General features: G+C 35.8%; 103 protein-coding genes and 2 pseudogenes (2 of these 105 running past the window's edge). 23 read left to right on the forward strand and 82 right to left on the reverse strand.

The features are described from left to right. Both ACM9HF_RS04210 and ACM9HF_RS04215 read right to left on the reverse strand, forming a co-directional pair. Positions 1-837 carry the beginning of a TonB-dependent receptor gene (locus tag ACM9HF_RS04210; protein ID WP_473614563.1) on the reverse strand. 1,443 nt of this gene lie to the left of the window's left edge, so 837 of the gene's 2,280 nt are visible here — the first part of the coding sequence; it begins with the start codon at positions 835-837; the stop codon falls past the left edge of the window. Positions 838-897: 60 nt separating this feature from the next. Then, complete coding sequence (locus tag ACM9HF_RS04215) at positions 898-2,118, reverse strand: phosphopentomutase (protein ID WP_473614567.1); 1,221 nt, start codon at positions 2,116-2,118, stop codon at positions 898-900. A gap of 507 nt (positions 2,119-2,625) precedes the next feature. Between ACM9HF_RS04215 and udk the strand changes: the two genes are divergently transcribed. Genes udk through upp form a run of 5 tightly spaced genes read left to right on the forward strand, consistent with a single transcriptional unit; the run spans position 2,626 to position 6,631 of the window. After that, a complete protein-coding gene (gene udk, locus ACM9HF_RS04220; protein ID WP_473614569.1) occupies positions 2,626-3,267 on the forward strand; it encodes a uridine kinase in 642 nt (213 codons plus the stop codon). 25 nt (positions 3,268-3,292) lie between these two features. Then, a complete protein-coding gene (locus ACM9HF_RS04225) occupies positions 3,293-4,537 on the forward strand; it encodes a NupC/NupG family nucleoside CNT transporter (RefSeq protein ID WP_473614571.1) in 1,245 nt (414 codons plus the stop codon). A 55-nt stretch (positions 4,538-4,592) separates the two neighbouring features. Then, positions 4,593-5,366 (forward strand): deoxyribose-phosphate aldolase, encoded by a 774-nt coding sequence (gene deoC / locus ACM9HF_RS04230; RefSeq protein ID WP_473614572.1) that lies wholly within the window; start codon positions 4,593-4,595, stop codon positions 5,364-5,366. A gap of 30 nt (positions 5,367-5,396) precedes the next feature. Then, a complete protein-coding gene (locus tag ACM9HF_RS04235; protein ID WP_473614574.1) occupies positions 5,397-5,981 on the forward strand; it encodes a thymidine kinase in 585 nt (194 codons plus the stop codon). Between the two features lie 23 nt (positions 5,982-6,004). Beyond that, positions 6,005-6,631: a uracil phosphoribosyltransferase gene (gene upp / locus ACM9HF_RS04240; protein ID WP_473614578.1), complete on the forward strand. Its 627-nt coding sequence runs from the start codon at positions 6,005-6,007 to the stop codon at positions 6,629-6,631. 132 nt (positions 6,632-6,763) lie between these two features. Here upp and ACM9HF_RS04245 read toward each other — a convergent pair whose 3' ends face one another. The 5 genes from ACM9HF_RS04245 to ACM9HF_RS04265 form a co-directional block, all read right to left on the reverse strand. Beyond that, a complete protein-coding gene (locus ACM9HF_RS04245) occupies positions 6,764-8,623 on the reverse strand; it encodes a DUF5060 domain-containing protein (protein ID WP_473614582.1) in 1,860 nt (619 codons plus the stop codon). An 89-nt stretch (positions 8,624-8,712) separates the two neighbouring features. After that, a complete protein-coding gene (locus ACM9HF_RS04250; RefSeq protein ID WP_473614585.1) occupies positions 8,713-9,711 on the reverse strand; it encodes a ThuA domain-containing protein in 999 nt (332 codons plus the stop codon). A gap of 506 nt (positions 9,712-10,217) precedes the next feature. Next, a complete protein-coding gene (deoA, locus tag ACM9HF_RS04255) occupies positions 10,218-11,531 on the reverse strand; it encodes a thymidine phosphorylase (RefSeq protein ID WP_473614588.1) in 1,314 nt (437 codons plus the stop codon). Between the two features lie 32 nt (positions 11,532-11,563). Next, complete coding sequence (locus tag ACM9HF_RS04260) at positions 11,564-11,977, reverse strand: cytidine deaminase (protein WP_473614592.1); 414 nt, start codon at positions 11,975-11,977, stop codon at positions 11,564-11,566. Between the two features lie 161 nt (positions 11,978-12,138). Next, on the reverse strand, positions 12,139-15,369 hold the full coding sequence (locus ACM9HF_RS04265; protein WP_473614596.1) for a TonB-dependent receptor: 3,231 nt from the start codon (positions 15,367-15,369) through the stop codon (positions 12,139-12,141). Positions 15,370-16,081: 712 nt separating this feature from the next. Here ACM9HF_RS04265 and ACM9HF_RS04270 point away from each other — a divergent pair. The 4 genes from ACM9HF_RS04270 (at position 16,082) to ACM9HF_RS04285 (ending at position 20,484) form a co-directional block, all read left to right on the forward strand. Beyond that, the gene (locus ACM9HF_RS04270; protein ID WP_473614600.1) at positions 16,082-16,765 is read left to right on the forward strand and encodes a TetR/AcrR family transcriptional regulator; all 684 of its coding nucleotides are present in this window, start codon (positions 16,082-16,084) and stop codon (positions 16,763-16,765) included. Between the two features lie 39 nt (positions 16,766-16,804). Beyond that, positions 16,805-17,986, forward strand: a complete 1,182-nt coding sequence (locus ACM9HF_RS04275) for an endonuclease/exonuclease/phosphatase family protein (RefSeq protein WP_473618252.1) — start codon at positions 16,805-16,807, stop codon at positions 17,984-17,986. 70 nt (positions 17,987-18,056) lie between these two features. Then, positions 18,057-19,397, forward strand: coding sequence for an alkaline phosphatase (locus ACM9HF_RS04280; protein WP_473618253.1), 1,341 nt, complete (start codon positions 18,057-18,059; stop codon positions 19,395-19,397). A 175-nt stretch (positions 19,398-19,572) separates the two neighbouring features. After that, a complete protein-coding gene (locus ACM9HF_RS04285; protein WP_473614603.1) occupies positions 19,573-20,484 on the forward strand; it encodes an AraC family transcriptional regulator in 912 nt (303 codons plus the stop codon). A 67-nt stretch (positions 20,485-20,551) separates the two neighbouring features. Here the strand turns inward: ACM9HF_RS04285 and ACM9HF_RS04290 are convergent, their stop codons facing one another. The 4 genes from ACM9HF_RS04290 to ACM9HF_RS04305 form a co-directional block, all read right to left on the reverse strand. Further along, positions 20,552-21,496: a Kelch repeat-containing protein gene (locus ACM9HF_RS04290; RefSeq protein ID WP_473614607.1), complete on the reverse strand. Its 945-nt coding sequence runs from the start codon at positions 21,494-21,496 to the stop codon at positions 20,552-20,554. A gap of 147 nt (positions 21,497-21,643) precedes the next feature. Beyond that, positions 21,644-22,825 carry a cystathionine beta-lyase gene (locus ACM9HF_RS04295; RefSeq protein ID WP_473614609.1) on the reverse strand — a complete coding sequence of 394 codons (1,182 nt, stop codon included), beginning with the start codon at positions 22,823-22,825 and terminating at the stop codon, positions 21,644-21,646. A gap of 164 nt (positions 22,826-22,989) precedes the next feature. Then, the gene (locus ACM9HF_RS04300; RefSeq protein WP_473614612.1) at positions 22,990-24,153 is read right to left on the reverse strand and encodes an MBL fold metallo-hydrolase; all 1,164 of its coding nucleotides are present in this window, start codon (positions 24,151-24,153) and stop codon (positions 22,990-22,992) included. A 565-nt stretch (positions 24,154-24,718) separates the two neighbouring features. Continuing rightward, complete coding sequence (locus ACM9HF_RS04305) at positions 24,719-27,562, reverse strand: TonB-dependent receptor (protein ID WP_473614615.1); 2,844 nt, start codon at positions 27,560-27,562, stop codon at positions 24,719-24,721. Between the two features lie 409 nt (positions 27,563-27,971). Between ACM9HF_RS04305 and ACM9HF_RS04310 the strand changes: the two genes are divergently transcribed. Continuing rightward, positions 27,972-28,646 carry a GntR family transcriptional regulator gene (locus tag ACM9HF_RS04310; protein WP_473614619.1) on the forward strand — a complete coding sequence of 225 codons (675 nt, stop codon included), beginning with the start codon at positions 27,972-27,974 and terminating at the stop codon, positions 28,644-28,646. Positions 28,647-28,723: 77 nt separating this feature from the next. Here ACM9HF_RS04310 and ACM9HF_RS04315 read toward each other — a convergent pair whose 3' ends face one another. Together ACM9HF_RS04315 and ACM9HF_RS04320 are read right to left on the reverse strand one after the other, a co-directional pair. Continuing rightward, positions 28,724-30,982, reverse strand: coding sequence for a xanthine dehydrogenase family protein molybdopterin-binding subunit (locus ACM9HF_RS04315; RefSeq protein ID WP_473614623.1), 2,259 nt, complete (start codon positions 30,980-30,982; stop codon positions 28,724-28,726). Beyond that, positions 30,979-31,455: a (2Fe-2S)-binding protein gene (locus tag ACM9HF_RS04320; protein WP_473614626.1), complete on the reverse strand. Its 477-nt coding sequence runs from the start codon at positions 31,453-31,455 to the stop codon at positions 30,979-30,981. Before ACM9HF_RS04320 ends, ACM9HF_RS04315 begins: the two co-directional genes overlap by 4 nt. Positions 31,456-31,717: 262 nt before the next feature. On the opposite strand from ACM9HF_RS04320, the gene ACM9HF_RS04325 reads away from it, so the two are divergent. From ACM9HF_RS04325 to ACM9HF_RS04335, 3 genes are read left to right on the forward strand one after another with little or no spacing between them, the layout of a single operon-like run. Continuing rightward, on the forward strand, positions 31,718-32,638 hold the full coding sequence (locus ACM9HF_RS04325) for a sialic acid TRAP transporter substrate-binding protein SiaP (RefSeq protein ID WP_473614629.1): 921 nt from the start codon (positions 31,718-31,720) through the stop codon (positions 32,636-32,638). After that, on the forward strand, positions 32,613-33,188 hold the full coding sequence (locus ACM9HF_RS04330; protein WP_473614632.1) for a TRAP transporter small permease: 576 nt from the start codon (positions 32,613-32,615) through the stop codon (positions 33,186-33,188). The genes ACM9HF_RS04325 and ACM9HF_RS04330 overlap by 26 nt, the downstream gene beginning before the upstream one ends. 10 nt (positions 33,189-33,198) lie before the next feature. After that, entirely contained in the window at positions 33,199-34,479 is a 1,281-nt protein-coding gene (locus ACM9HF_RS04335; protein ID WP_473614635.1) for a TRAP transporter large permease, read from the forward strand. 63 nt (positions 34,480-34,542) lie between these two features. On the opposite strand, the gene ACM9HF_RS04340 is transcribed toward ACM9HF_RS04335, so the two are convergent. Next, positions 34,543-37,110 carry a DNA polymerase II gene (locus ACM9HF_RS04340; protein WP_473614638.1) on the reverse strand — a complete coding sequence of 856 codons (2,568 nt, stop codon included), beginning with the start codon at positions 37,108-37,110 and terminating at the stop codon, positions 34,543-34,545. Between the two features lie 63 nt (positions 37,111-37,173). On the opposite strand from ACM9HF_RS04340, the gene dinG reads away from it, so the two are divergent. Together dinG and ACM9HF_RS04350 are read left to right on the forward strand one after the other, a co-directional pair. Then, complete coding sequence (gene dinG / locus ACM9HF_RS04345; protein WP_473614641.1) at positions 37,174-39,252, forward strand: ATP-dependent DNA helicase DinG; 2,079 nt, start codon at positions 37,174-37,176, stop codon at positions 39,250-39,252. 281 nt (positions 39,253-39,533) lie between these two features. Then, entirely contained in the window at positions 39,534-39,977 is a 444-nt protein-coding gene (locus ACM9HF_RS04350) for a DUF3291 domain-containing protein (RefSeq protein WP_473614644.1), read from the forward strand. Positions 39,978-40,109: 132 nt separating this feature from the next. Here ACM9HF_RS04350 and ACM9HF_RS04355 read toward each other — a convergent pair whose 3' ends face one another. From ACM9HF_RS04355 to ACM9HF_RS04395, 9 genes and pseudogenes are all read right to left on the reverse strand, one after another. After that, positions 40,110-41,819, reverse strand: a complete 1,710-nt coding sequence (locus ACM9HF_RS04355) for a sulfatase-like hydrolase/transferase (RefSeq protein WP_473614646.1) — start codon at positions 41,817-41,819, stop codon at positions 40,110-40,112. Between the two features lie 212 nt (positions 41,820-42,031). Beyond that, positions 42,032-42,166, reverse strand: a pseudogene (locus ACM9HF_RS04360) (transposase); the annotation flags it as partial. A gap of 79 nt (positions 42,167-42,245) precedes the next feature. Next, positions 42,246-43,169, reverse strand: coding sequence for an AraC family transcriptional regulator (locus ACM9HF_RS04365; protein ID WP_473614650.1), 924 nt, complete (start codon positions 43,167-43,169; stop codon positions 42,246-42,248). A 139-nt stretch (positions 43,170-43,308) separates the two neighbouring features. After that, on the reverse strand, positions 43,309-43,521 hold the full coding sequence (locus tag ACM9HF_RS04370) for a cysteine-rich CWC family protein (protein WP_473614653.1): 213 nt from the start codon (positions 43,519-43,521) through the stop codon (positions 43,309-43,311). A 145-nt stretch (positions 43,522-43,666) separates the two neighbouring features. Further along, on the reverse strand, positions 43,667-44,248 hold the full coding sequence (locus ACM9HF_RS04375; protein WP_473614656.1) for a hypothetical protein: 582 nt from the start codon (positions 44,246-44,248) through the stop codon (positions 43,667-43,669). Between the two features lie 100 nt (positions 44,249-44,348). Then, positions 44,349-44,801 carry a DUF1240 domain-containing protein gene (locus ACM9HF_RS04380; RefSeq protein WP_473614660.1) on the reverse strand — a complete coding sequence of 151 codons (453 nt, stop codon included), beginning with the start codon at positions 44,799-44,801 and terminating at the stop codon, positions 44,349-44,351. Further along, positions 44,801-45,673 carry a hypothetical protein gene (locus ACM9HF_RS04385; protein WP_473614663.1) on the reverse strand — a complete coding sequence of 291 codons (873 nt, stop codon included), beginning with the start codon at positions 45,671-45,673 and terminating at the stop codon, positions 44,801-44,803. Before ACM9HF_RS04385 ends, ACM9HF_RS04380 begins: the two co-directional genes overlap by 1 nt. Positions 45,674-45,807: 134 nt before the next feature. After that, positions 45,808-46,011, reverse strand: coding sequence for a hypothetical protein (locus tag ACM9HF_RS04390; RefSeq protein WP_473614666.1), 204 nt, complete (start codon positions 46,009-46,011; stop codon positions 45,808-45,810). 134 nt (positions 46,012-46,145) lie between these two features. Beyond that, on the reverse strand, positions 46,146-46,616 hold the full coding sequence (locus ACM9HF_RS04395) for a hypothetical protein (protein ID WP_473614669.1): 471 nt from the start codon (positions 46,614-46,616) through the stop codon (positions 46,146-46,148). A 477-nt stretch (positions 46,617-47,093) separates the two neighbouring features. On the opposite strand from ACM9HF_RS04395, the gene ACM9HF_RS04400 reads away from it, so the two are divergent. Both ACM9HF_RS04400 and ACM9HF_RS04405 read left to right on the forward strand, forming a co-directional pair. Further along, the gene (locus ACM9HF_RS04400) at positions 47,094-47,342 is read left to right on the forward strand and encodes a type II toxin-antitoxin system Phd/YefM family antitoxin (RefSeq protein WP_473614672.1); all 249 of its coding nucleotides are present in this window, start codon (positions 47,094-47,096) and stop codon (positions 47,340-47,342) included. Then, on the forward strand, positions 47,332-47,619 hold the full coding sequence (locus ACM9HF_RS04405; RefSeq protein ID WP_473614675.1) for a type II toxin-antitoxin system RelE family toxin: 288 nt from the start codon (positions 47,332-47,334) through the stop codon (positions 47,617-47,619). The genes ACM9HF_RS04400 and ACM9HF_RS04405 overlap by 11 nt, the downstream gene beginning before the upstream one ends. A gap of 115 nt (positions 47,620-47,734) precedes the next feature. On the opposite strand, the gene ACM9HF_RS04410 is transcribed toward ACM9HF_RS04405, so the two are convergent. The 3 genes from ACM9HF_RS04410 to ACM9HF_RS04420 form a co-directional block, all read right to left on the reverse strand. Beyond that, the gene (locus ACM9HF_RS04410) at positions 47,735-48,049 is read right to left on the reverse strand and encodes a hypothetical protein (RefSeq protein ID WP_473614677.1); all 315 of its coding nucleotides are present in this window, start codon (positions 48,047-48,049) and stop codon (positions 47,735-47,737) included. 473 nt (positions 48,050-48,522) lie between these two features. After that, positions 48,523-48,828 carry a hypothetical protein gene (locus ACM9HF_RS04415; protein WP_473614680.1) on the reverse strand — a complete coding sequence of 102 codons (306 nt, stop codon included), beginning with the start codon at positions 48,826-48,828 and terminating at the stop codon, positions 48,523-48,525. Between the two features lie 119 nt (positions 48,829-48,947). Next, complete coding sequence (locus ACM9HF_RS04420) at positions 48,948-49,319, reverse strand: DUF6151 family protein (RefSeq protein ID WP_473614683.1); 372 nt, start codon at positions 49,317-49,319, stop codon at positions 48,948-48,950. An 83-nt stretch (positions 49,320-49,402) separates the two neighbouring features. Here ACM9HF_RS04420 and ACM9HF_RS04425 point away from each other — a divergent pair. Beyond that, a protein-coding gene (locus ACM9HF_RS04425; RefSeq protein WP_473618254.1) for an IS630 family transposase occupies positions 49,403-50,382 on the forward strand; the annotation gives its coding sequence in 2 pieces (ribosomal slippage) (positions 49,403-49,801 and positions 49,804-50,382; 978 coding nt in all). On the opposite strand, the gene ACM9HF_RS04430 is transcribed toward ACM9HF_RS04425, so the two are convergent. The 41 genes from ACM9HF_RS04430 to ACM9HF_RS04630 form a co-directional block, all read right to left on the reverse strand. Next, positions 50,363-50,623 (reverse strand): DUF6151 family protein, encoded by a 261-nt coding sequence (locus tag ACM9HF_RS04430; protein WP_473614686.1) that lies wholly within the window; start codon positions 50,621-50,623, stop codon positions 50,363-50,365. The two genes, ACM9HF_RS04425 and ACM9HF_RS04430, sit on opposite strands and share 20 nt — an antisense overlap. A gap of 115 nt (positions 50,624-50,738) precedes the next feature. Next, positions 50,739-50,990, reverse strand: a complete 252-nt coding sequence (locus tag ACM9HF_RS04435) for a hypothetical protein (protein ID WP_473614119.1) — start codon at positions 50,988-50,990, stop codon at positions 50,739-50,741. Positions 50,991-51,927: 937 nt separating this feature from the next. Then, positions 51,928-52,632 (reverse strand): hypothetical protein, encoded by a 705-nt coding sequence (locus ACM9HF_RS04440; protein ID WP_473614689.1) that lies wholly within the window; start codon positions 52,630-52,632, stop codon positions 51,928-51,930. 8 nt (positions 52,633-52,640) lie between these two features. Then, positions 52,641-52,973, reverse strand: a complete 333-nt coding sequence (locus ACM9HF_RS04445) for a lysozyme family protein (protein WP_473614693.1) — start codon at positions 52,971-52,973, stop codon at positions 52,641-52,643. Positions 52,974-53,607: 634 nt separating this feature from the next. Continuing rightward, positions 53,608-54,051, reverse strand: coding sequence for a hypothetical protein (locus tag ACM9HF_RS04450; RefSeq protein ID WP_473614696.1), 444 nt, complete (start codon positions 54,049-54,051; stop codon positions 53,608-53,610). 115 nt (positions 54,052-54,166) lie between these two features. Continuing rightward, the gene (locus ACM9HF_RS04455) at positions 54,167-54,418 is read right to left on the reverse strand and encodes a hypothetical protein (RefSeq protein ID WP_473614700.1); all 252 of its coding nucleotides are present in this window, start codon (positions 54,416-54,418) and stop codon (positions 54,167-54,169) included. A 118-nt stretch (positions 54,419-54,536) separates the two neighbouring features. Next, positions 54,537-54,773 (reverse strand): hypothetical protein, encoded by a 237-nt coding sequence (locus ACM9HF_RS04460; RefSeq protein ID WP_473614704.1) that lies wholly within the window; start codon positions 54,771-54,773, stop codon positions 54,537-54,539. 105 nt (positions 54,774-54,878) lie between these two features. Then, positions 54,879-55,181, reverse strand: a complete 303-nt coding sequence (locus tag ACM9HF_RS04465) for a hypothetical protein (protein ID WP_473614709.1) — start codon at positions 55,179-55,181, stop codon at positions 54,879-54,881. 103 nt (positions 55,182-55,284) lie between these two features. Continuing rightward, positions 55,285-55,686 carry a hypothetical protein gene (locus ACM9HF_RS04470; protein WP_473614712.1) on the reverse strand — a complete coding sequence of 134 codons (402 nt, stop codon included), beginning with the start codon at positions 55,684-55,686 and terminating at the stop codon, positions 55,285-55,287. Positions 55,687-55,877: 191 nt separating this feature from the next. Beyond that, entirely contained in the window at positions 55,878-56,432 is a 555-nt protein-coding gene (locus ACM9HF_RS04475; RefSeq protein WP_473614715.1) for a TIR domain-containing protein, read from the reverse strand. Between the two features lie 62 nt (positions 56,433-56,494). Further along, on the reverse strand, positions 56,495-57,331 hold the full coding sequence (locus tag ACM9HF_RS04480) for a macro domain-containing protein (protein ID WP_473614718.1): 837 nt from the start codon (positions 57,329-57,331) through the stop codon (positions 56,495-56,497). A 148-nt stretch (positions 57,332-57,479) separates the two neighbouring features. Next, the gene (locus ACM9HF_RS04485) at positions 57,480-57,923 is read right to left on the reverse strand and encodes a hypothetical protein (RefSeq protein ID WP_473614722.1); all 444 of its coding nucleotides are present in this window, start codon (positions 57,921-57,923) and stop codon (positions 57,480-57,482) included. Between the two features lie 111 nt (positions 57,924-58,034). After that, positions 58,035-58,931 (reverse strand): TIR domain-containing protein, encoded by an 897-nt coding sequence (locus ACM9HF_RS04490; protein ID WP_473614726.1) that lies wholly within the window; start codon positions 58,929-58,931, stop codon positions 58,035-58,037. Between the two features lie 784 nt (positions 58,932-59,715). Beyond that, positions 59,716-59,967 (reverse strand): hypothetical protein, encoded by a 252-nt coding sequence (locus ACM9HF_RS04495; RefSeq protein ID WP_473614144.1) that lies wholly within the window; start codon positions 59,965-59,967, stop codon positions 59,716-59,718. A 479-nt stretch (positions 59,968-60,446) separates the two neighbouring features. Beyond that, positions 60,447-60,854 carry a UPF0158 family protein gene (locus ACM9HF_RS04500; protein ID WP_473614729.1) on the reverse strand — a complete coding sequence of 136 codons (408 nt, stop codon included), beginning with the start codon at positions 60,852-60,854 and terminating at the stop codon, positions 60,447-60,449. 122 nt (positions 60,855-60,976) lie between these two features. Beyond that, complete coding sequence (locus ACM9HF_RS04505) at positions 60,977-61,240, reverse strand: hypothetical protein (RefSeq protein WP_473614732.1); 264 nt, start codon at positions 61,238-61,240, stop codon at positions 60,977-60,979. Between the two features lie 124 nt (positions 61,241-61,364). Continuing rightward, positions 61,365-61,610 carry a hypothetical protein gene (locus ACM9HF_RS04510; protein WP_473614735.1) on the reverse strand — a complete coding sequence of 82 codons (246 nt, stop codon included), beginning with the start codon at positions 61,608-61,610 and terminating at the stop codon, positions 61,365-61,367. Positions 61,611-61,716: 106 nt separating this feature from the next. Then, positions 61,717-62,328, reverse strand: a complete 612-nt coding sequence (locus ACM9HF_RS04515) for an MSMEG_1061 family FMN-dependent PPOX-type flavoprotein (RefSeq protein ID WP_473614738.1) — start codon at positions 62,326-62,328, stop codon at positions 61,717-61,719. 124 nt (positions 62,329-62,452) lie between these two features. Further along, positions 62,453-62,974 carry a hypothetical protein gene (locus ACM9HF_RS04520; protein ID WP_473614741.1) on the reverse strand — a complete coding sequence of 174 codons (522 nt, stop codon included), beginning with the start codon at positions 62,972-62,974 and terminating at the stop codon, positions 62,453-62,455. A gap of 85 nt (positions 62,975-63,059) precedes the next feature. Further along, a complete protein-coding gene (locus ACM9HF_RS04525; RefSeq protein WP_473614743.1) occupies positions 63,060-63,515 on the reverse strand; it encodes a hypothetical protein in 456 nt (151 codons plus the stop codon). A 1,532-nt stretch (positions 63,516-65,047) separates the two neighbouring features. Next, the gene (locus ACM9HF_RS04530; RefSeq protein WP_473614145.1) at positions 65,048-65,671 is read right to left on the reverse strand and encodes a hypothetical protein; all 624 of its coding nucleotides are present in this window, start codon (positions 65,669-65,671) and stop codon (positions 65,048-65,050) included. Positions 65,672-67,176: 1,505 nt separating this feature from the next. Then, complete coding sequence (locus tag ACM9HF_RS04535) at positions 67,177-67,407, reverse strand: hypothetical protein (protein ID WP_473614744.1); 231 nt, start codon at positions 67,405-67,407, stop codon at positions 67,177-67,179. 1,251 nt (positions 67,408-68,658) lie between these two features. Continuing rightward, the gene (locus ACM9HF_RS04540) at positions 68,659-68,910 is read right to left on the reverse strand and encodes a hypothetical protein (RefSeq protein ID WP_473614144.1); all 252 of its coding nucleotides are present in this window, start codon (positions 68,908-68,910) and stop codon (positions 68,659-68,661) included. A gap of 128 nt (positions 68,911-69,038) precedes the next feature. After that, a complete protein-coding gene (locus ACM9HF_RS04545) occupies positions 69,039-69,428 on the reverse strand; it encodes a hypothetical protein (RefSeq protein ID WP_473614748.1) in 390 nt (129 codons plus the stop codon). A 1,116-nt stretch (positions 69,429-70,544) separates the two neighbouring features. Next, a complete protein-coding gene (locus tag ACM9HF_RS04550; protein ID WP_473614751.1) occupies positions 70,545-70,919 on the reverse strand; it encodes a hypothetical protein in 375 nt (124 codons plus the stop codon). A gap of 105 nt (positions 70,920-71,024) precedes the next feature. Beyond that, positions 71,025-71,222, reverse strand: a complete 198-nt coding sequence (locus ACM9HF_RS04555; RefSeq protein ID WP_473614222.1) for a hypothetical protein — start codon at positions 71,220-71,222, stop codon at positions 71,025-71,027. Positions 71,223-72,041: 819 nt separating this feature from the next. Beyond that, positions 72,042-72,422 (reverse strand): hypothetical protein, encoded by a 381-nt coding sequence (locus ACM9HF_RS04560; protein ID WP_473614098.1) that lies wholly within the window; start codon positions 72,420-72,422, stop codon positions 72,042-72,044. Between the two features lie 804 nt (positions 72,423-73,226). Further along, positions 73,227-73,526, reverse strand: a complete 300-nt coding sequence (locus ACM9HF_RS04565) for a DUF6984 family protein (RefSeq protein ID WP_473614753.1) — start codon at positions 73,524-73,526, stop codon at positions 73,227-73,229. A 444-nt stretch (positions 73,527-73,970) separates the two neighbouring features. After that, complete coding sequence (locus ACM9HF_RS04570; protein WP_473614757.1) at positions 73,971-74,393, reverse strand: hypothetical protein; 423 nt, start codon at positions 74,391-74,393, stop codon at positions 73,971-73,973. A gap of 2,176 nt (positions 74,394-76,569) precedes the next feature. Continuing rightward, entirely contained in the window at positions 76,570-77,211 is a 642-nt protein-coding gene (locus tag ACM9HF_RS04575; protein WP_473614760.1) for a hypothetical protein, read from the reverse strand. Positions 77,212-77,330: 119 nt separating this feature from the next. Beyond that, positions 77,331-77,747 carry a hypothetical protein gene (locus tag ACM9HF_RS04580; protein ID WP_473614764.1) on the reverse strand — a complete coding sequence of 139 codons (417 nt, stop codon included), beginning with the start codon at positions 77,745-77,747 and terminating at the stop codon, positions 77,331-77,333. 115 nt (positions 77,748-77,862) lie between these two features. After that, positions 77,863-78,546 (reverse strand): hypothetical protein, encoded by a 684-nt coding sequence (locus tag ACM9HF_RS04585; protein WP_473614767.1) that lies wholly within the window; start codon positions 78,544-78,546, stop codon positions 77,863-77,865. 99 nt (positions 78,547-78,645) lie between these two features. Continuing rightward, the gene (locus ACM9HF_RS04590; protein ID WP_473614771.1) at positions 78,646-79,056 is read right to left on the reverse strand and encodes a hypothetical protein; all 411 of its coding nucleotides are present in this window, start codon (positions 79,054-79,056) and stop codon (positions 78,646-78,648) included. Between the two features lie 466 nt (positions 79,057-79,522). Further along, entirely contained in the window at positions 79,523-80,167 is a 645-nt protein-coding gene (locus ACM9HF_RS04595) for a hypothetical protein (protein ID WP_473614774.1), read from the reverse strand. 116 nt (positions 80,168-80,283) lie between these two features. Then, positions 80,284-80,634 carry a hypothetical protein gene (locus ACM9HF_RS04600; protein WP_473614778.1) on the reverse strand — a complete coding sequence of 117 codons (351 nt, stop codon included), beginning with the start codon at positions 80,632-80,634 and terminating at the stop codon, positions 80,284-80,286. Between the two features lie 122 nt (positions 80,635-80,756). Continuing rightward, positions 80,757-81,122, reverse strand: a complete 366-nt coding sequence (locus tag ACM9HF_RS04605) for a hypothetical protein (protein ID WP_473614147.1) — start codon at positions 81,120-81,122, stop codon at positions 80,757-80,759. A gap of 492 nt (positions 81,123-81,614) precedes the next feature. After that, positions 81,615-81,866, reverse strand: coding sequence for a hypothetical protein (locus ACM9HF_RS04610; RefSeq protein ID WP_473614782.1), 252 nt, complete (start codon positions 81,864-81,866; stop codon positions 81,615-81,617). Between the two features lie 2,193 nt (positions 81,867-84,059). After that, positions 84,060-84,419 (reverse strand): hypothetical protein, encoded by a 360-nt coding sequence (locus ACM9HF_RS04615; RefSeq protein WP_473614785.1) that lies wholly within the window; start codon positions 84,417-84,419, stop codon positions 84,060-84,062. A 109-nt stretch (positions 84,420-84,528) separates the two neighbouring features. Further along, entirely contained in the window at positions 84,529-84,969 is a 441-nt protein-coding gene (locus ACM9HF_RS04620; protein ID WP_473614789.1) for a hypothetical protein, read from the reverse strand. Positions 84,970-85,735: 766 nt separating this feature from the next. After that, on the reverse strand, positions 85,736-86,110 hold the full coding sequence (locus ACM9HF_RS04625) for a hypothetical protein (RefSeq protein ID WP_473614751.1): 375 nt from the start codon (positions 86,108-86,110) through the stop codon (positions 85,736-85,738). Positions 86,111-86,863: 753 nt separating this feature from the next. Further along, positions 86,864-87,475 carry a hypothetical protein gene (locus ACM9HF_RS04630; RefSeq protein WP_473614792.1) on the reverse strand — a complete coding sequence of 204 codons (612 nt, stop codon included), beginning with the start codon at positions 87,473-87,475 and terminating at the stop codon, positions 86,864-86,866. 557 nt (positions 87,476-88,032) lie between these two features. Here ACM9HF_RS04630 and ACM9HF_RS04635 point away from each other — a divergent pair. After that, the gene (locus tag ACM9HF_RS04635; RefSeq protein WP_473614796.1) at positions 88,033-89,001 is read left to right on the forward strand and encodes an integron integrase; all 969 of its coding nucleotides are present in this window, start codon (positions 88,033-88,035) and stop codon (positions 88,999-89,001) included. Between the two features lie 614 nt (positions 89,002-89,615). Here ACM9HF_RS04635 and ACM9HF_RS04640 read toward each other — a convergent pair. Together ACM9HF_RS04640 and pdsO are read right to left on the reverse strand one after the other, a co-directional pair. Then, positions 89,616-90,152: a peroxiredoxin-like family protein gene (locus tag ACM9HF_RS04640; protein ID WP_473614798.1), complete on the reverse strand. Its 537-nt coding sequence runs from the start codon at positions 90,150-90,152 to the stop codon at positions 89,616-89,618. Positions 90,153-90,545: 393 nt separating this feature from the next. Next, on the reverse strand, positions 90,546-91,364 hold the full coding sequence (gene pdsO, locus ACM9HF_RS04645) for a sortase-associated OmpA-like protein PdsO (RefSeq protein ID WP_473614801.1): 819 nt from the start codon (positions 91,362-91,364) through the stop codon (positions 90,546-90,548). A 232-nt stretch (positions 91,365-91,596) separates the two neighbouring features. On the opposite strand from pdsO, the gene pdsR reads away from it, so the two are divergent. Both pdsR and pdsS read left to right on the forward strand, forming a co-directional pair. Next, entirely contained in the window at positions 91,597-92,322 is a 726-nt protein-coding gene (pdsR, locus tag ACM9HF_RS04650; RefSeq protein WP_473614805.1) for a proteobacterial dedicated sortase system response regulator, read from the forward strand. Between the two features lie 81 nt (positions 92,323-92,403). Further along, positions 92,404-94,653, forward strand: a complete 2,250-nt coding sequence (pdsS, locus tag ACM9HF_RS04655; protein ID WP_473614807.1) for a proteobacterial dedicated sortase system histidine kinase — start codon at positions 92,404-92,406, stop codon at positions 94,651-94,653. A gap of 9 nt (positions 94,654-94,662) precedes the next feature. On the opposite strand, the gene queE is transcribed toward pdsS, so the two are convergent. Beyond that, the gene (gene queE / locus ACM9HF_RS04660; protein ID WP_473614811.1) at positions 94,663-95,340 is read right to left on the reverse strand and encodes a 7-carboxy-7-deazaguanine synthase QueE; all 678 of its coding nucleotides are present in this window, start codon (positions 95,338-95,340) and stop codon (positions 94,663-94,665) included. A gap of 119 nt (positions 95,341-95,459) precedes the next feature. Here queE and queC point away from each other — a divergent pair, with 119 nt between their 5' ends. Next, on the forward strand, positions 95,460-96,119 hold the full coding sequence (queC, locus tag ACM9HF_RS04665; protein WP_077342861.1) for a 7-cyano-7-deazaguanine synthase QueC: 660 nt from the start codon (positions 95,460-95,462) through the stop codon (positions 96,117-96,119). A gap of 69 nt (positions 96,120-96,188) precedes the next feature. Here queC and ACM9HF_RS04670 read toward each other — a convergent pair whose 3' ends face one another. From ACM9HF_RS04670 to ACM9HF_RS04680, 3 genes are all read right to left on the reverse strand, one after another. Continuing rightward, a complete protein-coding gene (locus ACM9HF_RS04670) occupies positions 96,189-97,412 on the reverse strand; it encodes a DEAD/DEAH box helicase (RefSeq protein ID WP_473614814.1) in 1,224 nt (407 codons plus the stop codon). Positions 97,413-97,505: 93 nt separating this feature from the next. Continuing rightward, the gene (locus ACM9HF_RS04675; RefSeq protein ID WP_473614817.1) at positions 97,506-97,778 is read right to left on the reverse strand and encodes a type II toxin-antitoxin system RelE/ParE family toxin; all 273 of its coding nucleotides are present in this window, start codon (positions 97,776-97,778) and stop codon (positions 97,506-97,508) included. 79 nt (positions 97,779-97,857) lie between these two features. Beyond that, positions 97,858-98,745: a LysR family transcriptional regulator gene (locus tag ACM9HF_RS04680; RefSeq protein WP_473614821.1), complete on the reverse strand. Its 888-nt coding sequence runs from the start codon at positions 98,743-98,745 to the stop codon at positions 97,858-97,860. A 147-nt stretch (positions 98,746-98,892) separates the two neighbouring features. Between ACM9HF_RS04680 and ACM9HF_RS04685 the strand changes: the two genes are divergently transcribed. Next, on the forward strand, positions 98,893-100,065 hold the full coding sequence (locus ACM9HF_RS04685; protein ID WP_473618255.1) for an MFS transporter: 1,173 nt from the start codon (positions 98,893-98,895) through the stop codon (positions 100,063-100,065). Between the two features lie 341 nt (positions 100,066-100,406). On the opposite strand, the gene ACM9HF_RS04690 is transcribed toward ACM9HF_RS04685, so the two are convergent. The 9 genes and pseudogenes from ACM9HF_RS04690 to pepN form a co-directional block, all read right to left on the reverse strand. Next, a complete protein-coding gene (locus tag ACM9HF_RS04690) occupies positions 100,407-100,793 on the reverse strand; it encodes an RNA-binding S4 domain-containing protein (protein ID WP_473614825.1) in 387 nt (128 codons plus the stop codon). 342 nt (positions 100,794-101,135) lie between these two features. After that, on the reverse strand, positions 101,136-102,146 hold the full coding sequence (gene pyrD / locus ACM9HF_RS04695; protein WP_473614829.1) for a quinone-dependent dihydroorotate dehydrogenase: 1,011 nt from the start codon (positions 102,144-102,146) through the stop codon (positions 101,136-101,138). Positions 102,147-102,441: 295 nt separating this feature from the next. Continuing rightward, positions 102,442-107,283 (reverse strand): NAD-glutamate dehydrogenase, encoded by a 4,842-nt coding sequence (locus tag ACM9HF_RS04700; protein ID WP_473614833.1) that lies wholly within the window; start codon positions 107,281-107,283, stop codon positions 102,442-102,444. 372 nt (positions 107,284-107,655) lie between these two features. Then, positions 107,656-109,946, reverse strand: a pseudogene (locus ACM9HF_RS04705) (efflux RND transporter permease subunit). 65 nt (positions 109,947-110,011) lie between these two features. After that, on the reverse strand, positions 110,012-111,037 hold the full coding sequence (locus tag ACM9HF_RS04710; protein ID WP_473614836.1) for a WD40/YVTN/BNR-like repeat-containing protein: 1,026 nt from the start codon (positions 111,035-111,037) through the stop codon (positions 110,012-110,014). A 116-nt stretch (positions 111,038-111,153) separates the two neighbouring features. Next, entirely contained in the window at positions 111,154-112,521 is a 1,368-nt protein-coding gene (locus ACM9HF_RS04715; protein ID WP_473618256.1) for a DUF1329 domain-containing protein, read from the reverse strand. 19 nt (positions 112,522-112,540) lie between these two features. Further along, positions 112,541-114,580: a DUF1302 domain-containing protein gene (locus ACM9HF_RS04720; RefSeq protein ID WP_473614839.1), complete on the reverse strand. Its 2,040-nt coding sequence runs from the start codon at positions 114,578-114,580 to the stop codon at positions 112,541-112,543. Between the two features lie 318 nt (positions 114,581-114,898). Beyond that, entirely contained in the window at positions 114,899-115,114 is a 216-nt protein-coding gene (locus ACM9HF_RS04725) for a DUF2835 domain-containing protein (protein WP_473614842.1), read from the reverse strand. A 12-nt stretch (positions 115,115-115,126) separates the two neighbouring features. Next, positions 115,127-115,343 carry the 3' end of an aminopeptidase N gene (gene pepN, locus ACM9HF_RS04730; protein WP_473614845.1) on the reverse strand. The gene runs 2,366 nt beyond the window's last position, so 217 of the gene's 2,583 nt are visible here — the last part of the coding sequence; the start codon falls outside the window, past its right edge; its stop codon occupies positions 115,127-115,129.

The raw sequence follows: 115,343 nt of genomic DNA on the forward strand, positions 1-115,343 counted from the left end.
ACCTGGCTTAATAATATTTGCACGGAATATACGAGCATCAGCTTCTGCATCTCTAAAGTGGTAATTAAATAACGCTGAAAAGTCATCATTTGGTTCCCATAACAATTGAACTCTACCAGCTGTTTCGCTATAACCACCCAGTTGATCTTTTTGTTCGAAGCCAGGAGCTTTGTTATCAATCCAATCATCACGGTCTTGTTGTAATAAAGAAACACGTGCTGATAAAGTATCAGTTAAACCACCACCAACAGCAACACGGAAGTCGGTAGAATTAAACGAACCATAAGAGCCTGACACTGTTGCATCAAAGTCTTGAGTTGGCTTTTTAGACTGAACTTTTATAATACCTGCTGGAGTATTACGACCGAACAAAGTTCCTTGAGGTCCGCGAAGTACTTCAACACGCTCAATATCAAACATTGGCATGCCTTTAGTTAATGCATTTTCAAGTACTACATCATCGTAAATAAGCGATACGGGTTGTGAAGCAAGTAGATCAAAATCTGTATTGCCTAATCCACGAATATAAAAACGAGGGAAAGTACGCCCAAACGAAGACTCAATTAGTAAACTAGGCACTTTAGCTGATAATGCTCTAACATCCATTCCTGAAGAACCTAGTACTTCAAGTTTTTTAGGCGTTAATGCCGAAACTGAAATAGGTACATCTTTAATGTTTTCTATTCTTTTACGAGCCGTTACTTCAATAACCTCAATACCTACAACTTCTTTCTCTGAGGTTTCTTCAGCGTACACTGATTGAGCAGCAAAAAAACTACTTGCAGCAAATACAGTTTGAATACAAATGGCTAAAGGACTTGGTTTAAATTTACGCATTAACTTATCTCCACTTTTCTGATGGTATTTCATGTGTTTATATTTGAATTTAATTATTTTTTAATTATTTTTTAATTTGAGTTGCTTGTAAAAACTTGTACCGTACTCCATAGCTTCTAAATTAAAAAGCTCAGCTATCGTTTGCCCTAAATCAGCGAACGACGACCTTTCTCCGAGGTCTATTGATGAGATATTATTGTGGTAGGCAAGGATCGGCACGTATTCACGTGTATGATCATTACCAGGCCATGTTGGGTCGCAACCATGATCTGCAATAAAAAATACAATATCATCGTCGTTTAATTGACTAAAGATATCAGGTAATCTTTTGTCTAAATATTCTAACGCTTCTGCATAACCAACTGGATCGCGTCGATGACCAAAGTCTTGATCAAAGTTAACAAGGTTAGTAAAAATAATACTGTTGTCGTTCACCGTATTAATATGATCAATAGTAGAATCAATTAAGGCTGGAATACCTGTAGCTTTTGTACTTGAAGTGATCCCTTGATGTGCAAATATATCGGCAATTTTTCCGATACTAAACACTTCGCCACCGTTATCGGTATGTTTATCTAATACCGTTTTTGAAGGGGGTAAAACTGAGTAATCTCTACGATTTCCTGTGCGTGTAAAACTAGCAGAATCTTCACCAATAAATGGTCGAGCAATAACACGCCCTATATTATGGTCATCAAGAATAGTTCTTACCTTTTCGCAATAAGCATATAAGTTATCAAGTCCAAAATGTTCTTCATGAGCGGCCACCTGAAATACACTATCGGCCGAGGTATAACAAATAGGTAAATTACTTTTTATATGTTCTTCACCTAAAGCGGCAATAATAGTAGTACCTGATGCATGACAATTACCTAACATACCCGCGTAACCAGTTTCTGCATTAATGGTATCAATTAACGATTGAGGAAAACTATTCTCGCGATCGGAGAAATAAGTCCAGTCAAATAAAACAGGCACTCCCATCATTTCCCAATGCCCACTAGGCGTATCTTTACCTGTACTTATTTCAGCCGCATGAGCAAAAGCCCCCTTAGTGGGTTGTTCACCTATATAAGGAAAACTTCTGCCTGATGCATCTTCACATGCCTTAACTAATCCTAACGATGATAAATTAGGAATATTTATCTTTTTATTCGTTTGGTCAAAATATGCTTGAGACAAATTAGCAAAGGTATTTGCATCTACATCACCAAATTTTTCAGCATCTGGCGCATAGCCAATACCAAAACTATCAATTACAAATATTATTGCTCTTGCCATTATATTTCTCAGTAACTTTCACGTTTCTTGATTATAGGTGTTTTTTAACCTTAACTTATTAGCTATATAGTCTAGTAAGCTATATGAAGTTATTCCACTGTAAACAACTATAAGTGATAAAATAAATTAATGGCTTATCAATCTATTTAACCACTTTGTTCAGTAAAAAATAACTTCTATTAATCAATGTTGTCTTTTTTTGTAAGCGCCTTAATTTACAGAAAAAATATAAAACTCTCAATCAAAAGCTGACACTAATGTCAAATAAGTTTATATTGATGAGCAATCTAAGTGTTTTTAATATGAATTAATAGTGAAATTTAGGATAAATGGTTTGATCCATAAGTTTAAACATGACCAATCGGTCAAGATGTGATAATTTAGTTAAAATAAGTAACCATTAGTAAAGTGACGTGGTAAATTTACATTCATAATTTTGAATTTATTTCTCTCCAAACTCACGTCATTAATGACTAACAATGAATACGTAAACTTAAAGGCACCGTTTTGATACAAAACAAACCTACAATTATCGCAATCGCTGGAGCTTCAGCTTCAGGAAAAACATTATTCGCACAAACTATTTATGATGAATTATTACCCGAATTAGGTTGTAAAGGTATTTCAATTATTAAAGAAGATGCTTATTACAAAGATCAAGCTCATCTTAAAATTGAAGAAAGAGAATTAACGAATTACGATCATCCTAATGCCTTTGAACATTCATTAATGAGTGAGCATCTGCATCAGTTAGTGCAAAACAATAGTATTGAATGCCCTATTTACTGCTATAAAACACATACTAGAACAGCAGAAACGCTTACACTTAATCCAACACCTATTATTCTTGTAGAAGGGATTTTGTTGTTATCAAACCCTGAATTACGTGAAAGATTTAATATTAAAGTGTATATGGATACACCATTAGACATTTGTTTAATAAGAAGAATAAAAAGAGATATGGTTGAACGTCATCGCAGTATCGAATCAATCACAAACCAATATTTAGACACAGTTCGTCCGATGTATTATCAGTTTATTGAGCCTTCAAAGCTTTGGGCTGACATTGTTATTACTCGTGGCGGTAAAAATAGAATGGCAATTGAAGTACTTAAAGCAAAAATACGTCAATTAATCAGTCATAAATAAAAACAATAAAAAGTAGAGGATTTTTATGGAGCTTGGTGCATTTAAAGGTGTTTTTGGGGTCATATTCCTCTTAGCCGTTGCGGTCTTTTTATCTCATAACCGATCAAAAATTAATTGGAGAACTGTAGGTTTTGCTTTTGGTTTACAAATCGTTTTAGGCGCATTTGTACTCTACATTCCTTTTGGTAAAGAAGCCCTAATATCTATTACTAATGGCGTTCAGCAAGTAATAGATAGCGCCAAAGCGGGTATCAATTTTCTCTTCGGCGGCTTAGGCACCGACGCTATGTTTTCTAATGGCGTAGGTTTTGTTTTTGCTATTCGTGTTTTACCCGTAATTATTTTCTTCTCTTCGTTAATTGCTGTTTTATATCACTTAGGTGTGATGCAATGGGTAATTCGAATTATTGGTGGTGGTTTACAAAAATTATTAAAAACATCTAAACCTGAATCTCTTTCTGCTACGGCTAATATATTTGTTGGTCAAACTGAAGCCCCTTTAATTGTTCGTCCTTATATCGCTAAAATGAGCCAATCTGAATTATTCGCTATTATGGTGGGCGGTTTAGCCTCTGTAGCGGGTAGTATAATGGCTGGTTATGCTGGTTTAGGGATCGATCTAAAATACCTAATTGCCGCTTCATTTATGGCTGCCCCAGGTGGCTTACTAATGGCAAAAATCATTATTCCTGAAACAGAAAAAATGGATATCAATAATAATGAAGCTGAGGAAATAGAAGAAGACGAAAAACCAGTCAATGTAATTGATGCTGCAGCAACAGGCGCAACTTCAGGGTTAAAACTAGCAGTAAACGTAGGTGCTATGCTCCTTGCCTTTATTGCCTTAATCGCTTTATTAAATATGATAATTGGTGGCATTGGTTCTTTATTTGGTTACGACCATATAACTATTGAATGGATGCTCGGCTACATATTTGCACCTATTGCTTACGTTATTGGCGTTCCAGCAAACGAGATGCTACAAGCCGGTAGTTTTATCGGTCAAAAAATTGTGGTTAATGAGTTTTTTGCCTACGTAAACTTTGTTGAAGTAAAAGACTCGTTAAGTGTTGGCACACAAGCGATTGTAACTTTCGCTTTATGTGGGTTTGCTAACTTATCGTCTATCGCCATTTTATTAGGTGGTATTGGTTCTATGGCGCCAAGTCGTAGACCCGACATAGCTCGTTTAGGTTTAAAAGCCATGATTGCAGCTACATTAGCAAACTTAATGAGCGCCGCTATTGCAGGTATTTTCATTACATTGTAATGACACTATGTAACCATAGTTAACATGAATAAATTTATTATTAAGAAGCTTTAACATGACAAATAAACAAGACATTGCCGCCCTATCGTTATCGTTAATCGACCTAACCAGTTTAACGAACACTGAAACCGATAACGACATTATTACGTTATGCCAACAGGCTAAATCGTCTGTAGGTGAAACAGCAGCTATTTGTATTTATCCTAAATATATCCCTGTAGCTAAAGCACAATTAGCCAAACAAAATACACCAAATATCAAAATAGCCACAGTTACTAACTTTCCTCATGGCAATGATGATGTTAATTTAGCCGTTAGCGAAACTCTTGAAGCCGTTAAACTAGGTGCTGACGAAGTGGATGTGGTATTTCCTTACCAAGCGTTAATTGCAGGTAATCCAGATGTAGGCTTTGAGCTTGTTAAAGCGTGTAAAATAGCGTGTGGCTCTCATGTTTTACTTAAAGTAATAATTGAATCTGGCGAACTTGCAACGCCAGAGCTGATCAAACAAGCGAGTGAAATATCGATTAACGCCGGAGCTGATTTTATTAAAACCTCTACAGGTAAAGTGGCTATTAATGCTACACCTGAAGCAGCTAAAATCATGTTAAATGTAATAAACGACTTGAATCCTAATGTAGGCTTTAAAGCTGCAGGTGGCGTTAAAAATGTGGATGATGCAGAGATTTACTTAAATTTAGTATTTGATATTTTAGGCGCATCTTGGCTGAACAAAACACATTTTCGATTTGGTGCAAGTAGCCTACTAGGTAATCTTTTAATTACCTTAAACCAAGACGTAGATAAGCCAAGCACTTCAGCATATTAATTTTGAAATGACCTTAGGTACATAAGTCTCATGGCTCAGCTTTATTTTTATTATTCAACAATGAATGCAGGTAAATCTACTCACCTGCTTCAATCTGCTTACAATTACTCTGAACGTAACCTAAGATCATTACTATATACCGCAAAACTAGACGACCGATTCGAGCAAGGAAAAATAGCCTCTCGAATTGGGTTGCATGCAGACGCATCCTTGTTCGATGAAAACACCCAGTTATTTGATGAAATAAAACGTGAAAACAACACGAATAAAATAGATTGTGTACTGATAGACGAAGCGCAGTTTTTATCAAAAGCTCAAGTGAAACAACTTACAGATATTGTAGACGGTTTAGATATCCCTGTACTTGCCTACGGTATAAGAACAGACTTTTTAGGCGAAACCTTTTCAGGTAGTGCCGCGTTACTTGCATGGGCTGATAAATTAGTAGAACTTAAAACTATATGTCACTGTGGTCGTAAAGCTAACTTTGTTATACGACGTGATGAAAACGGCAACCCTGTTAAAAACGGTGAACAAGTCGAAGTTGGCGGTAATGAACGATACGAACCTTTATGCCGAGCCCACTTTAAAACGTTGGTTTGGACCTTACCTTAATTTATCAAGGATAAAAGATACTTATGGCTATTTTCGAAAGCAAACACCCGCTTGTAAAACATAAAATCAGTTTACTCAGAAAAGATGCTATTTCAGTCAAGTCTTTTCGCGAGCTAACCAGAGAATTAGCCACCATGCTGACCATGGAAGCGACCACTGAACTTGCACTGGCTAATCAAAATATTGCATGTTGGTCTGGCGATATTTCTACCCCCCTGTTAGCCGATAAACAACCAACATTAATTCCTATATTAAGAGCAGGATTAGGTATGTTAGATGGCGCACTTACCATACTCCCTTGTGCAAAAATTAGTGTTGTAGGCTTACAAAGAAATGAACTAACACTGCAACCAGAAAGCTATTACGAAAATGTAGTTGCTGATGTCAATGTGCGTACAGCTATTATTATTGATCCTATGTTAGCCACAGGTGGAACTGCCTTAGCAACTATAGAACTATTAAAAAAATCAGGCTGTAAAAACATTAAAGCTATATTTTTAGTGGCTGCGCCTGAAGGTATTGAGCTACTTCAACAAAATCATGCTGATGTGGATTTATTTCTTGGTGCCATAGACGACAAGCTTAATGAAAATGGTTATATTTTACCGGGGTTAGGTGATGCTGGTGATAAAATTTTCGGTACGCTGTAATCCATAGTACTTCGGCTATATTTATGGTTTCGAGCGGAAGTTAATAAAGAGGGATGCTTACGGAAATAAATATTTAGGTTTCACTTCTCACTTAAAAAGTGAAACCTTTATTTCAAATGACTATTTGTAAAGCTACTGAATGCGTTTAACTAATACAACCCAATCTTTACCTTTATCTGATGGAGGAAAACCTAGCTTTTGCTTCTCTGCTTTCCAATACCTATTCATGATTTTTTCTATACTAATAGTAGTTTGCGAGCCTTTTTGTAATTTACCACCATTGCGAGGATCAAACCACTGAACTGAATAGTCTGCAATTTCAGGTATAAACCCAAGACTCACTTCTTTAGATGTGTCTTTCACATAAACAATATAGAACTGCCCTAGTTCAGCTAATACCCAAGCATCGTTTGCTAAGTTATCGTGATTCTCTGCTTTATGATATTCAACACCACTCATTTTGAAAAAATCTAAAGCATGCTTAGCTTGATCCCAAAATAAATCACGGGTTCTCCAATCTTGTGCTGTTAGGTCTGAATGCGGATGAGCATAACCAAAATACCATTCGGTTCCCCAAGCTCCTGCAGTTAAAGCTCCCCATAAACCATTCATACGCGCTAGATTATGTTCAGGGTCTTTATCATCAGGTACTAAACTATGTTGAGCATCTCCAGGCTCATCTACTGATACAGCCATTGGTCTGCCATTCACAACGGGCCATTTTCTAAGACGTAAAACCGATCCATGCACAGCACCAAAATCAGCTTTATGCGTTTGCACTGAAGCTCCTGTATAAAAGCTATCAGCCCCCGTAATATCAATATAGTCGTTACCGTTATGAATAACCGTATGATGACGGTATGGGTCATTATTATAAAAGTATTTCGCCATAGCTAATCGCTGAATGGTACTTTGAGGCATGGTAGTATGATTAGGGACCCACTCACCATTCTCCTCGCCCATATTCCAATTTAATGCTAAGTGATGACCAAAGCGTGCAATCAACTCTCTATAATAAAGTTGACGTTGCAATCCTAACCCACCGTTATCAAGTAAGCCTTGGTTTTCAACTTCTTGAGTTTTAAAATGTAAAAACAAACCTTTTGATTGCGCATGTTTAAATACTATATTCCATTGAGCTAATTTAGAAACATCCATACGTTCATAGTTATTATAATCAACGTAAGGAAAAACATTTTGATCATCACCCATGATATTAAGAGTCAGAAAAGAAATTGAATTCATTCCTTTATCCGATAAGTAATTTAACGCTCCAATTAATGCTTTACCTTTACCTGATTTCCATGTGGGATCTCCCTTTTTCCAATCTTTTTTATGGGCTTCCCACGTTTTAACTAACTCATCTTTATGTCCATCGTTATGAAAAGTACCATCAAAATCAGCATACGATAAAAGGTTTTCAGGGGCGTCAGGACCGGCTTTAATAAAATATTCACCTGTTTCCGCAAAGCGTAAATAAGGTTTATTAATATATTCTAATCGACCTCTTTCGCGAAAATCAGGATACTTTTTATTACTCGATTTTATTTTTAACTGCCCTGTTTGACCGTCCATAAAACCTGCAGTTACACCGCTAATGGTTTTAGTAGAAACAGCAACAAATGAGCCTTTACGAAACGATGTACGCCAAGTCCACTCTCCTATTTCATCAGGGGTAAAGTAAACTCTCCATTTATTTCCTGAGGTCGCTCCAGAATTTTCAGCATTACCATCTGCAGCGAAAAATCCGGGAACAATATAGCTTTTTCCTGTTTTTTTATGGGTAAATTCAATATTAAGACGGTAATTAAGAAATGGATTATATGCATCTGTTTCAGAAGTACTTGGTCCATCAAATGTCATTGATATACTATGCCATTTACGTAACTCTCCAGACACCTCAAGCTTAGTATTAGCACTTGATGATGTAGAAAAAAACAACATACTAGCCATAAGGGCAGTCATTATTACGCACATTTTTATTTTATACATTACATTTATCCTTCATTGAACCGTCTTAATTTTTATCCGCTATCAATCAATAAGCTATTTCAGAGCACATTGAGTAAAACGTGGTGTAACTATTTAGGTAAATTAAACTTTCTTATGTTTGCATTACTTTCAGTGGGGAAGTCAGTGGGTACAGGAAGACTAACTTTCCCAGTTGCGACCCACTCAGCTCCCCGTAAAAAAGTCGTAATAAATCCAACACCTTCAAAGGCTCTTTGATCATGCCCTAACGTTGTATGGAAAATACGACCTTTATGATAATTGAGTGTCATTAATACAGGTTCGTTACGTGCATCACCTTTTTTACGATAATGCGGATAAGCCGTAGCAAGAATAGTCATGTTTTGAGCGGGGCCACGCAAGTGCTCATACATTTCATCTGGAGCATGTAACCAACGTTCAGGTAAACCTTGTGTAATGGGATGAGAAGAATCTCGAATATCGATGTGAAATTTTTGTACTTTACCATGACGGCCCGCACTTCCAGCCTGAAAATCACGCGTTAATTTACCAGCTTGGTTATAATAAACATAAGGCCCATGTTGCTTATTTCGGTTTCCCCATCCGCCTAATCCAATCATTTCATTGTAAGCTTTCCATTCAGGAAAAGCGTTATCAGCGGCATGTACTACAACAAGTCCACCGCCACGCTTCATGTATGCTTCAAAAGCGGCTTTAGTTTCAGCTGGCCAAGGTGCTGTTTTCCAACCTAAGTTTGAAACAACCACATCATAAGCTTCAAAATTTGGGGTAAAGTTAACATCAGCTTTAGGTTCTTTATATTCTTGATAGATTTTTCCGTCGTTTAACGGATATTGCTCAATAATATTGTTATGTCCTGTTGAGCGCCATAAGTTTGAAGTACGATATATATCCACTTCAAACAAGCCCGATTGCTCTAAGTATTGTTTCATCATTAACGTAGATTTTGGCCAAACTGCGTGATTATTTTGACCATCAAGAATAACAACCTTCAGCTTTTCTGCAGCTGTATCTTGATTTTTTATAACACCACAACCTGTAAAACTAAGAGAAGCAATAACGCCTAGCAGAAGTATTTTTTTTAACATTTATGTTCACCGTTTTAGTTTATAAGCACATACCACCTTAAGAGATGGAATTAGCTATTTTTTACCAATAAATTTGTATTTTTACTGAATAAAACCAATTGTAAACAAATAAAATGTAAATACAATGACTTAAACTTGAAAGAACTATAAAGAAGTTTATTTAACCTCAACTCGGGTTAATGAATGTTAGGTAATGAATTAAAATCCTTATTTATCAAAATCTTAATCTGTATCGTTGTTTTCCTAAGTTATATTAGTCTCTCAACATTGATATTTTTGTGTATAACAAGGCGAATTTTTCTATCTAATAGCTAGCTATTAGTAATAAATTCAACGAAGTTAGGCATAAAAATAGCTGCTAGAGAAGCATTTATTAATCCGAATTAAGGTTAATTAACCTTAATAATAAGGATTTGATAAAGCGGTATAGGAAATAAAACAGAGTCGTCACACGTTATTCAAGAATACTAACGTGTGACGACTTAAGGGAATAAGTTTTTAAAAAATCAATCTATAACTTTATAAATAACAGGAAGTTCTTCAGCTTTAGTTTCACTAATATTTAAAGCCGTTAAATACTCTTGGCTAGCTTTCGTGGCCTGATCTTCATCTGCAGCATGAATTCGAGCAACGGCATCGCCTTTATTAACAACAGTACCTGCAGGTAAAATTCTATCAAAGCCAACACTGTGATCAATCAACTGACCATTAGCTGTTCTTCCGCCTTTCATACCTACAATAGACAAACCTATATCGCGCGTTTGCATGCCTGAGATATAACCTGAACGCGTAGCAATCACGTCTTTAATTACGTTTGCTTTAGTCATAGACTCCCACGGAGCCTCTAAAAGGTTATTAGGTCCGCCTAAAGCTGCAATCATTTTAGAAAATACTTCAGCCGCTTCACCATTAGCTAGCACAGCATTAATTTTAGTTTTAGCTTCCGCTTCTGTATTTGCAATTTTTGAACTGATTAGCATAGACGTTGCTAAAGCAACAACTACTGCGTGTAGTCTAGGTTCACGTTGCTTACCTGTTAAATATTTAACGGTTTCATACATTTCAACCGCATTACCTGCCGATGTACCTAATACCTGATTCATATCAGTAATAATGGCTTGAGTGGGCACACCGGCACCATTGGCAACACTTACAATACTTTGTGCAAGTTGAGTCGCTTGAGTCATATCCGACATCATGGCGCCATTACCCATTTTTACATCCATTACCAGTGTATCTAATCCCGCTGATAATTTTTTAGATAAAATAGAAGCCGTAATTAAAGGAATAGATTCAACAGTGCCGGTTACATCTCTAATACTATAAAGTCGTTTATCTGCCGGTGCTAAGTTGTCTGTTTGAGAAATAATAGCAACACCAATATCTTTAACAATACGTTTAAATTCAGAAATACTAGGTTGAACATTAAAACCAGCAATACTTTCTAACTTATCAGACGTTCCACCTGTGTGACCTAAACCACGGCCTGAAATCATTGGAACATAAGCGCCACATGCCGCAACAATTGCAGCAAGCATAAAGCTAACCTTGTCACCTACTCCACCAGTAGAATGCTTATCAACTACAGGTCCATCAAGTTCAGGCCACGATAATACATCGCCCGAGTTCATCATCGCTTTGGTAAAAGCAACAATTTCTTCAATTTCCATTCCTTGTTGGAATATTGCCATTGCCATTGAGCCTACTTGCGCATCATTAAAGCTTCCGTTGACTAAACCATCAACAAAACCTTGAATTTTATCAGCAGACAAAATTAATCCATCGCGTTTTGTTCTAATAATCTCTTGTGGTAACAACATAGGTGTTCCTTAAATTTCTTATAATTATTGAATTAAATGTCTAATAAACTTTTTGGTGTAAACGCATCTGGCAACAACTCAGATACGGTCCAAATTTTTGTGTGTCCTAAATGGTTAGCAGATATCACTTTGGCATCTTCCGCTAAAAACTCGGCTATCACCTGCCTACATGCGCCGCAAGGTGGTGTGAGTTTTTCTTGTTCTGTGTATACAACAATTGACTGAATACGCGTTTCGCCATTTATAACCGCTTGTGCAATACAGTTACGCTCAGCACATACCGTTAAACCATAGGAAGCATTTTCAACATTACAACCGCTAACTATATGACCTAACTCAGTTAACGCTGCAGCACCTACCCTGAAGTTGCTATAAGGTGCATAAGCCTTTAAGTAAGCTTCTTTCGCTTTGGTAATTTGATCTTGATAGTTTGATTGAGTATTCATTTGTATCTCCCTACAATAAAAACTGACCATATAGTCAAGTTAGTTAAATCTTAATCTAGCTAGATAGATATTACTAGTACTAAAGTTAATTTTAGGACGATTAATTTATAAAAAAAAACCGCACGTAAAGTGCGGCTTTGATTAAATATCAAACATTTAAATTAGAACGTGTATTTAACACCAATTTTAACATTCCATGTAGATGCTCTATCTTCAAAAACAATAGGTGCATCATCTGCCTCTGCGTTTTTAGAGCTGTACACATATTGTCCTTGGTCATTTATATCATAACCAAATAAATCTGACGTACTGTTACCAAATTCATTTTTATAAACACGAGCTGAGTCTTTATCAATTATTGCCCAAGCATTATCAATATCTAGATACAACAAGCCTTTATGCCCATCAAAAATACCAGGAAGCTCTTGTTCAATTCTTAAATCAAGACTTGAAACCCAAGGACCACGCTGATTATTTTTAGCTAAAGCTCCACCTTCAGTAGATAACCCAAGAACTTCAAGTTGTGAAACAATTTCTGAATAACTCATACCATTTACAAAATCAACGGCTGCATCATCAGCTCCTGTTGGAATGTAAGGTAAATATGCCGGATGAAGATCTAAATCACCATCTAAACCAGTTTCATTAAAGTTTTTACCTAACACCCAGCTGTATGGGCGACCAGATTTACGTTCAAAAAATGCATGGAATGTTGTTGCATAACCACCGATGAACTCAGTGCTATAACGTAAATTGAATGTAATTCTGTGCTTAGTTTCATAAGATGAAGTACCTAGAGCAACATTTTGTGGATCGTATACCGGATGGAACTCATATGATGTATTAGATGAAGTACCTGATGCTGCAAAGCGATCTTCCACATCAGTATTAGTATACGAGAAATTCATATTCAAACCACTTTCAAAGGTTTTACTTAAACTAAACGTTTTAATTAATGTTTCACCACCACCAATATTTGTCATTAAAATATCACGACGACCTCGTCCTTGATCACCTGCTTGATAAGCTTCACTATCTGTATTAAATGCAAAACCATAGATTGGGCGACCATCTACAGTATAGCCGTTAAGACCACGAGAAGTGTCAACTTGACGACTCAAATCTTCCCAAATAACTCCATCTTTAACTTTCTTGTATAAAACTTCACCGCTGATGTTCCAGTTTTCGCCTAACCCTATAGCACTAAAGTCAGCAACATAATCTGCTGCAACACTATATTGCCATGTGCTTGGAATTTCGAAATCAGGATCAATAGCATCAATATTCGAATTAGCACCGTCTAGCGATGAACCAGAGATTGCATCTAAAGCTCGTTGTGGAATACTGCTAGGATCTGGGTTGTTTAGGTATGCATCAACCAAAGATTGGTCAGCATCACTTTCATTTCGGCTACTATAGGCAGCAATACGACTACCATCGTTAGTAAATGAGTTTGATACCCATACGTTAGGACTACCACCACTAAATAAACCAAAACCACCACGAAGCGTTAAGCCTTCAATTTCTTCATCTAGATCCCATTTGAAGCCTACACGAGGTAAAAATATATCTGTACCATCTAAATTTTCATTGTTTTTAAAACCATTACGTTCTTCAAATAATGGATTCTCTGTTGGTTTGTCACTGTTAGAAATACGTTCATAACGTAAACCATAAGTTAAATTGAAACTATCATTAACATCCCAGCTATCTTCAACATAAAAAGCATGGTTACTTAAGCTAAAGCTTGCAGCAGCATCATCTCTATTTAAACTTGGGTTATTTTGATATTCAAACCAATCAGCGTTCCCTGATTCAAAGTCTTCAATAGAATCAAAGTACCATGATCCTAAATAATGTTGCATAAAGATGTTAAATACATCAACTTTTTCGTATTCCCAACCAAATGAAATCGCATGATCATCAAGTAAATATTCACCACTGAATCGTAATTGCAATGTTTCATTACTCAGTTGATTAGCATGACGACTATCATCAGAACCTAAATTAATTGTCCCGCCGCCATGATCAATCTTAACTTCACCAAATTCCAAACCACCAACAGAAGCTTGGCTGTTTGTACTTTCTTTGTATGATGCTTTCATTTCAGTTGAAAAGTTTTCAGTCCAGTATGAAAACACTTGACCTACGTAAGTCTTGTACTCATTTGTTCTATTGTACCAATGCGAAGATAAGTACAATTCATTTGAACGACCAGCTGTATTACCTGCACTATTACTGAAGCCATAACCATAAGTTAATGATGCACGATGATCGTCGTTAATATTCCAGTCTAATTTTAAAGAATATTTTTCATCTTCTAAAGGAATTGATGCATCCCAAGAACCCGCATCATAACCATACTTAGATTGTGCTGTACTCACTACACGTTCAAGATCACTTAATGATACATTGCTGACTTCATTTGCTACACCAGAACCAGCAGGGCCGGTATTAACAGTACTAGGTGCTTCAAATGTTTCATATGAAGCAAAGAAGAAAAGCTTATCTTTAATAATTGGACCACCTAAAGTCGCTCCATAACTTTCTTCTTTAAATTTTAATTTAATGTCTTCGCCTGTTTCAGGATGCTCAGGATCACCTGCCCAAGAATCTTGTGCTTTTTCAAAAAATACACTTCCGTGAAAATCATTCGTACCTGATTTTGTAACAACACTAAGTTGTCCACCAGAAAAACCACCTTCTTTTGCAGAGAAAGGTGCAATTGCAACACTTAATTGTTCAATCGAATCAAAAGCAATAGGCGAGCGCTCAGTTGGGTAACCGTTACCAGCTAAACCAAAATCATCATTCAGTTTTACACCATCAACTTTCAAACTATTATAACGAGGGTTACTTCCTGCTAAATATAATGAAGAGCCATCATTACCTACAACAGCCATAGGGTTTTGACGAGCAATATCTTTGATATCTCGGTTAAAAGAAGCCGCCTTACTAATTTGATCACCGTAAAAAGTACTTTCAGAACCACTTATTTGTTCATATAAAGTAGATGTCCCAGTTACTTCAATACGTTCTACATTTAAATCTTCTAGAGATTCAGAAACACGAAACACTTCACTCAATGAAATATAAACATTTGATAATTTTTTATCTTGAAATTTATCAGAGTCAATTTCTATTGTGTAAGGCCCACCAACACGTAACCCTTGAGCGAAAAATGCTCCTGAGTCATTAGTTGTTAATGTTTTACGTGTGCCTGAAGGCTCATGCGTAACAATAATGGTGGTGTTAGCAGCTGCATTACCTGCAGGCCCAACAATAGTACCCCTAATACCTGAAGAGGTATCAGCAGCCATAGCTGATGTTGATAAACCAAGTGCTAAAACTACAGCACCTGTAAGTTTTGAGAGACGATGATTTTTCATCATATTATTCCTTAGTATAAGTTTAAAATTAGTTTTCTTATGTTTAAGTAAAATGTTGTGCAATTAGTTAGTATTTATTTTTTTATATTTATTATTGTCGATTCTGATTAAAGCAAAGTTTCTTTACATTTTCATTACATGATTTTGGAACAAGTTAAAACTCAAATAAAAACCACTTACCACCATTTTCATAAAATCAAAAGAAAAACACAAATAAACCTTTAAAAACAACAAGATAAAACAAAAACACAGAAAACAATATTTATTTTATAGATTCTTTTAGATATTAAAAAGGTTGTTTTTAAAACAAAATATTATACCCAACAAAAGAACTTTAATTAACAAACCAATTGGTCAGGTTATAAATCAATAGCAATATAAAGCCTTAAAACAATAAGATATAGAGTTTTTAAAAAACACACCCAATAATCAACAAAAATAAAAATATGATATTTATTAAGTAATAACCTACAATATTTTATCAATTTTACGAATCTTAGGGTTTATTCGTAATTAAAGTTCCAAATAACAACCTTAGCCTAACGAAAACAATTTAATATTTCTGTCATTAAATTGTTTTAAAATGGTACAAATGATACAAAGCCATAACAGTAATCAAACCAGATAGTCAGCTATAAGGAACAATAGCTAGGGTAGTGAAGGCCGTGTATATGTATGCAAGCTGCAACTTTTGATTAAAGGAGTGTTCAATTATATGAAAGAAAATAATAAACTAACCAAACAAAGTAACATTCAACAAAAAGAGCAGACTATCAAAACTACAAAACAAGGCAGTATTAGAGAAAAAAGCCAAGATAAAATATTAGCTGCCGCTCAAGAAGAATTTATCTTACAGGGTTATAAAGGTGCTACGGTACAAGCGATTGCAGACCGAGCAGAATTACCTAAAGCTAATGTACTTTATTACTTTAAAAATAAAGAGAACATATACCATGCTGTTTTAGAGCGCACATTAGCAATGTGGGATAATGCTATTGGCGATATAGATCCTGACCACGGACCTATAGTTGCTATTGAAAAATTTATCGCGTCAAAAGTTCAGTTATCATTTAAAGAGCCTGCGGCCTCTAAAATTTATGCTATGGAAATTATACAGGGCGCACAACACCTCAAAGATTTTACACGTACCTATTTACGTAAGTGGGTAAGAGAAAAAGCGGTTTTATTTCAGCAATGGATAGACAGTGGTGAAATGGTTAATGTTGATCCTGTACATTTGATTTTTCTTATTTGGTCTTCAACTCAACATTATGCTGACTTTGACAATCAAATATTAACGGTCATGAATCAAGCAGATTTTGAAGATGAAGATTGTGAAAAAGTTACTGCCTTTTTAACCGACTTTATTCTGCGTGGTTGTGGTTTAAAGAAAGATTAATCCCCTATTGCTAAATAAGGAACAACATTGAAAAAAATTATATTACTGCTAGCGATTTTACCTTTACTCATTACAGGCTTAAGCATGGCTAATGAAACTGAAACACCTCAAAAACTTCGTATAGCAACATTCAATGTAAGTATGGAAGCTTTAAATTATCTTCCTTATGTTAAAGGCCAAGCTCCATCAGTAAAAGGTAATGAGCTCGGTACGCAATTAAAAAACAATCATCAACAAATAAGAAATATTGCTGAAATAATTCAACGTGTAAATCCTGATATTATTTTATTGAATGAATTTGATCGTGAAGATGACTCTCATCAAGCCATTAAGCTCTTTTTATCTCAGTACTTAAATAAAAGCCAACAGGGACAAGCAGCCATTAAATTCCCTTATTTTTATCAAGGCCCAGTAAATACAGGGGTTCCTACCCCTTTTGATTTAAATAACGATAAAGTTAAAGGCGACTCACCCAATGATAATTACGGCTTTGGCTACTTCCCTGGCCATTTCGGTATGGTGTTATTATCTAAGTATCCTATCAATGAAAAAGGTATTCGAACTTTCCAACACTTTAAATGGAAAGATATGCCAAACGCTTTAAAGCCAATAGACCCAAAAACGAATAAACCTTGGTACAACGAAGAAGCATGGAATAACTTTAGATTATCGTCTAAATCTCATTGGGATATTCCTGTATCTATTGGTAACAAAACACTTCACGTATTAGCTAGCCACCCTACTCCGCCTGTTTTTGATGGTCCTGAAGATAGAAACGGTAAGCGTAATCACGACGAAATACGATTATGGAACGATTATATTACGCCAAATAAAAGCGATTATTTATACGACGACAACGGCGTAAAAGGCGGCATAGCCCCAAATAGCGCTTTTGTTATTATGGGTGACCAAAATGCTTCAAGTGTTGATGGCGATGCCATTAAAGAAGGCATAACCGATTTACTTGCTCACCCAAATGTTCAAGACACCAAGCCTGGTAGCAAAGGCGGAAAAGCTCATAACAAAAGTAATCCATACAGTAAAAATCATACGGCACATTGGGGTATGCGAGCTGATTATGTTTTACCTTCTAAAAACCATATTAACGTTATAAATTCAGGTGTTTTTTGGCCATTACCAACAGATGATGAATTCAGGCTTGTTAAAGACAGAGCCGCATCTTCAGATCACCGTTTAGTTTGGGTTGATATCAGCCTATAACCTTTAAAAATCTATAGGACATTCTATTATGAATAAAATACTTGCAGCATTGACTATTGCTGGTTTAACTATGTCGTGTGGTAACGAATCAAAAACAACAGTTACCCCAGCTGAGTCAGCGCCAGTTATTTCAGCACCTAAAAATATTATTATGGTTGTAGGTGACGGTATGGGCCCCACTTATACAACAGCCTATCGCTACTTTAAAGATGATCCAGCAACACCTAAAGTAGAAAACACCGTATTTGATAGACATTTAGTGGGTATGAGCAGTACCTACCCTGATACTCATCATTCATATGTAACTGATTCAGCAGCTAGTGCAACAGCACTTTCAACAGCAAATAAAACCTATAATGGTGCTATTGGTGTTGATATGGATAAAAATCCACTTGAAACCGTACTAGAAAGAGCTAAATCACGCGGTAAAAAAACAGGCGTAGTCGTTACTTCACAAATCAACCACGCGACACCCGCTTCGTACTTATCTCATAATGAAAGTAGACAAAACTACAACGAAATTGCGAATAGCTACATAGACAATGGCATAAAAGCCGATTTATACCTTGGTGGCGGTTGGAAATACTTTATTAGAGACGATCGTAACCTAGTGAACGAGTTTAAAGATAACGGATTCACCTACATAGATAGTTATCAAGCGCTAGAAACTACATCGACAGACAAACCATTACTCGGTTTATTTGATAAAAAAGGTCTCCCTTGGGCATTAGACGATACCAATAAATATCGTCTTTCAAGTATGGCCAAAGCAGCAACAAAACATTTAGAAAACAAACAAGGATATTTTCTATTAATTGAAGCAAGCCAAATTGACTGGGGCGGACATTCAAACGATATAGCAGCAGCGATGGGCGAAATGGACGACTTAGCAAAAACTCTCGAATACTTAGAAACTTACGTTAAATCACATCCTGATACTTTAGTGGTTGTAACAGCTGATCACAGCACAGGTGGTGTTACTTTAGGTGCACATGGTGTTTACGAATGGAAGCCTGAGACCTTAAGAACCATGCTACAATCACCTTCATCTATTGCTAAAGTATTTGAAGCTACTGACATCACTAAAACCAAAGCTAATGAATTGTTTAACTTTGAATTAACTGAAGATGAACTATCAACGCTGATCACAGTGAAAAATGATACGTTAAAAAACATTCAAATTACGGCAATTACCGATGAAGCAAAGTCTAAAAAAATCAGCCTTCAAAAAGAGCTATACACAGCCATTAAAAAAATAATTGATGGTCGTACAAATACAGGTTGGACATCTTCAGGCCATACAGCAGTTGACGTTCCTGTTTTCGCTTTAGGCAGTAATAAAGACATGTTTAATGGCTATCAAGACAATACAGATATTGCTAAAAAGATATTTACCCTATTAGACAAATAATGTGTTCTTAATATATTTAAAAAACTAAAAAGCTGAATATTTTATTCAGCTTTTTTATTTCTGTATTTACTATGGAAGTTTATCAACTAACAACAGCAAGATCTGTCAGGTAACCTCTCATATTTTATGAGATTATTAATACATCGCCTTACTTATTGATACAAACAATATAAATATGGACACCATAAAAAATATCCCCTTTCAAAAAGTATGTCATTTTATAGATAAAAATTTAAATACAAAGCTTCCTTTAGATGATCTATGTAAAATTGAGCATTTATCCAAATATCATTTTCATCGCTTATTTCACCTGCATGTTGGGTTACCTGTTTTTCAATATATTCAATTACAACGAATGAAAAAAGCAGCTAATCAACTCTATTACCATCATCACTTAACAATAACTGACATTGCTCTAGATGCAGGTTTTGAAAATATTGAATCATTCTCGCGCGCGTTTAAAAAAGTATTTTTAGTAACACCCACACAATTTAAACAATCGCCTAACTGGGCACCCATTTCAGGTAACCATCTAAATAATGTAAATACAACACAAGCGAATCAATTTATGGAAAATTCACTAATAGCGAATGTAAAAATACAATGGTTTGATAAAACCCCAATAGCCAGCTTATCCCACAAAGGTTCACCTCAAACGTTACATAGCAGCATAAAACGTTTTATTGAATGGCGAAAAGAACACCATACGCCACCAACACTCAGTAAAACTTTTAATATTTTATATAACGACCCACACACTACACCAGCAGAGGACTACCGATTTGATATAGCCACCAATATCACCTCAAAAAACCTAACAAACAACGAGCAATTGAAAGAAGATAAGCTTAAAGAGAATACGCAAGGTGTAGAGCTGGGGGAAATTCCCGAAGGATATTGTGCCGTATTACGATATACAGGAAGTGATGACAATTTAGGTAAAATGATAAACGCACTTTACAGCCAATGGTTGCCGCAAAGTGGTAAAACGCTTCGTGACTTCCCTTGCTTTATTGAACGCGTAAAAATGTTTCCTACTGTTAACCAAAGTGAAGCGATTACTGATATATATTTGCCGATTATTTAATAAGACGACAAGACGAATGAGTTTCAAAGCTAAAAATAACTCTTTAGCTTTGAAACAATAATGTTATTTATAAATTAAAGATTTGAATATCATCAAGGAATGGTCCACTACTTCCTATAGTACCGCCAATAACGTATACCGTATTGTCTAAAGTAGTAATGGCATTATGACGACTCGCTTTATAACCTAAATCTACTTTTTCCCATACTTTAGTTTTAAAGTCATAAACATATGTTGATGATAAATTTTCGTAATCACCAAATGTATATAATTTATCTTTAATGACAGTCACTGAATGTGCACTCATTTTAACAGGCATTGAAGGAAGAGAAATCCACTTATTTGTCTTAGGGTTAAACTCCTCAAATACATTCAGAGCTGACTTATGATTGTATCCACCAACCAGATATATCTTGTCATCTTTAACTACCGATCGAGTTGTTTTAGCTGTAGGCATATCTGCAGCCCTCATCCATTTATTTTGTTTAACGGAATAAACTGACACTAAAGCGCTAGCAACTAATTCACTTTTATTAGGGTATGCACCACCAAAAACAAAAATATTATTATTTAAGAATACAGCACTATTAATTCGAGTTGGATAAGGTAATGGTTTAGCAAAGCTAACTTCATGAGTTATCGTATCAAATATTTCAACTCTATTTTCATATCGAAACTCTTTATTTTTCAGGCTGACACCACCAATGATATATATAGAATGTTCACCATCCCAAACAGCTGAAAAATACCGTCTAGGTATTAATTTACTTTTTAAAACCTGTATTTTATTGGTATTAGGGTTTATTTGTTCAATACTTGAAAGAAAGCCCTTTTTATTACTACCTCCAAACACATAAATCATCTTCCCATCATTAATTGCAGCATGGGCAAAACGAGATTTAGAAAGAGATAAACCATCAGACTTTAAATCGGATGTAGTGGAACAACCTGAAAGAGCGATAAGAAAGAAAATAAAGAGGTGTGATAAATAATTTGTTTTTAAGTTAATCATACCATTAGTCCATTAATTTACGATTATTCATTTTATAATAGCCACCATAAACAATGCAAGTCTAAAGCTTTATAAAGCTTTGATTTTTAAATTAATAAATATAAAAAAAGCACATAAACGTGCTTTTTTATTGCTTACCTTATAAGATTAACCTTGCTCTAGCACCGAATTAAAGCGCTCAAAACCTTTAGTTAAATCTTCAATTAAATCGTCTACATCTTCTAAGCCAACATGAAGCCTAATTAACGGAAACTCGTATTTCCATTCTGTAGCAGTACGCATGGATTTTACGTTTGATATCGCTAAAATCAAGCTTTCAAAACCGCCCCACGAATAGCCCATTTTAAAGTGTTCCATTCCGTCAAGTAACGCAGTAATGGCCGCTTGGCTGCCTTTGTTTAATACAAACGAAAACAAACCATTTGAACCATTAAAATCACGTTCAAAAAATTCATGACCTGGGCATGAAGGTAAAGCAGGATGCAGTACCGTTTCAACTTCTGGTCTTGTTGCTAACCAATTCGCAATCTTAAGCGCGCTCGTTTGATGCTGTTTTAGCCTAACACTTAAAGTACGGATACCACGCAATGCTAAATACAAATCGTCTGGCGAAGTGCACTGCCCCATAATGTAACTATTTTCACGTACCTGTGGCCAATACTCTTCAGTAGCGGTTGCAGTACCTAACATGACGTCTGAATGCCCTACTATATATTTGGTAGCAGCTTGTACTGAAATATCAACACCATGATCAAATGGCTGAAAATTAACAGCTGCGCCCCATGTATTATCAAGCATAACTATACAGCCATGCTTATGAGCCACTTCTGCTATGCCGGGTACATCTTGAATTTCCATGGTGATTGAACCTGGAGATTCTAAAAATATCAAACTCGTGTTGTCTTGGATAAGCGCTTCGATACCTTTACCAATTAACGGGTCGTAATAAGTGGTAGTAACTCCCATTTTAGCGAGAATTTTGTCACAATAATCGCGAGTAGGTTCGTAGGCATTATCTACCATTAAAATATGATCGCCAGTTTTAACCACCGAAATAATTGCATTAGTAATAGCTGCAGTACCTGAAGGATATAAAGCACAGCCAGCTCCGCCTTCAAGCTCAACCATAGCATCGCTAAATGCAAACGAGGTAGTCGTGCCTCTTCGGCCATAAAACAAGGTTTGATTTGTTCTATTTACTGCTGCAGCTTTCATTTGTTTAACAGACTCAAACACAACCGTTGATGCGCGCTGCACAGAAGGATTGACTACGCCATTTGTCCACTTTGCAGAACGCCCTGCTGTTACTACTTTTGTTTCTGTTTTCATTTATGTGTTCTCGTTTTTAGATATTATAGCTATCTAGCCATCTATAATGTATTTATAACCTGATTAGATTAAAGGTGCACGGAATTTTTGATAATAAGTAAGAATACTTTAAAAGTAATTAGGCTAAATCAATAGCCATATAATTTAGATATAAGCCTAATAACCTACTGCCACCAACGCTCTGTAAATATAGGATTTTTCAAATCTATAATCTCACCAAACCTTGGAGTACTTAAAGTAACTTGCTTTTCTTGTGATGTTTTCAAAATTTGATTTAACGGATCATCCCAATCATGAAACGCTAAATCGAATGTACTGTTGTGAATAGGTATTAACACGTTAGCGTTAAGATCTTGATGAGCTTGTACTGTTTGAGCAGGAAACATATGAATTTTTTTCCAAAACTCATCGTAAGCGCCATTCTCCATAAAACTCACATCAAAAGGCCCATACTTATCACCTATCATTTTAAAGCCATCAAAATAACCCGTATCACCACTAAAATAGAGTTTATATTCATCTAACAAAAATACCCAAGATCCCCACAATGTAGCATTTCTATCCCATAAGGTTCTTCCTGAAAAATGCTGCGATGGTGTAAATGCGATAGTAAACTTACGACCTTTATTCTCTTCATTACTTGTAAACTCCACTTCTTGCCACCAAGCGAGACTTTTAATATTGGCTTTCGAAACTCCCATGCTTATTAAGTTTTCATCAACACCTTTAGGTACATAAAAGAACGTATAATCATTAGAAAGAAATTTAATAGTGTCGTTATCTAGATGATCATAATGATTATGTGAGATGAACACTTTATCTATTTTAGGTAAGTCTTCAAGGCTAATCGCCGCAGCTTCAAAACGTTTGGGGCCTACAAAAGAAACAGGCGACGCTCGTTCGCTAAACATAGGGTCAATTAGCCAATAGCTACCGTAAACTTTCATTAAAATAGACGAATGCCCTAATTTAACGATATAAACACTTTTACTATCAAGCGCATCTAATTTTGCTCTAGTAAGGGGCTTAACATAATTATCGCTGGGCATTGGGTTGTTGCGATCTTCAAATAACGATCGCTTAAAAATAGCTAAACCAACCAACAAGCTCGATCGATTTGCAGCATCATCTTCTACATTTTTATTACTCCCATGATTTATATTTTTATAGACGGCATCAACAGAAGTTGAAGAGCTACAAGCAATGATAATAATAATGAATGTAAATATAGCGATGAATTTACTCAGTGTTTTCATTGATGTTAAACCTATTATTTCAAAATTGGATTGTTTATTCGTTGAGTTTGGGTAAGTAACTCTATTGTGCATTAAAAGTTTTCTAAGGTCTGTGGCTCTTTCGAGGTTACTTTTAAAACAAGCGCAAGCCTTTGAGTTAATTTAAAGTTTAACCCTAAAAGCTCAGCAGCCACTAATAAATTTAATCTTATTAATTGTAGATTAAGAAGTTTTTACAACACTGATATTCTTATGCGTTAATAAGCATACCAGTAAGTCGCCCTGCGGATACAAATAAAAGGTGACAAACTGTGACTAAATAACCTCAACTCGGGATAAGCAAAGTTACTCAACAAGCTATTTTTACGCCTAACTTAACTTCGTTGAATTGATTACTAATAGCCAGAAAGAAAAAAGTTCGCCTTGTTACACACAAAAATATCAATGTTAATGACTAATATCTTAGGAAAATAACAATACATATTAAACATTTGATAAATAAATCTTTTAATTGGTTCACTAACATTCATTAACCTAAGTTGAGGTTAAATAAAATATTTTATGATCAAAAAAGCCGTCAAGAAGACGGCTTTTCAATGACCTTCCATATCATTAACATCATAATCAATAATATGAAATTTATAACACGCTATACTTTTTAGAACTTAGCTGTAATACCTACATTATAACGAGCGCCAAACTGTTCTAAACTAATCAATTGATCAGCAAAACGACCATGTTGTCTGGTTGTTTCTTCAGTAATATTTATACCTTCAACAAACACAGAAATATTATCGTTTATTTCATAACTCGCATTAAGATCCCATTGTCCGTAAGCTTCAGTAAACGTTGGTTCAATTAGGTTTTGTGGTTGGTGCATTGCCCATAAAAAGTCATCGCGCCAGTTATAAGCTAAACGCACTTGTAAGCCATTCTTTTCATAAAAACCAATTAAGTTCGCTGAATCACTTAAACCAGGTAATGCAAAAGTACTTTCAATGTCGTAAAGATCTAATTCAACATCACCGCTAACAAAAGTTAAGTTAACAATTGCGCCAAAGCCTGATTCACCAAATAAGTGTTGTGCATTAATTTCCCAACCATTTACCTCTGCATCTTCTAAGTTACTAGGCGTTGAAATAATAAAGTTAATTACAGGATCTTCAGCTGAAGAAAAACAGGCAGGATTACCACCAATAACTTCACTTGGACAGCCAGCTTGTGGAATAACACTTGGATCACGTAAAGGTTGGCCATTAATATCAGGTAAAGTCCCTTCTCTGGTGCTACTTCCGATAAAGTTTTCAACATATTTTTGGAAAAAGCCGATTGATGCGTAACTACCTTCATCGTAATACCACTCTAAAGATAGATCGATATTTTTAGACTCTAATGGTACTAGGTCTGTATTTCCTACTGATGCATTGAAAGGTCCGTTTGGTCTCGCATCGTAGCTCACTGATGGGAACATTGATGATAAATCAGGGCGACTTAACGTGGTGCTATAAGAAAATCGAGCAATAACGTCTTCAGATAGATCTACGCTCAAATCAATATTAGGGAGCACTCTTGTATAATCAGACTGTTCGCTAACGGCAAATAAATCAGGTTCGGTTATCTCACCAAAACGCCCTGCGGTATTCACGTAGTTAAAGTATTCTATTCGGCGTTGTAATGAAACCGCTTCAACATCGGTTGATTCCCAACGTAAACCAATGTTCATTTGAAAAGGTATATCGTTAAATTCATTTTCAATGTCAAAAGAGACATAAGCAGAAACAGTTTCTTCGCTAATATTATTAAATGTTGGCTCGTCTTCACCACCATATAAGCCTTGGCTTTTCGTTAATTCTAGTGCTTCTAATGCACTATAGTTAGAAAGTAATGGGAATAAGTTTTTATTTCCGCCAATTTCACTACCAAAACCTTCACTTGATGCAAAGTTAAGGTCGAGCGAAGAAATATCGGTTGGCACAAAGGCAACAGTTCTGCGTCTTGTAGTATCAATTTGATAATCAGTTAATGCCAAACCAAAATTAACTTTAGCTAAAGCGCCATCGTTGGTATTTAACCATTCACCATCAAATTGAAATTGTTTAATATTATTTTCAATTTCTAGGCCACGTTGTTGGTATAGGTCAAACTGTACATTTTGATCAGCAAATGCATCTTGCCCTGGTAAATCTGCAGCATCAAAGAACACATCAGGACGACCAGTAGGACTTGTATTATAGCTAACATCTACACCACCACGATCAATAGTGCCATCACCATTGGTATCATTTACGCGTGGATTTTTTAGGTTGATAATAGTTTCAGAGTTTTGGCCATCGGGTTGTGAATGTGAAGTAGAATCATGATAATCAAATGAAAGGTTTAACGATTCACTTACATCCCATTTTAAATTTAAACCTAACGAATCATTCTCAGTTTCAATTAAATAATGAAAAGCCCAAAAATTTAGCTCGTCATCAGGTCGCATTGGATTAGTTACTGTACCATTAGCATCTGCTGAACCACCTGTATCACCATCAAACCAGAAACTAGTACGGTTTGTACTATTAACTTCTTTAAAGCGAGAAAAAACATAATCAACACTCGCTGTTATAGCGTCATTTGGAGCAAATTGTAAAATAAACTGACCATTTTGGCGTTCACGTTCTATATCTTGTGTATCTACATCAATTGTTAATGGTGCCCAGTGAGTACCATTAGGATTTAAGTTTCGGTCAATACCACTTGTATCAACATTAGAGCCTCGGCCTGCAACCCAACCTTGTGCACCTACTCTTTCTTTTCTGCTATCTCGCTCAGCATGAGATAATGAAACTAACACCCCAAGTTTGCCATCCATAAAAGTATTGCTGATCATTCCAGACAATTCTGGCGTAATACTATCGCCCTTGTCGACGCTAGTATCGATAACACCTTTGGCAGAGCCTACCGCTTTAAAACCATCAAAATCGAAAGGTTTAGCCGTTTGAATATTAATAGTAGCGCCAATACCACCAGAAGATATATTAGCCTTACCCGTTTTATATACTTCAACACCTGAAACACTTTCAGCTGCAACTTCCCTAAAGTTAAAACTACGGTCTATACCATTTTCCAGTAATGTTGATGATGTTGGCATTTGTCGATTATTCAGCGTAACTAAGTTAAACGTTGGACCAAAGCCACGTACAGAAACTTGGTTACCCTCGTTATTCGCTCTGTCAATTGAAACACCAGTAATACGCTGTAACGACTCAGCTAAGTTAGTATCAGGAAACTTACCTATATCTTCTGCGGTTATCGCATCAACCACACCACTTGCTTCTCTTTTAATATTAGAAGAATTAATCAGTGATCCTCGAATACCTACTATTTGTATAACCTCGGTATCTTCAGCTTTATTTGTTTCTTCTGCTAATACAGGGGCTATACCACCAATATTAAATATTGCCGTGGCTACTGCAACTGACAACGCTTTTTTTCTGTAGCTATTAGGATATCGTTTCATTTTTCCCTCACATTAATTTCATAATTTGTTGTTTGTTAAAGATTATTTATTTTGACTGTTTATTTTTATGTAAAAAGTACATGAGCTGCATACCATATCTAAAGCATTGAGATTAACTATAAACGCTTCTGTAACGTAATTTTCATACATGCACAGTATAAATATCACACATTAAAAAAATAAGATCAACCATAAACACCAATAAATTATGTGTAATCAATCGTACATATAAAAACATTAACTCAAGAGGCTTAAGTACTTTATTTGTATACGATGGATAAAATAAGTTTAGTTATTAACGAGGTAGCTATTAAAAGGATAAAAAGTAAATAGATTAATGATAATTAATGTTATATGTTAAGATATGCGTTTACTTCAAATCAAACAGATGAATTTATAGTGTTTTTTTATGCCTAAATTACAACAAATTAAAGAAGAATTAATATCGCCGTTATTGGCTGAAGAAACCACAATATATGCGCGAATTTTAAATGATATTGCTAATGCGGTTTTTGTTAGTGATGATAGGCTAGTTACTACACAATTAGCCAAACGCTATAACACCAGTATTAATCCTATTAGAGAGGCGTTGAAACAATTACAAGGTGAAGGTTTTGTCACTGTAGCTCCTAATAGCGGAGCCCGTGTAGCTAAGTTTGAATATCATACTATGCGTGATGTTTTTGAGATTTTACAGTTACTCGATCCTTATTTAATGGAGTGGTTTGTTGATGGGCACACCACTGAACAATTAAATGAACTACATGAACTAGTAAAAACAATGGAAGCTCTTACACCTGAAACTCAATATAACTACAGAGTTTTAGATACTCAGTTTCACTTATTAATGTACAGTAATCACTATAATAAAAGTGCAGTAGATTTATGGCGCAGAAAAAGGCTTATTTTACTTGCTATGCATTCAAATTTAACATTAAACTCCGCTCGTATTAGCCAAAGCATTAAAGAACATAAAGAAATGTTAGCAACAATAGCTAAAAGAGATGTTGAAGCAACCTTAACCTTGTTAAAACAACACATATCAAATAGTGGGCAATATTGGTCTCGCTTTATCCAAAAGTAGTTCTAATCAAAGTTGTATAAATCAATCAATTAAAAAACGAATTCAGCATCACTGAATTCGTTTTTTAATAATACCACCTATATTGTAAAGTACTGATTGAGCGGTAACTCTCGATAACGCTTACCTGTAGCAGCAAAAACAGCATTGGCAATACTCGGCGCAACAGGTGGTACGCCTGGCTCACCCACACCACCTGGAACTTTATTTTTGTCATTAGCTAAATGAACAATAATATCCGGCGCTTGATTTATACGAGTAACGGGGTAATCATGAAAGTTCGATTGAACAATCGTGCCATCTTTAATATCAATATTTCCCATTAGCGCTATAGACGTTCCAAAAATCATAGCACCTTCCATTTGGGCTTTTATACGATCAGGGTTAATGTCTAATCCACAATCTATCGCACAATGAATCTCTTTTACTGTAAGTTTATTATTCAGCACTTCAACTTTAGTGGCTACTGCAACATAGCTAACAAAACTTCGATGAACCGCAATTCCCCAACCTTGTCCTTTAGGTAAAGTTTCATTTATAGGCACATTAGCCGTTAAAGTTTTTAATACATTTTTATAGCGAGTAACCGAATAAGGATGCCTTTCTAGCTCTTCACCATAATTGGTAAAAGCAAAGTTATAGGTTTCTTTATGATTAATTTCTCGGTCTTTACCTAAAGCATTAAAAATAAACTCTGCTGTAGGTACTTTAGCTGCATGAGCAAGTTCATCAATAAAACTATTTAATGCGAATGAATGTTGAATATTACAAACCGATCGCATCCAACCAATACGAACAGGTGCTTCTGCATTAGCTTTTTGCATTAGTACGTTATCAATATCGTAAGGTAAATCCCCAAAACCTAAACTTAATTCAAAGTCTTGCGGGCTATTTTTTTTGCTGTCAAAAGTAGATGCGATACTTGGATAAACGGCCTTTTGTTGCCATGATGTGATTTTGCCTAACTTGTCTATCCCTGCTTTCATGTGTTGAACCGCGCCAGCATGATAGTAACTAGCTTTAATATCGTCTTCTCTACTCCAAACCACTTTAACAGGACGTTTTGTTTTATCCGCTAGGTAAATTGCTTCATTAGCAAAATCAGTTTTAGACTTACGACCAAAGCCTCCACCTAAAAGTGTAGAGTGAACTTTAAACGCATCTACCTCTAGCTTCATCATAGCAGCACCTTGTTCCATTACCGCTTGAGGGTTTTGGACACTTGCCCACACTTCACAAATATCATTATGAAACCAAGCAGTTGCCATAGGGGGTTCCATAGGTACATGAGCTAAGTAAGGAACAAGATACTCTGCTTCAAGCACTTTATCTGAAGCTGAAAAACCTTTAGTAACATCTCCCTTTTGACCTATCGTTTCAGGGGAGTTTTTTAAGCGACTTTTAAATTGCTCAAATGCTTCTTTGGAGTTATGTGTTTTATTTTTACCGAGTTCCCATTCTATTGAGAGTGCTTTTCTACCTTGCAGCGCAGCCCAAGTGTTTGTTGCAACAACAGCTACACCCGATAGCGGAAAATACACAACAGTTTCAGGAGTAGCAGGCATTTCGATTACATCAACAACCCCAGCTATTTTTAAAGCTTCTGTCGGGTCAAACGATTTAACAGTTCCATGTAACACCGGACATCGTTCAATAGATGCAATTAATAAATTAGGTAGATCAACGTCTATTCCATACGTAGTATTGCCCGTAACCATATCGTGCAAATCAACAATAGGTACGGGTTTGCCTATGTATTTAAAATCTGCTGCCGATTTATAACTTAACGACTCAACAGCTGGTAATGGCTTTTTACTCGCTAATTCAGCTAAATCACCATAAGAAAGTTTACCGCCTGAGTTTTTATTAACAACATAGTTATCTTTCGCGTATACAGTATCAACCGAAACCTTCCAGTAATCAGCTGCTGCTTGTTCTAACATAGTTCTAGCAGAAGCCCCCATCTCTCTTAACTTGTCGTAAAACTTACGAATACTTGTAGAACCGTCAGTATTTTGATCGCCGTAGCGCTTATCGCCTAAACCTTGAATAACTTTTACATTAGCCCAATTGGCTTCAAGTTCGTCAGCAATAATTTGGGGAATACCCGTTTTAGAACCTTGCCCCATTTCTACGCGATGACTCACAATTTCAACGGTATTATCTGGTTTTATTGCAACAAAGATATTTAAGCGTTGCGGTTTACTTTCTACAACATTCGCAAATTTAGGTAAGTTTGATGTTGAAGGTGTTATTGAGCTACATCCTAACAACAAGCCTCCACTTGCAATACCTGCATAAGACAAAAATTCACGACGCGACAATTTTGAGGTATTCATGATTTTGCTCCTGCTTGAGTTGCAAGTACAGCGGCAGCTTCTTTTATGGCTTTTTTAATACGAGGATAAGTTCCACATCGACAAATATTGCCTGACATATGGTTATTAATGTCATCGTCTGTAGGCTTAGTATTATTTTCAAGTAAAGTAAGAGCGCTCATTATCTGCCCCGACTGACAATAACCACACTGTGGCACGTTATTATCTTTCCACGCAATTTGAATAGGATGCTCGCCATTATCATCAACACCTTCTATTGTGGTGATTTTTGCATTGTTAGCGACAGCAACAGGCGTTATACAAGATCGAATAGCTTGACCGTTTACATGAATAGTACAAGCACCACACTGCCCTATTCCACAACCAAACTTTGTTCCTTTAAAGTTTAATAAATCACGTAACACCCATAATATAGGCATATCATCAGGCGCATCAACCTTATGTATTTCATTGTTAATATTAAGTTTTATCATAATAACCAATTACCTATCCTTAAGTTAGCATCAACACGTAATACTAATAAAACGGTTTAAAACAACTTAAATTAATAAGTTATTTTATTGTCAACAATTGACATTCTTACCAAATCATATATTAATGAACATAATAAAAACATAATAAAATTATTTAGAAATGCAGCATCACAAAATAAAACGACATTATTTACACTTTGTACTACGCACTATAAAAACAATATTAGTATACACCTTATGCTTATTATTACCGCAAAAAGTTATGGCTGCAGAAAAGGTAAAACACTTAACTTGGGCTCATGTTTACGAATTAACAGAACCCCTTCATAAGTGGTCGGTTTGGGCGGCAGAAGAAATTAACAGAAAAACCAATGGAAGATATGTAATAGACGTATTTCCAGCGTCTATTATGGGAAAAGAAGCTGAGCTTAATCAAAGCTTAAGTTTAGGCACTATAGATATTATTTATACAGGAACAAGTTTTGCTGCTCAGAGTTATCCTCCAATGGGTTTATCTGAACTACCCTATGTATTTAGAGATTACGAACATTGGCAAAATTTTAATGAAAGTCCTTTATTTAAAGAGCTTTCAGAAGGTTATAAAGCGGCTTCGCGAGGTAACCAAGTTGTAGGAAACAACTACTATGGTCAACGCCATGTAACCTCTAACTCCCCCATTTTAACCCCAGAAGATATGAAAGGTTTAAAATTACGCGTCCCCAATGCCTCTATTTACAAAATGTTTCCGTTAGCTGTTGGCGCTAATCCAAGCCCAATCGCGTTTTCAGAGGTATACCTTGCCTTACAACAAGGAGTGGTAGACGCCCAAGAAAACCCTCTCCCTACCATTAAAGCTAAAAAATTCAATGAAGTGCAAAAGTACATTAGTTTAACGGGTCACTTACAAGGCACCAATTTAACGCTAACAAGTAAGCACCTTTGGGAATCTTTATCACCCGACGACAAAAAAATATTTGCCGAAACATTTAAACAAGCAGCAGCGAATGTTTCAGCTGATACTCGTCAATCAGAAAAAGATTTAATTGAATGGTTTAAACAACAAGGAACAGAAATTTTGACCGTAGATAGACAGCTATTTAGAGATAAAGTGTTACCTAGCCATCAAGCAATTAAACAACAACTAGGAGCTGATTTTTATGACAGATTACAAAACATCAAATAAATCAGGTGAAGCTGAAACCATCGTAAGCGATTTTCATATTGAAGAAGATGATCACTTTTCTTTTTCTGATTACAAAGTAGAAGACTGGTTAGCGTTTATTTTATTTTGGCTTTTAGCCATTACGGTGTTTGCTCAATTCATGAGTCGTTATATTTTTGAGTCTCCTCTGGGCTGGACTGAAGAAATAGCTCGCTACCAGCTGATTTGTTTGGGTTTTTTAGGTAGCTGTATTGGAGTTAGAAACAACAGTCATATCTTTGTCAGTTTATTTCATCGTTGGTTCTCTGCCAAATTATCACACAATATTTATCGTATTATCGCTTTGTGTAATGTGCTTTTTCTTTCAATATTAGCTTATTTTGCATGGCAGATAATCCCACTGCTTTCCATTCATAAAATGGCTTCGTTGCCTATTTCTATTAGTGTTTTATATGGCGTAATTTTTGGGAGTCTTTTAATTTTGATTTTCCGAAGTATTCAACATCTCATCAAAATTTTATCGGCTTCAGCACCTGATAAAGCTGACGATATACTCACGTCTTGCGATTAAGGGCAAATTAATGGTTATTACAATTTTACTGGTTTCACTGTTTGCTATGATTATCTTAGGTTTTCCTGTCGCTTTTGCACTTGCAGGTTCATCTTTACTCGCCATTCTTTATTATGGCCAAGTGCCAGAGCTGGTTGTACTTCATAGAATGGTGGGAGGAATGGACAGCTTTCCATTACTTTCAATTCCTTTTTTTGTATTAGCGGGCGCGTTAATGAATTCGTCTGGCATCACAACTCGAATTTTTGAATTTGCTAATGCATTAGTGGGTTGGATGCGCGGTGGTTTAGGCCATGTAAATATTAGTGCATCTATTATGTTTGCTGGTATGTCGGGGGCAGCGGTTGCAGATGCTGGTGGATTAGGCGCTATTGAAGTAAAAGCCATGCGCAATAAAGGTTACGATGCTGGATTTTCGGTAGGTATTACCGCGGCATCATCAACAATTGGGCCAATTATCCCACCCAGTTTACCCATGATTATTTACGGTGTAATGGCATCGGCTTCAATTGGGCAGTTATTTGCTGCAGGCTTTATTCCTGGTTTACTTATGGCTGTTTCATTGATGATAATGGTGGCTTATTACGCTAAAAAACGTAACTACCCTAAAGATGCGGGATTTAGTATGCCTCGTGTAGCCACTACGTTTAAATCTGCTTTTCTATCATTAATGACGCCAGCAATTATTATTGGTGGTATTTTGTTTGGTGTATTTACCGCAACTGAAGCGGCTATTGCTGCTACGGTTTATGCCCTTATTTTAGGATCTTTAGTATACCGAACCCTTACCATTAAAAAGCTGGTAAAAGTCAGTATGGAAACTATAGAAACCACCAGTATTATTTTACTGATTATTGCAGGTGCTGCTATATTTTCGTGGGTGCTTACTAGCCAACATGTTACTGAAGATTTTACCCGTTGGATGTTAACCATTACAGATAACAAAACACTTATTTTGTTAATGATAACCTTTATTTTATTTGCTGTTGGCTGCTTTATGGAAACCATAGCCGCTATTACCATTTTAACGCCTGTGTTGTTACCTATAGCCGTTGGTTTAGGTATAGACCCTGTTCATTTTGGTGTAGTGATGGTACTAAATTTAATGATTGGATTACTCACACCACCAGTAGGCATGGTGCTTTATGTACTTTCAAGAGTCACTAAAGTACCGTTTGAAGAATGTGCTAAAGCGACTATTCCGTTTGTAATACCTTTAGTTATTGTTCTACTTTTAGTGACTTTTATTCCTGAATTATCTATGTGGTTACCCACGCTTTTATATCGTTAATTTACCAGTCCCAACCAGGTCCGTACTTTCGTTATTGATACAATAAGACCAGTTAGTACGGGCCTACCCAAACAGCCCCATTTGCTTATTAGTTACTTCATTAAAACTCGATCCAACAAAAGGTAAAATACCATCGGCTACCGCTTCTAATTGCCGATCAATATAAAATTGATAATCTAACGGCGCCGACAAATACTCTTTTGCCTGTGGACCATTTAAGGTGATGTAATATTCAATCCAACCTTTATGTTGATACCTTAACGGCTTGCCTTGTTCTTGATTAAGCATATCAGCAAGGCGCGCGGCTTTTACATGAGGCGGAACATTTTTTACGTACTCGCTTAGTCTTCTTCTTATACGCTTACGATAAATTAATTTGTCGTCAAACTCTCCTGCTAAGGTTCGCTCTACCATGTCAAGTATGTAAGCGGCGGTTGGTTCATTGTTAAATACTTTTAAATACAAAGCTTGCTGAAATTCTTTTGCTAAGTCTGTCCAGTCGGTTCTAACAGTTTCTAGGCCCTTGTACACCATTTGTTGATGTTCAACGCCTGACGCTTTATCTCGGTTTACAATCATACCCGCATAGCGTTTTTTGGTGCCTACATCTAACCCTCGAATGGTAGGCATTAAAAATTTAGTAAAGTGTGTTTCAAACTCGATTTCTAATTGACTTGTAACACCATGTTCATCCAACAATAACTTATCCATTTTAGTATTAATTAATGTTTGCAGTTCTTTACCTAAGCTTAAGCTTTGCTCTTGTGATTTATCTGCGCCTACATGTACAAATATAGAGTCGGTATCGCCATAAATAACTTGGTAGCCTTTATCTTCAATCCATTGTTTGGTTATTTTTAATAGCTCATGGCTACGCTTAGTAATAGATCCAGCTAAACGCGGATCAAAAAAACGACAGCCTGTTGAGCCTAAAATGCCATAAAACGAGTTCATGATAATTTTTATGGCTTGCGATAGTGCCGCGTTTTTTTCTACTTTGGCTTTATCACGCTCTAACCAAAGAGATTGAATAATGTCAGGCAAGAAGTGTTTGTCTCTTGAAAAATACGCTCCATCAAAACCTTTAATAGGATTATTACGCTGATGTTTATCGTCTTCTAAACCTTCTATTAATCCCATAGGATCAACATTAAAGGTGCGAATAATACTAGGATAAAGGCTTTTAAAATCGAGAACTAATACGTTGTCGTATAAACCTGGAATTGAATCCATAACAAAACCACCGGGTGAAACAAGCCCAGATTCACCGTCGCCCATATTAGGCGCCACATAACCGCTGCGATGTAGTTTAGGTAAATATAAATTGGTGAATGCCGCAACAGAACCACCCATGCGATCTATCGCTAACCCTGTAAGTTGAGAGCGTAATATGGCAAATTCTAACAGTTGTGTTTTTTCAAAAATCAACCAAACTAAACGACAATCTTCAAGGTTGTAAATAGCAAGATCTTGTTTGTTATTGTGAAAGTTATCGGTAATTTCTTGCACACGGTTATCAACGTCTTTTACTTTTTTACCGGTATTTAATAGTGTATTTGATACATTTTCGAGGGAGAAACTAGGAAAGTTATGAGTCGCTGTTTTTAATAAGTCGATACCGTCAAGCACCACTCTACCCGCTATTTCAATAAACTTTTGTTCGCTGGTAGCATTTTTTCGCCAATGAGGTGGTGTACCATCTCTGCCAATTGAAAACTTTATACCGCGTAAATCACAACGTTTTTGAAATAAACTAAAATCAAAATTAACAACATTCCAGCCAATCATAATGTCTGGGTCGTTAACGTGTATCCATTCAATAAACGCAAGTAATAAAGCGGACTCATCGGCTACCCATTGAATATAGTTAAGTTCAGTTTCTTCTGGCTCACCTATCATCAATACGCAATTTACATCTTCGTCATCTACCTTAGCGTAGAGCCCTATTGAATATAGCTCTCCTTGCATTGAACATTCTAAATCTACCGACACCATAGTTAGTGCAATGTTTTTATCGGCTTGATGATACGGTAAAGTTTTACACTTTACTTTTGAGTAAGCTTTGTAATTAGCTAGGTTGTTCTTAGTTTCAAAATTGGCTTTTTCAGATCCTATAAAACTTAAATTAGCCGTAATAAAACGTTCCATTAAAAAGCGATCGTCTGGCCTAAAATCATCTTCATAACATTTTATACTGTGATGTTTTAATCTATCGCGTGCAGCATAAAAATCTCGCATAGATTTAAAATAAAAACCGCTGACGACTTCTTGATTAAAAGTTTTAAGCGTTAGCGTATTAACTTTTTCAATTTTAATAGAAGCATCATTTAGTATATCAACCGCTTCTTTTTGTTGAACTTCACTGACAAAAAACACCGCTAATTCATCATGTATTTCTAATTTAACAGGACCTGATGCTGTTTTTAACCATAAGGTAATGCAAATGCGTCCAAAGCGATCTTGCGATTGCCTTGTTAATATAAAACCTTGGTTAATTTCTTGCTGCAAACCATTATTATTGGTTTGGTTAGAGATTAACCCCTTCTCTAATAAAGCGTCTGCTGAAGAGTTTTTTAAAGAGCTATCTGAAGAATTACGCATAATGATTAAAAGAATACTCGAAAAAGACATAACAAAACTGTTAATATATACAGCAGTGTAAATGATACCACTCTCTATGGAAACCTTCTTCACATGCTAAGTGACACAATAAAGCAAGTTATACGTACCAGCTACAAAGCCATTGGCGAAAATATGACGAACTTTAACCCGCGTAAACAGCAAACCTTTTTAATTGCTGAAATAGCTAAAACACTGGCAGGTGAGTACGATAAAGATCGAAAAATCATTGTCATTGAAGCAGGAACAGGCACAGGTAAATCACTCGCTTATTCGTTAGGCTCTATCCCTTTAGCACTTTCCCGTGACAAAAAGGTGATCATTTCAACCGCAACGGTTGCTTTACAAGAGCAGTTAGTTGATAAAGATTTACCTTTTTTAAAAAAACATTCTAAGCTCGATTTCTCGTTTACCTTAGTTAAAGGCCGCCAACGCTATGTTTGTAGGCAAAAACTCAGCGCTGCCGTTACCAATGGTGACGACCCTCAAGCAGGCTTCACCTTTGCACAAAAACCTAATGCGGCTGATGTAAGAACATTGAGCGATATGCATAAAAAGCTTTCCGACAATAGCTGGCAAGGCGATTTAGATTCTTGGCCAGACAGTGTTCCTCATTACATTTGGCAACAAGTGCAATGCGATAAACACAGCTGCTTAAAACATTTGTCTGAGCATACTCATTGCCCTTTTCATAAAGCACGTGAAACCATGGACATGAGCGATGTGTTAGTTATCAACCACAGCTTATTGTTAGCCGATTTAGAGTTAGGCGGTGGTAAAATATTACCTGCGCCTGAAGACGTATTTTATATTATTGACGAAGCCCATCATTTACCTAAAGTAACGCGTGATCATTCCAGCGCCAATGTTACCGTAAAAGGTGCGATAGAATGGCTAACTAAGCTAAAAGAAACGGGCGATAAAATGGCGAAACTTATTAAATCGCAACGCGCAATTTCGCCCGCTTTAAAGTTAGGTGACGATTGCCAAGATTTATTAGTAGAGCTTCAAAAAGTTTTTACCTTTATCGAAAACAACAAAGCCGCTTACTTCCCCAAAGAAAAACAATACCGATTTGAAAACGGCATCATACCTAAAAATTTAAAAAACTGGGCTGAAGACATTAGCGAGTTAAGTAAAAAATCACTCGCCCATACCAACAAGCTTTACAACTTGTTAATGGAATCGGTAAAAGATGGCGAAACCCAAATGTATTTGGCTGAGCCTCTATTAGCCGAGTCTGGCTTTATGATCCAACGACTTGAAAATCTACATGCCCTTTGGCAAATGTATGAAAAAACAGATAACGAAAAAGCAGCACCGCTTGCGCGTTGGATAGAAATGTCTGAAGGTAAACGCTCTGACTATGTTATTTCAGCTTCTCCCATTGAAGTGGGTTTTACGCTTGAAGATAACTTATGGAGCAAATGTGATGGTGCCGTATTATGTTCAGCCACTATTTTAGCTTTGAACTCATTTGATCACTTTAGATTTCAAGTGGGCTTACATACCAACGATGGAACGCAATATCAGCAAGTTAACTCGCCTTTCGATTATCAAAACAAAGCTGAACTTATTGTGCCTAATATGAAATATGAACCAAGCGCCGATCAGTTTACTGATGAAGTGATTGAAAAATTACCCAATATTATCGACCAAGGCTTTTCAACACTGGTGTTGTTTTCATCTTATTGGCAAATGGAAAAAGTAGCTGCTGCATTACGCGACAAACACAAGCTTGAAATTCAAGTACAGGGTGAACAATCACGCCAACACATTATCGAGAAACATAAAAAGAACTGCGATAGCGATAAACAAAGCATTATTTTTGGTACACAAAGCTTTTCTGAAGGATTAGATTTGCCCGGTAAATACTTAAATAATTTAATTATTACCAAGCTCCCCTTTTCAGTTCCTACTTCGCCGGTTGAAGAAGCCCAAGCAGAGTACGTTACCGCTAAAGGTGGCAACCCTTTTATGTCGCTATCAGTACCCGACACTTCTAAAAAATTGGTGCAAGCAACTGGTCGATTACTCAGAAACGAAAGCGATGAAGGTACAATTACATTATTGGACAGACGTGTTGTAAGCAAGCGCTATGGTAAACAACTACTTGATTCGTTACCGCCTTATAAACGTATTATTCAATATTAACTAATACAAATTTTTAAGCTATTTAACCTCAACTCGGGTTAATGAATGTTAGAGAATGAATTAAAACCCTTCTTTATCAAAACTTAATCTGTATCGTTATTTTCCTAAGCTATATTAATCTCTCAACATTGATATTTTTGTGTATAACAAGGCGGATTTTTCTATCTAATAGCTGGCTATTAGTAACAAATTCAACGAAGTTAGGCATAAAAATAGCTTGTTGAGTAACTTTGCTTATCCCGAGTTGAGGTTATTTACACAATTTAAAGGATTAAACAAACATGCACCTAGCCCAATTAAATATCGCCACAGCAAAATACGATTTAGAAGCCATAGAAATGAAAGACTTTATGGATAACTTAGATCCAATCAACGCCATTGCAGAATCGAGCCCTAGCTTTATCTGGCGCTTACAAGACGAAGCTGGTGATGCTACTAGCATCCAGTTTTTTGATGATCCAAAAACTATTGTCAATATGTCGGTTTGGGAGTCTGTAGATTCACTTAAAGATTTTATGTTTAGAACGCACCACAAGGATTTTTTTAAACGTAAAAGTGAGTGGTTTACTAAAGAAGCTGAAGATACATACGTATTATGGTGGATACCTGAAGGAACAACACCTACGCTTGAACAAGCGGTACAAAAACTCTATTACTTACGCGAACATGGTGAAACTCCACAGGCTTTTACCTTTAAAAGTAATTTTAAGGCTGAAGAAGCATAGTACCAACCTCAAGAATGAATTGATCTTTGCTACTGATGCAAGAGTTCAATTCATTCATAGAGTTGATATTATATACCCGTTACCATTCAAGATGCAGGTTTCGGTGGGAACTAAAAACAATTTAAGTAATAATTAGTAAGGGTCTTTCGGCTTGATCTTAATTATTTCGGCATAATCAACTATTTGATTTTCCTCTTTCCATTTATCACACATAGCCGTTAATTTTTTTACTAGCTCTGGTTTCAATGTTGCCAAATTATTAGTTTCACCGGGATCATTTTTTAAATCATAAAGTTCGTAAGCAATGCCAGGTTTTGCAAGGGTTTGTAAATACCACCCTGCCTCAATTAAAAGCTTCCATCGACCTTGGTAAATAACACTTTGTTGCCCTTTATCGTTAAAGAAAATAGCTTCAGGCGGTAACATTTTTTCACCTTTAAGGCTTGCTAACACGCTTCGTCCGTCTGGCTTTCTTGGTGTCGAACCATGGAATTTTTCTGGAAATTGAGTATTAGTAATATCTAATAACGTAGGCGTTATATCACCAACCCATACTAAATCATTTGAAATAGTCCCTGGCTTTATAACTCCTGGCCAATTCGCAATAGCATGCGTACGCGCGCCACCTTCCCAAAGTAACGCTTTAACACCTTTGTAAGGTGAGTTCATTAGATCACCAATATGAGATGCCGCACCATTATCTGAAAAATATAAAATCAGCGTATTTTCATACTCACCACTGTCTTTCAAGCCTTGTATAAGCTTACCGACATTTTCGTCTACTTTTTCTACCATAGCTGCATGTACAGCTGCTTGAAGGCGATATTTTTCAATTTTTTCTTTGTTTTGTTTAGTCCATAAAAAGTTATTGTTAGCTAGGTCAGCATTTTTTGGAAATAAACCTGCACTAACTAAACCGCTATGGCGACCATCAGCAATGCTTTGTAGGTTAGCGTAGCGTTTTAAGTATTTTTGCACGAGTTCTTCAGGTGCTTGTAATGGCTTATGTGGTGCTCGATAGGCAACATACATGAAAAATGGAGCTTCATTGCCAGAAGCTTCCTTGATCATATCAATAGCACGATCTGTCACACCATCAGTAGCATAAAATGCTTTACCTGACTTTCCATGACAAGCACCATAACGCTTCTTATTAAAGGCATTACCAGCATAACAGTGCATGTTATAATTATAATCGTATTTTAGTTTTGCTCTTTTATTACCTTCATAATATTCGTGTTTATCTTCAGGCAATGAAAATAAGTTACCTTGTGCCCCATGAAAAACAAAACTTTTTTGGAAACCACGTTGCGGCGGTAACCCTAAATAATCTAGCTCCATTTCTTCTTGAGTAAGTTTCATGCCCGAATGTGTTTTTATCCATTCAGGTGACATTTCTGCAGGATGTTCTTTAATATAACTACCTCCTAAATGCCATTTACCAGCCATCATAGTTTGATAACCGTTACTACCAAGTAATTCTGAAATTAATGGTTGCTCGTAAGCCAATCTACCTCGGTGTGCTTTAAAAGGTAATTCACGTACCCAGTCACCAACAACGCCCCCACCAAAACCAACATGTGCGGCATCAACGCCCGTTAATAAAGTTGCGCGTGTTGGGCTACATCTAGCATTACTATAAAAGTCGCTAAAACGAATACCTTCTTTCGCTAATTGATCAATATTAGGCGTTTCAATTTCACCACCAAAGCTGCCTAAATCGGTATAGCCCGAATCATCAGACAGGATAACCACAATATTTGGCCGTTTATCTCCTCCGTAACTAAAAAACGAAAGTAAGGTGCTGATCATAACAAAGTAAATAGTAATAAATTTTTTCATAACCCTATAAATGTATATTGTTAACAATGTGTATTTGAGTATATCTTAACAAATAATAATATTCATTTAATATTCATTTAATATTCGTTTAATATTCATTTAATATTCGTTTCATTAGGGGGATTTATTACGTACGCTCAATTCATTATGCAAAAAGGTAAGCATCGTGATGCAGTCGTCATCGCTGAAAAATGTACATACATTTGTGCAATACCATAAGAAGTTGTGGTCAGTTCTCTGACTCTAAGCTCTACATCACCTACCAGTACTCGATAACGATACTTCGTTACCCAAACAAAATGGGGGTCAATTTTATATTGGGTGTGTGAAGCATTACGATATTTCATCCCCTATAAATAAACGCAACGACTAGCTGAAAGCGCTCCTGTTTAAAGATAGGGGGTTAAATCAATTCCTTCGGACGAATTAAATTCCCTTTAGTTTAACGAGAATTTCCATTTCAACATAACCATCAACTCTCGCATCATTCAGATAATGCTCTAACATTGGAAAATTATCTGGCTCAAATCCGCTATCAGGTAACCAATCAGAATAGATACTTAATTGAGCCTTAATTGTTTCCTCTGGGGTCCCCTTAAAATAGAGTACTGCGTACTTACCTTTCGGTATCTCAGATTCTGAAAATGGTAATTTCACTTGTACATTTTCACCAATCACTACCGAAGCTGTATAGCGACATTTATCGACTGGCGTAACTGTTGGGTTATCAAAAGCAAAAGCAAAGCGTTCTTGTTCTTCGTGTTTTATTCCATTACTGATAACCCAATCTATAAGCTTATCCCATGCCTGATATATAGCGTCAGGTTCATAACCGCGTTCTGAAGCCAAAGTGCATATACGTTGGCGTTCAAGATCTCTTACTTCAATATTCATATTTGTATCCTTTAAGTTGTTTTTTTTCATCACTTCATTTGTGAAGAGAGTAGGATACAAATCAGAGGGATTAAAATCTTTTCCATACTTGCTAGATATTTTTCCAATCTTGCTATCTTTAACTTTATTTGGATTTCGTATTTCTGACGGACTAAATCCAAAATGAAGCTTTACTGCTTTTGAAAAATTAGCACTAGATGAAAAGCCATTATCTAAAGCTACCTGAGTAATGGATAACTCAGTTTTAAATATCAATAAATTGACTGCTCGTTCTAGCCTTCTCCTAACAATGTAATCATTAACAGTCTCACCAACTATACCTGTAAAAATTCGGTGAAAGTGATATGCCGAAAAATGACTTACGTTTGCCACTTCAGCCAATGAAATTTTGTTAGACAAATTGCTTTCAATATATTGAATTACCCGATCTATACGAATTTTATATTTTTTATTCATAAATACCTAAGCTGGAATACTGCACAGATCTACAAGGGAAGCTAACGCCCAATTAATGGGCTTTATTGCTGGCTAAAACTGCGAGGAACAAAACAGTCAACTAGAAAAATATCGTTGAACTGCTTGCATGGTTAACCTACTAAAGATCTTGTTTATGCTTTAGTGCACAAGATTTACAAATACAGGTTTTATTTTTAGCTATATCTACAACTTGATTTAATAGGCTCTCAGGAAAATCAATTATCTCATCCATACACCAACACGGTTTATTACTCTTTAATAAATTGCCACAGTTGTTAGGCTTGTTACATAAAGGGCAATTACTAACGCTTACATATTCTTTTTCATTCATAGATAGCTCAAATAGATTAAATCACATGAGTTTACACACAACTTCAACAAAAACCTAACCTCTCATTCAGAGACTAAAAATTGTTGGCCAAAATGTTTGAGGTACAAGCAACTGGTAGCTTTTTTAGTCCTTTGGAGGCTTGCAGTTACCACTCCAGTCCATTGATAATATAACCGAAATATCCTTGTTCACCGATAACATTTATATTTTTACCTCTAACTTTCATCAACGATGATTTATCATAATACCACCTAATAGAATGTTTATTATTGCTTGCCAAGTCTAAAAGCGTAAGGCGAGTACATTCATATTCATAGTCACTACCACAACTCTCAACCTTACTTAAATGATACTCCTGTGACCAATACTCATTCACAGAATAATAAGCCCATAATTTGATTGGAGCACCGATAGCAGCCCAAATCCAACCATATACTAAAACAGGTAAAAAAATCATACCTAACGTTAAGCGAAATTTACCTTGGTTCTCAAAATGATGTTTCATTTGTTGTTGATAGTAGCGACACCTCTTATATTTCCTATACGAGAAAGCTAAAAAGATAAGACTGAATATGCCAGCCAAGATAGGAATTATTTTGTATACCAAAAAGTCATATATTGAATTTGAAATAAAAGGTGGATCAACATTTTCATCCCAAATTAAAAAAATGATTGGTAAAAAGAATATCCCTAATGTGAATACAAGTGCTAAATGAGTTCGATTCATAGTAGTAACTAACGCTTACATAAGCGGAAAATTAAAGTTGGCTAAAATAAGTGAGGCACGAACAAAAAGCCAACTGTAATTTTTCCGTTTGAGCGCCTTGTTATTTCTCATTTAGTTTAGCGCTACATTCTATTGTGTCTTGGATATAGACAATATCCCGAACAAATAACCATTGGCTCGATGCCTCTTCACATACAGAGTAACCTTCACTTGAAAAGTAAGCCTCTGAAATATAGTGAAAGAGGTTGGGGGTAATAAAGATTAAAGCAAGACTAACAATCGCAATCCTCGTTAAAATAGCAGCCTGTTTCTTTGATAATACTTTCCCAACCCAACCTTCTTGAACAGCCGCGAAAGCGAGAACAGACATGCCAACACCAACACCCAGCATATAAAAGGAGCCTTTATCAAATACTACGACTTCTGACTGTGAAGTACTTAATAGAATTACTACTCGATAAAAAAACCAAAATAATGCAGCACAAGAGCCTGTAATGAAAAGTAACGCACCAATAATGCGAGTAGATAAGGATGGTTTTTCTCTATCTTCCATTACCATATTTTCCTTGAAGGTGATATATATTCCCTCAAAGCACTCCTAACCCAATTGATAGCAATTCTTTGCGCGGACTTGATGGTATGGTCAATGATTTTATTTGCAGATTTAGCCATTGCGTTTACCGCATTTCTCTTCTGTTGAGCTATGTAATTTTTGGCATTACTCTCTAATTCATCTAGCCCAGCGATAACTCGTTTAGTGATCCCCAAGCTCTTATCAGCGTACTCGAGAAGCATTGACATACCAACACCTACGACAACCACAGCTAAAATTGGTCCGATTGCAAGAGTCAAGCCTCCAGCAATAGCTGCAGCTCCTATTGACGCAGCTGTAGCTATGCCAACTTTTACGATATCAGTAGCTAGAGTACCAATAAGCTGAGTAAGTGTGGCTTGATCTGTCAGGAAATAATCCACAACTCGATAAGTTGACAAGAGAATTACCGTTAGAATCCCGCCTTGCTTTGCTGCCGATATTGCCCCCGTCTTTCCTAAACCAATAGAGACTACTTTCGGGTTTTTTATTCCATACTTGGTTCCAGTCAGTATAGTCCGTAAGCCTGGATGGCCTTTAAGTATTATATGAGGTTTACCACTGTAATTCTTTATATATGCTCTTGCACCAACGCCACCTAGATCACCAACAAGCTTAGTCATTGTTACAACATCATCGGCAGATGCATAATAACTCACCCCTGCACCTACTTTCCCTTTAATTTTTTCCCACGCCACTTGAACATTTTGATTATTACCTTTTGGCGAAGACTTAATTATTGCATCCATTTCTTCAAATGAAACAACATAAACTTCATGTTTATTTGATTGGATAATATTTTGTAAGTCTTTTTTTTCCTTTTGTGAAAACATTTCGATTCACTCCTTTGGTTGAAATTACGATAGAGAAATAACGCCCAATTAATGGGCTTTTATTGCTGGCTAAAATTGCGAGGAACGAGCACAGCCAGCTGTAAAAGTCCCGTTAAATTGCTTGTATATTACTTTTAATACCAAACTGTAACCACAATTGTCGCAGGGATCCATGAACCACCACTTTGTGATTGAGTAATCTTTGTTATTTCTATATCGGGATTAGCCGCAAGCCAAAGATTAATTTCAGATTCAAGGCCACCATTACTGAGTGTTACAGATCCGGGCCAAAATCTTTGCTTAGGCTTTAATGTTTTAGTAAAAACTTTAACTTCCATATTAGAAATAAACTCCAAACTTAATTAGTAATATAACGCCTCAAACAGAGGCTAAAAATTGTTGGCTAAAATAGCGAGGCACGAGCAATAACCAGCTATTTTTAGTCCTTTGCAGTGACTTGTTAGGGCACGGATTACACTGAAGAGTAGCTTTCGAGTATAATTTTGATGCCATCTAATATTGGACTTCGCTCATCTTCGGTATATTGGCTACTCAACATACTAACTTTTTCACCAGTGTTTAATTTAAAATACATATTTTCATAACCGATACTTTCGCCACTAGGGATAGAGACATTAAACATGAGTAAAAATCCCTGATATTCATTATGAGAATGTTTGATATTTAATCTTTCCGTTTTAATTTCTCCATCAACCTCATACCCGTCTGGCAACTCATTAACGAAATGTTGAACCTGCTTATTGATATACTGACTTATTTCAGGTGCCTGATGTGCTTGATAAATATCACTCCAGCATGAGCCGCTTTCATCGCATTCTATCGTTACGGCTCGAATTGGCTCTTCTATATCGTCATCTACAACTTGCCATTTTTCAGGTAAATTAAATTTTAACCCATGATTAGCATACTCAAACTTTCCCATAGTGCCCTAACGCCCTGTTAAGCTAAAATTTTGAGGAACGAGCACAGCCAGCTGTAAAAGTCCCGTTAAATTGTTATATGCCTGATAAACCTGAACATAAATACATAAGCAACTAGTAAAAACCGGTAGTCATAAACGCACTATAAATTGAGCTACCCACAAATGCCAGTACGAAATAATAGCTTTGTCAACAAAAGTCTTTTAAATAGGCAAAGCTTATTAGTGACTAGTGAATAAGTACAATAGCGAAACCCGTAGCAGCGTTTACAAAAGTAAAAGTTAATAACCGAATTATTAGCTAAAGCACCCTACTACATGAATTGCATATAACGCCTCATTAAGAGGCTAAAAATAGTTGGTTAAAATAAGCGACGCAGGAGAAAAAACCAACTGTTATTTGTCCTTTTAAGTGACTTGTTATGTTTCTTGGTTTATACTAAACCTAATTAACGACCACTTTAAAGTACTGGTGATAGTATGACAACTAGAATATTAACTGAAGCTGCTGCAAGTATAAGCGAATTAAAAGCTAATCCAATGAAGGTTGCTTTAAGCGCTCATGGTGAAGCAATTGCTGTTTTAAATAGAAATGAACCTGCTTTTTATTGTATACCAGCAGATACGTATGAATTTATGATGGATCACATGGAAGACCTAGAGTTATTAGCAATTGCTGAGCAGCGCAAAAATGAAGCTAGCGTGAAGGTTAGCTTAAATGAGTTATGAGTTAGAATTTAAAAAGTCAGCATTACAAGAATGGAAAAAGCTTGGCGCTACAATTCAAACTCAATTTAAGAAAAAGCTAGTAGATATTTTAGAAAATCCGCACATTGATAGCGCAAAACTATCTGGGGGCAATGAGCTTTACAAAATAAAACTTAGGCAAGCTGGCTACAGGTTAGTTTATGAGGTGAATGACTCTGTAGTTACTGTGACTGTAATTTCTGTTGGAAAACGTGATAAAGGAAAAGTCTATAAAGTTGCGATTGACAGATTAGTATAGAAACATAACGCCTCATTCAGAGGCTTAAAATTGTTGGCTAAAATGTTTGAGGTACGAAAAACAGCCAACTGTAATTTTTCCGTTTAATGTTCTTGTTATATGCAATTGCGTACACTCAATCATCATATGTTTCCTTATACCATTGCCTATATTTTTCTTCTTTAGCTTTGGCCTCTTCTTTACGGATAGTTTCATTTTTTTTAGAACGATTATTTCGAATTTTCATACGAACATATACAAAGGTGTAACAAATAAAAAGGTATAAAAAATATAAACCAAAAACTAAAAAGATAGTTAATTTAGCTAGGGCAAAAATTGAACCAATATCATTTAAAGAATAATCAAAAATCACATATGGTAAAAGGAATAAAAATATCGTAATACCGAATAAGATCTTAGGGTTAAATTTGTTTTTCAGATTAATTTGCATCGATACTCGGCTGATTGCATATAACGCCCAATTAATGGGCTTTTATTGCTGGCTGAAATTGCGAGGAACGAGCACAGCCAGCTGTAAAAGTCCCGTTGAATTGCTTGTTATATGCCTGATAAAACTGAACTTAAATACAAAAGTTAGAAGTAAAAGACGGTAGTCATAAACGCACTATAAATTGAGCTACCCACAAATGCCAGAACGAAATAATAGCTTTGTTACATTACGAAGTAATAAAAACAACAAAGCTTATTAGTGGTCATTGAAAAACTATAATAGCGAAACTCGTAGCAGCGTTTACAAAAGCACCTTTGATAAAAACATTTTTAGCTAAACAAACCATACTATTTGAGTGCATATAACGCCGCTATCACCGGACAGCTAGGCGTAGTTGTAATTTATGTTAACGAAGCGGCAGCGTAGTGCATAAATTGCAAAACGTAGCCTAGATGTTTCGGTGCATAGCCTTGTTATGTGTTTTTGAACTCGGCATACTTTTTCCGAAACAATTTAACTTTCTCACTTAGCTCGAACTCTTCGAAAACTAAACTTTCCCCCCAAGAGCTAAACAATGCGGAACTTTCAAGTTCATAGGTACATTTTACTAAATCTAAAAGCTGCTGTGCCATTCCTCTTACTCCCACCGCTTCCCAAGCAAGTATTTCATGCTTGTCTGATTTAACATGGTATTTGTTTGAATGAGCTTCTAACTCTTCAGCTAGGCTTTCACCTACATTACCTAACTCTATTCGATCCATATCACGACCTGATGACACATAACGCCACGTTAAGCGGCAAAAAATTGTTGGCTAAAATTGTGAACGGAGGGAAACAGCCAACTGTTTTTGTCCGTTTGAACGCCTTGTTATGTCACTTGCAACGCCACCAAACATTCTTAATTTAGAATGTTTGGTTCAACAATAGGCTTTCCGTTATCATCGAAAAATACAGAAGGTTTATTAAGTCCTTTTATTTTCCAAACAACAAGCTTGGAAAGGCTTCTAAGAATAATCTTAAAAGATGAGCCTTTTAGATCAGTGGGGACTTCTTTCTTAGCAAATTTTATTTGAATGTGACCTCTATTTTTCCCTAACTCTTCATCTCGGGTAGAAGCATTGTCCATGAAACTATGAATAATTCCAATGAAAGGAACTCCTGCCCCCATTGAATTACCTATTGGAGTATTGCAACATTTTGTATACCAACGATACATACCTTTAGGAATTAGTCTAATACCAATTAGTCTAATTATATGATCTAATGTCATTTATTTACTCATAATAAATCACATTGAACACTCATAGCTCACAAGAATTAAAAATACTCTCCAACAAAGTAAAAGATCATCGAATGAGGCTACGCTTGCTAGCCGTTTCACACTTTAAATCGGGTAAGAATAGATCAGAAGTTGCTAGAACACTTAATATAAGTAGAAGAATTGTTAATGATTGGGTTGCGAACTACATCAGCAAAGGTTTACTTGGTCTTGAGAGTAAAAAACCTACAGGGCGACCTAGCTATCTTACAGAGCAAGATAAAGAAATATTGAGTCAATATATAAAGGCTCAATGCCAATCCGATATGGGTGGACGACTAACGGGTGAGTGTATCCGACTATATATCAACGCTAATTTTGATGTTGATTATCATCCCAACGCCATTTATAAGTTATTAAAATCAATGGGATTTAGCTGGATAACAAGTCGCTCACGACACCCAAAACAGTCTGATGAAGTACAAGAAGATTTTAAAAAAAATTCGAAAGTGAAATGATCCGCACGCTCCCATGGAATGTGAGGCTTAAAGAGATAGATGTGTGGTTCCAAGACGAAGCACGTTTTGGACAGCAAAATACAACGACAAGGCTCTGGGCAGAGAAAGGAACAAGACCGAGAGCCGTTAGGCAACAACAGTTTGAATACGCTTACCTTTTTGGTGCTGTTTGCCCATCAACAGGCGCAACTGAGGCACTGATTTCTCCAGTAATGAACATGGATGTAATGGAACAACATTTGGCTTTAATTTCTCAAAAAACTCAAGAAGGACGACATGCGGTGATCGTTGTCGATGGTGCTGCATGGCACCAAGCTTACCTTGCTGATAAATTTAACAACGTAACGATCATTAAGTTACCACCGTATTCACCCGAGTTGAATCCAATAGAGCAAGTTTGGAGTTGGTTGCGCCAACATCATTTAGCGAATAGGTGCTTTCAAGGCTATGATGACATCCTCGATGCTTGCTCTGATGCATGGAACTCATTTGTGAGTGATGCAAAGCGGGTCATGAAAATGTGTAGTAGAGATTGGATTAAGGTGGGAAAAACTTAAGATGGAATGGTATAATACACGAAACTTGTTCAATTCCTTCTGTAATTTTTATATTAGAAATCGGCATTTGAAATATGTCCGTACCACCGTATTGATCTAATATATTTTCTTGATTTAAATGTTGAGCAAACGATTGACAGTCATCGCAGCAACACATAATTCTTGTACCGGAATTTTTATTTAAATTTTGAGTTTTTCCTCTAACCTTCCCACAATAACATTCTAATTTTATTACTGGCATTAGATTATTTCTCCATATTTAATTTGGTGACATAACGCCCAATTAATGGGCTTTTATTGCTGGCTAAAATTTGCGAGGAACGAGCACAGCCTGCTGTAAAAGTCCCGTTGAATTGTTATGTACAATTACTGCTTTGATTAACTTCTTTTTCTTGATAGCCAAAAAACTTAGTACCTGATTGATTATTTTCTTTACGCTGATATAAAAGACGAATGTATAAGAAAAATAATACTAGCGGTCCAGCTATTAAGCCTAAACAAAAAATAATTATCTGGGTGAATTGTGAATAACCTAATTCCATTGCCCATTTAGCACTCAAAATCCCAAATAAAAAAGCTACCGAACCCGTTGTTAAATTTATATCCATATTACTCTCCATAGTTAGATTTACACAATTTGTACATAACGCTTACATAAGCGGAAAATTAAAGTTGGCTAAAATTTGAAGCGCAGCGGAAAAAGCCAACTGTAATTTTTCCGTTTGATGTTCTTGTTATATAGCATTTACTTTTGATTATCAAAGCTGTCGACGTATTTGCTTATAGCATTAAAAATTGAAGCTCCGAAAATGTAGAGTAATAGCATGCAACACCATACTTTATTATTAATAAGCTCATGTTCTGGAAAATACTTTGTAATGGTAATATTAACTATAAACATAAGAGCAAAAGATATTGTTATTAAAGTTGAGTTGATTCTGAATTGCTGCCCAAAAGTTAACTTTGCATAATTTTTATTTGGATATAAAAATCTAAATATAATTTGAGGTAGCAAAAGGGTAATTAAAAAATAAGGAAACATTAGCTAAACTTCCTATGCTATATAACGCCTCATTCAGAGGCAAATAATTGTTGGCTAAAATCGCGACGCAGGAGCACAGCCAGCTGTAAAAGTCCCGTTGAATTGCTTGTTATATGCCTGATAAACCTAAACATAAATACACAAGTTCAAAGTAAAAGACGGTAGTAATAACCACACTATAAATTGAGCTACCCACAAATACCAGAACGAAATAATAGCTTTGCCACAAAAGTCTCTTTAACAAGGCAAAGCTTATTAGTGACTATTGGAAAACTACAATAGCGATACTCGTAGTAGCGTTTACAAAAGTACGTTTGATAACAATATTTTTAGCTAAACCAACCATACTATTTGAGTGCATATAACGCCCAACTCAGGCGCGCATTTTATGTAGGGTTTTTGTGTAATAATTGGAGCTTGCGACATATACACAAAAACGGCGTAATAAAATGTGTCGCTTGCAGTTGTTTGTTAGGCACGCCGCATGCATCATATGTCTATTATTATTTTCGCCAAAGCATCATCGGGGCTGCATCGGGAGATAGTTTCGTTAATACCACCCAATCCGTTCCCTTACCAAATGCATCTTTCACATACCAATCCATACGCATAAAAACATCTTGAATGCCATCTCGATTAAAGTCTGCACGCGCTACTTGCACGTAATGCACATCCAAATTATCTACTTCTACCGAAACACGGTTTTCATCCAGTGCTTCCACAAGAGTCAGACTTGCATCATAGGCCGACAGTGTTCCCGCGCGCCCATCTAAACCTTGGCCGCCTAAATAGGGGATGGCTGTGGCAGGAAAGCGTTTGATCAAATCAAAATCAAACACTTTAGGCCAATAACTCTTGGCGGATTTTGGTGCATCAAAAAACTTATTGGCCGCAATACAGTTATCTTTAAGCCACTGCCAACGGTGATATTCTCGCTCAACCACCGCACCCTCACCACTGTGAAGCACCAAAGAGCACTCTTTTACGGTAAAGGGCTTTTCATCCTGCCCTGTAAATTCAATAGTGAATTGAATATCTGATAAGTAACCGTCGGTTTTGACTCTCTCGCCAAGCATCAAAGGGTTTAACCATGCAACTTCAGTATCCACTGGAGGCGTAGATGTTTGATTATGCGAAGCACAAGCACTCAGCAAGCAAAAAACAATACTTAGGTATACCCTGTAAGGGCTAATTAATGGAGACTTCATAACGACCTCTAAGGTTTTTTTGGCAGTTTTTGAACAGAACGAAACAGGTTCTCAACATAGGTATTTCGATTCGGAGCTATACCGATACGTTTACTCTCGGCAGCCGCCGCAGACCAGTTTTCACTTTTAATTGAATTATTCATCTTTACGTATTGCGTTCGCAACTTTGTGATACCCAAATTAAAGACCATATCAAATAAGGCTTTTTGCACCGCGTGAGGCATCACATCAAAGTTTTTGGCAAAGCCGTTTGCCGTGGTGTAATACTTTGTCAGTTCTGTATAGTACGTTAAGATATGTTTTGCTTTTTGCGCCACAATATCGTGATCTTTCATTGCCAAGGTCGTATGCGCCTTATAAGAGTTTGCATTACGACAAAGCTGAAAGGTTGCTTTTTAACTGCATCATACTCCGCTTGCTTCTCTGCCAGCGAGGCCACCACAAGCACATTATTGGCGTCTTTTTTATACATTGTTACGGTAGCCATAGCCGCCTTATTTGGAATTAAATGGCCAATTCCTACGGTTACGCCCCCCTAGTATCAAGATATAAGTGAGGAATGCGGACTTCGTATTTCTCGGTGTTTTTAATCACTTCCGTTTTGACTGTTACGTTTAATGGCATAATAAACTTTTTTTTAATTTTAAATATTTCGATTTCGTATGAACAATTGTAAGCTACACTAAGTGCCTAACGCCTCATTAAGAGGCAAAAAATTGTTGGCTAAAATTAGCGACGAAGGAGCAAAAGCCAACTGTTTTTTGTCCTGCTTTAATGATTTGTTATAAGCCACTTACTCCACACCTATTTCTTAATGTTTTTTGGTATAAAACCAAGTAGTTGTTCAGAGCTTTGAATAGTTAATCGCTGCTCTGGAAACTGGTGCAATTTAATATTTAAGTACTCAGTGCCAGAAATTAATTTACCCATACGCTTAAGAAAACTAGGTGTTTTTTTAGAAAACGATCCACTTTCCTATGTAATAGCTGCAATGTCTCCCCAAGGAATAAACAAGTTTTTATGACCAAACTTGAAAGGGAAAAGTACCCTTAAATAAAGTCCTTTGTTATTTGCAGAAACCTTTAAAATACCATTATGCCTTGTTTTTCCGATATACCCATTTCCGGTTTGGAAATTTTCATCTGGATTTTCGTCTTTATTACTTCCATATTTTTTCGCTAATTTTTGCCATCCACTTTCTTTTCCTAACGAATAAGAGACTCCAAACCAACCTGCTACAAAGACAATAAAAAACCACTGGGAAGTTAAAAAAGACTCTAATAAGCCCTGAAAATTGATTACATACTTTTGGGCAATGGGAGGTATTTCACCACCAGAGCCTGAATAGAAAGAAAGGATGAAAAATGAAAAAAATGAAACAGCCCAAATTAATCCTATAAACTTTAAAACAATCTTCATACTATCCTTGTGGCTTATAACGCCCAAATAAGGGGCTAAAAATTGTGGGCTAAACTTGAGCGAAGCGAAGAGCCCGCTGTTTTTAGTCCTGTTGATTTGCTTGTTATATTTCAAATCACATTGCGGAATATACGTAATATAAAGCCGGAGAACATAAGACTAAACCAATGAGTAATATTTTAAAGAAACCATCTTGTTGAGCTTTATGAGAAACGGAAATACTAAATCCATCGGAAACTTCTTCTTCAAATGGTCGAAACTTTCTATAAAGTTTTACAGCGATCGCACCGACAACAAAAACTCCAATTATGGAAGCAATGATAATTAATATGAATAACCACGCTTCTATGGATGAACCATTGCTCATTTAATACTCCTTGAAATATAACGCCACGTTAAGCGGCAAAAAAATGTTGGTTAAAATTGTGAACGGAGTGAAACAGCCAACTGTTTTTTGTCCGTTTGAACGCCTTGTTAGAGTTCATCTACTCCTCTTTATCAGGCTTCTTTTTCTCTCGCATAAATAGTCCGACACAGATAAGAAAAATACCACCACCATACTTCTTAAGTAACTCAATTTTAAACAATGTTGGGTTTTCAGATTCTTTCAAGTTCATACCTACTCTGGTAGCTTCACCATCCGTTGAATCTCGATCTGCCATATAAAGACTAGATAAACCCAAAATAATAAGTAATAAACGAGCCTTCCATAGTTTCGACATTTGCATAGAACTCTAACGCCCAAATAACGGGCTAAAAATTGTGGGCTAAATTTGAGCGAAGCGATGAGCCCACTGTTTTTAGTCCTGTTAATTTGCTTGTTAGCTTTACTCTTGCTCCATTGGATAAAACGAGTAACCTGAACCAGGATTTCGCCTAATATAAGTAAACCAATTAACTTTGCACATGTCACTTAAATAGATCATTGGAGAAGGTAATTCGCTTTCTGATGTCCTAAGTATATTTTGAATGTGGGTGTCATTCTTGATTAGTTCTACGGCCTTTAACTCTGCTTGTTTTTCATCGCTTGCTTTGACCCATCGAGTCGTAACAAAGCCAAGTAGTTCTTCTTTGCCTTCGAACTCTACAAAAAAGTTCTCACCTTCTAACAAAACCTGAAAATAACTCATATCTTCCTTGTAAAGCTAACGCCCAAATAACAGGCTAAGTAATGGTTGGCTAAAATTGTGTAGCGAAGCGAAACGTAGCCAACTGTTACGTGTCCTTGTTGATTTACTTGTTAGAGTACTTTTCACCAAACTCTTCTAGCTTACTATATACATCACGTAAGCCAATTAATATGTCTGGGCCTCTAGTTTCAGAATCTGGCATCTCAAAGAAAATAACACTCTTGTTAGAGGCAGATACCTCCTTAATAACATATGACAGCATTACAGATTTATAGTTTTGAACTCTATCAATAACGCATTTATTAGGTACCCTATAATCTTCAATACTCTCTCGGTAAAGCAGTAAAATACTTTCATCGCCCTTAGCTTCATTACCAGTAGCTAAAACCCTAATTAATTCACCTTGCTTTAGTTCACCTTTAAAGGTCTTAATTACTTCGTATTCTTTTACTGGGTAGTCACATGTTTCGCCATTAATAATTTTTGGTATCGTTTGAACATACATGAAATGTGCTACATCAGTTGAAAACTTAAATTCCCCACTAAAATCTAATAACTTCTCGTGCTTTGAACAGGAGCTAATTAGTAATAATATAGATATATAGAATGCTAATCTCATGAGTACTCTAACGCTCGCATTTGCGGCTGGTTTGGAGCGCAGCGGAAAACAAGTCCGACAATATGCGCTTGTTAGGGCTATACCAAGCCCCATTCTTGATGGGCCTCACGAGTGTAGAAACCATACCCATTTGTAGGATAATTTTTGTTATTTATATTAAATTGACTCAAAGCATCCAGAACAGGGGCTTTTTTAAAAGGAATATGAATAGCTCTTGCCGACCCATTTTCGATTCGGGATTTTAGTGCTGGAGGCCAATAATCATATAATTCTGCTGGAGCCATAATTGAATTAAAATCGGGATACGCCAGTATTAAGGGTAATTCACAATTGTCTACAGCGTATGCTATTTCGAAAGGAACCCAATCTGTATCATTTTTAGTTGTTTTTGTCAGTATCAAGAGAAACTGCTTAGAATTCTTAAGTCTTGTGACTAAGCTTCTTCTTAAGGTTTCTTTTTGAGAGGAATCCCTTACCGCCCCTGTTTTTTCATGGCTATTACAGAGGTTGAAATCAATATTCTTGCTAGCATCCCACATTTTCATAGTGTTGTAATACTTTATGTCTGACTTCGTTGGATCTGTAGTTCCGCCAGCATGGAAGGCAACATATGTTCCGTTACGATAAGCCATCTTTAGCTCCAATATATTTCATATAAATTTTATCTCACCTCACAAGGTTTCCTTCCGAAAATTCAAATACCGTTTCTAGCTGACTTTATATCTAAGAGATTAATTTTATCAATCTTGTCCTTGTGGATAATAATCGTAAGTCTAGCTGGGTATTTAAACCGCATCTCACTAATCCTAAAAGTCCAAAGCATAATTTTAAGCAAGTCTTCATCACTTATATTTTTGTGACCCTGAATTCGTGTTATACCTGAGCCAAATATGGGGGTTGCTACATTTTTTTGTGCATAGACCCTATTTACTTTGTCCCAGAAATTAATCAAAAACTCTAAATACTCTGGCATTGTAATTAAAGCCTTATTCGAATCATCAAACTTAGTTAAGGCTGTCAGTAGATAATTCTTGTATATACAAATAGAACCAAGTTGATAGCGTTGCTTTTTTCCCTGCTTTCTATCTTCATTAGTGCCTACAAGCTCATCTTGATCAAATTCATAAGCGGCTATGTGCTCATCTAATTCTGCGACAGTAATATCAAGATATGTTTGAATAAAAGTCCCATTCAGGGATATTTCAGAAATTACTTTATTATCCACTTGCGTATCAAAGTATTCATTGAAAGCGATAACTTTAAAATCAGGCTCTTGGAAAATGTCGCCTACTTTTATTGTTACATCACTTTCTTCGATTTTGACGTTGATCTTAGTGAGTTTGTTAGACCACAACCATATTCCAAGATAGATCAGCACTAGGGATACCAAGAACCCCCCGCCGTATAAGTTTTTACACTCTTTTGGTATGTCAACGAAAATTACAAGCAATGATAAAGTTGTACTTATAATAGCGGTAATCTTTAGAAAGTTTTCAATAACTCTCCGATCAAAAAAGCTGACCTTCATCATTAATTTACGCCCTTTATTTTTCTATGTATTACCATGACTGAGTGTGTACAAGTCAGAGCCCTAACGCTTTGCTAAGCGGCTAAAAATGGCTGGCTATAATTGCGAGGAACGAGCACAGCCAGCTGTTTGTGTCCGTTTAAGCAACTTGTTAGCTTGAAAATTTAACAGTAACAGTACTAGCACAAGCCATAATAATATTTTCATTTGTTAAACATTGATTATACAGAGGTTTTAACTCCAAATAACTAGGAGTTTCTATATCATGGTGATTTCGCATGCAACGCCCGAAATAATACCCCTGAACCAAATCGATATTTTCTTTAGCTTTTGCTAAATCCTCTAATTCTTTGACTGTTTCCCAAGTCATGAACGGCCCAAGACTAACAAGATTTTTTGTTAAACCGTGCTTAGCCGCCAGGTAGGTTTCCATAACATCTACAGCATATTTAGCACAATACCTATTAACTTTTAGGTTACTAGAATATTGCTTCATAGTAAGCCCCTCATATTGTTTTTTAACTACCTTATCTTTTTGATTTGTCGTACTGCACCCTGCTATAAAAAATATAACTGCGAAGATAAATACTTTCACTATGCGTTCCTTTCAAGCTAACGCCCTGTTAATGGGCAAAATATAGTTGGCTAAAATTAAGCGACGAAGGAGCAAAAAGCCAACTGTATTTTGTCCTTGTTAAACAGCTTGTTAACTGCCATTTACATCGTAACCAGCAGCCTTTAGTTCTTCATCTAACTCTTCTTTCCAATTGCCTACAGCATCCATTGCAACATAGATAACACCACTAATATCATTAGGAGTTTCAACAGTGCCTTTAACCAACGCTGCAACTCGCGAACGCGTGAGTTTAGCGATTAGATAACCATGTTCAAATACGACATTTTGTCTCGCTCTCCACTTGTAGTTCAAAGAGTCTCTTTTAGCTCCCACATCACACTCTGTATAGAGAACAATACCAAATCCTACGTTACTGTAGTGATCAATCTTTTCGATGATCGTTCTTCCGCCGCTTGCCTGCATATGCAGAATTATTGGCTCTAAACCTTTTGATTCAACATATGCTTTAACATCGTTTTTAGCATGCTCATCATGGCCATGAACTATAAAAATCTGCTCTTTGTTAAAATTGCTACCTGCTACAGCAGGCTTGTTCTGCTCTATGAACCCTTGCTCAGGGACTAAAGGTTTTACCTGATTTTCTGCAAGAATCCGATGTAAATCGGTATTTTTAATCGCCCAATGAGTGCGGGAAAATTCAAAGTCAGTAATCCCCAGCTCTAACGCAAGTCTTACGACATTTTGGTTATCAATTATTCCAATAGAATCATCTCGTTGAAAGGTGAGCTTATAATCCCTTCCGTGGTTGGTAATATTGATTATTTTGGCTACAAATGCACCGTCTTCGCAATGTTCATGCATAACGAGTGCAGGGAAATTTTTAATTTCTCTTACTGTTTCAGGAGTAAGCGTTCTATAACGCATTTGAGTTTCTGAATCTGTATATTCAAGGAAACGAGAAGCAGCCACAATAATCTCGTTACTTGGATCTTTAGGGCCAATGTACCCAATTATCAGGTTATACATAACTATCCTTGGCAGTTAACGCCCAATTAATGGGCTTTTATTGCTGGCTAAATTTGCGAGGAACGAGCACAGCCAGCTGTAAAAGTCCCGTTGAATTGCTTGTTATATGCCTGATAAAACTGAACTTAAATACAAAAGTTAGAAGTAAAAAACGGTAGTAATAAACGCACTATAAATAGAGCTACCCACAAATACCAGAAAGAAATAATAGCTTTGTTACATTACGCAGTAATAAAAACAACAAAGCTTATTAGTGACTATTGAAAAACCATAATAGCGAAACCCGTAGCAGCGTTTACAAAAGTACTTTTGATAACAATATTTTTAGCTAAAGCAACAATACGATTTGAGTGCATATAACGCCCAATTAATGGGCTTTTATTGCTGGCTAAAATTGCGAGGGACGAGCACAGCCAGCTGTAAAAGTCCCGTTGAATTGCTTGTTATATGCCTAATAAACCTGAACTAAAATACAAAAGCCAGAAGTAAAAGACGATAGTAATAAACGCACTATAAATTGAGCTACCCACAAATGCCAGTACGAAATAATAGCTTTGCCACAAAAGTCTCTTTAACAAGGCAAAGCTTATTAGTGGCTATTGCAAAGCTATAATAGCGAAACCCGTAGCAGCGTTTACAAAAGTAAAAGTTAATAACCAAATTATTAGCTAAAGCCCCCTACTACATGAATTGCATATAACGCCCAATTAATGGGCTTTTATTGCTGGCTAAAATTTGCGAGGAACGAGCACAGCCAGCTGTAAAAGTCCCGTTGAATTGCTTGTTATGTACAATTACTGCTTTGATTAACTTCTTTTTCTTGATGGCCAAAAAACTTAGTACCTGATTGATTATTTTCTTTACGTTGATATAAAAGACGAATGTATAAGAAAAATAATACTAGCGGTCCAGCTATTAAACCTAAACAGAAAATAATTATCTGGGTGAATTGTGAATAACCTAATTCCATTGCCCATTTAGCACTCAAAATCCCAAATAAAAAAGCTACTGAACCCGTTGTTAAATTTATATCCATATTACTCTCCATAGTTAGATTTACACAATTTGTACATAACGCCCAATTAATGGGCTTTTATTGCTGGCTAAAATTTGCGAGGAACGAGCACAGCCAGCTGTAAAAGTCCCGTTGAATTGCTTGTTATATGCCTGATAAACCTAAACATAAATACACAAGCAACTAGTAAAAGACGGTAGTAATAACCACACTATAAATTGAGCTACCCACAAATGCCAGAACGAAATAATAGCTTTGTTACATTACGTAGTAATAAAAACAACAAAGCTTATTAGTGACTATTGGAAAACTACAATAGCGATACTCGTAGTAGCGTTTACAAAAGTACGTTTGATAACAATATTTTTAGCTAAACCAACCATACTATTTGAGTGCATATAACGCCCTGTTAACAGGCAAAAAATAGTTGGTTAAAATTAGCGACGAAGGAGCAAAACCAACTGTTTTTTGTCCTTGTTTAACAGCTTGTTAGCTGCTGATTATATAATACCTTGTTCTGTACACCATTCTCGTAATGCTTCTTCAGTGCGCTTTGCTTCAAATTCATACCATTCTTCAATTTTATCAGCGCTCTCTAGTAAAGATTTGAACCTTGCATAAGCACCTTTACGATTAAAGATTGAACGTACTTTTTCATATTCTGTTGGTAAGTATTCTAGAGTAAAATCGAAAGCGAGATTATTACCAAGGTTCAATTCATTTTTATGAGGGATAGCCAAATATTTTTCATCATTAATATCATCTGGTAATTCCTCTTCATTATCACCAAACTCTGAATAAAAATATGTTTTGCCTGATTCTTTACAAATGTACCCTTCATGATCCAATGGTGAACCAAAATTGACGAGTTCAAATAGATCTAAAACATCGCTAAATTTAATATTCATGCTGACCTCTGATGTGCGACTAAGCAGCTAACGCCCAATTAACAGGCAAAAAATGGTTGGCTAAAATAAGTGAACGTAGTGAACAAAAAGCCAACTGTTTTTTGTCCTTGTTTAATTTCTTGTTAGGTGTTAATTACACTCTCAGTTTTACAACTTTTACACCACATGAATTTCACTTTCTTATACATTAGAAAATGACCAACTAAAGCAAGAATAATGGCTAGTGGAAGTAAAATTGGTTTATATGGCAAAGCTGGTGGGTAAGCTAAAGCTAAGCCGCCAAATACCACAGCTATTAACTCTAAAATAGATGCTAGACCTACAATGCTTGATTTAACCTTTTTGGTTTTCTTTTTGAGTTTTTCACCACAATCTTCACACTGCATATATATTCCCTTAACACCTAACGCCTCATTCAGAGGCAATAAAATAGCTGGTTAAAATAAGCGAGGCACGAGCAAAAACCAGCTGTTTTTTGTCCTGCTGAAATGACTTGTTAGGTGCAGATTATCACTGAACTCCGCCGGGCATACTATCATTACCTTGGCCATCATTTGGATTTCTTGGTGGATTAGGCTTATCGTAACTTGATACAAAAGAATAAATTATTATTGCACCAATTATTGGGATTAACCAAATTACGATTGCTTGCGCCACTTTTTGAAACACCTCAAGAGAGTCACAATTTAAAAGCCTAAAAGAAACATAAATATTAATTATTATAAGTACAACTATCGCGATAATTAACAAATCCATGTTTTGCACCTAACGCCACGTTAAGCGGCAAATAAAAGCTGGCTAAAATGTGTGAGGCACGAACAACAGCCAGCTGTTGTTTGTCCGTTTAAACGCCTTGTTAGTTTTATAAGTCGGTGACGTAGCGTTCTTTGACACCCGCATCTAGCGTTTCTATAAACTCTGAGTTTTCTCCAAGATTAGCAGCAATCTCTTGACCGAACGATATTTTTAATTTTTCTGACCAACTATCTGGCTGCCAAATTTTACTTCTGAGAAATGCCTTACCACAATGAAAATATGCGTTGGTTACTTTAACTTCCATCACAAGTAAAGCTTGGTGTGACTTAGATGCTAAAGACTTACAGATTTCATTACCTTTTAACAATCGACAAGTCCCATGAACTCTTAAAGACTCGACGGTTCCCGGAACTAAGAAAATTAAAGCTACTTTGTTTTGTTGAACAATATTTGATAATGAGAAAGCTAATTTATTACCACGTAACTCAGGAATTAATAACGTATTATTATCTAGAACTTTTACAAAGCCAGCTTCATCACCTTTTGGAGAAATTGTAGGAAAACCATCACTATCCACCGTTGAAAGCATCATGATTGGAGACAAAGAAACAAAATTAGTCATCCTATCATTCAGGAAAGAATAAATTTTCTTACTCGCTACAGGATTTGGTTCGCCTACAACTTCTCTTACTTCTTCAAAGGTACTTAATACTTTCATGATCACCAGACTTAATTTATAAAACTAACGCCACGTTAAGCGGCAAAAAATTGTTGGCTAAAATTGTGAACGGAGTGAAACAGCCAACTGTTTTTTGTCCGTTTGAACGCCTTGTTAGCCAGTTTTACTCTGTAACATTAACAGTTGTAGATTGCCCTATATTTAAACCCTTTGATATAAAAAACACATCTACGGTTAAATCAAGTTGGTACTGTTTTGAAGGCGGTGCATCTAACCAAGGAAATAATAATATCGCTTTACGGTCACTTAAAATCCGACCTTTAACAGGTGTGTCTGGAAATATTAGATCAGGTGTATCGCCTTTAATCAACTTAAAGTAAAGACCAAACTCATCAATTTTATAGGTAGATTTAGGAGGTAAAGTAATTTCAAATTCAATTAATCCAGCATCCCCACATGAACTACCTCTACTTTCAGTAGCACGAACAATTCTAAGAACCTTAACTTGTGGGGTTGGAACAGATTCCCAATATTCCCCAAGAGAAGAAGGATCACTTTGAGCAGGTCCTGCGTGTTGCTGCCATTCTTCTTGCGATGGCGTAAATGCTCTATACCCTGAAATTGAACATGCTAAAAGGTCAAAGCTGAGAAAGGTAAAAAGAAATAGAATAGTTAAAACTTTCATCGATACTCTCGAACTGGCTAACGCCTCGTTAAGAGGCAAATAATAAGTTGGCTAAAATAAGCGACGCAGGAGCAAAAGCCAACTGTTATTTGTCCTGCTTTAACGACTTGTTATGCGTTTTTTTAAGCTGATTAATAATTTTTTGGAAAAGGTTTTTATACTCTCCAAGTATTCTTAAACAGTTGAAAGGATTACAAATTGAGATTAACGAATAACCGTTGTCAGAATTTTTTGAAAGAAAAACTTCCCAGTCATTTACTACAAAATTTTTGTGAATATATCTGGCATCAGAATCTATGAGTGTTTGAAAATTTAAATTTTCTGAGTAACTAATATCAGCTTCACCCATTTGAATCAAAGTGTCTAACCCTGATTCATGAGGGCATGAATAATTGTGCCAATCTCCATTTATAGTTTTTTTACAATCGATCAAAAAACCTGTTTTAGTAATAAATGTGTCAACTAAAGAATCCGCTGCTTGGCATAATGGCGTAAAGAGAATAAAAAATAAAAATACAACTTTTTTTGCTGAATTCACCATACTCTCCTAAACGCATAACGCCCAATTAATGGGCTTTTATTGCTGGCTAAAATTTGCGAGGAACGAGCACAGCCAGCTGTAAAAGTCCCGTTCAATTGCTTGTTATATGCCTGATAAACTTTAACTTAATTACTGAAGTTCAAAGTAAAAGACGGTAGTAATAAATGCACTATAAATTGAGCTACCCACAAATACCAGAACGAAATAATAGCTTTGTTACATTACGCAGTAATAAAAACAACAAAGCTTATTAGTGACTAGTGAAAAACGACAATAGCGAAACTCATAGCAACACTTACAAAAGTAAGATTGATAACAATATTTTTAGCTAAACAAACAATACTATTTGAGTGCATATAACGCCCAATTAATGGGCTTTTATTGCTGGCTAAAATTTGCGAGGGACGAGCACAGCCAGCTGTAAAAGTCCCGTTGAATTGCTTGTTATATGCCTGATAAACCTAAACATAAATACACAAGCAACTAGTAAAAACCGATAGTAATAAACGCACTATAAATTGAGCTACCCACAAATACCAGAACGAAATAATAGCTTTGCCAACAAAAGTTTTTTAAATAGGCAAAGCTTATTAGTGACTAGTGAAAAACTACAATAGCGAAACTCGTAGCAGCGTTTACAAAAGTAAGGTTGATAACCAAATTGTTAGCTAAGCACCCTGCTTCATGAATTGCATATAACGCCCAATTAATGGGCTTTTATTGCTGGCTAAAATTGCGAGGAACGAGCACAGCCAGCTGTAAAAGTCCCGTTGAATTTCTTGTTATATGCCTGATAAACCTAAACATAAATACACAAGCAACTAGAAAAAGGCGGTAGTAATAACCACACTATAAATTGAGCTACCCACAAAAGCCAGAACGAAATAATAGCTTTGCCACAAAAGTCTCTTTAACAAGGCAAAGCTTATTAGTGGCTATTGCAAAGCTATAATAGCGAAACCCGTAGCAGCGTTTACAAAAGTAAAAGTTAATAACCAAATTATTAGCTAAAGCACCCTACTTCATGAATTGCATATAACGCCCAACTAAGGGGCAAATTAATGCTTGGCTATAATTTGGAACGCAGTGACAAAAGCCAAGCTTTATTTGTCCCGCTTTAGTTACTTGTTAGTTGCCGTTTACTTGTTTGCAAGAATAAACATTAAAATTATTGAAACAACGGGTAAACACATTAAATTAAGAAAACTCCAATATTGTTTTATTGTCAGAGAGTAAAACCCTAAACAAAGGTGAATACTGGTAATAACACTACATATTACGCCACTTGCTATCAGCTTAAAATTGTACTCGGTATCAGGAAAAAATAGCACAGCAACTATACATGCAGGCAAGATGATTATTAACTCAGTTAAAACAAAATGAGCATCATCTAAAAACTTGATATATCTCCGAGCTAGATTCATATAATGGCAACTAACGCCCTGTTAAGGGGCAAATTGTAGTTGGCTAAAATGTGAAGCGGAGCGGAACCAGCCAACTGTTATTTGTCCCGCTTGAACAGCTTGTTAGCATTACTTTACCACAAGTTTATCGACAACTTGTTTAACTTTATTTGTATTTCCATTGGCAATACACGTTTGTTTAAGCTCATGTATTAAATTGACTAACTCGCCCATACGCGTGCCCTGATCAGGACTCCATGTTTTACCTGCCATCGGTGCCAAGAATATTGAATTATCATGTTTTCTAGGGGTAGAAAAGTGATAAGTAGTACCATCCATACCTAAACGGTTATTCGACGAATACTTAGTTTTTAATAACTCGGATACCCAAATTTTTTCTAATTGGATTGCTAATTGATTTGGGATTGAAATGTTACACTTTTCTATCGGGTTAACAGGAACATTGTTACTGTAAATTTGCCAATAATGTATTTCTGCTTCTAAAAGTATTAGAGAATATTGATTTTCTATTTTTTTAATAAATAAGGCTGACTCTGAATCAAAAGATGGAATCGTAATTACTTTTAAAATTACATCGTTAGCATATGCGGCTTCAAATGCTTTTGTGACAAATAAATGATAATTATGTGTTACCTGCATTCGTGCATAAATAGATGTTTCTGGATATAAGTGCTCTTGAGAATGAACAAAAGAAGAAACTATGCTGAATAATAAAACATTTAAAATTTTCACAAGACCATCCATGTAATGCTAACGCCCAATTAATGGGCTTTTATTGCTGGCTATAATTGCGAGGAACGAGCACAGCCAGCTGTAAAAGTCCCGTTGAATTGCTTGTTATATGCCTGATAAACCTAAACATAAATACATAAGCAACTAGTAAAAGACGGTAGTAATAAATGCACTATAAATTGAGCTACCCACAAATACCAGAACGAAATAATAGCTTTGCCAACAAAAGTCTTTTAAATAGGCAAAGCTTATTAGTGACTAGTGGAAAACTAGAATAGCGAAACCCGTAGCAGCGCATTAAAAAGTAAAAGTTAGTAACCGAATTATTAGCTAAAGCACCCTACTTCATGAATTGCATATAACGCCCAATTAATGGGCTTTTATTGCTGGCTAAAATTGCGAGGAACGAGCACAGCCAGCTGTAAAAGTCCCGTTGAATTGCTTGTTATATGCCTGATAAACCTGAACATAAATACACAAGCAACTAGTAAAAACCGGTAGTCATAAACGCACTATAAATTGAGCTACCCACAAATGCCAGTACGAAATAATAGCTTTGTTACATTACGTAGTAATAAAAACAACAAAGCTTATTAGTGACTATTGAAATACTACAATAGCGATACTCGTAGCAGCAATTATAAAAGTAAAAGTTATTAACCTAATTCTTAGCTAAAGCACCCAACTACATGAATTGCATATAACGCCCAATTAATGGGCTTTTATTGCTGGCTAAAATTGCGAGGAACGAGCACAGCCAGCTGTAAAAGTCCCGTTGAATTTCTTGTTATATGCCTGATAAACCTAAACATAAATACACAAGCAACTAGAAAAAGGCGGTAGTAATAACCACACTATAAATTGAGCTACCCACAAAAGCCAGAACGAAATAATAGCTTTGCCACAAAAGTCTCTTTAACAAGGCAAAGCTTATTAGTGGCTATTGCAAAGCTATAATAGCGAAACCCGTAGCAGCGTTTACAAAAGTAAAAGTTAATAACCAAATTATTAGCTAAAGCACCCTACTTCATGAATTGCATATAACGCCCAATTAATGGGCTTTTATTGCTGGCTAAAATTTGCGAGGGACGAGCACAGCCAGCTGTAAAAGTCCCGTTGAATTGCTTGTTATATGCCTAATAAACCTGAACTAAAATACAAAAGCCAGAAGTAAAAGACGATAGTAATAAACGCACTATAAATTGAGCTACCCACAAATGCCAGTACGAAATAATAGCTTTGCCACAAAAGTCTCTTTAACAAGGCAAAGCTTATTAGTGGCTATTGCAAAGCTATAATAGCGAAACCCGTAGCAGCGTTTACAAAAGTAAAAGTTAATAACCAAATTATTAGCTAAAGCCCCCTACTACATGAATTGCATATAACGCCGCTATCACCGGACAGCTAGGCGTAGTTGTAATTTATGTTAATGGAGCGCCAGCGAAATGCATAAATTGCAAAACGTAGCCTAGCTGTTCCGGTGCATAGCTTTGTTATACGCTACCCTACATAAACCGAACAGACGGCTGAAAAATACCAACAACAAACCAAATACTAGCTGCAATAAAATATATCCATACGAATAGCTTTATGCCATCAGCACTCCAGGTGGGAGCAAAGTGATGAATAAGGAAGCCTGATGTTAGTGTACCTTCTAGCCACTCAGCGCCGTTCCACCTTATTATCCACAACCAAAAAATCACTTCAAATAAGTAGAATAGTATCCAGATTGTCATCGAATAATGGGAGCTCCATTTTGTGTATAACGCCCCGCTAAGGGGAAATTTATTGTTTGCTAAAATGTTGAGCGGAGCGAAAACAGCAAACTGTAAATTTTCCCTCTTGAGCGACTTGTTATGTTTACTAATTAACTAAACCATCAAATAACACCAACAAACCTGTAAGAATTATTGCAAAATAAAATAGTAATACAAGGATACCCATAAAGGAAAATAATAAGAATTTTTTAGAGTCTATGAATATAAATTTATTTTTTAACAATTCATATAAAAGATATGAAAATACACACAGCAATGAAAATACAATTATGTGATAAGCGTCAATTGGCTTTATAAATTCCATGTACATGAGAGCAATAGAAGCGACAAACACTAACGTCACAATAGTGTTAATTTGCAACTTAATCTTTTTCCACTTTAATAAAATATCTTTCATTAACCTTTCAAAATAAGTCAAACTACAAGGTAAACATAACGCCCAATTAATGGGCTTTTATTGCTGGCTAAAATTGCGAGGGACGAGCACAGCCAGCTGTAAAAGTCCCGTTGAATTGCTTGTTATATGCCTGATAAACCTTAACTTAAACACAAAATCTAGAAGTAAAGACGGTAGTAATAACTGCACTATAAATTGAGCTACCCACAAATGCTAGAACGAAATAATAGCTTTGTTACATTACGCAGTAATAAAAACAACAAAGCTTATTAGTGACTATTGGAAAACTCCAATAGCGAAACCCGTAGCAGCGTTTACAAAAGTAAGGTTGATAACAATATTTTTAGCTAAACCAACAATACTATTTGAGTGCATATAACGCCCACATTAACGGGCTAAATAAATGTTGGCTAAAATAGTGAACGGAGTGAACATAGCCAACTTTATGTGTCCCGTTGAATGCCTTGTTAGGTTTTGATTACACCTAAACGTCGAAATTTCGTTTTATATAAACCTTAGCCTGACTTTTATAAAGGTATAGAGCAATCGTTATTGCCAGAGAAATTAATAGCCAAGGCACAACTTGCTTATTAAAATTTAAACCTGATTTAACAGTTAAATCTATAGTTTCCGATAACAGAAATGCAGACATTAAAAATGCCAAATAAAGTACCAAATTGTAAAACTGAAATATTTGTTTGCGATACTTCATGATAAAAACCTAACGCTTTGCTAATGGGCAAAATAAAGTTTGCTAAAATGTGCGAGGCACGAGCAACAGCAAACTGTATTTTGTCCTGTTAAGCAACTTGTTATGTACAATTACTGCTTTGATTAACTTCTTTTTCTTGATGGCCAAAAAACTTAGTACCTGATTGATTATTTTCTTTACGTTGATATAAAAGACGAATGTATAAGAAAAATAATACTAGCGGTCCAGCTATTAAACCTAAACAGAAAATAATTATCTGGGTGAATTGTGAATAACCTAATTCCATTGCCCATTTAGCACTCAATATCCCAAATAAAAAAGCTACCGAACCCGTTGTTAAATTTATATCCATATTACTCTCCATAGTTAGATTTACACAATTTGTACATAACGCCTCGTTAAGAGGCAAATAATATGTTGGCTAAAATAAGCGACGCAGGAGCAAAAGCCAACTGTTATTTGTCCTGCTTAAACGACTTGTTATGCTTTGCGGCAATACTTTTGAAAATCCCAGTCATCTAATATTTCAAAGCCGTTGCAATGTGGAGCTGGAGCAATACACTGAAAATAATTGCTTATTATATTTTTCCCAAGCTCTCTATTATCAATAACGTCTGGAAGCGAGCTAGGTAATTTACTTTGGCATTTAGCCAGTTTCTTATTTATATAAGACGGACATTTGTTTAGTTCTATGTTGTAATCTTTAGCATTATTTTTACATGAATCATGAGCCAGAGCCTCAAAGTGCTTAATATATTCTGAGGTTGGTACAGGATTATTATTTACATCTGCAATATCGTAAGTTACCGGTAAAGTGCTGTAATAGTAATATCCTCCAGCGATCAGAAAAATTAGTATAAGTTTATTCATAGGTACGTCCTTGTTAAATTGTAAAAAAGCATAACGCCCAATTAATGGGCTTTTATTGCTGGCTAAAATAGCGAGGAACGAGCACAGCCAGCTGTAAAAGTCCCGTTGAATTGCTTGTTATATGCCTGATAAAACTGAACTTAAATACAAAAGTTAGAAGTAAAAAACGGTAGTAATAAACGCACTATAAATTGAGCTACCCACAAATACCAGAACGAAATAATAGCTTTGTTACATTACGAAGTAATAAAAACAACAAAGCTTATTAGTGACTATTGAAAAACCATAATAGCGAAACCCGTAGCAGCGTTTACAAAAGCACCTTTGATAAAAACATTTTTAGCTAAACCAACCATACTATTTGAGTGCATATAACGCCCAATTAATGGGCTTTTATTGCTGGCTAAAATTGCGAGGGACGAGCACAGCCAGCTGTAAAAGTCCCGTTGAATTGCTTGTTATATGCCTGATAAACCTTAACTTAAACACAAAATCTAGAAGTAAAAGACGGTAGTAATAACTGCACTATAAATTGAGCTACCCACAAATGCCAGAACGAAATAATAGCTTTGCCACAAAAGTCTCTTTAACAAGGCAAAGCTTATTAGTGACTATTGAAAAACGATAATAGCGAAACCCGTAGCAGCGTTTACAAAAGTAAAAGTTAATAACCAAAATATTAGCTAAAGCACCCTACTACATGAATTGCATATAACGCCCAATTAATGGGCTTTTATTGCTGGCTAAAATTGCGAGGGACGAGCACAGCCAGCTGTAAAAGTCCCGTTGAATTGCTTGTTATATGCCTGATAAAACTGAACTTAAATACACAAGTTCAAAGTAAAAGACGGTAGTAATAAATGCACTATAAATTGAGCTACCCACAATTGCCAGAACGAAATAATAGCTTTGCCACAAAAGTCTCTTTAAAAAGGCAAAGCTTATTAGTGACTATTGAAAAACTAGAATAGCGAAACTCGTAGCAGCGTTTACAAAAGTACGTTTGATAACAACATTTTTAGCTAAACCAACCATACTATTTGAGTGCATATAACGCCTCATTCAGAGGCAAATAATTGTTGGCTAAAATAGCGAGGCACGAGCAACAGCCAACTGTTATTTGTCCTGCTGCAATGCCTTGTTAGGTTTACATTGTTCCCAAAGCATCTCTTTGTATTTTTTAGCTAAAAGTATATCTTTATTTATACCTAATGATTTAGCACCAAACCCAGTTTCATAATATAGTTTTGCTGCTTTTATCGCGTCACAATTACCTAAAGATGCGGCTTTTATTAAGCAAGCGGTAGCTACTTCTGACTTCCGTTTGCCAGGATAGTTTACCTGATATGCATTGGCGTCGATCTCATCGGGCTTATACGCTACTGAAAAAAATAGAGAGTACATATCATTTACATCAGACTCAATAGGACATGCATTCTCTGCTTTAATATTTAAAGACACAAACATAAATACCAATGCTAAAATTTTCATCGTAAACCTAACGCCCAATTAATGGGCTTTTATTGCTGGCTATAATTGCGAGGAACGAGCACAGCCAGCTGTAAAAGTCCCGTTCAATTGCTTGTTATATGTAAATTACATATACGTTTTAACCAATTCCATTAACTGAGTAACTAACATTATTGAACCTAATACGATAAAAACATTAGGCGAAGCAAAATTAGATTTAGCAGGAGGAGTACTTTTAAGCTTTTTCCCGTGAGCTATTAACCCTAAACCAACACAAATTAGAACAAGGCTGATAATTAAGTCAGCTAAAACATTTGGTGACACTATACTTCCTTTTACATATAACGCCCAATTAATGGGCTTTTATTGCTGGCTAAAATTTGCGAGGGACGAGCACAGCCAGCTGTAAAAGTCCCGTTGAATTGCTTGTTATATGCCTGATAAACCTAAACATAAATACACAAGCAACTAGTAAAAGGCGGTAGTAATAACCACACTATAAATTGAGCTACCCACAAATGCCAGAACGAAATAATAGCTTTGTTACATTACGCAGTAATAAAAACAACAAAGCTTATTAGTGACTATTGGAAAACTATAATAGCGAAACCCGTAGCAACACTTACAAAAGTAAGATTGATAACAATATTTTTAGCTAAACCAACCATACTATTTGAGTGCATATAACGCCCAAATAAGGGGCTAATTATTGCTGGCTAAAATAACGAACGAAGTGAGGCAGCCAGCTGTAATTAGTCCCACTTCATTTTCTTGTTATGTGTTGCGTTTAAACAATATTATCTGATTTATACAAGACAACAAAATGAATATTGAGAGTAAACCGATTATTAATGGGTGGCTCAAGAGATTAAGTACAAAACTAAATGTGAAGTAAACACTAATATCTTTACCCTCAAAGTAATCGAAGGCTAAACTTAATGGCACAATAAAGGTTACAAAACAAAAGAAAACCTTAATTGCGATCCAAGTACCAACTAGAAATAGTTTAATATACTTCAAATTTCACATTCACCTGAAAAACACATAACGCCTCATTAAGAGGCAAAAAATAGTTGGTTAAAATAAGCGACGAAGGAGCAAAAACCAACTGTTTTTGTCCTGCTTTAATGACTTGTTATATTTTCAGTTCACAGCAACAGGTACGTTTATAGATATACCACACCCATCTCCGTAACTAAAAATTAAGTTATGCTTTTCAATAGCATCGGCTTTAACGAGGAACCACACTTTAGCCTCACCTTCGTCTTCAAATATTTTTAGTGCGGAATAAAACGCTGGATTATTTTTATCACCTATAATCATCCCGGCTAAATTAAATGGTTGCCCGTCAATCTCTTGAGGAATTGAAACTGAAATACTGTATGTGCTTTCATTTAACTCACTATTTATTTTAAATTTACTCGCATAGGCAGCATCCCATTTTGCATTTTGTTCTTCAGTTTCAACACAACTTGTTGCACTGGCAAAGAATGAAAAGAAATATAATGCTAATAGAATTCGCATACTCGACCTGCTTTGAAAATATAACGCCCAATTAATGGGCTTTTATTGCTGGCTAAAATGTTGAGGAACGAAACAGCCAGCTGTAAAAGTCCCGTTGAATTGCTTGTTATATGCCTGATAAAACTGAACTTAAATACAAAAGTTAGAAGTAAAAGACGGTAGTAATAAACGCACTATAAATTGAGCTACCCACAAATACCAGAACGAAATAATAGCTTTGTTACATTACGCAGTAATAAAAACAACAAAGCTTATTAGTGACTATTGAAAAACTACAATAGCGAAACCCGTAGCAGCGTTTACAAAAGTACTTTTGGTAAAAACAATTTTAACTAAAACACCCAACTACATGAATTGCATATAACGCCCAATTAATGGGCTTTTATTGCTGGCTATAATTTGCGAGGGACGAGCACAGCCAGCTGTAAAAGTCCCGTTGAATTGCTTGTTATATGCCTGATAAACTTTAACTTAATTACTGAAGTTCAAAGTAAAAGACGGTAGTTTTAAATGAACTATAAATTGAGCTACCCACAATTGCCAAAACGAAATAATAGCTTTGCCACAAAAGTCTCTTTAACAAGGCAAAGCTTATTAGTGACTATTGAAAAACGACAATAGCGAAACTCATAGCAACGTTTACAAAAGTAAAAGTTGATAACCAAATTGTTAGCTAAAGCACCCTACTTCATGAATTGCATATAACGCCCCAATAAGGGGCTAAAAATTGTTTGCTAAAATGTGAAGCGAAGCGAAACCGAGCAAACTGTTTTTAGTCCCGCTTAATTGGCTTGTTATGAGTACTTACTTTAACCTTTGAGTTGGAGAAAAATCAACTTTCCAAACATCTAGTTCGTAAATTTCACCTTCTTTATCAAGATATAGAGTTGCTAAGACTTTTGTACCATCTGAATCTTCAAAGGTATATTCTGAGGCTTGCCTCCCAAACATCCTATTTTCATGATTTGGGCCAAAAGCTAAACTCCCCATGCCACCATCATCAAGTGGTTTAACAATAAGAGCTTTTAGATTAACTTCCATATTTGCGAGCTGAAGAAGTTGACTCATTATTTCTTCCTCGGCTAGATTTAACTTCCGAACCATAGGTACTCATAACGCCCAATTAATGGGCTTTTATTGCTGGCTAAATTTGCGAGGAACGAGCACAGCCAGCTGTAAAAGTCCCGTTGAATTGCTTGTTATATGCCTGATAAACCTAAACATAAACACACAAGCAACTAGTAAAAACCGGTAGTAATAAACGCACTATAAATTGAGCTACCCACAAATGCCAGAACGAAATAATAGCTTTGCCAACAAAAGTCTTTTAAATAGGCAAAGCTTATTAGTGACTATTGAATAACGATAATAGCGAAACTAGTAGCAGCACATAAAAAAGTAAGATTGATAACAATATTTTTAGCTAAACAAACAATACTATTTGAGTGCATATAACGCCTCATTCAGAGGCTAAAAATTGATGGCCAAAATAGCGAGGCACGAGCAACGGCCAGCTGTTTTTAGTCCTTTGCAATGCCTTGTTAGGTTTTAAATGCGTAAAACCTTAAAAATTAATACCTTCATTACATCTGTAAAAGATATAGCTTTTTTAAACACGAAAAGTCTAAAAATCAATATTTGCATTGCTACCATAAAATAATACATAGGAAAAACATAGTAAAACAGAGGGAAAACAAAATAAAATAATAAACCTAAAGGGAAAGCTGTTAAAACATAGTAACCATAATGCTTATTTGTATATTTACAAATAAGCCAATGCATTGGATAACCGATAAATAGCCAGCCTAAAATAGAAAAGAATAAATAAAAGCTTAGATAAAGAAATAAAGATCCAATAGAGCTAAAAATGTCATTAGTTGATTTTGCGATAACCCAAACATATGCAGAAAAAATGATACTGACATAACTTATACTTTTAATAATGGCGCTATCCCAATTACCAGTATTCAACTAATTCTCCGGAAAACCTAACGCCCAATTAATGGGCTTTTATTGCTGGCTATAATTTGCGAGGGACGAGCACAGCCAGCTGTAAAAGTCCCGTTGAATTGCTTGTTATATGCCTGATAAACTTTAACTTAATTACTGAAGTTCAAAGTAAAAGACGGTAGTTTTAAATGAACTATAAATTGAGCTACCCACAATTGCCAAAACGAAATAATAGCTTTGCCACAAAAGTCTCTTTAACAAGGCAAAGCTTATTAGTGACTATTGAAAAACGACAATAGCGAAACTCATAGCAACGTTTACAAAGGTAAAAGTTGATAACCAAATTGTTAGCTAAAGCACCCTACTTCATGAATTGCATATAACGCCCAATTAATGGGCTTTTATTGCTGGCTATAATTGCGAGGGACGAGCACAGCCAGCTGTAAAAGTCCCGTTGAATTGCTTGTTATATGCCTGATAAATCTAAACTTAAATACAAAAGTTCAAAGTAAAAGACGGTAGTAATAAATGCACTATAAATTGAGCTACCCACAAATACCAGAACGAAATAATAGCTTTGTTACATTACGAAGTAATAAAAACAACAAAGCTTATTAGTGACTATTGAAAAACGATAATAGCGAAACCCGTAGCAACGTTTACAAAAGTACTTTTGATAACAATATTTTTAGCTAAAGCACCCTACTACATGAATTGCATATAACGCCCAATTAATGGGCTTTTATTGCTGGCTAAAATAGCGAGGGACGAGCACAGCCAGCTGTAAAAGTCCCGTTGAATTGCTTGTTATATGCCTGATAAACCTAAACTTAAATACTGAAGTTTAAAGTAAAAGACGGTAGTAATAAATAAACTATAAATTGAGCTACCCACAAATACCAGAACGAAATAATAGCTTTGCAACAAAAGTCTTTTAAATAGGCAAAGCTTATTAGTGACTATTGGAAAACTACAATAGTGATACTCGTAGCAGCACTTACAAAAGTAAAAGTTAGCAACTAAATTATTAGCTAAAGCACCCTACTTCAGAATTGCATATAACGCCCCAAACAGAGGCAAATAATTGTTGGCTAAAATAAGCGACGCAGGAGCAAAGCCAACTGTTATTTGTCCTGCTGATTTGGCTTGTTAGGTGCTTAACCAATACTTGCGCGGTTTACCGCCAAAACACTTAACAAAGGCACAAAGCTATAATTCAAAATTAAAGTGAGAAAGTTTAACCGAGAAAAGAATACTTGAATTGAAAAGTCCTTTTCACAGAAGTTAATGATTTTTCCTTAATCACCTGATTTTGATAAAACACAAAATTAAAAACTTAAAAGTTTAACCTTGTTAACAAAGCATAATACTTTAAATTCAAAGCCGATTTAAAACAATAATAAACATAAAGAAAAAACACCTAACGCCCAATTAATGGGCTTTTATTGCTGGCTAAAATTGCGAGGGACGAGCACAGCCAGCTGTAAAAGTCCCGTTGAATTGCTTGTTATATGCCTGATAAATCTAAACTTAAATACAAAAGTTCAAAGTAAAAGACGGTAGTAATAAACGCACTATAAATTGAGCTACCCACAAATGCCAGAACGAAATAATAGCTTTGCCACAAAAGTCTCTTTAAAAAGGCAAAGCTTATTAGTGGCCATTGAAAAACTACAATAGCGAAACTCGTAGCAGCGCATAAAAAAGTAAAAGTTAGTAACTAAATTCTTAGCTAAACCACCTTACTACATGAATTGCATATAACGCCCAATTAATGGGCTTTTATTGCTGGCTAAAATTGCGAGGAACGAGCACAGCCAGCTGTAAAAGTCCCGTTGAATTTCTTGTTATATGCCTGATAAACCTAAACATAAATACACAAGCAACTAGTAAAAGGCGGTAGTAATAACCACACTATAAATTGAGCTACCCACAAAAGCCAGAACGAAATAATAGCTTTGCCACAAAAGTCTTTTAAATAGGCAAAGCTTATTAGTGACTATTGAATAACGATAATAGCGAAACTCGTAGCAGCGTTTACAAAAGTAAGGTTGATAACAATATTTTTAGCTAAACCAACCATACTATTTGAGTGCATATAACGCCTAATTAACAGGCAAAAAATTGTTGGCTAAAATTAGCGAGGCACGAGCAAAAAGCCAACTGTTTTTTGTCCTTGTTTAATTTCTTGTTAGAATTATTTTGCAATTACAAAGACATTATTTACAAGTTCTTTTTGTATTTCTAATCCTGACTTTTCAATAAGGTTAAACATATCACTTGTTGGTGACAGTGAATCAAGTTCACAACTAAACTTTCTTTTTAAATCAGTTTTATACATGGAAGAGACACCAATTAATTTTTTCGATGATAGACTATAAACATACAAACCTGCGAAGGTATTTAGGGCGTTTTCCCTAGCATAATATCCACCTGTAGAATTATAACGAAGACTACCATCATAAATTACTAAGGTATCAATCGATTTGGCAGCAATAACTGATTCATTAAATTTGATATTTTTAAAAGACGAAGCACCTTTTTCATCTTTTTTATAAGTAACTAAGTCACTATTTAAAGGTTCAACAACAAAGTTTAAATTAGATAGTTTTTCAGTAATTTTAGTGGTAAGCACTTCATTGAACTTATTGGGGATTTTATAATTATTTTCTTTGTTGTTAAAGATAGTAAAACCAATGTATTTACATAATAGATCATCACCAATCGTAGAAATAACACCTATTTTTCCTAAAGCCTCTTTGTTGCTTATCGTTAGTGGTTTGTTCTCAGTTGCTGCACAACCAGATAGTAAAAAAACAATTAATAATAACCTAAACATTGGGGATATCCTTATAATTCTAACGCTTTGCTAAGCGGCAATAAAATAGCTGGCTAAAATTAGCGAGGAACGAGCAAAAGCCAGCTGTTTTTTGTCCGTTTAAGCAACTTGTTATATTTTTAAAAGCTAAATTCAAAATCCCAATCAAAGTTAAACTCGGTTGTGCCTTCAGGGTATTTAAACTCCATCGGAAAACTTTCACCTTTTAAGGTTATGCTTCCATTAATAAACACAACTTCACCGTTTGAAACCCGTGAACCTTCAATTACTGCGGAACCTAAATCTCCAGAAAATGAAATACTCTCTCGCTCTTCTATGCTTTCATCGTACTGACCTGATATTACTCGTTCGACTTCTGAAATATTGCCAGTCACCTCAGTGATAACTTTGGTATTATTGAGTAGTTCAATAATTGCAACTCTTTCTTGTTCTTCTTCTTTTTGAAGCCCTATAACAACCAAGTAAACAAAAAGTGCATAAAGCACGGCTCCAATACCTATTAATATGAATAAGTATTTAAGTCCTTTTCTTAACATAAACTCCGATCCTGATTAAAAATATAACGCCCCACTAAGGGGCTAAAAATTGTTGGCTATAATACCGAGCGGAGCGAAAGTAGCCAACTGTTTTTAGTCCCGCTTGAGTGGCTTGTTAGGTGCACTTTGCTTCCAGTCGGATAGCTCCAATGGATAAATAATAATATAACCAAAATACCCCTGGCACTGAAACCCAATACTGTCCATATACTGTAGACAAACAAGTTAAAATAATGGTTATGAATGATACAAAAATAATCCATGGATTAAGCTTAAAGCTAAGTGAAGAAGATATAGGTAAAGGAGTTATTTTAACTTTAGTTACCGGAGTCTGACCTATTGAGATAAATAACAAATGCAACATTGACCAAATAAAAAGTACAATAAAAATAATGGGGATACCTGATAATGGAATACCTATTGAGTCTGCCCAGTGAGGAAACTCACCTCGAAATAACCCTTGAAATAAATCAAAAACTGAACCAGCAGCAGTAATAAATGGAAGAGTGAAAGCTAATAGTATTAACAAAGGTTTATTTGGCGTTTTAATTTTACCTTTACCAAGTTTTAAAAGTAACATTAGAATAAATAAGAATGAAATGATGGTTATACCAAGATCTTGTAGCAAATATTTAGGTGTTAGCATTTCCTCTCTTAAAGCATAAAATTCAGCACTTTGAGAGTTATCCAACGACATATATTGTTGGTTAAATAACTCAGGATCTGAATATGGCTCTAAGATGAAAGAGTAAAGTAACAAACTTACCCCAATTAAGAATACGAAAATAGCAGCTTTCATGTGCACCTAACGCCCAATTAATGGGCTTTTATTGCTGGCTAAAATTGCGAGGGACGAGCACAGCCAGCTGTAAAAGTCCCGTTGAATTGCTTGTTATATTTACTTTACACTCACTATCTCATACCAATTTTCGTATGGTGGTGATGGATACTTAATTTGCTTAATACCAGTTAAAAAACAATTAACTCCATTAGTATCTAGCTCGGATCTAGCATCAATAACATCGCCTGATTTGTTTAAAACGAAGATAAACTTAAACGACTTGATACCTTCTTTCTGTATTAACGGTCGGCACTTTTTTGCTACTGGCGACCAAAATTTATTATGCTCTGGAATCAATTCATATACTTCATATTGAAACCCTTTTTTAGTTTTTGATTGGAGCTTGTGTAACTTTGCTAAGTCAGAATAACTAAAGTTGTTTTTATAAGCGAATTCAGATTCAGTGTTATTTCGGGAAGCGCATGCGCCAATTAGAAAAACAAAGAAAATAATAATAGAAAGTTTCAAAATATGCTCCCTGCTGATTGTAAATATAACGCCCAATTAATGGGCTTTTATTGCTGGCTAAAATTGCGAGGGACGAGCACAGCCAGCTGTAAAAGTCCCGTTGAATTGCTTGTTATATGCCTGATAAATCTAAACTTAAATACAAAAGTTCAAAGTAAAAGACGGTAGTAATAAATGCACTATAAATTGAGCTACCCACAATTGCCAGAACGAAATAATAGCTTTGCCAACAAAAGTCTTTTAAATAGGCAAAGCTTATTAGTGACTATTGAAAAACGATAATAGCGAAACCCGAAGCAACGTGTACAAAAGTATTTTTGATAACAACCTTTTTAGCTAAAGCACCCTACTACATGAATTGCATATAACGCCCAATTAACAGGCAAAAAATGGTTGGCTAAAATAAGTGAACGTAGTGAACAAAAAGCCAACTGTTTTTTGTCCTTGTTTAATTTCTTGTTATATTTCAATATCGTTGAACTTTGTTAGGAAGCTCTGATAACTTATCGCTTGGGCAAACCATCGTGATATCTCGAATATCACCAATAGGTAATTTTATAAATTCTTTTGACATTTGTACTTCTGAATCTAGCACAAACCTGAATTCACTTTGATATTCATATTCTGAGAACTTCCTAAAAGGTCCCATTTTACCGTGATGAACCTTTTTATCTATATATTCTACAGGAGCTTGAAATAATCCCATTTCTTTTTTGATTGAAGCAGTTTTTATACGTTTAATAAACTCTTTCAAATCTTTAATAACAACTGCAACATCTCCAAATTCCATATTTCGTTTGTCGAACTCATAACTTTTTTTAGTTGTGAACATATATAGACAAAGAATATTACGGGACTTTTTATTATTATATCTGTAAATCAAAGGGCTTTTAGCTCCTCCGATAGGTACCCATTTACCTTCCTTGTCTTTAATAGATATGTTTTTAAATTGAATAGCTTCATCAGCCCCTTCATTAGGATCAGAACGAAGAAACCCATCATTATCTATTCGAGTGAAAAAAGCATCACTATTCAGATGTAAATTACCATCAAGAAAATCATTCAAAAAATCTTGAGGGAGTATTTTGGCTAATATTACACCGTACGACATAGTATCCTTGAAATATAACGCCTCACTCAGAGGCTAAAAATTGATGGCTAAAATAGCGAGGCACGAGCAATAGCCAGCTGTTTTTAGTCCTTTGCAGTGACTTGTTATGTGCAATTTTAACCAAGCCACTCAGCCAGTACATCAGAGGAAGAAAAACCTAACATCATTATATTGTTTGGACTATCTCCAAATCCGAGGGCAAATTCATTTTCACTTGCGATAGTAAGTAACCAATTATCCTTACATTGAGCTATACACCAAACCTCTGATGATTGATATTTATCCAAATAATATTCAGGAAAACAAGCGGAAGTTACATTAGCTTTCACTGGTTCAATAACATTAGCAATCAATTTATCTGTAACTTCAATTACATATTCATCATAGTCACGCCCTTTAGGAGTAATGACTTGAGAATCATCTGAAATTGCTTCATTAATTTTAAATATTGCTGCAGATTTATTCATAGCACATAACGCCCAATTAATGGGCTTTTATCGCTGGCTATAATTGCGAGGAACGAGCACAGCCAGCTGTAAAAGTCCCGTTAAATTGCTTGTTAGGCGTGATTAATATAATGTAAATATGCTTACGAATTATGCCTCATCCCTTGAATATAAACTTTAAAGTTAGAAAATGAATCAGTATCTGTAATCGATGATGTTACTAAACCTCTAGTCTCTTCATCAGAGTACGCATCTATAACTGACCAAAGAAAGTATATTGCATCGAAGGTTTCATCATCGTACTTTAGGCTTTTAACTTTCATGATTGAAGATATGTATTCCGTTAAATACTTTCCAATAATATTTGAATTAAAGAAGTCGTCTTTATTAATGAAATCATTAATACTTTCCACAATCTCAATTGTTAAAAAAGCATCTTCTTTTTCTCCATTCTCTTGAATTAACAACTTAACATTTTCAATAAATTTTACAATTACATCCTTATTCATACGACTTCCTTTTATTAATTAAATTAAAATGAACCAAACGATAAACGCCTAACGCCCAATTAATGGGCTTTTATTGCTGGCTAAAATTTGCGAGGAACGAGCACAGCCAGCTGTAAAAGTCCCGTTCAATTGCTTGTTATATGCCTGATAAACTTTAACTTAATTACTGAAGTTCAAAGTAAAAGACGGTAGTAATAAATGCACTATAAATTGAGCTACCCACAAATACCAGAACGAAATAATAGCTTTGTTACATTACGCAGTAATAAAAACAACAAAGCTTATTAGTGACTAGTGAAAAACGACAATAGCGAAACTCATAGCAACACTTACAAAAGTAAGATTGATAACAATATTTTTAGCTAAACAAACAATACTATTTGAGTGCATATAACGCCCAAATAAGGGGCTAATTATTGCTGGCTAAAATAACGAACGAAGTGAGGCAGCCAGCTGTAATTAGTCCCACTTCATTTTCTTGTTATGTGTAAATTACTTCTCAATATCCGTTAAATCCTTGCCATTACAATCAATTAAGTTGGTAAAGTTAGTTTGACTAAAGATTCTTTTTAGACAAAGAAATGAGAATAAAATAGCTAAAAGGAAAAACAAAATCCCTGTTAGTTCAAATACTTCAAAATCAACACAAATTCCAGATGGTTGACAGCCATTTCTAGGGAGTCTTTCATAGGTTAGAAAAGTGAAAAATATAGCTAAAATAATATAAATTATATTACGAATCACACCCCCCTCCTTTACACATAACGCCCAATTAATGGGCTTTTATTGCTGGCTATAATAGCGAGGAACGAGCACAGCCAGCTGTAAAAGTCCCGTTAAATTGCTTGTTATATGCCTGATAAACCTGAACTAAAATACAAAAGTCAGAAGTAAAAGACGGTAGTAATAAACGCACTATAAATTGAGCTACCCACAAATGCCAGAACGAAATAATAGCTTTGTTACATTACGAAGTAATAAAAACAACAAAGCTTATTAGTGACTATTGGAAAACCTTAATAGCGAAACCCGTAGCAACGTTTACAAAAGTAAGATTGATAACAATATTTTTAGCTAAACCAACAATACTATTTGAGTGCATATAACGCCCAATTAATGGGCTTTTATTGCTGGCTAAAATTTGCGAGGAACGAGCACAGCCAGCTGTAAAAGTCCCGTTAAATTGCTTGTTATATGCCTGATAAACCTGAACATAAATACACAAGCAACTAGTAAAAACCGGTAGTCATAAACGCACTATAAATTGAGCTACCCACAAAAGCCAGAACGAAATAATAGCTTTGCCACAAAAGTCTCTTTAACAAGGCAAAGCTTATTAGTGACTATTGATAAACGACAATAGCGAAACCCGTAGCAACGTTTATAAAAGTAAGTTTGATAACAATATTTTTAGCTAAACAAACAATACTATTTGAGTGCATATAACGCCCAATTAATGGGCTTTTATTGCTGGCTAAAATTTGCGAGGAACGAGCACAGCCAGCTGTAAAAGTCCCGTTGAATTGCTTGTTATATGACTGATAAACCTGAACTTAAATATAAAAGCCAGAAGTAAAAGACGGTAGTAATAAACGTACTATAAATTGAGCTACCCACAAATGCCAGAACGAAATAATAGCTTTGTTACATTACGAAGTAATAAAAACAACAAAGCTTATTAGTGGCTATTGCAAAGCTATAATAGCGAAACCCGTAGCAGCGTTTACAAAAGTAAAAGTTAATAACCAAATTATTAGCTAAAGCCCCCTACTACATGAATTGCATATAACGCCCAATTAATGGGCTTTTATCGCTGGCTATAATTGCGAGGGACGAGCACAGCCAGCTGTAAAAGTCCCGTTGAATTGCTTGTTATATGCCTGATAAACCTGAACTAAAATACAAAAATCAGAAGTAAAAGACGGTAGCAATAAGCACACTATAAATTGAGCTACCCACAAATGCTAGAACGAAATAATAGCTTTGTTACATTACGTAGTAATAAAAACAACAAAGCTTATTAGTGACTAGTGAAAAACACAATAGCGAAACACGTAGCAGCGCATTAAAAAGTAAAAGTTAATAACCGAATTTTTAGCTAAACCAAACAATACTATTTGAGTGCATATAACGCCCAATTAATGGGCTTTATTGCTGGCTAAAATTGCGAGGGACGAGCACAGCCAGCTGTAAAAGTCCCGTTGAATTGCTTGTTATATGCCTGATAAACCTTAACTTAAACACAAAATCTAGAAGTAAAAGACGGTAGTAATAACTGCACTATAAATTGAGCTACCCACAAATGCCAGAACGAAATAATAGCTTTGTTACATTACGTAGTAATAAAAACAACAAAGCTTATTAGTGACTATTGGAAAACCTTAATAGCGAAACCCGTAGCAGCGTTTACAAAAGTAAGATTGATAACAATATTTTTAGCTAAACCAACCATACTATTTGAGTGCATATAACGCCCAATTAATGGGCTTTTATTGCTGGCTAACATTGCGAGGAACGAGCACAGCCAGCTGTAAAAGTCCCGTTGAATTGCTTGTTAGATGGTAACTCAGATAAACACTAAGCGCTCCAGCCAACATAACCATAAGCGTAAAATAAAAAAATCACCTTAACTTGTGCGACAATCCTTAATCTTAAGTAAAGTTGCTTCAAGTAAAAGACACTACTTACGCAACTTTACTTAAGATTAAGGATTAAAAAGAAGCTTAGCACGCGTCAAGGGATTTTAAATAGAATTTGTTGTTTGGATAAACTCAACGCTTATGCTGTAGAAAAGCGGCAATACTCCTTCTTTCCACAGATCCCTTAGCAAATGAATTCTTTTGTTACCATATAACGCCCAATTAATGGGCTTTTATTGCTGGCTAAAATTGCGAGGAACGAGCACAGCCAGCTGTAAAAGTCCCGTTGAATTACTTGTTAGCTGGTTACATAGTGGTGCCTTAAATACCAGCCAACCGATATACCTGTTGCCCCTCCAACTATACATCCAACTACCCCAAAGAGAACACCACAAACAACTCCTAAAAACATTGAAACTATAATTACTATTTTATTATTTGAAATTCGTTGTACACAAAACTCCATTATTAAGCTAAATAATATAGAAGGTAGACCCATTAATACAAAAGCGCCTATTATCATTACAAAGAATGTAACTACCTGAGATGCGCCTCCCTTACCAGCCTGTAGTACCGTGAAAAAGAAAAAGAGACATGCACCAACTAAGGGTGGAAAAACAACTCCAGCAATAATCCTATGTGTACGATTCGATACCATAACCAATCCTTGATTTACCAGCTAACGCCCAATTAATGGGCTTTTATTGCTGGCTTAAAATTGCGAGGAACGAGCACAGCCAGCTGTAAAAGTCCCGTTAAATTGCTTGTTAGGCATTTTTTACACTGTTGTTGGTTTTATGAACAGCGATATACCAAAACAATGCCATTGCTAATGAAATTATAATGCTACTAATTAATGATTCTTGAAGTTTTAGTAAATATCCAGCATTTGTAATTTGACCAAACTCAACCACTAATGTTTGTGAGTAAAACAACCTATCGTATCCTGCTGTACTATAGAGAGACCACATAAGGTTTAAAACGAAACTGACAACAAACATTACAGAGGTATATTGCCAACACTTTTTCCAGCCGTAAGCTCGAAGTATTAGATGACAAATAGCTGCGAAAAATAAGAAAAACACGTAAGCAAAAACTAAATTGAACAGCGCCCAAAAACTTAAAGCACTATGCCCCCAGTATGGAATTGTCCAAATTAGAGCAATAATCAAAGGAGATAAGAAAACTCCAAGTGCTATCCGTTTCACGAAACTCTCCTAAATGCCTAACGCCCAATTAATGGGCTTTTATTGCTGGCTATAATTGCGAGGAACAAGCACAGCCAGCTGTAAAAGTCCCGTTGAATTGCTTGTTATATGCCTGATAAACCTGAACTTAAATACAAAAGTTAGAAGTAAAAGACGGTAGTAATAAACGCACTATAAATTGAGCTACCCACAAATGCCAGTACGAAATAATAGCTTTGTTACATTACGTAGTAATAAAAACAACAAAGCTTATTAGTGACTATTGGAAAACTACAATAGCGATACTCGTAGCAGCACTTACAAAAGTAAAAGTTAGCAACTAAATTATTAGCTAAAGCACCCTACTTCAGAATTGCATATAACGCCCAATTAATGGGCTTTTATTGCTGGCTAAAATTTGCGAGGAACGAGCACAGCCAGCTGTAAAAGTCCCGTTGAATTGCTTGTTATATGCCTGATAAACCTAAACATAAATACACAAGCAACTAGTAAAAGACGGTAGTAATAACCACACTATAAATTGAGCTACCCACAAATGCCAGAACGAAATAATAGCTTTGTTACATTACGTAGTAATAAAAACAACAAAGCTTATTAGTGACTATTGGAAAACTACAATAGCGATACTCGTAGTAGCGTTTACAAAAGTACGTTTGATAACAATATTTTTAGCTAAACCAACCATACTATTTGAGTGCATATAACGCCTCATTCAGAGGCAAATAATTGTTGGCTAAAATAGCGAGGCACGAGCAACAGCCAACTGTTATTTGTCCTGCTGCAATGCCTTGTTAGGTTTACATTGTTCCCAAAGCATCTCTTTGTATTTTTTAGCTAAAAGTATATCTTTATTTATACCTAATGATTTAGCACCAAACCCAGTTTCATAATATAGTTTTGCTGCTTTTATCGCGTCACAATTACCTAAAGATGCGGCTTTTATTAAGCAAGCGGTAGCTACTTCTGACTTCCGTTTGCCAGGATAGTTTACCTGATATGCATTGGCGTCGATCTCATCGGGCTTATACGCTACTGAAAAAAATAGAGAGTACATATCATTTACATCAGACTCAATAGGACATGCATTCTCTGCTTTAATATTTAAAGACACAAACATAAATACCAATGCTAAAATTTTCATCGTAAACCTAACGCCCAATTAATGGGCTTTTATTGCTGGCTAAAATTGCGAGGGACGAGCACAGCCAGCTGTAAAAGTCCCGTTGAATTGCTTGTTATATGCCTGATAAAACTGAACTTAAATACACAAGTTCAAAGTAAAAGACGGTAGTAATAAATGCACTATAAATTGAGCTACCCACAATTGCCAGAACGAAATAATAGCTTTGCCACAAAAGTCTCTTTAAAAAGGCAAAGCTTATTAGTGACTATTGAAAAACTAGAATAGCGAAACTCGTAGCAGCGTTTACAAAAGTACGTTTGATAACAACATTTTTAGCTAAACCAACCATACTATTTGAGTGCATATAACGCCCAATTAATGGGCTTTTATTGCTGGCTAAAATTTGCGAGGGACGAGCACAGCCAGCTGTAAAAGTCCCGTTGAATTGCTTGTTATATGCCTGATAAACCTAAACATAAATACACAAGCAACTAGTAAAAGGCGGTAGTAATAACCACACTATAAATTGAGCTACCCACAAATGCCAGAACGAAATAATAGCTTTGTTACATTACGCAGTAATAAAAACAACAAAGCTTATTAGTGACTATTGGAAAACTATAATAGCGAAACCCGTAGCAACACTTACAAAAGTAAGATTGATAACAATATTTTTAGCTAAACCAACCATACTATTTGAGTGCATATAACGCCTCATTCAGAGGCAAATAATTGTTGGCTAAAATCGCGACGCAGGAGCAAAGCCAACTGTTATTTGTCCTGCTTCAATGACTTGTTAGGCATATTTTCACCCAACTTGTTTATTAAAGAATTTGGTACCATTATTTTAAACAAATCCAATGGTAAAAATTTACTGATTTCACGCATTGATTGATTATGCGATTTTGTAGTTCCGTAATTAATACCGGGATAATTTAAGGCTGTATTTGCAAAGTACGCAGCTTCCATAAGCAATTCCTTGATATCAATTTCGCCCATATAAACGGGTGGAACAAGTAAACGACCTATAGTAGTTCTTTGTAAGTTAATTTGACCAATATACTCACTAATTTCAGGGTCAGTATCTTTGCCGTATTCAAATAAAAAAGCCGAACCCTCAGAATACCAATCGGTTTCCATGGCGTCTTCCCATGAGATTTCACCTCTGCAAAGTTTCTCAGCAGCTTCAACACCTTTTCTACTACCTGAGTCAGGAAGTAGCTCCCAGATTCGCCTACAGCATTCAAGTAAGTATTTTTGAATAATAGTCATTGATTCGGGATCTTTAAGGTGGCCACGCTCTCTTAAAAGATAAATAATCTCCCAAGAGGATTCTTCACATGCTTGATCTACAGGTTGAATATTATCGACAGGGTTCACCATATGCCTAACGCCCAATTAATGGGCTTTTATTGCTGGCTAAAATTGCGAGGAACGAGCACAGCCAGCTGTAAAAGTCCCGTTGAATTGCTTGTTATATGCCTGATAAAACTGAACTTAAATACACAAGTTCAAAGTAAAAGACGGTAGTCATAAACGCACTATAAATTGAGCTACCCACAAATGCCAGAACGAAATAATAGCTTTGCCACAAAAGTCTCTTTAAAAAGGCAAAGCTTATTAGTGACTATTGAAAAACTATAATAGCGAAACTCGTAGCAGCGTTTACAAAAGTACGTTTGATAACAATATTTTTAGCTAAACCAACAATACAATTTGAGTGCATATAACAGCTTATTAGTTTGCAAATTTCCCGCTTTCCACAAAACATTTACAAACAACTTTAAAAACCTAGATTATGTCACTTTAATCGAAATATCAACAATATAACTTTTTTACCTATGCTAGCAGCTGTGTAAAAGCAGGAAAAAATCCTGCTTTGTTGTAGAAAGCGAGATTTATGCTATACTGTATATAAAAACAGTTGCCAATGTGATTATATGAGTTCTCCATTTTTAGATTATATAAAAGAAAAAATGCAATTAAAACGATACGCTAAAAGAACCATTGGCACGTATTTATATTGGATTAAGGCTTATATTAACTACAACCAACAGACCCATCCTATTGACTTACATGATCGTGAAGTAGAAGCTTTTCTGTCATACTTATCTAATCAAATGAATGTTGCTCCAAGAACACAAGCGTTAGCGTTAAATTCTCTCGTTTTTTTATATAAACACGTACTCGATAAGCCCTTAACATTCGATTTAGCTTTTAATAAAAGTCGTATTCAAACCAAACTCCCCGTCGTACTTACAAAAGAAGAAATTAAAAGTCTTTTAATGCATACCAATGAAAAGCACTCGCTAGCTATTCAAATTATGTACGGTAGTGGTCTTCGGCTTATGGAGGTGGTAAGGCTTAGAATTAAAGATATTGATTTTGATTACCACTCTATTCAAATATGGCACGGTAAAGGTGGTAAAAACAGACGAGTTACATTAGCCAAAGAGTTAGTCAGTAAGCTAAAAACACAAATTCAATTAGCAAAAAGTATTGCCTGTAGCGATTTAGAAAAACCTCAATATCACGGTGTTTATTTACCCTATGCATTGGCGAGAAAATACCCTCAAGCTAATAAAGACATTGGATGGCATTATTTATTTCCCTCATCTCGCTTAAGTGTAGATCCTGAATCAAAGTTATTGAGACGACATCACATTGATGAAACACTTTTACGTAAGGCCGTTAAAGCCGCTTCGCATCAAGCCAATATTGAAAAAAACGTAACCTGCCATACTTTGCGACATTCATTTGCTACTCATTTATTACAACGCGGTGCAGATATAAGAACGGTTCAAGAACAATTAGGTCATACTGATATTCGTACTACACAAATTTATACTCATGTAATTGAGCATGGTGCCAAAGGCGTTACTAGCCCGTTATCTGATTTAATGAGCTAACGCCATCTCGTCATTAGAAAGTTCTATCCCATCGTTTTAATAATGACTTTCATTGTCGATCGAGAGGGCACAACAAAAACTTTATAGTAGTATTTATTACCCATTACCGATCAATATGCGTATTTCAGAGCGCTTGAGCGATATCAATTCAAAGCAATGTTTTGTAATAATGGTCGTTCCTTTATAAAAAGCACTGTTGATGAAGTGATTTTGCTAAAACGATTCTTCGATGGCTCTAAAAACAATTTATCTTCCTCTGTGCTCTTCGATTGTTAAAATTTCTTTATCTTTTCAGAAGCAATTCGTCACCTAATTACGCGAATTATTCTCATTAAAAGAACAAGACCAAGACCAACCATGGAAGTTTTATTGCTCTGTAGTATTCTCATTCCTCAGTGTGTACAAATATAACTTCGCGTATAACTTGCCAAGCGTTATTTACGTTACGTGTAATTAATACGAACTCTGTTGCTCATTGGTATCAATTCGATGAATTCAGTCCATGTATTCAATTCTGGAGCTTTATTTTCACGCTTACTTGAAATAAACCTTTATACATCACTTTATCTACAAGAGAAGTGGCGCTATTAGGAGCAAGCATAATAAAAGAGCTACTAATAAGTTAGCGTACCTCGAATAGGATATTTATTTTCAGGATTTCTGATCAAACCTAATCCTCTAATCACTGACGTTAATTCAGGTCGTAGAAAAGGCGCGTTAGAAATATCAATTAATTGAATATTGTTCGATGAGTTGATCACAAATAAACCGGGTTCAGCGAATGGACGATCTGTTTCAGCCTCAGACCTTGGATTTGAAATATATAAACCTAAGGTTTTCATTTGCTCAATAGTTAAATCGTAACCTACCTCAAAACTTGGGTTTATTTCATTCATTTGAATTAACGCTTTTTCTTTTGGATCGGCAGACATAGCAACAACATCCACACCTAATTCATTAAATTGAGGAAGTAACTCGTTTAAGGTTGATAAATATTTATTGCATAACGAGCAATGTTTACCACGATATACAATCACTAAAAGCCAATCACAATCTCCCTTAGGGTTTAAAAAATCTAATTTTCCGCCCTCTAATTTATCAACCGATAATGTTGGAAATTGTTGTCCTGCACTTAACTTTTTACTTATCATTTTATTTCTCTCTGAATTTTGTAATGCACACACAATAATAAACAAGTAATTATAGTCAAGAGTTTGTGATGAACGATACAAAAATAAAATGGGCTATTCTTTAAAATTTAACAAAGACGTAGCCCTCGCCTCAGCCATTAATGTTTGATTTAAGGCAAAGTTATTTACTTAGAGCAAGAACCGGCATAAGTATTGATGAAATGAATAAAGATTTTGAAGAAAAAACAGAGATGGTTTTAAGCTTTTGTAAATAAAAACTCTAGCTGATAAGTATCAGCTAGAATTTCAATTAGCAATTTATTGATGTTTCTATCTATTCATAAATATATACCCACCTCCTTAGAATAATTTATATCCTGTAATACATTGAATAACATAACTTAAAATACAGAATTAAAAGTTTTGTGCTGTTTGCCCTTCATCAGTTTGATGTAACTTAATAACTACTCGACGGTCGTAAAAACTGATTTCTTTATCGGTACTCGCGACTACAGGTTCGCTTTCACCAAGAGCAAATATTTGAATGCGGTCGCTTTCTACCCCATCATTTATTAAGGCATTTTTAACAGCATTTACTCGTGCTAACGATAAAGCTTGGTTTAATGCTTCGTCACCTTGTAAATCGGTATAACCTGAAAGGTCTATTGAAAGATCAGGCGACTGGGCTAACATTTTAGCTAGCGAGCTTATTTGTTGTTGGTAATGGGCTTTAATTTCGCTTGAGCCTGTTGAAAACTGAAGGCTCATCAACAAGTTTTCAGCTTGCAACTGAGCCGATTTTTTATAGTTACTTTCTAACGATAACAGCTCTGCTTGGTATGATTGTTCCGTTGCTTGTAATGCTTTTTGATGTTGTGCGATTACGTGATCAATATTCTGTTGTTTACTGGCTAATGTAAGCTCTAAATCTTCAATCGAATTTTCTGCATTGACGTTTTTAGCGATTAGCGTACCAACAAAACCAGCCACAAACGCCCCTATTGGCCCTGCAACTACAGCACCCACAAGAGCACCTGATCCAAATCCTATTTCTACATTAGTATCTGCTTGTTGCGCTTTTTCTTGTGCTGTCATGATTTTGTATTCTTCATCAAAAGCATAGCTTGGTGCTGTCATTAACGAACCGATAACCAATAAACCAATAACTGATTTTTTAGTTACTGAGTGAGAAGTTACCTTGTTTGCGTGTGTAGTTGTGTTAAAAGTTTTCATATTGTTTTCCTTTAGTGGTTGTTTATTTAATTGCTTAACTCTTTGTTGGTAACTATTAAACAAAACAAGTCGGACGAAATACCGACGCAAAAAAGGAAAATCGACGAACAAATGTGGCAACAATATGGCAATATCAATAAAAGCGCGAAGTTAGGGAAATAATTAGATATATTTACCTCATTGAAGAGTGCAGCTTGACTTAAATAGCTAAAACAGAAAGGTAAAAGAATAAATGAGTAAACGCATAGCGATAGTAGAAGATGAAGCAGCCATAAGAGAAAACTATGCTGATGTTCTACGCAGCCAAGGATATCAGGTACAAACCTATGTAGATCGAGAAAGTGCCACACAAGCCTTTTCTTTACGCTTACCCCATTTAGTTATTTTAGATATTGGCTTAGAAGAAGAATACGACGGCGGTTTTATTTTGTGTCAGTGGTTACGCACCCTTTCAACCACTTTACCTATTATATTTTTAACGGCTCGCGATAATGATTTTGATACCGTATCTGGCTTACGTATTGGCGCTGACGATTACTTAACAAAAGATATTAGTCTACCTCACTTAAGCGCAAGAATATCAGCTTTGTTTCGCAGACAAGATGCTATGAATCAACCACAACAAGAAGATCATTTAATTAGCGTAGGATCGATGACAATAGACAGCCAGCGCATGAGTGTTAAATGGAAGGAGCAATTAATCGACCTAACCATTACCGAATTTTGGATGGTTTACGCACTTGCTAAACACCCTGGCCATGTAAAAAACAGAACCCAGCTCATGCAAGATTCTAATATTTTTGTTGATGACAGTACCATTACCTCGCACATTAAACGTATTCGTAAAAAGTTTATAAAAACAGACGATACATTCGATTACATTGAAACTATTTATGGTATGGGTTATCGCTGGAATGAAGATACACAAAACAGCATGAGTTCAGCAAGCCATGCTTAATATTTCTATATGCAAGAAAAGCTTAATAAAAAGTATATTGATAAAAATATCATTTCAACAATCAGGTCGTAAACTGTAACTATGCCCGTTAAAAATAAGTCGTTCTTTAGATTTGGTTTACGTATTAAGTTACTTTTACTGTCGTCTTTTTTATTCAGCCTGCCTTGGTTTGGTTATCAATACGTGTGGGAAATGGAAAAATACCTACGCTACGGTCAAGAGCAAACCATTGTAGGTACAGCTCGCGCTTTGGCCACCGCATTACATGAGCGCCCTAACCTTTTTAATAATCAAGCAAGTTTTCTTCCTAATGTTGAAAAAGGAAAAGATCTATACAGCTATAAATTAACCACCGCTATTCAATTAGACGGTCTACCAATCGACTGGCCTTTATTTAACTCGCGCGCCCATTACTACGGTGAAAAAAATCAGCTCAGTCAATCAACCTCAGCAGAAAATTCATTGCACTTTAACGCCAGCGTAGGCCAGTACGATAAGTATTTATACATGATGTTTACTGTGGTTGATAACAAGTTGATTTATCGTCATAAAAATGCGCGTGGTATTTTTAAAAACGATCATTTAGAAATTGGACTTGTTGATCCGCAAAATAACTTTAATCGTTTTATTATCAGCAATAAAAAAGCTGGTTGGTTAGATGCATATAAGGTTGAAACACCGATTATTGAAACAGAACCTTTTACACAAACCAATCAAACTAATCCCCAAAAACAAATAATCACCGTAGCTCCTAAAATTCAAGGCCATTGGTTAGAAACACCTCAAGGTTATAATGTAGAACTACGTATTCCTATGGATATTGTTGGCGATAATATTGCTTTTGCTTTTCATGATGTAGATACAGAGTTTGCTGATGAACTCGCCAGTGTTGGCTCTGCAAATCCAAGTACCGCGCAAACTTTAGGTACGGTTTTAGTACCCTCACCTGAAATTGAACGTATTGTAAAAGGCATGAGCTACACTAACTCAAGTGTTTGGGTGGTCGACCAACATCAACGCGTATTAGCCAAGGCCGGAAATTTAAAACAAGCCAGTGGTGTGTGGAATAAAAGAACAACAAGTCATTCAACTTCTAGCAATTCAAACAATTCAATGATCACCTCATTATGGAACACCATTGAGCAAAACTGGCTACTACCGCTATATTATAAATTTTTAACTAAGCCACCTAAAGACTTTATCGACGAGCTTTACGATGCTCAACACTTAACAGGTAAACACATAAAAAGTGCGTTACAAGGTAATGCGCATTCACAATGGCGTTTAACCACAGACCAACAAGCTGTAGTGCTTTCTGCCGCTTATCCTATTTATATTAATAACCAAGTACATGGTGCCGTTATTGTTGAAGAAACCACAAACGGCATTAGAACCTTAAGAAACCGCGCCTTAGAAAAGCTCTTTACTTCAATTATTGCCATAATGTTATTAGGAGCAACCAGCTTCTTTTTGTTTGCTTCGCGTATATCTAACCGCATTAGAACTCTACGAAACCAAGCAGAATCAAGCATTGATGAAAACGGACGTATCAATAATCAACTTGTAGCTTCAACTGCAAACGATGAAATTGGTGACTTATCGCGTAGCTTTTCAACCGCCGTTAATCGATTGAGCCAATACAACCACTATCTTGAAGGTATGTCGTCGCGTTTATCTCACGAACTTAGAACCCCTATTGCGGTAGTTAGAACCTCTCTTGAAAACCTCACTATGCAGCAATTACCTGATAGCACAGCTCCTTACATAGAACGTGCACAAACAGGCATAAACACCCTTAATTTAATACTCACCAATATGAGTGAAGCCACCAACTTAGAGCAAATGTTAGAAACCACAGAGCGTGTACCTTTTAACTTACAACAAGTGTTATTTGGCTGTGTGCAAGGTTATAAACAAATTTACACAGAGGTAGGGTTTTCATTAACGGGCTTAAATGAAGAAAATGCTCGTAGCAAAGCACCCAATATAGAAGGTTCACCTGAACATATCGCTCAGTTACTCGATAAAGTATTTGCTAACGCGGTAGAATTTAGTAACGACAATAAGGTGAGCATTAGCTTACAAGAAACATCGTCAACCTTTATTATTCACATAAGTAACAACGGTAAACACTTGCCTGAATTAATGAAAGATAGATTATTTGATTCTATGGTATCGATGCGCGACACTAAACGCCAAGCACAGCCCCATTTAGGTTTAGGGCTTTATATTGCGAGGCTTATTGTGGAATTTCATCAAGGGATGATTAGTGCGAACGATCATCACAATCCATCAGGCGTTACTTTGAGTATTACGCTTAATAAAATTTAGGTATTAGCGCTATTCAATTCCAATATATTTATGTACTTGAATAGACAAACGCCAGTTATTTTTAATACAGGTTTCAATCGCCAGCTCAGTAGCGCGTTGCTTTTGACTAATAGGCTGTAAATAAATTGGCGTGTTAATGACTTCATGCTCGGCAAGTAGTTTTTGAAGCTCGTCAACATGATGCTCAGTGGCTACAGGGTGCTTTATTTCGTTAGCACGCTCTAACGCTGAACGTAAAATTTTATAGCCACCTTTCATATTAATTTTAGGCGATACCGTAACCCAGCACTTATCGGTAACTCTCACTTCAAACGTACCTGACGTTTCTACTTGCGTACTATAACCAAGTTCCTCAAAGCCTGCACATAAAGGGGTTAGGTCAACCATGCAAGGTTCGCCACCCGTAATAACAATATGTTTAGCTTGGTAACCTTGTTTTTTTACCCAATCAAGTATTTGTTCAACCGACATATTAGCCCATTGGGTAGATTCTTCACGCTTACTTGCCATTATTTCAGTAGACACTGAATCATCAAGATTAATGTCCCATGTATGTTTAGTATCACACCAAGAACAAGCTACAGGACAGCCCTGTAAACGAATAAATATAGAAGGTTGTCCGGTAAAAGAACCTTCGCCTTGAATGGTTTCGAAGAACTCATTAATTTTATAGCAAGTTGTTTTCACTTTTGTGCTTTAGCCTGTGTTGGTTTTCTAGTAAAATGCGCGCTTTTATTATTATAACCCGAACTCTTGTTAATCACTTAACGAGAATTGCGGGTATTGTACCTCAAGAGACATTACAAATGGCTAACAAAGTTGTTGTTATTTATTCAGGCGGCATGGATTCATTCACCGTACTTAATCGCGCTATCAAAGATGGAAAAGAAGTGTATGCCCTCTCTTTCGATTACGGACAACGCCACGTTAAAGAGCTTGAATGCGCAAGCCAAGTTTGTAATGAACTAGGTGTTCAACATAAAGTAATAGATATTTCAGCCATCAACCAATTATTAGCGGGTTCATCGTTAACTGATGATATTGATATTCCTGAAGGTCATTACGAAGCTGAAAACATGAAGTCGACTATTGTGCCTAACCGCAATATGATTTTACTTTCGTTAGCTGTTGGTTATGCTGTTTCAGTAGGTGCTGAACAAGTCTATTACGGCGCACATTCAGGCGATCATGCCATTTACCCTGATTGCAGACCTGAATTTGTAATGAAAATGAATGACGTTTGCCAAATTGCCAACTACGAAGCCGTTGAAATATTTAGCCCATACTTAAACGTAGATAAAACTGCAATTTTAGCCGACGGTATTAGCATGAACCTCGACTACAGTAATACATGGACCTGCTATAACGGCCGTGAAAAAGCTTGTGGAAAATGTGGTGCTTGCCAAGAACGTTTAGAAGCGTTTGAAGAAAATAACGTAACCGACCCAATTGCATACGAAGGTTAGTGCCATTTAATTGAACACTGTAGAATAAATAGTACCATTTGGGTGTAGTTATTCATTTTGATACTGCTCTCATCTTCTCTTTGTTCTACTTTTATTGGTTTTAGTTGTTTTTTTAACCGATTTCTTTTTCTTACTTGGTACAGGCGCTTTTGAAAATTCTTTATGAAAAGGCTGCTGCGTAACAACAGGAATAGCTTGCCCTATGCTGGTTTCAATATTGGTTAATTGCCTTACATCATTTTCTACAGCAAATGAAATGGCCTTGCCACTTTTACCCGCACGAGCCGTTCGTCCTATGCGATGTATATAGTTTCTTGGATCTTCAGGCAGATTATAATTAATCACTAACGAAATATTATCAACATCAATGCCACGTGCAGCAACGTCTGTTGCCACCAATACTCTTAACGTAGATTCTTTAAAGTTTTGTAATGCTTCTTCCCTTACGGCTTGTGTTTTACCACTGTGGAGGCTTGCAGCAGTTATGGATTCTTTTTCTAGAGCTTTAACTATTATGTCGGCGCCATACTTTGTTTTACAAAAGATGAGTACTTTTTCATAGTCAGAGTTTTCTAATATATTAAACAGCAAAGGCACTTTATTCGCTTTTTCAAGCTGGTATACGCTTTGATTAACCAAGTCGATAGTCACTGTTTCTGCAGCAATTTGAACTTTTATTGGATTTCTTAATATGGCTTGTGCAAGTATTTCTATTTCTGCTGGCATAGTTGCTGAAAATAAGAGTGTTTGGCGCTTCTTTGGCAGTTTAGATATTATGGTTTGAACATCATTAAAGAACCCCATATCAAGCATGGTATCAGCTTCATCTAATACAAATACTTCTAACGCCTCAAAGTTTATATCGCCTGTTTCAATTAAATCTAACAACCTTCCAGGAGTGGCCACTAATATATCAAGCCCGAGTGCAATAGCGTCAACTTGGGGTTGTCTGCCAACACCGCCATACACAACTTTAGTTTTAAGACCTAACCCATCAGAGTAGTCATCAATGTTTTGCATTATTTGCGAGGCAAGCTCACGAGTAGGCGTTAAAATAAGCGAACGTGTACTTTTAGCTTTAATATCAATTTTATTGCGGCCAAAATTATTGATAATAGGTAATGAAAAAGCCGCCGTTTTTCCGGTTCCCGTTTGCGCGATACCAAGCAGATCTTTGCCCTTAATAAGTACAGGGATACATTCTTGTTGGATTGGAGTGGGCTGTGTATAGCCTTTCAGACTAACGCGGTCAATAATTGACGCTAAAAGTGAAAATGCTTTAAATTCTGACATGCTGTTTCGGTATTCTTTAATTAATAGCTGGCTATTCTAACAGAATGCTTAAACATGTTTAACATGCATTTCAGATGATAGTTTTTTATGGCTCTAGGTTAGACAGGTCGTTGTAAGATAAATCGTTGTAAATCTCGCTCTTCCCGCATCACAATATACTCTATTACTTTCAACTTTATAGAAAATACGACACGGATTAACGATCAGCTCTTTGTAAATTAAGTGACTTAATTTTGCAGGCACTTCGCCTAAATCAGGATGCACTTCTAATCTTGATATTTTATCAAATACTGTGTGAACTAATTGTTTAGCAGCGTTTGAAGAAAATAACGTAACGACCCAACTGATTATGAATGGAAATAGCACTAAATCTTATACAGGATTGTGCCATTAATAAGAACTAGGCTACATTCCGACAAAGTAAACAATCCCAAACTCACATTCATCATAATGTTAGTTTGGGTTTGATGAAGTCTATAAATGCTTTAACCCTTTCAGAAGCTGCTGACGATTTATAAAATACAGCATTCACCAACTCCCTATCAGTTCCTTGAATTCTATATGACTCTATCAATGAAATGAGTTTACCTGACGCTATATCTTGATTAACCATAAAGCCAGATAAGCACGTTATACCACTTCCCGATAAAGCTAGTTGACGGATAGTTTCTCCATTACTTGCCGTTATTGTTGGTTTGATTACATCAGCCCCTCTAATTGGCCATTTATTGAGTGTTTTAATATTTGAAAAACCGATTAAGGTATGATTTTTCAAATCTATTGGTTTTTTAGGTAAACCGTTTTGTGCAATATATTGGGGAGATGCAACGATAAAAAGTGAGCTTTTTCCTAAAGTTTTGGTATGTAGTGTTGAGTCATCTAACTTCCCTATTCTAATTGCTACATCGGTACGTTTTTCAATTAAATCGACTATTCCCTCATTAGAATTAAGTTCAATTTCAATACTGGGGTAAGCCTTTTTAAACGCATTTATATGAGGCGCTATTTGATGAAATATAAATGGGCTAGCAGCATCAATACGTAACTTTCCTTGCAGGATCTTTCCCTGAACGGTTATATCTGCTTCTGCATTTTGAATATGCTGAAGACCAATATTGACTGCATCAACAAATTTTTTACCTTCATCTGTCAACATAACCCGTCTAGTGGTACGAATTAATATAGTTGCGCCCAGATCTTTTTCTATTTTAGTTACAGAACGTGATATGCGAGCAACTTGAATATTTAATGCGTCAGCGGCAGCAGAAAATCCGCCAAACTCAACAACGGCTAATAAAAGCTCTAAATCATCTGATCTTGTTTTTAAATTCAAATTAACCTCATTTATTACAATAGTATTTTGTAAGTAACACTATTTATTGCAACAGTTTAACAGGTAATAATTACGCCAACAAACAGAAGTAAGGGCTTCTTTAACTCCCTACTTCAAATCACTGTATTAATTAAACTGGAGATTATGATGCCACTAGCATTACTTGCATTAGCACTCAGCGCTTTTGCGATAGGAACAACCGAATTTGTGATTGTTGGATTACTACCAACAATGGCACAAGACCTTAGTATATCAATCCCTTCAGCAGGCTTATTGGTTAGCCTATACGCATTAGGTGTAGCGATAGGAGCGCCAGTTTTAACCGCTTTTACAAGTAAATGGAATAGAAAAAACGTCTTGCTATCGGTTATGGGATTATTTGTTATTGGAAACTTAGTCGCTTGGCAAGCACCTAGTTTTGAAGCATTAATAATAGCTAGAATACTCACAGGACTGGCACATGGCGTATTTTTCTCTATAGGCTCTACCATTGCCACAAGCTTAGTGCCGAAAGAAAAAGGAGCAAGTGCTATTGCCATTATGTTCACAGGCTTAACCGTTGCTTTAGTAACAGGGGTTCCATTAGGTACTTATATCGGTCAAGTATTTGGTTGGGAAGCTACCTTTTTAACGGTATCTATTTTAGGTTTATTAGCCATGATTGGCAGCGCTATACTCGTCCCGAGCAATTTAAAGCAAGCTAAATCAACTAACCTTGCGGCCCAGATGAAAGTGTTAACTCATCCAAGGTTACTATTAGTTTATGCGATCACAGCAATTGGTTATGGCGGAACTTTTATTGCTTTTACTTACTTAGCCCCCATTCTTAATGAAGTGACTGGTTTTGAGCCTAGTTCGGTAGGTTTAATACTTTTAGTGTACGGGATCTCTGTTGCTGTCGGAAACATATGGGGCGGAAAAATGGCTGATAATTTTGGCCCTATTAAAGCATTAACCATAATTTTTTCAGGACTTGCTGGCATATTATTAGTGTTAAACTTTACCGCTTATAACCCTGTTGCCGCTGTGGTAACTATTTTAGTGTGGGGAGCATTTGCTTTTGGCAACGTGCCCGGCTTGCAAGTTTATATTGTAAAGCTAGCTGAAAAATACACACCTGATGCGGTAGATGTTGCATCGGGTCTAAACATTGCAGCTTTCAATGTAGGCATTGCAATAGGAGCATGGGGAGGTGGCATTATTGTTGAAGAGCATGGTTTAATGAATACACCTTGGGTTGGCGCTGTTGTTGTTTTAATTGCACTTATGTTAACGCGTTTTAGTGGTAGTTTAGATAGAAAGGCGCAAGTCATAAATTAGTTAAAACCATACCCTAAACTTGAAGCGCTGCTTTGATATCTAAAGCAGCGTTTATGGCATCATATCTATCTAGAAGAATTTTCGACTATTATAGGCTTAACGTTAACATATAATAGTTAAGGGCTACGGCAGCCTGAGCTTCAAGCATTTAAACGCATCCGTAGAACAGCGTTTATTCGCTATTTCTACTACGTTATCGCATTAGAGTAGAATCACCTTGTATAAAAGACTAATAAACTACTGCAAAAACAATCAGCAAAGTTGAATAGGCCCTAGTTTTTTTGTTTTCGATGAATTTAATAACGTTCGATACAAACTCGACTACTTCACCGAACTATTATCTAAATGGTTTTAGACTCAGCAGCTTTCTCCTTTTTACGTTCGTTCAACGGTTTAGCAACCGTTCCTGATGCAATAACTCGCGCTTTACTTTTAGCTATTCTTTTCTTTTTTGCGCTTACATTTGCTGATGCTATTTTACTAATAACTTCTGCTGGTTTTTTAGTTGGATTAAAAGCAAGTTCAATCGTTTTGCCGTTATGTTCGATAATATCGCCACGGCGTACTTTTTTACGCTTTTGATCGACAACTTTTTTATTAACTAAAACATTACCTTCACTGATCATGGTTTTTGCTTCGCCAGCGCTTTCAGCCATGTTAGATATTTTGAGTAATTTAAATAGTTCTATCGGTTCAACACAAATGTCGAAAATTGAATGTGCAGACATGAAATACGCCTAGTGATTTTAAATAATAATATGGTTAAATTCTAACATGTATTGAATCAAACTTATATTAAGCATAATTGACAATTAATATTGGATAGATAGTTACAAAAAAACTCCATTACGGAGTTTTTTATTACAACAATTTTTTATCAAAAACTTAACCTGTTCCTTTGTTTTTCTAAGCTATATTAGCGTCTCAACATTGATGTTTTTGTGTATAACAAGACGATTTTTTCTATCTAACAGCTGGCTATTAGTCATAAATCCAACGAAGTTAGGCACAAAAATAGCTTGTTGAGTCGCTTTGCTTATCCCGAGCTGAGGTTAAATAGATAATGCAGACTAAAGTGCGTTAACTACGTCTTTAATTAGGTCTGGGCCTTGGTAAATAAAACCTGTGTAAACTTGCACTAGTTTAGCGCCAGCTTCTATTTTTTCTTTCGCATCAGCACCATTTGAAATACCACCAACACCAATAATCGGCAGTTTATTATCTAACGCTTTAGCCAATAACTTAATCACTTGTGTGCTTTTTTCTTTAACTGGTGCGCCGCTTAAGCCCCCCATTTCATCACAATGTTCTAAGCCTTGAACACCTTCGCGTGAAAGTGTTGTATTGGTAGCGATTACGCCATCAATATTGTTAGCAATTAAACATTCTGCGATAGATTCTACTTCTGGTTCTGTTAAGTCTGGCGCAATTTTTACTGCGATAGGTACGTATTTCCCGTATTTTTCAGCAAGCGTAGTTTGCTCAGCTTTAAGGGCAGAAAGTAACTCGTTTAACGCATCGCCGTATTGTAAAGAGCGTAAACCCGGTGTGTTAGGTGACGATATGTTAATGGTAATATACGAAGCAAAGTTATACACTTTTTGCATACAGTGAATGTAATCGTCTTTCGCATTTTCTTCTGGTGTGTCTTTGTTTTTACCTATGTTAATACCTAAAACACCTTTAAATTGCGCTTTACGCACTTGGTCTACTAGGTAATCTACCCCTTTGTTGTTAAAGCCCATACGGTTAATAACCGCGCTTGCTTGAGGTATTCTAAAAATACGTGGTTTGTCGTTACCTGGTTGTGGACGAGGTGTTACTGTACCCACTTCAACAAAACCAAAGCCCATTGCGCCAAAAGCAGGAATACATTCGCCGTTTTTGTCTAACCCAGCTGCTAAACCAATAGGATTAGGAAAATCAATCCCCATAACCGTTACAGGCTTTGATGGTACGTTTTGACAATATAAAGCTCTTAGAGGCGTGGTTCCTGTATTTTTTAATGCTTTTATGGTCATTTCATGAATGGTTTCAGCATCAAACTTAAAAAACACTTTACGAATAGCAGAATAAAACATAACACCTCAGAGCAAATTAATAGATAAGTAAACGAGTGTTTTTTTGTGAAAATAAAAATCCCCGCACAATTGGCGGGGATTTTATCAGTTAAAGATTCACCATTAAAGGCTACTTTCTATTTAATAAAGATTTATACCAAGTCTATTAAGTTTTTTCCCACTCTGCGAGAGTTAAAAGGCTTAGAGGCAAGGCATTTATTTTAATAAGGAGTGTTCTAATTATTAAATAAATAACGATGTAATTGCCCATTTAAACGAGTATAAATGATCAGTTGGTTAGTGCGATTGGCACTATCTACTTATCAGGATCACACTTTAAGCTAAGTAGCATTAATTCACGCAAGGCTACTGAGAACTTAGCAAACTCGTGAGTTTCGCCAATTCTAAACTCGGCTAATATATGATTCCAACGCTCTAATGACTGTTGGTTTTCTTCAAACCAGTTGTCTAATAACACCTTCGTTTCTTTTGTTTTAGTATCTGTACGTAAAATAACGCTAGCAAGAGAACGTTGTTGCCAATCTAACTCTTCACGGTATGACGCTCTTGCTAATGCTTGCCAATGGTTAGCTACTGGCTGGCGTGTTATTTGATCTAAGAACCAATGTAAGTCTAATCGGGCACCTAATTCAAAATAAGTACTTGCCACTATACTCACTTCTCTATCACCTTCTGCGGTTAATTCTGCAATATCCATTGCTGAGAAAATAGAGCTGAGTTTAGCAACATAGTTTGCAATATCTTCAGGTACATTTGATTTAACTAAATCGCTTTCAATACGTTTTAATTGCTCTACTTCATCGTCAACCATATATGTGTATATATTATTACTTAGGTCAATAAAGGTAGAACGATAAATTTTAATTGAGTCTGCAACATTTAACGACTTATTACGATGACGTAAGAACCAACGTGTTGCTCTTCTTACTGTTCGGCGTATCTGAAATAGCATTTCTGTTTGAACAGCGGTAGATATTTTATTATCTAAGTCTTCAATTTTTTCCCACACTTCAGTCATACCAAATACATTACTTGCCACTGTGTAACAATTAGCAATTTCAGCGACTGTAGCACCTGTTTCTTCAAACATTCGATTGATAAAATTAAAACCCATGTCATTACCAATAGCATTGGCAAGTTGTGTTGCTATAATTTCAGCTCGTAGTGGATGATTTTGCATTTCCACTAAATATTTTTGCTGTAACTTCTTAGGGAAGTACTCAACCAAGAACTTATCGTAATAAGAGTTTCCGGTAATTTCAGGGCAAACTAGGTCGTCTTTTAATACCATTTTATTGTAGGCAAGTAATACGGATAACTCAGGTCGAGTGAGTCCATTACCTTTGATCAAACGATCGGCTATTTCATCATCATTAGGAATAAACTCTAATGCGCGATCAAGCTTACCTGTTCGCTCAAGTTCACTAATAAAACGAGATTGCTCTTTTAACTGACTTCCACCACGCATAGCGGTAATTGAAAGTGAATGTGTTTGGCGGTAACAATCTTCCAGTACTTTTTCAGATACATCGTCTGTCATATCGTAAAGTAATTTATTACGTTGCTTAACGGTTAAATCACCATTTTGCACAAGACTATTCAGTAAAATTTTAATATTTACTTCTTTATCTGAACAGTCAACACCACCGGCGTTATCAATCGCATCCGTATTAATGCGCCCACCATTAGCAGCAAATTCAATTCGCCCTAGTTGAGTAAAACCTAAGTTACCACCTTCACCTACTACTTTAGCTTGTAACTCATTACCATTTATACGTAAGGCATCATTGGCTCTATCACCCACATCTAAATGTGTTTCTTTTGAAGATTTAACATAGGTACCTATGCCACCATTCCATAACAAGTCAACCTGCATTTTCAATATGGCTTGCATTAACTCTAGTGGAGACATGCTTTGCTTTTGCGTACCCAACATTTTTTTAATTTGTGGTGTTAATTTTAAAGATTTAGCTGAGCGGCTATAAATTTCGCCCCCTTCAGAAAGTAATTTTTTATTATAATCGTCCCATGTACAACCTGGTAAATTAAATAAACGTTCGCGCTCTTTATAAGAACTTGCTGCGTCAGGCGTAGGATCCACAAATATATGCATGTGGTTGAAGGCCGCTTGTAAACGTATATGTTTAGATAAAAGCATACCATTACCAAATACGTCTCCCGCCATATCGCCTATAGCGATACAAGTAAAATCAGTTGTTTGGCAATCAATATCCATTTCTCTGAAATGGCGTTTAACAGACTCCCATCCTCCTTTAGCGGTAATGCCCATGCCTTTATGGTCGTAACCTACACTACCACCTGAGGCAAAAGCGTCGCCCATCCAGAAGTTATATTCTTCTGAAATTCCGTTAGCAATATCAGAGAACGTTGCTGTACCTTTATCAGCCGCAACCACTAAGTAAGCATCGTCTTCATCGAGTCTTACTACACTTTTTGGTGGTACAATTTCACCGCCTACGATGTTGTCGGTAATATCTAATAAACCACGTATAAATGTTTTATAACATTCTTTACCAGCTTCAAATATTTCTGCTCTTGTTCCTTCGGGTAGTTGCTTACAAACAAAACCACCTTTAGCACCAACAGGTACAATAACGGTATTTTTTACTTGTTGCGCTTTAACTAAACCTAAAACTTCAGTTCTAAAATCTTCACGTCTGTCTGACCAACGTAAACCACCTCGAGCCACTTTACCGCCACGTAAATGAACGCCTTCAACTTGTGGTGAATAAACAAATATTTCAAACTTAGGAACGGGTTGTGGTATTTCGCTAATTAACTTAGGTAAAATTTTAAATGAGATATAAGGCTTATCTTCATTATTTGCGTCTTTTTGAAAATAGTTAGTACGTATAGTCGCACTCATCATTTCAACAACTTTACGTATAATTCTATCGTCATCTAAGTTAGCAACATTGTCTAAAGAGGTTTCAATGTCATCTTCAGTTTTATTGATTGCTTTTTCTGACGATTTACCTTGCGGATCAAACTTCAAGTTAAATAATTTAATCAATAATTTAGCAATGTTTGGATAACGAGAAAAAGTGTCTTCTATATAGCTTTGACTAAACGTACCACCAATTTGGCGTTCATACTTTGCATAAGCTCTTAAGATTGAAACTTCTCGTCCGCCTAATTCAGCACCTAAAATTAATCGGTTGAAACCGTCATCTTCAAGTTTCCCTGACCATACTTTAGCAAAAGCGTCTTGGAATAAGCTTTGTACTTTTTCTAAGTTAAATTTACCTTTACCGGTAAGTAACATTGAAAAATCAAGTATCCAGTAGGTTTCACCGCCAGCCGTTTTTATTGAATAAGGGCTTTCACCAATAACGCGTAGACCAAAGTTTTCTAAAATAGGTAATACGTCAGATAAATGAATTGGGTCACCTAGATGAAATAACTTCAACTTAACTAAACGACTATCTGCACTTTCTTCTTGAGGCTGATAGAACAACATCTCTAAATGATTTTCAGGTGTAAGTGCTTCAAATTTTTCAATATCCACTAAAGCTGAACCTGGCAAAACTTCATCTTTATAAGCTTGTGGGAAGTGAACATACTTTCTAGAAAGTGTTTTCCCTAATGCTTCACCTTTATTAGAGTTTAAGGCCGTGGCTAACTTATCATCCCAACTAGAGGCCGCTTCATTTAAATTACGTTCAATTTCTTTCACATCAATATCCGCTTTAGTCGAATTAACCCTAACAATATAATGAGTACGCGCTTGAGCTGATTCAGAAAAATAAGTCGTAAACTCTACATCTTCTTCACTACCAAAGGTTTCTTTTAATAACGCTTGGGTTTGCATTCTAAGCTTTGTGTTATAGCGTTCTCTAGGTACATAAACCATGCAAGAATAAAAACGGTCAAAAGTATCTCTACGAACAAATAGCCCAGTATAGTCGCGCTCTTGCATTTGAAAAACACCCAACACATTACTAAGTAATGTTGAGGTAGTCGATTGTAATATTTCATCTCTAGGGTAAGTTTCTAAAATATTAATTAGAGCCTTATAAGCATGTGTACCTTGTGCAAATCCTGAAGATTCACATACACTAGCCACTTTAGATTTAATGAGTGGTAAATCAAGCGCGCTGTTGGTGTAATAAGCTGAACCAAATAAACCAATAAAACGGTCTTCTCCCAGTACATTACCTTTAGCATCAAAACGTTTAATACCAATATAATCAAGTAAAGCCGGACGATGAACACGTGAACGTGAATTAGATTTAGTTAATACTAATATGTTATTACCTAAAGCAACGTCTCTCGCCACTTCACTTAATTTAGAGAGTAATCGCTCTTCAGAACCTTTAGATTGCTTCATCAAGCCTAAGCTTGTTTCATTTTGAGCCGCTAAAGCAATATCACCCTTAATTGTTTTAATATCATATGAGCGATACCCCATAAAGGTGAAGTTATTGTCTAGTATCCAATCGAGAAATTCTAAGGTATCTTTATGCTCTTCTTTACTGCAAAAATACTTAGATTTTTTAACCGTTGTAATTATTTCGCTTAATTTAGTTTGCATGGTTTGCCAATCAGTAACCGTAAGAGATATGTCACTAACGACTGAATGTAACTCTTTAACTACACTATCAAGTAAGCTTTGTTCTGTAATACGATCAATTTCAATAAAAAATGCCGTTTCTGTTGAAGTGGCTTTAATTTTTTTATCTGAAGTTGCTGCCAATTGAATAATTTTATTATTGTTATCTCTAACAATTTTAATTGGACTATTTAGCATTAAGTGAGGGGTTAATCCTAACCTCCCCAAGGCTATTCTTAGTGAATCCACCAAAAACGGCATATCTTTAACAACGACTTCAATAACCGTATGGCTTGATTTCCAGCCATGTTTGGATACCTGAGGATTAAATACTTTAATAACAGGTTGATTAATTTTGTGATCATTAAGCGAGTTCCATAAGCTTAACGTTGCACCATACATATCACTGTCATTTCGATTGTTTAAATCAAGTGTTGATATATTTCCATACAGTAGTGTTGAAAATTGATCTACTAATGGTGCAATAGATTTAGGGACTTTAAGATGTATTAATTCTGTAACGTTGTTAAGTATTACGGAAGGTAAACCGTTTACTAATGCCATGCCTTGTTCCTTTTGGATAAAACACTTTATTGAATGTTGTAATAATTGTTATATTTTTTATTAACGATAGATGAGAAATGAGTATTTAGACATTTTTAAAATAACTTCATAAAATGCTTTTGAATGGGCTTACTCATTATTCATTTTTCATATCCATCTTTAATGATAGACGGTAATTAGGATTTTATTAGTAATTTTAAGCAATTGCGAGGAATTTTTATTGGAGTGAAAGTTTTACAAACGGGTTACAAGACGAAATATTCATAAGAAATGTTGTTTATTCACTTCCTATAAATAGAAAATGACCTTACGGTCATTTTCATGGTTAATTATTCACTATAAATTTTTGTGAAATAAATAAAATAAATTTAATTATTTTTTGTCTTTCCAAAGAAAAGCGGCAATAGCGGGTAAAATAACAACAGCAGCAAACATATTTACCAAAAACATAAAGGTTAATACGATTCCCATATCCACTTGAAACTTAAGATCTGAGAATAACCATGTTGATACACCAATAGCCAATGTTATACCGGTAATAATAACGGCACTTCCTCTTTCAGTTAATGCGGCATGATAAGCCGCTTTGACTGTAGCACCATTTTTAAGCCTTTCATTCATGGTAGAAAGAATATAAATACCATAGTCCACACCAATACCAACCCCTAAAGCGATAACTGGTAGTGTAGATACTGTTAAGCCTATATCTAATGCGGTCATTAACCATTGCGCTAATATAGAAACAATATATAAAGGAACAACCACTGATATAGTCGCTTTAATGCTTCTAAAGCTGAGTAAACATAAAATAATGACTGCACCATATACATACAACATCATAGGCAATTGAGCTTCTTTAACAGCTTCATTGGTTGCAGCCATCACACCTACAGGACCTGAAGCTAATTTAAAGGTTACCTCCTCATTATTTAATTCACTGGCATTAAGCTTCACTGCATCAACCACTCTATTAATTGTTTCTGCTTTATGATCATCCAAAAATAAAATAACCGGCATAGCACTACAATTGTTATTCAGTAAACCACTTGATGAAGGAACTCGAGCAATAGATTGAACAAGTGTTTGTTGATTTTTAGAAAGCACACGCCATTTAGCATTACCTTCGTTATAACCCGCATTAACTATTTTTGCGACAGACGCTAAACTAATTGCCGATTGCACGCCTGGAATGTTTTCCATTCGCCATTGAAACTGATCAATAACATTCATTATGTTGTGCTGTGTACATGCATCGGGCGTTGTTTCAACGATAATAGACATGTAATCAACACTAATAGCGTATCGATTAGTGATTAAGAAAGTGTCTTGATTATAACGAGAGGTTTCATGTAAGGCGGGTGCGCCAGCATGTAACTCCCCTATTTTCATATTTTGCGAATTAACATAACCTAAAATAAACAATAAGGCTGTGAATACAAGAATAATAGATGCTGGCCCTTTGGTTGCAAAATTTGCAATAAAGTCCCAAATAGTTCTTTTAATAGGATCTTTAACACCGTAATTTTTAGGTAAGCTTTTCTTTTTTTCTCTACCGTTGGAGAAATATGAATAAGCGATACTAATAAAGGTAGTAACACTAAATTAGTCAAAATAATCATGGCTACACCTAACGAAGCGGCAATAGCTAATTCTCTAATAATGCCAATATCGATAGAAAGCAGTGTTAAAAACCCAACAGTATCAGACAATAACGCAATACCACCGGGGATCAGTAATGCCGCGAAACTGATTTGTGCGGCTTCAAGACTTGTTTTGCCTTTCGACACGAGTTTTTTCACTGAGTTTATCATCTGAACGCCATGACTTACTCCAATAGCGAAGATCAGAAATGGGATCAAAATAGACATTGGATCAAGGCCGTAGCCTAATGTTGACAACATCCCCATTTGCCACACAACAGCAACAAACGAACAAGCAATAGGTAGTATGGTAAGTTTTATTGAACGACAGAAGAAGTAGACCATAACGGCTGTAATTGCTATTGCAATACCAAAAAAGGTTACAACGCTTTTAGCTCCATTAGCTACGTCCCCCACCATTTTAGCAAAACCTATAATATGAATACTTATATTATCTTTTTCAAAGTTTCCTCTGATCTGGGTTTCTAATTGCTCAGCGATACTAATAGAATCAAGCTTTTCCCCTGTTTCAGGATTAACGTCCATTAATGATGCATTTACCATGGCACAACTATAATCGTCTGAAACAATTCGCCCCACAATACCTGCTTTTTCAATATTACCTTTTACAGTATTTAAGCCCGCTTTATTAGGGACAAAACTTGCTGGTATAACGGGTCCACCAGCAAAACCGTCTTCAACAATTTCAACAAATCGAGTACTCGGTGAAAATAACGATTTAACTTGCGTTCTATCTATACCTGGAATAAAAAATAATTGATCGTGAACTCCTTTTAACGCATTAAAAAAAGATTCATTAAAAATATCGCCTTCTGCATCACATACTGATATTAAAATGTTATTTGCCCCACCAAAATTTTCTTGGTGCTTTAAATACGTTTTCATATAGCTATGTTGAAGAGGAATATTTTTTGTGAATGATGCGTCTAATTTGATCTGAGTTGCTTGAAATAATAAAAATGCGGTAATAACAGTAAACAAAAATAACACTAATGAGCGCATTTTAAATAAAGCATTTTCTGTACTTTTTGGAGAATGATTACTTGATGAAGAATTAATAGTCATAATTAATAATTTAACCCTGAAGAATTCATAAAAATGTTTTTAATTCCAACGTCTGAAACCGCAACAATTCTATTATTAAACCAAACGCCTGCAATTAATGATTTACCATCAGGCTGCACTTTTAATACAAAAGAATGACCATCGTCATGACTCTCAAGAATAACGCCATTATTACCTAGAATAAAAATACGCCCTTCATCTGATAACACAATAGAATTAAGTAATGATGTAGTGTCGGTTTTACTCTCAACCCACGGAGTACCATTTTTTAAACTTCTAAAAACATGTCCACGTAAACCTGCAACGAGTAAGTTCCCCTCATGGGTTCTAGATAAATCGAAGAATGAACCTCTGTATATTTCATCAAACTTTAGCCATGTAAGGCCTAAGTCATTACTTTTTGCAATTAAGCCTATTTCTCCAACAAGATATGTTGTTCTACCATCAGATATTATTCGATTAAAATGCGGTAAAATACTTTCTCTTTCATCAAAGTACGCCTCTTCATCATCAACTTTCAATTCTTCTAAAAAACTTTTATCTTCTGCTGATAAAAATTCTTCATGAAATTCTGACAACCATGTTTTCCCACCATCTATTGTTCTAAGAAATTGGCCATAAGCACCAACTGCCACACCGTGAAAGGGGTCTTGAAAAACAACATCTAATAAAGGTTTTTCTATTGTAGGATTTGTATATTGAAGAGCCCAATTATTACCACCGTTCGTAGTTTTTAATATGGTGGCATCATGACCTACAGCCCATCCCACAAGGTCGTTTATGAAAAACACGCTCGTTAACGTGACTTGAGTTGGAACAGAAACTTGTTGCCAATTATTCCCATCAACAGAAAGTAATATATGGCCTCTTTCTCCAACAGCGACTAATTTTTTTTGCTGTACACTTGTTATATCAAGTAATAGGGATTTTTCAGCTAATGGAGCAAGTACTGAAGAAGTCGTTACTTCATCTGCATTAGCGTACAGACCTATAAAACAACTCAAACAAACGATCAAAATACGTAACATAAAAAATTAAAACTCCAAATTATTTAATCTAAGCTTATACCAGTTTGAATAAGAAATTAATATTATACAAACAAAAACGGCTGACATGAGCCAGCCGTTTCATCATTTAATTAAGATTAACGACGTCCCTCTCTTCTTAAAGCTGAAGGAGTAAATGAAGAATCACTCAGTTCAGTTGAAAAGTCATACATTTTAGCTTCGTTATCTAAGCCCATTGCAATATAGCGACGAGATTGTAAATCATGGAATACTTCTAGCGTAGACCATTGCGTTGGAACTTCATAGTAATTTAAACCATGAGCAACACCTACTCTATACAGTTCATCACGATTATCATAAATATCGGTAACTGCTACTTGCCAGCTATCTTCATCTATATAAAACACGCGTTTTTTATAAGTGTGTCTCGTATCAGACTTAAGCTTAGCTTCAACAACCCAAACACGATGTTTTTCATAACGTACATATTGTGGATTAATATGACCCGGTTGTAAAATTTGATCATACTTTAAATCACTGCTATGTAAGCGATAATCGTTATAAGGGATATATAACTCTTGTTTACCTTTAAGATCCCACGTGTATCGATTTGGAGCACCATTGTACATATCAAAATCATCGGTTGTTCTTAAACCATCTGATGCTGTACCCGGAGTATCGTAAGCTACATTAGGTGCGCGACGAACACGTCGTTGACCCGTGTTATATGTCCATGCTTGACGAGGTGTTTTTATTTGATCCATAGTTTCATGAACAAGTAGTGCAGTTCCAGCTAAACGTGCGGGCTCTGTAACTTTTTGTTTAAACTTAAACAGAATATTGGTTTTTTGTAAATCTTCTGGTTGTGCGCCTTTTACGTTATATGGAAGAATTAAACTTTCTTCGAAACCTAAATAAGTAAAGTCACCACTTGCTGTAGGTGAAGCTTGTCCACCTTCACGCGTAACCTGTTCACCACGATATCTTAATATATGATTCCAAATAGCTTCTAATCCGTTTTTTGGTAATGGAAAAGGAATACCAACCGAAGCTTGAGTAATACCATTACCTTCTTCTACTAATTCTGCACGTGTAGAATTAACTTTAACAGCATCGTACACATGTGAAGGAAACGACGCTGAACGCCTCGTTTGATAAACATTCATTTTGTAAGTATCAGGGTACGTTTTAAATAACTTGATTTGACCAGGTGTTAAATTGTCTTTGTATTTATCCACATTACTCGATGTAATAGTAAACAAGGTTTTATCATCAGCAAATGGGTCTATATGATGCTGACCAACAACATATCCTTTTGGTGCTTGCGTGATACCGCCTTGCCATTGCGGAATTGAGCCGTCAGCATTGGCTTTTTGTTCAGCTCCCATAGGGGTTAGCTCTTTACCTAATTTATTAGCTTCTTCAGGTGTCACTTTTGCAGCCACATAGCCACTTGTTAGCAGTAAAGAAATAGTAATTGATAGTAATTTAGATGTTTTTGTAATTTTTTTCATGAAACAGCTCCTAAATTGAATACTTAACGCTGAAAGAAACGTAATCGCGATCTGATAGTTGGTTGGTTGTACCTACACCATCAAAAAAGCTGTTATAGCTAATATCTGCAGACCAACGGCTTTGATAATCAAAACCAACGCCTACAGCTAATGACTTTCTATCTTCAACAAATAAAAATAAAGGATCTGGCGTTATTCCTTCTACATCATGAGAAAATACAACTTTAGGTGAAACATTGATACCTGCAAAAACATTACTGTAATCAAGCTTACCAACTAAGCGATATCCCCATGCAAAATCATCAGGGAATGGGTTTGTTTCTACGCCATCTTGCAAACCAATCTCTAAACCTTCTTTACCTTCGACGCCACCATTTCTTGCCGTGCCAGGGCCATTTAAACGTAAAACATCTTGATCTGGCATATCTCTAATATCAATTCCACCTACTTCAAGTAAAGTTGTAAATTGATTGGCTCCAAATGAAGGGCCCCACAAATGCGTTAGTGTGACTTGCGCTTGTAAGGTATCTGACAATACAAAACCGTCAGCCCTTTCACCTAAACCTACCGTTGGAATTTGTGATATACCATCTAGATCAGGTCTAAGGCCAGCATTAGCTAGTTGTTGTGGCATAGCTAAAAAGAGTAATTCAACATCATCAATTTGTAGAGGCTCATCTTGACGATAAGTAACCTCGCCTGCAACAGACGTTTCACCCAAGGTTGTATTAAAACTAAAGGCATATAGTTGAATATCTTCAATATAATCAAGTTCAACGCGTGAGAATGAACCTAGTTCAGTATAATTATCATAAGTAATTTCTCCTGATGCTATTTTTTGTACATCTGAAGTGATTTGAGAAAAATCAGCTGTAACTCCAGAGAATACAGGACGTCGGCTATGATAATTCATATAATACAAACTAACTTCGGTTTCATTAAAACTAGGTAAGTACCATGATAAACGTAAACCGTATTGACCGCCGTCTTCAGGTTCATTTTCAGCACCTGATTCTCTTAAGGTTAATTTGGTAGGAAATCCACCTAAATAAGCAGAACCAGCTTGTGCTGCAGTAAGTCCACCACTACGAATTGCGTCACCCAAAACATTTAAATTCGTAATTAATGAATCTAAATCCATGTCTGGATTACTAGCAAAATTTAATTGAACATTATTAAAGTGGCCGCCGTCTCCAGCAAAGTCATTAGTTGAAAAGTAACTTCCAGGAGCAGGAAGTATGGTTTTTTCCCAGCTGTATTGATAAAACATTTCAATGTTAAAGTTATCTGTAACGCCTAAAGACGCCCAAACAGCACCAAAGGGAATAAAAGCTTCTTTAAGTTCTGCACCTGGAGCTTTTAAGCGAGCAACATCTACTGGGTTTAATTCGCTAATACCATGAGAGATAAGTGTACTTTCACCCCAACTAATCACTTGTTGACCTACACGTACAGATAATGGCATTTCACCAATATCAAAATCACCGTATACAAATGCATCTAATAATCGAATATCTCGACAAACTTGGTCTCTGGCATCATCATCTCGACATGGATTATGCACTTTATTTGAAGAAGCATTGGTCCAGTCTCGATCGTTATCCATCATTTCAAAATCATAGTAATACATGCCTCGAGCAAACAAACCTATGTTGTTATATCGAATATCTAAATCATGTGAACCTTTGATAATTTTAGAAAAGCTTTCGCCAGCATCGTAATTTAAATTGCCGTTATCGCTGTTAGTAGAGTATGCACCTGCACCGTTCCAAACGGTTCCGGGATCTGGATTTAGATTTAAGCTAGGATGATAATTGCTAAAATCAAATCCATTATTGACGTTATTTGATTTACCAACATTGCTGTCCCAATCACGATTCTCAACTCGCCAGCTAGAACCCACTGAGAAGGTTGAATCGAAACTAATATCAAAATCGCCTAATTGGAAATTTTTTGCTTGAGTCGTTGACGCTGATAACGACAACAAGGCAACACTTATACTTACAGCTAATGGTTTCAATTTACCGTAACTGCGAGAATTATTTTTCATTTCTTTTCTCCCCAGATCCAAAATAGAGTATTTTCTTCTTATAATAATGCGTTGATTGTTTGTCCCCTTAAACGGGATTAAACAATAATTGCATCATTTAAAAAAACTATCAAGCGTAAAAATTACTTATTATTACCCTTATTTTTAAGGACTTGTAGAGAAGAGCAGACCACTTAAAAAACACCGTTTAAAACAACCGTTTAAAACAAAGGGCTATTTTAAGAGTTAGAACGTTGTTTTTCAGTGCCTTCCTTGCATGTATTAAAAACATTATCCATATCAAAATGGTCAGACCACTGTTTAAAGCAGAAGCTCTAATTAATATATTCTTTCTAATGATATAAATTTATTATTTTCGGTATGCATACAAAAAAAACCCTTTATACCATTTGGCATCAAAAATTTTTTCATATGCATTGCAGGAAACTGAATGCGTTGCCCTTCTGTACTCATGACCATGACCGTACTAATTCTTCCTTGATAATATGGGAGAAAATCATCGTACGTCATGTTCACACTAAAGTAATATTTCATTATAGTAGATATTTATTTAAGTGCCGCATCTAGCTTTTCTTTTAGATCTTTAGATAAATTAGGTAAGCGATTTAATCTATCTAATTCTGCCCTCATTAGTTTTTGTCTGGCTTTATCAAAACCTTTAAATTGAATAAGAGGGGTTATTAATCTTGAAGCTACTTGTGGGTTAATTTCATTTAACTGAATAATTTGGTCGGTTAAAAATTGATAACCTTTACCACTCAAA

This window comes from Colwellia sp. RE-S-Sl-9 (genome assembly GCF_048296855.1).
Taxonomy (GTDB): Bacteria; Pseudomonadota; Gammaproteobacteria; order Enterobacterales; family Alteromonadaceae; genus Pseudocolwellia.

Coding starts and splice junctions, on each gene's coding strand:
- ACM9HF_RS04355 (WP_473614646.1), bottom strand. CDS start 41,819: ATGAAAAAATTTATTACTATTTACTTTGTTATGATCAGCACCTTACTT.
- ACM9HF_RS04475 (WP_473614715.1), bottom strand. CDS start 56,432: ATGGCTTATCGTAACGGAACATATGTTGCCTTCCATGCTGGCGGAACT.
- ACM9HF_RS04525 (WP_473614743.1), bottom strand. CDS start 63,515: ATGGTGAATTCAGCAAAAAAAGTTGTATTTTTATTTTTTATTCTCTTT.
- ACM9HF_RS04510 (WP_473614735.1), bottom strand. CDS start 61,610: ATGGATTTGTTAATTATCGCGATAGTTGTACTTATAATAATTAATATT.
- ACM9HF_RS04600 (WP_473614778.1), bottom strand. CDS start 80,634: ATGAATAAATCTGCAGCAATATTTAAAATTAATGAAGCAATTTCAGAT.
- ACM9HF_RS04595 (WP_473614774.1), bottom strand. CDS start 80,167: ATGTCGTACGGTGTAATATTAGCCAAAATACTCCCTCAAGATTTTTTG.
- ACM9HF_RS04245 (WP_473614582.1), bottom strand. CDS start 8,623: ATGTATAAAATAAAAATGTGCGTAATAATGACTGCCCTTATGGCTAGT.
- ACM9HF_RS04375 (WP_473614656.1), bottom strand. CDS start 44,248: ATGAATCGAACTCATTTAGCACTTGTATTCACATTAGGGATATTCTTT.
- ACM9HF_RS04265 (WP_473614596.1), bottom strand. CDS start 15,369: ATGATGAAAAATCATCGTCTCTCAAAACTTACAGGTGCTGTAGTTTTA.
- ACM9HF_RS04325 (WP_473614629.1), top strand. CDS start 31,718: ATGGCTGCAGAAAAGGTAAAACACTTAACTTGGGCTCATGTTTACGAA.
- ACM9HF_RS04710 (WP_473614836.1), bottom strand. CDS start 111,037: ATGTTACGTATTTTGATCGTTTGTTTGAGTTGTTTTATAGGTCTGTAC.
- upp (WP_473614578.1), top strand. CDS start 6,005: ATGGCTATTTTCGAAAGCAAACACCCGCTTGTAAAACATAAAATCAGT.
- ACM9HF_RS04515 (WP_473614738.1), bottom strand. CDS start 62,328: ATGAAAGTATTAAGTACCTTTGAAGAAGTAAGAGAAGTTGTAGGCGAA.
- ACM9HF_RS04470 (WP_473614712.1), bottom strand. CDS start 55,686: ATGTATGTTCAAACGATACCAAAAATTATTAATGGCGAAACATGTGAC.
- ACM9HF_RS04435 (WP_473614119.1), bottom strand. CDS start 50,990: ATGGATATAAATTTAACAACGGGTTCGGTAGCTTTTTTATTTGGGATT.
- ACM9HF_RS04390 (WP_473614666.1), bottom strand. CDS start 46,011: ATGGAAGTTAAAGTTTTTACTAAAACATTAAAGCCTAAGCAAAGATTT.
- ACM9HF_RS04235 (WP_473614574.1), top strand. CDS start 5,397: ATGGCTCAGCTTTATTTTTATTATTCAACAATGAATGCAGGTAAATCT.
- pyrD (WP_473614829.1), bottom strand. CDS start 102,146: ATGTTTTATTCTGCTATTCGTAAAGTGTTTTTTAAGTTTGATGCTGAA.
- ACM9HF_RS04500 (WP_473614729.1), bottom strand. CDS start 60,854: ATGAATATTAAATTTAGCGATGTTTTAGATCTATTTGAACTCGTCAAT.
- deoC (WP_473614572.1), top strand. CDS start 4,593: ATGACAAATAAACAAGACATTGCCGCCCTATCGTTATCGTTAATCGAC.
- pdsO (WP_473614801.1), bottom strand. CDS start 91,364: ATGAAAACTTTTAACACAACTACACACGCAAACAAGGTAACTTCTCAC.
- deoA (WP_473614588.1), bottom strand. CDS start 11,531: ATGTTGTTACCACAAGAGATTATTAGAACAAAACGCGATGGATTAATT.
- ACM9HF_RS04495 (WP_473614144.1), bottom strand. CDS start 59,967: ATGGATATAAATTTAACAACGGGTTCAGTAGCTTTTTTATTTGGGATT.
- ACM9HF_RS04580 (WP_473614764.1), bottom strand. CDS start 77,747: ATGTTAAGAAAAGGACTTAAATACTTATTCATATTAATAGGTATTGGA.
- ACM9HF_RS04585 (WP_473614767.1), bottom strand. CDS start 78,546: ATGAAAGCTGCTATTTTCGTATTCTTAATTGGGGTAAGTTTGTTACTT.
- ACM9HF_RS04335 (WP_473614635.1), top strand. CDS start 33,199: ATGGTTATTACAATTTTACTGGTTTCACTGTTTGCTATGATTATCTTA.
- ACM9HF_RS04455 (WP_473614700.1), bottom strand. CDS start 54,418: ATGAGCAATGGTTCATCCATAGAAGCGTGGTTATTCATATTAATTATC.
- ACM9HF_RS04615 (WP_473614785.1), bottom strand. CDS start 84,419: ATGGTATCGAATCGTACACATAGGATTATTGCTGGAGTTGTTTTTCCA.
- ACM9HF_RS04440 (WP_473614689.1), bottom strand. CDS start 52,632: ATGAAGTCTCCATTAATTAGCCCTTACAGGGTATACCTAAGTATTGTT.
- ACM9HF_RS04505 (WP_473614732.1), bottom strand. CDS start 61,240: ATGCAGTGTGAAGATTGTGGTGAAAAACTCAAAAAGAAAACCAAAAAG.
- ACM9HF_RS04300 (WP_473614612.1), bottom strand. CDS start 24,153: ATGCACAATAGAGTTACTTACCCAAACTCAACGAATAAACAATCCAAT.
- ACM9HF_RS04635 (WP_473614796.1), top strand. CDS start 88,033: ATGAGTTCTCCATTTTTAGATTATATAAAAGAAAAAATGCAATTAAAA.
- ACM9HF_RS04720 (WP_473614839.1), bottom strand. CDS start 114,580: ATGAAAAATAATTCTCGCAGTTACGGTAAATTGAAACCATTAGCTGTA.
- ACM9HF_RS04460 (WP_473614704.1), bottom strand. CDS start 54,773: ATGTCGAAACTATGGAAGGCTCGTTTATTACTTATTATTTTGGGTTTA.
- ACM9HF_RS04685 (WP_473618255.1), top strand. CDS start 98,893: ATGCCACTAGCATTACTTGCATTAGCACTCAGCGCTTTTGCGATAGGA.
- ACM9HF_RS04400 (WP_473614672.1), top strand. CDS start 47,094: ATGACAACTAGAATATTAACTGAAGCTGCTGCAAGTATAAGCGAATTA.
- ACM9HF_RS04365 (WP_473614650.1), bottom strand. CDS start 43,169: ATGAATAAAAAATATAAAATTCGTATAGATCGGGTAATTCAATATATT.
- ACM9HF_RS04700 (WP_473614833.1), bottom strand. CDS start 107,283: ATGGCATTAGTAAACGGTTTACCTTCCGTAATACTTAACAACGTTACA.
- ACM9HF_RS04690 (WP_473614825.1), bottom strand. CDS start 100,793: ATGTCTGCACATTCAATTTTCGACATTTGTGTTGAACCGATAGAACTA.
- ACM9HF_RS04550 (WP_473614751.1), bottom strand. CDS start 70,919: ATGAAAATTTTAGCATTGGTATTTATGTTTGTGTCTTTAAATATTAAA.
- ACM9HF_RS04370 (WP_473614653.1), bottom strand. CDS start 43,521: ATGAATGAAAAAGAATATGTAAGCGTTAGTAATTGCCCTTTATGTAAC.
- ACM9HF_RS04640 (WP_473614798.1), bottom strand. CDS start 90,152: ATGATAAGTAAAAAGTTAAGTGCAGGACAACAATTTCCAACATTATCG.
- ACM9HF_RS04450 (WP_473614696.1), bottom strand. CDS start 54,051: ATGAAGATTGTTTTAAAGTTTATAGGATTAATTTGGGCTGTTTCATTT.
- ACM9HF_RS04330 (WP_473614632.1), top strand. CDS start 32,613: ATGACAGATTACAAAACATCAAATAAATCAGGTGAAGCTGAAACCATC.
- ACM9HF_RS04605 (WP_473614147.1), bottom strand. CDS start 81,122: ATGAATAAGGATGTAATTGTAAAATTTATTGAAAATGTTAAGTTGTTA.
- dinG (WP_473614641.1), top strand. CDS start 37,174: ATGCTAAGTGACACAATAAAGCAAGTTATACGTACCAGCTACAAAGCC.
- ACM9HF_RS04405 (WP_473614675.1), top strand. CDS start 47,332: ATGAGTTATGAGTTAGAATTTAAAAAGTCAGCATTACAAGAATGGAAA.
- ACM9HF_RS04545 (WP_473614748.1), bottom strand. CDS start 69,428: ATGAATAAACTTATACTAATTTTTCTGATCGCTGGAGGATATTACTAT.
- ACM9HF_RS04670 (WP_473614814.1), bottom strand. CDS start 97,412: ATGTCAGAATTTAAAGCATTTTCACTTTTAGCGTCAATTATTGACCGC.
- queC (WP_077342861.1), top strand. CDS start 95,460: ATGGCTAACAAAGTTGTTGTTATTTATTCAGGCGGCATGGATTCATTC.
- ACM9HF_RS04225 (WP_473614571.1), top strand. CDS start 3,293: ATGGAGCTTGGTGCATTTAAAGGTGTTTTTGGGGTCATATTCCTCTTA.
- ACM9HF_RS04260 (WP_473614592.1), bottom strand. CDS start 11,977: ATGAATACTCAATCAAACTATCAAGATCAAATTACCAAAGCGAAAGAA.
- ACM9HF_RS04625 (WP_473614751.1), bottom strand. CDS start 86,110: ATGAAAATTTTAGCATTGGTATTTATGTTTGTGTCTTTAAATATTAAA.
- ACM9HF_RS04320 (WP_473614626.1), bottom strand. CDS start 31,455: ATGATAAAACTTAATATTAACAATGAAATACATAAGGTTGATGCGCCT.
- ACM9HF_RS04350 (WP_473614644.1), top strand. CDS start 39,534: ATGCACCTAGCCCAATTAAATATCGCCACAGCAAAATACGATTTAGAA.
- ACM9HF_RS04630 (WP_473614792.1), bottom strand. CDS start 87,475: ATGGTGAACCCTGTCGATAATATTCAACCTGTAGATCAAGCATGTGAA.
- pdsR (WP_473614805.1), top strand. CDS start 91,597: ATGAGTAAACGCATAGCGATAGTAGAAGATGAAGCAGCCATAAGAGAA.
- ACM9HF_RS04490 (WP_473614726.1), bottom strand. CDS start 58,931: ATGTATAACCTGATAATTGGGTACATTGGCCCTAAAGATCCAAGTAAC.
- ACM9HF_RS04270 (WP_473614600.1), top strand. CDS start 16,082: ATGAAAGAAAATAATAAACTAACCAAACAAAGTAACATTCAACAAAAA.
- ACM9HF_RS04290 (WP_473614607.1), bottom strand. CDS start 21,496: ATGATTAACTTAAAAACAAATTATTTATCACACCTCTTTATTTTCTTT.
- ACM9HF_RS04380 (WP_473614660.1), bottom strand. CDS start 44,801: ATGGAAGATAGAGAAAAACCATCCTTATCTACTCGCATTATTGGTGCG.
- ACM9HF_RS04315 (WP_473614623.1), bottom strand. CDS start 30,982: ATGAATACCTCAAAATTGTCGCGTCGTGAATTTTTGTCTTATGCAGGT.
- ACM9HF_RS04295 (WP_473614609.1), bottom strand. CDS start 22,825: ATGAAAACAGAAACAAAAGTAGTAACAGCAGGGCGTTCTGCAAAGTGG.
- ACM9HF_RS04410 (WP_473614677.1), bottom strand. CDS start 48,049: ATGCAAATTAATCTGAAAAACAAATTTAACCCTAAGATCTTATTCGGT.
- ACM9HF_RS04465 (WP_473614709.1), bottom strand. CDS start 55,181: ATGAGTTATTTTCAGGTTTTGTTAGAAGGTGAGAACTTTTTTGTAGAG.
- ACM9HF_RS04540 (WP_473614144.1), bottom strand. CDS start 68,910: ATGGATATAAATTTAACAACGGGTTCGGTAGCTTTTTTATTTGGGATA.
- ACM9HF_RS04535 (WP_473614744.1), bottom strand. CDS start 67,407: ATGACAATCTGGATACTATTCTACTTATTTGAAGTGATTTTTTGGTTG.
- ACM9HF_RS04480 (WP_473614718.1), bottom strand. CDS start 57,331: ATGATGAAGGTCAGCTTTTTTGATCGGAGAGTTATTGAAAACTTTCTA.
- ACM9HF_RS04395 (WP_473614669.1), bottom strand. CDS start 46,616: ATGGGAAAGTTTGAGTATGCTAATCATGGGTTAAAATTTAATTTACCT.
- ACM9HF_RS04215 (WP_473614567.1), bottom strand. CDS start 2,118: ATGGCAAGAGCAATAATATTTGTAATTGATAGTTTTGGTATTGGCTAT.
- ACM9HF_RS04725 (WP_473614842.1), bottom strand. CDS start 115,114: ATGAAATATTACTTTAGTGTGAACATGACGTACGATGATTTTCTCCCA.
- ACM9HF_RS04285 (WP_473614603.1), top strand. CDS start 19,573: ATGGACACCATAAAAAATATCCCCTTTCAAAAAGTATGTCATTTTATA.
- ACM9HF_RS04575 (WP_473614760.1), bottom strand. CDS start 77,211: ATGTTTAGGTTATTATTAATTGTTTTTTTACTATCTGGTTGTGCAGCA.
- ACM9HF_RS04560 (WP_473614098.1), bottom strand. CDS start 72,422: ATGCGAATTCTATTAGCATTATATTTCTTTTCATTCTTTGCCAGTGCA.
- ACM9HF_RS04280 (WP_473618253.1), top strand. CDS start 18,057: ATGTCGTGTGGTAACGAATCAAAAACAACAGTTACCCCAGCTGAGTCA.
- ACM9HF_RS04520 (WP_473614741.1), bottom strand. CDS start 62,974: ATGAAAGTTTTAACTATTCTATTTCTTTTTACCTTTCTCAGCTTTGAC.
- ACM9HF_RS04305 (WP_473614615.1), bottom strand. CDS start 27,562: ATGAAACGATATCCTAATAGCTACAGAAAAAAAGCGTTGTCAGTTGCA.
- ACM9HF_RS04310 (WP_473614619.1), top strand. CDS start 27,972: ATGCCTAAATTACAACAAATTAAAGAAGAATTAATATCGCCGTTATTG.
- ACM9HF_RS04565 (WP_473614753.1), bottom strand. CDS start 73,526: ATGGTTCGGAAGTTAAATCTAGCCGAGGAAGAAATAATGAGTCAACTT.
- ACM9HF_RS04430 (WP_473614686.1), bottom strand. CDS start 50,623: ATGCCAGTAATAAAATTAGAATGTTATTGTGGGAAGGTTAGAGGAAAA.
- ACM9HF_RS04250 (WP_473614585.1), bottom strand. CDS start 9,711: ATGTTAAAAAAAATACTTCTGCTAGGCGTTATTGCTTCTCTTAGTTTT.
- pdsS (WP_473614807.1), top strand. CDS start 92,404: ATGCCCGTTAAAAATAAGTCGTTCTTTAGATTTGGTTTACGTATTAAG.
- ACM9HF_RS04385 (WP_473614663.1), bottom strand. CDS start 45,673: ATGTTTTCACAAAAGGAAAAAAAAGACTTACAAAATATTATCCAATCA.
- ACM9HF_RS04340 (WP_473614638.1), bottom strand. CDS start 37,110: ATGTCTTTTTCGAGTATTCTTTTAATCATTATGCGTAATTCTTCAGAT.
- ACM9HF_RS04420 (WP_473614683.1), bottom strand. CDS start 49,319: ATGACATTAGATCATATAATTAGACTAATTGGTATTAGACTAATTCCT.